The sequence below is a fragment of the Phenylobacterium sp. GW821-FHT12F10 genome (genome assembly GCF_058806695.1).
Window position 1 is genome coordinate 163753 of the sequence record NZ_JBXAPY010000001.1, and the last position, 110392, is coordinate 274144.

Below are 110392 nucleotides of genomic sequence, written 5' to 3' on the forward strand. Positions count from 1 at the left end.
ATGAAGCGGGATGTCGTCACGCGGTAGGCAATTCAACGTCATCCCGGACGGCCGACAGGCCGATCCGGGACCCAGGGGCCCCGCGCGCCGCCCCTGGGTCCCGGCTCTCCGCTTCGCTGCGGCCGGGATGACGGTCGGGGCGACATGAAAAAGGCCCGGGGGTGACCCGGGCCTTTTCCGTTTCGGGGCGAAGGGCGCCTAGACCCTGACCGTTTCAGATGCACGCATCTGAAACGGCGAGAAGGGTCTAGATTCAAAAAGTTAGAGCGCGTCGGGCGGCGGAACCGGTACCCACTTCCGCCTGACGTGCTCTAGTACTTCAGGGTCACCGTGGCCATCCAGGTGCGCGGCGCGCCGAAATAGGCCGTGCGGATGCCGCCCACCGAGGAGAACTCCTGGGCGTCGGTCTTGTAGACCTCGTCGGCGAGGTTCTTGCCGTAGATGCCGGCCGACAGGTTCCGCTCCGAGTTCTCCCAGACGATCTGCGCGTCATAGAGCCAGTAGCTCGGCTGGAACATGCCGGGGAAACGGGCCCGGGTGGTCAGGTTGGCGTTGTCGATGGCGAGCGCCATCTCCGAGCGGTAGCGCGCCTGGGCGCCGACGCTGACGAAGCCGGTGTCGCCGAGATCCCACTCGTAGCGGCCGGCCAGGCGGGCCGTCCATTCCGGCGAGAAGGCCGGGGTCTGCCAGGAGCGGTCGAGGGTCACGAAACCGGTGGCCGGCGGGGTGGCGGCGCGCTGCTCGGCGAACTCGCCGTATTCGGCGTGCAGATAGCCCACCTCGGCGTTCAGGCTGAGACCGGCGATCGGGTTGGCCGCCAGTTCCAGTTCGGCCCCGTAGATCTTCAGCTGGCCGGCGTTCAGCACCGCGAAGTCGATGGCCGGGATCGGCTGGCTGGGGGAGACCACCGAGCGGCCGACGCGGGCCTGGAAGTCCTGATAGTCGTTGTAGAAGACCGTGAAGTTGGCCCGGGCGCGCTTGTCGAACAGCTCGGCCTTCACGCCGGCCTCGTAGGAGACCGCGGTTTCCGGAGCATAGGGCTGCTCTTCGCCGGGGCTGTTGGCGCGGCCGTTGAAGCCGCCCGACTTGAAGCCCTTGGAGACGCGTCCGTAGAAGAACAGGTCGTTGGTGGCCTGATAGTCGAGGCTGACCATCGGCGAGACATCGTCCCAGGACTTCTTGGCCTTGAAGGCGAAGGTGCCGTTGAGGGCGCCGAGGTTCGAGAAGGTCGAGGTGGTGCGGGCGTAGTCCTTCTCTTCGTCGGTGTAGCGGACGCCGGCCGAGAGCCGCAGCTTCTCGGTGAGGGCGTAGCTGGCGTTGGCGTAGGCCGCCCAGCTGGTGGTGGTGAGGTCGTCGTCCACCGTCCGCAGGAAGGTGAAGGGGGTCAGATAGGCGTTGGCGAAGGCCGCCTGGTGGGACTTCACGTTCTCACGCAGGTAGTAGACGCCACCCACGACCTGCCAGGGGCCCTGGTTGTAGGCCAGCTGCAGCTCCTCGCTCACCTGGTCCTGGTCGACCGCCACCAGGGCGTCGGTGACCTGCAGGGCGGTGGCGTCGAAGTCGATATAGTCGTCGTTGTCGAGGTTGCGGTAGGCGGTGATCGACTTCAGCGACAGGCTGTCGGTGAGGTCGTAGCCGACGGTGACCGCCGCGCCCCAGTGCTCGAACCGGGTCTCGTTGGGCAGGCCCGGCGTGGTGGTGGTCTTGAAGTTGTATTCCGGAATGGCCAGCGGCACCGGGTAGAGCACGGCGCCGAAGGCCGAGGTCAGGGTGTTCTGGGCCTGGCCGACGGTGAGGCCGGACTTGTCCTTGGTGTAGTCGATCGAGGCGTTGACGTGGAACTGGTCGTTCGGGGTCCAGGCCAGGGCGGCGCGGGCGGCGAAGGTGTTCTTGTCGTTGTACTCCTGGCCGTTCACCGGATCGGTGACGTAGCCGCCACGGGCCGAGCCCATGGCCGCGAAGCCGAGGGCCAGGGTGTCGCTGACCGGGCCCGACAGGGCGATCTTGGCCTCGAACAGGTCGTAGTTGCCGACGCTGACCGAGCTCTGCGAGCGGACGGTCTGGTCGGGCTGGCGGGAGACCAGCTTCAGGGCGCCGCCGATGGTGTTCTTGCCGTACAGCGTGCCCTGCGGGCCGCGCAGGACCTCGACGCGGGCCAGGTCCAGCAGGTCGAACTGGGTGCCGCGGATTCGGCTGTAATAGACGTCGTCCACATAGACGCCGACCGCCGGGTCGAAGGTCTGCAGGGCGTCGGGCTGACCGACGCCGCGGATGTAGATGTTGGTGGCGTTGGAGGAGGCGCGGCCCTGAACCAGGTTCAGGTTCGGCACGGCGCCCTGCAGGTCGGTGATGGCCGTGGCGCCCTGGCGAGCCAGGGTCTCGCTGGAGAAGGCCGAGATGGCGACCGGGGTGGTCTGCAGGTTTTCCTCGACGCGGCGGGCGGTGACCACCAGCTCCTCGACGGTCGGCTGCGCCGATTGCGCAAAGGCTTGGCCGGCGAGAACGCCCCAGGCCGCGCCCGCGGCGAGCGCGAGCTTCCAATTGGAATTCATGATGTCCCTCCCATGGCGCCCGGTCGCAGGCGCCTCATTGAGCGCGACCGTGACCTTGACCTAGGGGAGCGTCAATTATTCATTCATCGTAGAGTGAATTTCCAAACACGACTCTGGGCGACCGATGCAAGGCGGCCACAGGGGCTTCCCTTAACGTCAGGGGGCCGAGGCCAGGAAGGCGTCGATGGCGGCGAGCGCCTGGGGCTCCTCCAGGGTCGGGGCGTGGCCGACGCCGGGGATGTCGACGCGGGCCATGTGGGGCGCGGTGAGCCCCATGCGGTTGGCGATGGCGGCGTCCAGGATGTCGGACAGCTCACCCCGCACCAGCAGCAGGGGCCGTCCCGCGGCCATGGCCGCGAAGAAGGGCCAGAGGTCCGGCGCGGGGGCCGCGGGGGCGGCGGTGGGGGCGACCTTGAACACCTGGGAGATGGCCGGGTCGTAGTCGAGGGCCAGGCCGCCCTGGGCCTCGCGGAACACCCGGCGGGCGAAGCGGTCCCAGTCGGCGTCGGTGAGATGGGGCAGGGCCTGGCCGTTGACGGCCTTGGCGTAGGCGGCCGCCTCGGCCCAGGTGGCCACCTGCGGCGTCCCGCCGACATAGGCCGAGATCCGGGCCAGGCCGGCCGCCCCGACCTCGGGCCCCACGTCGTTCAGCACCACGCCGGCGATCAGGTCCGGGCGCAGGGCGCAGAGGGTCAGGGTGATCAGGCCGCCCATGGAGGTGCCGATGAAGTGGGCGCGGGCGATCCCGCTCTGCTCCAGCAGGGCCGCCACGTCGCCGGCATAGACGGCGGGGTTGTAGTTCAAGGGGTTCGGATCCCAGGCCGAACGTCCGCGACCGCGCACGTCCAGGGCCAGGACCCGCCGGCCCTGGGCGGCGATGCGGGGCGCCAGGACCTCGAAGTCGCGGCTGTTGCGGGTCAGGCCGTGCAGGCAGATCACCGGGGCGCGGGCGGGCCCGGAGGCCGGCGCGAAGTCCCGGGCGAACAGGGTCAGACCGTCGGCGCTGGTCCAGGTTCTCTCGGCGGCCTCGATCATGCTGCGCTCCTCCTCAAGCGCCCGAGGACACGCCGCCCGCCGGCGCAAGTCAATCATTCAACAGTGAATGAACGTTGACATGCGAGCCGGAACCGGCAGGTTTCCCGTTCATCTTTGAGGACTGGGCGCGCCGCGCCATACTCAGGGTTCCAACCTCGGGGAAGGGATTCCATGCCGACCGCGCTGAAGACCAAGGCCGCCGGCAAGACCCGCGCCCAGAAGAGCTTCGAGACCAGCGAACGGATCCTCGACGTCGCCGAGGCCGAGTTCTCCCGCCACGGCTTCGACGGGGTCACCCTGCGGGCGGTGGCCAAGAAGGCCAAGGTCGACACCGCCCTGCTCCACTACTACTTCGATTCCAAGAAGGGCCTGTTCGACGCCGTCTTCCTGCGCCGCGCCGAGGTGCTGAACAAGGACCGCATGGAGGCCATGGACCGCTACGAGGCCGAGGCCGGCGACAACATCACCGTCGAGGGGGCGGTGGCGGCCTTCCTCAACCCGGTGCTGGAGCGCTGCGCCAACGCCGGCCCCGAATGGCGCGCCTATTTCGCCCTCATCGGGGTGGTGAACAACACCCCGGTCTGGGGCGGCGAGACCATGACCCGCTACTTCGACCCGGTCATCCACCGCCTGATCCGGGTGGTCCGCCGGGCCCTGCCCTATGCGCGGGAGGAGGACCTGTTCTGGTCCTACCACATGCTGTCGGGCAGCCTGACCCTGACCCTGGCCGAGACCGGCCGCATCGACACCCTGTCGGGGGGCCTCTGCCGCTCGGCGGACATCGCCGCCGTCACCCCGCGGATGATCGCCTACGCGGCCGCGGGGTTCCGGGCGGTCTGCAAGAGCTAGCTGAGACCGTAGGGCCGGTAGGGGCCGGCGATCAGCTGCTCGAAGACGCCCATGCCCCTGATGGGCTCCTCGCCAGGCGTGGAGAAGGTGACGCGGCTGAGCGCCTGGATGTGCCAGTTCTCGGGGCTGGCCATGCTTACCTTTCCCAAATCGATGTCCTCGCGGGCCACCACCAGGTCGCCCTTGTAGCCGCCGTGCCGCCACTCCGGATGGCCGTAGCCGATACCCCGCATCAGGAAGGTCAGGAAGGGCTCGAACTTCACCGACGCCGAGCCTTGCGCCAGCGGGATGTTCAAGGTCCCGCCCTGGGCGTGGCGGGTGCCGGGGATCATGGCCACGTCGTCGATCTTGGCGTGCTCGCTGTGATAGCCGCCGCCCTCGCCGGCGCCGTCGGGCAGGATCACCGCCCGGGTGTTCCAGGGCGTGCCGTCGGAGTCGGCGTTGACGTGGAAGAAGACGCTGCGGTCGGCGAAGTTCAGCGGCGTCCACTGCCAGAAGAAGCCGGTGATGGTCTGGGGCACGGCCGGCTGCGGGTCCGGCGCGCCGATGGGCCGGATACCCCAGGAGCGGTCGCGGGTGCCGACGCTGCCGGCCGCCAGGGTGACGCGCTTGCCGTCCACCTCGATCCAGCCGCTGCAGCGCACGTTCTGGGTCAGGCGGGTATAGTCCATGAAGGCGCGCGGCCCGTTGCGGCGGGTGAAGCGCGGCTCCTCGATGGGGAAGGTGCGGCCCTCGAAGGTCAGTTCCGCGGAGATGCCCTCCGACGCCGCCACCGTCACCTTCAGCTTCTGCAGGGGCTCCAGCACCTCGATGGTGATGGGGCCGCAGGAGAGCTCCATCCGCTCGCTGTTCAGCACGCGGCTGACGTGGAGGCAGTGCTCCACCCCGTCGCGGACCACGGCGAAGTGGGCGTCGGCGATGTTGAGGTTGGGATAGACCCCGAAGGCGACGGCGAAGAACTCGGTCCCGTCCGGCTGGTAGCCGTTGAAGAAGTAGCGGTCGTAGAAGTTCCGGTCGGTGCCCGAATAGGCGATGGGATCCGGGGTCTGGTGGATCGGGAAATCGTCGGCCTGGGTGAGCATCGGGTATCCTCCGGGGGCGCGTGTTTTCGTTGTCGGTATTGCCGCCGCGCGTGTCAGGGCAGTATCAAGTGAACAAAGATAACAAGACAAGGGAGAGCGTCGATTGCTGACCTCACGTAAGCTTACGTAGGGTCGACAACCGGCCAGGCCAGATGAGCGCAGCCGACGTCCTGATTCCGCAGTCCCAGGCCGCCAACCTGGTCGATCCGACCGCCTATGCCGACGGCCGGATCCACGAGACCTATGCCTGGCTGCGGGCCAACAATCCCTTCGGAAAGGCGCAGATCGAGGGGGTCGAACCCTTCTGGGTCACCACCAAGCACGCCGACATCCTGGAGATCAGCCGCCAGAACGCCCTGTTCTCCAACGGCGAGAAGTCCCCCACCCTGGTCAGCCAGGCGGTCGACGCCCGGGTCCGCCAGATGACCGGCGGCAGCCCGCACCTGCTGCGCACCCTGATCCACATGGATCAGCCCGATCACATGAAGTACCGGGTCCTGACCCAGGCCTGGTTCCTGCCCCAGAACCTGCGCAGCCTGGAGGACCGCATCCGCAAGATCGCCCGGGCCGCGGTGGACAAGATGGCCGCCCAGGGCGGGGAATGCGACTTCGTCAGCGCCGTGGCCCTGCACTACCCCCTGCACGTGATCATGGAGATCATGGGCGTGCCGGAGGAGGACGAGGCCCGCATGCTGATGCTCACCCAGGAACTGTTCGGCGCCGCCGATCCCGAACTGGGCCGCAAGACCGCCGAGCAGCCCGACGATCCGGCCAAGATCGACATGAGCGTGCTGACCGACTTCATCAGCTACTTCACCCAGTTCTCGGAGGCCAAGCGGGCCAATCCCACCGACGACCTGGGCAGCCTGATCGCCAACTCCAAGATCGACGGCGAGCCGATCAGCCACTTCGAGGCGATGAGCTACTACATCATCGTCGCCACGGCCGGCCACGACACCACCTCGTCCTCCACCGCCGGCGCCATCTGGGGCCTGGCCCAGAACCCCGGGGAGCTGGCCAAGCTGAAGGCCGATCCGTCCCTGATCCCGGGCCTGGTGGACGAGTCCATCCGCTGGATCACCCCGGTGAAGACCTTCATGCGCACGGCCATGGAGGACACCGAGATCGCCGGCCGCAAGGTCTCCAAGGGCGACTGGCTGATGCTCTGCTACGCCTCCGGCAACCGGGACGAAGAGGTGTTCGACGATCCCAACGCCTTCCGGGTCGACCGCAGCCCCAACAAGCACCTGGCCTTCGGCTACGGCGCCCACCTGTGCCTGGGCCAGCACCTGGCCAAGATGGAGATGCGCATCCTCTGGGAGGAGCTGATCCCGCGGCTGAAGTCCCTGGAACTGGCGGGCGTGCCGGCCATGTCCCAGGCGGTGTTCGTCAACGGGCCCAAGAAGCTGCCCATCCGCTTCGAGATGGCTTGAGTGGCCGCGCCCCTCGAACCCCGCATCGCGGCCTATATCGCCGCCCAGATGCCCCAGGCGACCGACGTCGCCGTCCGCGACCTGGCCCGCATCTCCGGCGGCGCCTCGCGGGAGACCTATCGCTTCACCGCCACATGGACCGAGGGCGGCCAGGCCCGCGAGCGCAAGCTGATCCTGCGCCGCGATCCGCCCGCCAGCCTGATCGACACCGAGCGCCGCATCGAGTTCGAGGCCTATCGCGCCTTCCACGGCACGAGCGTGCCGGCGCCGGAGATGCTGTGGCTGGAGGAGGGCGACGGGCCCCTGGACCACCCCTTCTTCATCGCCGCGGAGATCGCCGGCTTCCAGGCCGGCCCCGGCCTGCTGTGGGCCGAGCCCTATCTCGGAACCCACGCCCGGCTGGGGGAGCGCAAGTGGACCATCCTCGGCGAGATCGCCAAGGCCGACCCCGTCGCCAACGGCCTGGCCGAGGTGATGCCCGCCGTCGCCGCCGAGGACTGCTGGAACCGCGAGCTGACCTATTGGGAAGAGGTGCTGAACGCCGACGAGGCCGAGCCCCTGCCGATCATCCGGGCCGCCATCCGCTGGCTGCGGGCCAATCCGCCGCCCCCGGCCCAGAAGGTGGGCGTGGTGCATGGCGACTACCGCACCGGCAACTTCCTCTATGACACCGAGGGGCAGATCCACGGGATTCTCGACTGGGAGATGGCCCATCTGGGCGATCCCCTGGAGGACCTGGGCTGGAGCCTCAACCCCATCTGGTCCTTCGGTCGCGGTCTGGCCGGCGGCCTGCTGCCGCAGGACGAGGCCGTCGCCATCTGGGAGCGGGCCAGCGGCCTGAAGGCCGATCCCGCCGCCCTGCACTGGTGGACCCTGTTCAACTGCGTGAAGGGCCAGGCGATCTGGGTCTCCAGCGCCCGGGCCTGGCTGGACGGCGGCAACCGCGAACCCATCATGGTCTATCCCGCCTGGGCCATGACCAACGCCCAGGACCGGGCGGCGCTGCAAGTCATGGGGCGGCTATGATCCCTTCGGTTCCCGCGGTCCTCGTCGACCTCGCCGGCAAGGTGATGGCCAACGCCATGCCCGACGCCAATCCCACCGATCGCGCCGCGACGCTGGGGCTCTCGGCCATGCTGATGGGGCTGGCGGCCGAGGCCTGGGACGGTGCGGCCCACAATCTGGTGATGGAGAACCGGGCGATCCGCGGCCTGCTGGCCCGGGGCGCGGCCTATGTCCCGCCGCCGGAGGAGCGGGCGGAGGACGACTTCCGGCTGTCGGCCCTGGCGGCGGAGAACGCGCGGCTGCGGGCGGCCCTGATCACCCTGCAGATCGCCGTCGAGGGCCGCGACGAGGCCATGAACGACGCCATCTGGGCCGAGCTGCGGGCGTCGACCGAGCGCCGCAAGCAGCAGGGCTCGGCAGTCTGAACTTACGGTTCTAGGCGACCACCACCCGCGGGTCGCCGGCTTCCAGGCGCCCGACGACGGTGGCCGAGGCGAAGCCGCGGCTGCGCACCAGGGCCAGGATGTCGGCCGCCCGGCCGGGGGCGACGGCGATCAGCAGGCCGCCGCTGGTCTGGGGATCGCAGAGGATGTCTCGCCGCCATTCGGGCAGGTCGTCCGGCGCCTGCACCGCCTGGCCGTAGCTGGCCCAGTTGCGCACCGAGGCGCCGGTGCGGACCCCGTCCCGGGCCAGGGCCTCGACGCCCGCAAGCAGGGGTGGGGCGTCGGCCTCGATCAGGGCCATCAGGCCCGCGCCGCGGCACATCTCCAGGGCGTGGCCCAGCAGGCCAAAGCCGGTGACGTCGGTGACCGCGCTGACGCCCGCCGCCCCGGAGAGCTCGGCGCCCACGGCGTTGAGCTGGGTGGTCGAGGCGATCAGGGCCTCGTAGCCGCCGGCCGGCATCCGCTCCTGTTTGAAGGCCGCGCTGAGCACCCCCACCCCCAGGGGCTTGGTGAGGATCAGCACGTCGCCGGCCCGGGCGGTGCGGTTGGTGAGCACCCGGTCAGGATGGACCAGGCCGAGCGCCACCAGGCCGTAGATCGGCTCGACGCTGTCGATGGAGTGCCCGCCGGCGATGGGCACGCCCGCCGCCGCGCAGACCGAGGCGCCGCCGGCCAGGATGGCGCCGATGGTCTCCACCGGCAGCTGGGCCACCGGCATGCCGACGATGGCGAGCGCGAAGATCGGGGTCGCCCCCATGGCGTAGACGTCGGAGAGCGCGTTGGTGGCGGCGATGCGGCCGAAGTCGAAGGGGTCGTCCACCACCGGCATGAAGAAGTCGGTGGTGGCCACCAGGGCCTGGCTGTCGTTCAGCCGCCAGACCGCGGCGTCGTCGGAGGTCTCGGTCCCCACCATCAGGTTGGGGAAGACCCCGGCCGCCGGCATCTTGGCCAGGATCTCCCGCAGCACCGAGGGCGCCAGCTTGCAGCCGCAACCGCCGCCATGGGCGAGCGAGGTCAGGCGGACGGGGGCGGTCATGGCGAGGTCCTTGGCTTAGCGGCGGCGGGCAAACGGTATATAGGCCTGCCGGCCCCAGCATAGGGGCGATTGGAGCAGCAAGGGCATGGCCCGCATCCTGGTGACCGAGGCCGTCGATCCCGCCGCCCTGGCGACCTATGACGGGATCATCGACGTCCGCAGTCCGGGAGAGTTCGCCGTGGACCATGTGCCGGGGGCCATCAACCTGCCGGTGCTCAACGACGCCGAGCGGGCGGAGGTGGGCACGATCTATGTCCAGGAGAGCCGGTTCAAGGCCAACCGCATCGGGGCGGCCTATGTGGCGGCCAATATCGCCCGCCACCTGCGCGGCGCCCTGGCCGACAAGCCACCGGAGTTCCGGCCGCTGATCTATTGCTGGCGGGGCGGCAGCCGCTCCAACGGCATGGCCACCATCCTGTCGCAGATCGGTTGGCGGACCACGGTGCTCACCGGCGGCTACCGCACCTATCGGCGCTGGGTGAGCGAGCAGCTCTATGACGCCGATCCGGCCTGGCGGCTGGTGCTGCTGGACGGCGGCACGGGGTCGGGGAAGACCGAAATGCTGGGCCGGCTGGCGCGGCGCGGCCTGCAGGTCCTGGACCTGGAGGGCCTGGCCGAGCACCGCGGCTCGCTGTTCGGCGGTTTCCACGGCCAGACCCAGCCCAGCCAGAAGATGTTCGAGAGCCGGCTGCTCGCCGCCCTCCTGGCCCTGGACCCGACGCGGCCGGTGGTGACCGAGGCGGAGTCCAGCAAGATCGGCGACCGCATGGTGCCCCCGACCCTGTGGCGGGCCATGGAGGTCGCGCCGCGCATCGAGCTGACCGCCGAGCCCGCCGAACGGGCGGCCTATCTGGCGGCCACCTATGGCGAGGTGGTGGCCAGCGACCTGGAGGCGGCCTTCGACCGCCTGCCCACCTATCCCGGCCAGAAACGGCTGGAGAACTGGCGCCGGCTGGTGGCCGACCGGGCCTATGCCGAGCTGGCCCAGGCCCTGATCGAGCTGCACTACGACCCGGCCTACCGGCGCTCGGCCAAGAAGGAGACCCGCGCCCGCCTTGGGTCCGTGGCCATGGGCGACCTGTCCGACGCCGCCCAGGAAGCCGCCGCCGAGGCGGTCGCGCGGCTGGTGGCGGCAGGTTCCGCCGCCTGACCGGCGGCCCGAACACGACCCTCGACTGCAAAGCGGCCCGCGGACTCGGTTAGCGTGGTGGCGGCGCGCGCTTTAAAGGCCAAGCTGGCGCGGACGCGACTCGCCTGGCTCGGGCGGGCCAGGGAGGCGAGAGTTTGGCGACGACCCAGGACGTCCTGGCCCTCAGCGAGGTGCGGTACCGTCTGATCACCGAGCAGATCACCGACGTGGTGTCCTGCTGCGACGCCCAGGGGATCCTGACCTTCGTCTCACCCTCGGCCGAGGCCCTGTTCGGCTACCGCCCCGAGGAACTGTTGGGCAAGGAGTCGGTGGTGGTGGTCCATCCCGACGACCAGAAGGCGGTGCGCAAGTCCATCATCGCCTATCTCGCCGCCGGCCCCGGCGCGGCGCCGCCCCGGGTTGAGTACCGGGCGATCCGCAAGGACGGCCGGCAGATCTGGATCGAATCCTGCCCGATCGCCGTGCGCGATCCGAACACCGGCGAGCTGATCGAGCTGCAGGACTGCACCCGCGACGTCACCGCCCGCCGGGAGGCCGAAGAGGCCTTGGCCCGCAGCGAGGAGCGCTACCGGCTGCTGGCCGAGAACGCCACCGACATGATCCTCTGCTACGATCCACGCGGGGTGCTGAGCTACGTCTCCCCCTCGGTGCGGCGGATGGGCTACGAGCCCGAGGAGCTGGTGGGCCAGCGCACCATCACCTTCCTGCACCCTGACGACCTGGCCCGCGTGGTGGCCGAGTTCAAGGTCTACGCCGCCGCCCCGCCCGGCGCCGAGCCCATCCGCTACCAGCATCGCGGCTACCGCAAGGACGGGAGCCTGCTCTGGCTGGAGGCGATCTCCAAGGCGATCCACGATCCGCAGACCGGCGTCCTGCTGGGCTTCCAGGACGTGGTCCGCGACATCTCCGACCGCAAGGCCCTGGAGGACGACCTGGGCGCCGCCCGCGACGCCGCCGAGGCGGCGGCGGCGGTGAAGTCCGCCTTCCTGGCCAATATGAGCCACGAGATCCGCACCCCGCTCACCGCCATCCTGGGTTTCTCCTCCCTGCTGGCCCAGCGTCCGGGCCTCGACGCCCTGGGCCGCCAGCACCTGGAGCGGATCCGGGCCGGCAGCCAGGCCCTGCTGTCCATCGTCAACGACGTGCTCGACTTCTCCCGGCTGGAGGCCGACCAGGTGGAGATCACGCCGCAGCCGGTGGCGATCGCCAAGACCACCGAGGAGGCGCTCGCCCTGTTCTCCCCCCAGGCGGAGGCCAAGGGGCTGGAACTGGTCTTCGAGACCGACGGGGCGCTGCCCGATCACCTGATGGTGGACCCCGACCGGCTGCGGCAGATCCTGTTCAACCTGATCGGCAATGCGGTGAAGTTCACCGAGGCGGGGTCGGTGCGGCTGAAAGTGGCCTACGCCCCCGACCTCGAGCGGCTGCACCTGTTCGTCGCAGACACCGGGGAGGGGATGGACGCCGGGCAGATCGCCCGGCTGTTCCAGCGCTTCTCCCAGGTGGACGCGGCCTCCACCCGCAAGCACGGCGGCACCGGCCTGGGCCTGGCCATCTGCAAGGGCCTGGCCGAGGCCATGGGCGGCGGGGTCAGCGTCGAGAGCGCGCCGGGCCGGGGCTCGGTGTTCCACGTCCACCTCTGGGCCCCGGTCACCGACCTGGCGGGGCCGGCCGAGGCGGTATCCGAGGCGGCGCCGGCCGAGGACCTGAAGGTGCTGGTGGTGGACGACAACGACGTCAATCGCGAGCTCGCCCGCCTGCTGCTGGAGTCCTTCGGCGTCCAGGTTTCGGAGGCCCGCGACGGGGAGCAGGCCCTGGCGCTCGCCCAGGCCGACGCTGTCGACCTCATCCTGATGGACATCCGCATGCCCCGGCTGGACGGCCCGGCCACCCTGCGGCGGCTACGGGCCCAGCCCGGTCCCAACCAGGGCGTCCCCGTCCTGGCCTTCAGCGCCGACGCCGACCTGGAGGGCGCGCCCTGGGCCCACGAGTTCGACGGCCTGGTGCGCAAGCCCATCGTGGCCGCCGACCTGCTGGCGGAGATCGAGCGCTGCCTGGCGGTGGCGGAGGGCTGAGGCTCAGATCTTGCGGTCGGTCCAGTAGGCGTCGCGCAGGACGCGCTTGTAGAGCTTGCCGGTGGGCAGGCGGGGCATCTCGGCGATGAAGTCGATGGAGCGCGGCGCCATGTAGTGGGCCAGCCGTTCCTTGGCGTAGGTCAGCAGCTCCTCCGCCAGCTCGTCGCTGGGGGCGTGTCCGGGAGCCGGCTCGATCACCGCCTTGACCGCCTCGCCCATCTCCGGATGCGGAATGCCGAACACCGCCACGTCGGCCACCTTGGGGTGGGTCACCAGCAGGTCCTCGATGGCCTGGGGATAGATGTTCACCCCGCCGGAGATGATCATGAAGGCCTTGCGGTCGGTGAGGTAGAGATAACCGTCCTCATCGAGATAGCCGACGTCGCCGAGCGCGTTCCAGTTGGGGTGCCGCGGGTGGCGGGCGTCGGCGGTCTTGGCCGGGTCGTTGTGGTACTCGAAGGTCGGCGTCTCGCGCTCGAAATAGACCAGGCCGGTCTCGCCCACCGGCAGTTCGTTCCCGTTCTCGTCGCAGATGTGCAGCACGCCCAGCGCCGCGCGTCCCACCGAGCCGGGATGCTCCAGCCAGTCCTCGCTGGTGATGAAGGTCGAGCCCGAGCCCTCGGTGCCGGCGTAGTATTCGTAGAGGATCGGCCCCCACCACTCGATCATCTGGCGCTTCACCTCCACCGGGCAGGGGGCGGCGGCGTGGATGGCGACCTGGTGGCTGGAGAGGTCGTGGCGGGCGCGGGCCGTCTCCGGAAGCTTCATCATGCGGACGAACATGGTGGGCACCCACTGGCTGTGGGTGACGCCGTATTTCTCGATGAGCGCCAGGGCCTGTTCGGCGTCGAAGCGCTCCATCATCACCACCGTGCCGCCGAAGGACTGCACGCTCAGCACATAGGCCAGCGGCGCGGCGTGATAGAGCGGGGCGGGCGAGAGATAGACGCTGTCGGCGGTCAGGCCATAGCGGTTGACCGCCTGGCGGGTGGCGAAGCCTTCGGCCGGCGACATTTCCGGCAGGGGGCGCAGGATGCCCTTGGGCCGGCCGGTGGTGCCCGACGAATAGAGCATGGAATCGCCCATCCACTCCTGGGCCAGGGGCTCGGGCGAGCCGCCGGCCAGGGCCTCCTCGTAGGACTCCCAGCCGGGAATCGTCCCGCCCACCATCAGGCGGATCGGGCAGTTGGGGATCAGGTCCAGCAGGGCCTGGGCGGTCTCGCGCTTCTCGTAGGAGGTGATCAGCGCCTTGGCCCCGCAGTCGCCGACGATGTAGGCGGCCTCGTCCGGCGGCAGGTAGCGGTTGATGGTGGTGACATAGAGCCCCGACCGGAACCCCGCCCAAACCGGGTCCATGAAGGCCAGGTTGTTCTCCATCAGGACGGCGATGTGGTCGCCCCGGCGCAGGCCCCGGGCGTACAGGAACTGCGCCATGCGGTTGGAGCGCTCGTCGAGCTGGGCGTAGGTCACCACCTGGCCGGTGTCGGCCGAGATCATGGCGGGCTTGTCGGGCGTCCGGCGCGCGTGGTCGGGCAGATACATGGTCGATCCTCACCTTCGGGCCCCCGTTCTGGTGCGCGGGCTACCAAGGCGACGATGGGGCCAGGCAAAAATTCAGGCAAACCCTAAACGCCCCGCGCCAACGCCGGCCCTTGAAAGACTCACCCCTTCGGCCCTCTCTGCCCGGCAAGGCGCGGCCCGGCCGCGCGCACCTCGGAGCCACGGTCGCAGATGAGCCTGAAACGCGTGCCGCGCACGGTCTGGGCCCTGGGGTTCGTGTCCATGTTCATGGATATCTCCTCGGAGATGATCCACAGCCTGCTGCCGGTCTTCCTGGTGGTGGGCCTCGGCGCCTCGCCGGCCCTGGTGGGGCTGATCGAGGGGATCGCCGAGGCGACGGCCTCCATCACCAAGGTGTTCTCCGGCTGGCTCAGCGACCGGCTGGGGCGGCGCAAGATGCTGGCGGTGCTGGGCTATGGCCTGGGCGCCATCACCAAGCCCATCTTCCCCCTGGCGGTGACGCCCTTCGAGGTGCTGGGCGCCCGGTTCGCCGATCGGATCGGCAAGGGAATTCGCGGCGCGCCCCGGGACGCCCTGGTGGCGGACGTGACGCCGAAGGAGCTGCGCGGCGCGGCCTTCGGCCTGCGGCAGTCCCTGGACACGGTGGGCGCCTTCGTCGGTCCGCTGATCGCCGTGGGGCTGATGGCCCTGCTCAACGACGACATGCGCGCGGTGTTCGGCTACGCGGTCATCCCGGCGGCCATCGCCGTCCTGCTGCTGGTGCTGGGGGTGGAGGAGCCGCCGGCCAGCCAGGTCCCGCACGCCGCCAGGGCGCCGATCCGCTGGGCGGAGGTCCGGGCCATCGGCGCCCCCTTCTGGCTGGCGGTGGCGGTGGGGGTGCTGTTCACCATGGCGCGGTTCAGCGAGGCCTTCCTGGTCCTGCGGGGCGCCGACGCCGGCATTCCCCTGAGCCTGATCCCCTTCGTGCTGATCGCCATGAACGTGGTCTACGCCCTGGTCTCGGCGCCGGCCGGCAGCCTGTCGGACCGGCTCGGGCGCAAGGGCCTGCTGGTGCTCGGCACCGCGGTCCTGATCGCCGCCGACCTGGTCCTGGCCTGGGTGGGGAGCATCGCCGGCGTGGTGGCCGGGGTGGCGCTCTGGGGGCTGCACATGGGCCTGACCCAGGGCCTGCTGGCGGCCCTGGTGGCGGACACCGCCCCCGCCCGGCTGAGGGGCACGGCCTTCGGCCTGTTCAACCTGGCCACTGGGGTGACCCTGCTGGCGGCCAGCGTGCTGGCCGGGGCGATCTGGTCGGCGCGGGGCGCGCCGGCCACCTTCCTGACCGGCGGCGGCTTCGCCCTGCTGGCCCTGGTGGGGGTCGTGGTCCTGCTGAAGGAGGACCGCGCCCCGGCCTGAGGCCCTCAGCCGTGGCGGGCGCGGGAGTCGGCGGGGGCCTGGTCGCGGTCGGCCATCCCATAGTCGCGCAGCACGCTGGCCACCCGCAGCCGGTAGCCGGCGAAGACCCCGGCGCGGCCCGCGTCCTGCGCCGCGCGGTGGGCCTCCAGGGCGCGCCACCGGGCCACCGCCGCCTCGTCGCGCCAGAAGGAGAGGGAGAGGATTTTCCCAGGTTCCGTAAGGCTTTCAAAGCGTTCGATGGAGAGGAAGCCGTCGACGCCGTCCAGCAGGGGCCTCAGGTCGGCGGCTAGGCCGAGATAGGTTTCGCGGGTCTGCGGGTGGGGCTGGACCTCGAAGATGACGGCGATCATGGGGTCACCGGGGCGAGGAAGGTGCGTTCCTCGCGCAGGATGAACCGCCCCGCCTGGGCCAGAGCGAAGTTGGCGGCGCCGGCGGGGTCGGCGCGCAGGCGGGCGCGGTAGGCCTCGTAGGCGGCCAGATTGTCGAAGGAAATCAGGGCGTGGGCGACGTCGTTGGTCCCCTCGTGCGGCAGCCAGTACCCCAGCAGGTCGCCGCCGCAGGCCGGGATGATGGTGAGCCAGTTCCGCGCATAGGCCTCGAAGGCCTCGCGCTGGAAGGGGTCGATGACGTAGCGGATGTGGCAGGTGATCGTCACGTGTCGGTCTCCGTGGAGGGTAGATAAGGGCCCCTCATAGGCCGGCGGGCGGCGGGCATGCTTCGATCCGGGTCGAATTGTCGTCGTGGGGGTTCAGGGCTAGGCTCGGCCTATGAAACTCGGTCCCGACATCGCCCGGATCGGCGCCTTGCTGGGGGATCCGGCGCGGGCCAACATGTTGACCGCGCTGGTCGGCGGGCAGGCGCTGACGGCCGGGGAACTGGCCCGGGAGGCCGGAATCACGGCCTCCACCGCCAGTTCGCACCTCGCCCGGCTGACCGACGATGGCCTACTTGTGAGGGTCAAGCAGTCACGCAGTGTCTACTACGCCCTGGCCAGCCGGGAGGTGGCCGAGATGCTGGAGAGCCTGGCGGGCCTGGCCGCCCGCAGCGGCCACCTGCGCACCCGCCCCGGCCCCAAGGAGCCGGCCCTGCGCCGGGCGCGGGTCTGCTACGACCACCTGGCCGGCGAGCTGGCGGTCACCATGCTGGACAGCCTGCTGACCCGCGGCGTCATCGAGGACCGCGAGGGGTCCCTGGTCCTGGGCCCCGACACCGGCTTCCTGCGCGCCTTCGGGATCGAGACCGACGCCCTGCCGCGCGGCCGCCGTCCGGTCTGCAAGGCCTGCCTGGACTGGAGCGAGCGCCGCAGCCACCTGGCCGGGTCCCTGGGGGCGGCGATGCTGACCCGGATCTACGACCTGGGCTGGGCGCGGCGGCTTGAGGGGACGCGGGTGGTGGCCTTCAGCGCGCCGGGCCTGGCGAGCTTCGAGGCGCGGTTCGGAGCGCCCCGGGCGCTGACCGGAGCAGACGGCCGATGACCACCCGTGACGAGGTCCGCCGCATCGCGCTCAGCCTTCCGGAAACAACGGAGACCGACCACTTCGACGCGCCGTCTTATCGGGTGAACGGCAAGGCCTTCGCCATCCTGCGGGAGGCGGGCCGGGTGACGATCAAGCTCGACCCGGAGGATCAGGCGAACCTGGTCCTGGCGCGGCCGGGGGTCATCGAGCCGGTGTCCGGCGCGGGCGCGCGGGTGGCGAGCGCGGCGCGCCAGGGCTGGACCTTCGTTCGCTATGAGCTGTGCGACCCGGCGGAGATCGCGCGGCTGCTGCGGCTCGCCTGGGAGGGCGTGGCGCCGAAGAGGCTGCTGTAGGCCTCAAATTCCTCCCCCCGAAACGGCCTGCGGCCTGGGGGAGGAATTCGGAGCGCCAGATCAGGCGGGTTCGGTGACCGGGTCGCGGAACTCGTCGGCGGGGACGTAGGCGCAGCCGTCCTCGTCCAGGACCCAGACACCGATGAGGGCGGGGTGGTCGGGGTCGAGGTCTTCGTCCAGCAGGTCGCCGTCATAGAGGGCGACATTGCTGTAGTCGAAGTCGAGGGAGAGTTGGCTGGCCAGGCCCAGCATCTCGTCGGCCATGCGGCGCGAATAGCCCACGGCCTCGGCTTCGCTTCCGAAGTCGTCGGTCAGGGTGTTCATCTCGGCCGCGTCGCTGCCTTGGGCCGCACTGGTGGTGACGATGGTGTAGGCGGGCATGGGGCATCTCCTTGGGACGGCCCCTCCCTACCCCGTTCGGGGCGCCACAGGTCGGATATTCTGAAAAAACAGCGGGATCAGTCGGCGCCGCCCCGGTGGTCGCGCCGGGTGGCGCGGTAGGTCTTCGACAGGGCGGCGGACTGGCGGCGCTCGGCTGCCTTGGCGATCCGCTCGGCCTTCTGTTCCACCGCCGCCAGCTCGACGCCAAGCTTCTGGAAGTTGGCCCAGCGGCCGGGGTCCAGGGCGCCGCTCCGCAGGGCGGCCTGGATCGCGCAGCCGGGCTCGTGGCTGTGGCCGCAGTCGTTGAACCGGCACGCCGCGGCCAGGCGCTCGATGTCGTCGAAGGCCTCGTTCATGCCCTCGTCGGCGTCGATCAGCCCCACCTCGCGGATGCCCGGCGTGTCCAGCAGCAGGGCGCCGCCCGGCAGCAGGACCAGCTGCCGGCTGCTGGTGGTGTGGCGGCCCTGGTCGTCGGCCTCGCGGATGGCCTGGGTGGTCATGCGCGCCTCGCCCAGGAAGGCGTTGACCAGGGTGGACTTGCCGACCCCGGAGGAGCCGATGAGCACGCAGACCTCACCGGGGGCGACCTGGGCCAGCAGGGCCTCGAGACCCAGCCCCTCCCGCGCCGAGACCCGCAGGACCGGGGCGCCGTCGGCCAGGGCGACGATCTGCGCCGCCTCGCCTTCCGGGTCGGCGCTGAGGTCGGACTTGGTCAGGACCACCACCGGCCGCGCCCCGCTCTGCCAGGCCGCGGCGAGATAGCGCTCGATCCGGCGCGGATTGAGGTCGGCGTTCATCGAGCTGACGACGAAGACCACGTCGATATTGGCGGCGATGACCTGCAGCTTGCCCAGGCTGTCGGCGGCGCGGCGGGTGAGCACCGTGCGCCGGGGCAGGACCGCCTCGATGACCGCCGCGCCCTCGGCGGGGTTCAGCGCCAGCGCCACCCAGTCGCCGACGGACGGCGGGTCGGCCTCCTGGGCCTCGTGGTGCAGGCGGCCCGACAGGTTGGCCCGCAGCTCGCCCTGGTCGGTGGCCACCAGATAGCCGTCGCGGTGCTGGGCGATGACGCGGGCCGGCGTGTGGCCGGCCAGGGCGTGGGGCGCGAAGGCCTCGGCCAGCAGGTCGGTCCATCCGTATTGCGCAATGACGCTTCCAGGCATCCGACCGGTCTACCGCCTTTCGGAGCGGTCGGGTCAGGACATTTGCTTCCCCGCGGGCGGAGAAGGCAGGAGCAGGCGCAGGGTCTCCGGGTCCGGGGCGCCGCCGAAGTAGCGGGCCAGCGCCGTGCGGAAGGGTTCGCCGTCCTCGCTGGCCTTGAGGAACAGGGTCATGGAGGAGCGGAACTTCAGGTCGTCGGGCTGGCCGAAGATCTGGCTGGCCGAGCGGCCGTCGACCGCCAGGACCCGCCGCGTGCAGGCCAGCAGCCGGGGCCCCAGCACCGGGTGGGCCAGGTAGGCGCGGGCCTCGGCCAGGCCGGAGATGGCGAAGAACTCGGCGGTCGGGCTGCGGCCCAGGCCGGCCAACTGCGGGAAGACGAACCACATCCAGTGGGTCAGCTTGCGGCCCTGCTTCAGCTCGGCCAGCACCGTCTCGATGACCGGGTCCTGGGCCTGGACGAAGCGGGCGAGATCGAAGGGGTCTTCCACGGAATGGGCCTCGAGGGCGGGAGGGAACGGCCTGGCAGCCTACTTCCCGCTACGTTACCAATCGACAAGCGGGCCAACCTCGGGTTTGCTGCACCGCCCTCGTTTTGAGGGCCAAGACTCATCGAATTTGATTGGGGACGATTTTTCATATGGCTCGAATGTTGCCCGAACCCACGCCGGAAACCCGGCATTTCTGGGAGGGTTGCAAGGACGGCGAGCTGCGTCTGCAGCGCTGCACCGAATGCACCCACAGCTATTTCCCCCCGCGCCCCTTCTGCCCGAAGTGCGGCTCGCGGGACGTCGAGGTCTATGCCGCCAGCGGCAAGGGCTTCCTCTATTCCTACGTCATCAACCACCGGCCGCGCCCCGACATGGGGACCGAACCGCACTCCATCGCCGTGGTGGAGCTCGATGAGGGTCCGCGCCTGATGACCAACATCGTGGGCTGCCCGCAGACGCCGGAAGCCCTGCAGCTGGACATGAAGGTCCAGGTGAAGTTCGAGAAGCAAACCGACGACATTTCCCTTCCCCTGTTCGAACCGGCGAAGGGCTGAGACCGCACATGAAACCGAAATCAGTCGCGGTCGTCGGGGCCGCTGAAACCACCCGCATGGGCAAGATCCCGGACATGTCGGTGATCGGCCTGCACGCCGACGCCGCCCTCAACGCCATGAAGGACGCGGGCCTGAAGCCCTCGGACATCGACGGCGTCGCCACCGCGGGCGTCAGCCCCGTGGAGCTGGCCCAGTATCTCGGCATCACGCCCACCTATGCCGACGGCACCAGCGTCGGCGGCTGCTCCTTCATGCTGCACGTCCGCCACGCCGCGGCCGCCATCAATGAGGGCCTGGCCAAGACCATCCTGATCACCCACGGGGAATCGGGGCGCTCGCGCGTCGGCGCCGGCGGCTTCGGCCGCAACGCCAGCTCGCTGATGGGCCAGTTCGAGATGCCCTACGGCGTCACCAGCCCCCCCACCATGTTCACGATCCCGGTGCTTCGCTACATGAAGACCTACGGCGTGACCGAGGAGGACCTGGCCATGGTCGCCGTGGTCCAGCGGGAATGGGCGGCGCTGAACCCGCGCTCGTCCTTCAAGGACCCGATCACCGTCGACGACGTGCTGAACTCGCCGATGATCGCCTGGCCGTTCCGGATGCTGATGTGCTGCCTGGTCACCGACGGCGGCGGGGCGCTCATCCTCACCAGCGCCGACCGCGCCAAGGACTTCCCCAACAAGCCGGTCTTCGTGCTGGGCACCGGGGAAAGCGTCGAGACGCCGATGGTCAGCCAGATGGAGGACTTCAACACCTCCAAGGCCTTCCGCGTCTCGGGCAAGAAGGCCTTCGACGAGGCCGGCATCAAGCACGCCGACGTCGATCACCTGATGATCTACGACGCCTTCGCCCACCTGCCGCTCTACGGCCTGGAGGACCTGGGCTTCTGCAAGCCCGGCGAGGCCAAGGACTTCGTGCGTGAGCGCAACACCGCCATCGGCGGCAAGCTGCCCATGAACACCAACGGCGGCGGCCTCTCCTACATGCACTCGGGCATGTACGGGATGTACGCCCTGCAGGAGAGCGTGCGGCAGATGCGCGGCACCGCCGCGGCCCAGGTGAAGGACGCCAAGATCAGCGTCTGCCAGGGCGTCGGCGGCATGTTCGCCGCGGCCGGCACGGTGATCTTCGGCAACGAAGCCTAGTTTCGTTTCAACGACTTACCGCACTCCATGCTGCGCAGCATGGGGTGCAGCATTTTCGCCCTCCCCGGGAGACCGGGGAGGGCGTTTTGCTGCGGGGGCGGGGTGCGGCAAAGCAAGGTTTGGAACCCCGAACCTCACGAACGGCACGAACTGTTGCTCCCCCATTGGGGGAGCTGCGCGAAGCGCCTGAGGGGGACCTTGACCCTCGTTCTAGGGCCGAAAGAGTGTCGACGACGTCGATCCCCCTCCGGCACGGACCTTCGGTCCGCGCCACCTCCCCCACATCGGCGCTGCGCGCCTGGGGGAGGCCGCGTCACCCCAGGCGTGTCATCCCGCATGGAGCGCGCAGCGCGAAAGTGCGGGACCCAGATGCGCGGGGCGTGCCGGATGGATCGGTGCGTATGGGTCCCGGACAAGCCCTGCGGGCTTTCCGGGATGACACGGGATGGTTTGTTCGTGGGGTTCGTGGATATTCCTTCTGGATGCGATGCAGCTTCCACATCCTGGCCTTGCTGGCGGCCCTGTTGTTCAGCGGCGCGGCGCGCGCGCAGGCCCCTGACCTCACCCTCACCGGAACGCTCACCGGCGCCGATCACCAGACCTATCGGGAGGTTCCGTTCAAGGTTCCGGCCGGGGTCACTCAGATCACCGTGGCCTTCGACTATTCGGGGCGCGACCAGAAGGCGACCATCGATCTCGGCTTGCGGGACCCGCAGCGGTTCCGGGGCTGGAGCGGGGGAAACAAGGCGGGCTTCACCCTTTCCGAGGCCGAGGCGACGCCCTCCTATCTGGCCGGGCCGCTGCTGGCGGGGACCTGGAGGCTGGTGCTGGGGGCGCCCAATATCCGCAAGGGTTCGACCGCGGCCTATCGCGCGCGGATCTGGTTCTCGCGGGCGGCCGAGCTTTCGGCGGCCACGGGCGGGCCGGGCTGGTATCGCGGCGACCTGCACCTGCACACCGGCCATTCCGACGGGACCTGCCTGTCGCACGGCGGCGCGCGCGTCCCCTGTCCGGTGTTCAAGACCCTGGAGGCGGCCTCGGCCCGGGGGCTGGATTTCGTCAGCGTCACCGATCACAACGCCACCTCGCAGAACGGACCCCTGCGCGAGCTGGCCCCCTATTTCGACGACCTGGTGCTGATCCCGGGCCGCGAGATCACCACCTTCCAGGGCCACGCCAATGTCTTCGGCCCCACCGGACCCCTCGACTTCCAGCTCGGGAGCCCGCGGGCGCCGAGCCTGGCCAAGATCCTGGATCAGGTCGAGGCGGCCGGCGGCCTGGTTTCCATCAACCACCCGGCGATGCCGTCGGGCGAGGCCTGCATGGGCTGCGGCTGGCGCGTGGCCGACACCCCCTATGGGCGCATCCCGGCCATGGAGGCGGTGAACGGCGGCGGCATGGCCCTGATCGGCGGCAAGGCCGAGGGGCCGTTCTCGGGGATTCCGGTCTGGGAGGCGCGGTTGAACGAAGGCTGGCGGATCACCGCCATCGGCGGCTCGGACAATCACGACGCCAGCCTCGACCCCGCCAAGGCCCCGGCCGTGGGCATGCCCACCACGGTGGTCCACGCGGCGGCCAAGTCGCAGGCGGCGATCCTGGCGGCCATCCGCGCGGGCCACGTCTTCATCGACGTCACCGGATCGCGCGACCGGCTGATCGAGGTGACCGGCGAGGCGGGGAATCAGAGGGCCGAGATGGGGGACGTCCTGACGGCGCCGGCGGGGGCGACGGTGCGGGTCAGCGTCCATGTGCGGGGCGGGGCCGGAGGGCGTCTGAGCCTGGCGGGGGGCGCGGCGGGTCGGGCGAGCCTGACCCATCCGGACCTGGCCGGGGACGACGAGACCCGGGTCTTCGACCTGGTGAGCGACGGCAAGCCCGGCTGGCTGAGGGTGGACCTGAGGGGGGCCGACGGGCGGCTGATGCTGCTGACCAATCCCCTCTATCTTCGACCCGCCCCGGTAGAGGCCAACAGCCTGAAGTAGAACGGATTTCCGCGGGTCACCAGGCGCGCCGGCCCGGGAGGCCGGTCTTCTGTGACGCCCTGTCGCACCTGGCCGGCCGGAAGATGTTCTTAACCCTCTCTGGCCAGACTGGCCGCTGTCGCGAAACGCGTCGGAACGAAGGATCGCTGCGGTCCCAGGCAGGTTCGCCCGCCAGGCCGCACGTTGCATGCAGAATGGGTCTCAGCCCGGATTCCCGCGCCCGGTTCAACCTCGAACGCGCCTCGGTGCTCGTTCTCGAGGAATCGGTGATGGGCATGAACATCCTGGTGCAGATCCTCACCGGCTTCGGGGCCAAGGTGCTGCACCGGGCCGAGACCGTGGAAGAGGCGCAGGGCATCGTCGGCAAGGTCGAGCTGGACCTGGTGGTGGCCGACGCCCTGGGCCCCGGCGGCGCGGGCTATGACTTCGTGAGCTGGCTGCGCCGCTCGCGGATCGAACCCAACTGCTATGTGCCGGTGCTGCTGACCGCGGGCCACACGCCCGGCGGGGCGGTGTCGAAGGCGCGCGATTGCGGCGCCCATTTCGTGATGACCAAGCCGCTGACCCCCATCACCGTGCTGGAGCGCGTCCTGTGGATCGCCCGCGAGGGCCGCAGGTTCGTGGAGTGCGATAGCTATATGGGGCCAGATCGGCGCTTCAAGAACGAGGGCGTGCCGGCCGGCAAGGTCGGGCGCCGGCGGGACGACCTGGTCGGCGACGTCGGCGAGGCGAGCTCGCCCAACATGGAACAGGACAGCATTGACGGCATGCTGAAGACACGGCGGGTGAACCTTTGAGCTCGGTAAAGATCCATGTGCCCGTGGTGCGGCTGGCCAAGCTGCTCCGCACCCCCGGCGGCCTCCCGGTGGCCGACGCCGTCAAGCGCGCCGGCGCCGGGCTGGCCAGCCTGCGCGCCGAGTGTCTCGACGAACTGCGGGTGACCCTCGACCAGGCCGAGCTGTGCGCCAACCGCGCCAACGGCGAGTACGATCCCAAGGTGGCCGAGGAGCTGTACGCCATCGCCAGCGCCGCCATCGGCGTGCCCACCGCCTGTGACCTGGCCCCCATCGACACCGCCCTGGTGAGCCTCGCCGACCTGGTGGACTATCTGAAGACCCAGGAGAAGTGGGACCCCAACGCCGTGGCCGTCCACCTGCGCGCCTTCCGCCTGCTGCTGCACACCGAGGCGGGCAAGGACAGCGCCGGCACCAAGGCGATCCTGGAGGGCCTGCGCCGGGTCAGCCAGCGCTACGCCCGTAGCGACACCCCCAGCGCCGCGGCCGGCTAGAGACCCCCTCCGCCCTCCGGCCAAGAAAAAGGCCGTCCGGCGGATCTGTATCCCCCGGACGGCCAGCAGAGTCGGGTCGGGAGGCCTCCCCGGTCTCAGAACGCGCCGGTCTCAGAACTCCTTGGTGATCGAGACGCCGTAGGTGCGCGGCTCGGTCATGAAGATGTTGGTGAACAGGCCCGAGGTGTCGTCGGTCTGGTACTGGTCGGTGATCACCGTCTCGTCGGTGAGGTTCTTCACGTAGAACTGCACCTGCAGGCCCCAGTCGGGCTTGGCCACCAGCACCGAGAGATTGGTGTTGGTGTAGGAGTCCAGCCGGTCATTGATGGCGTTGAAGATCCGGGCGTAGCTCTTGCCCTGATAGTAGAAGTCCACCCGCGGGGTGACCTGCCAGCCGCCGTCCAGCTCCCATTGGTATTGCGCGCCCACCGCCGCGGTCACGTGCGGCGAGTTGGGCAGTTCGTTGCCCTCCAGCCGGGCCGGGATCCCGGCGCTGGGGGTGACCGAGAAGCCGAGCGCCGTGGCCGTCGGCGTGCCCGGCGCGAAGCCGCCGTTGCAGACCCCCGGCAGCAGGGAGGGCGCGAACAGCGAGCCGGTCACCGCCGCGGCGGGCAGGACGCCGGCGTTCACCAGCTGCTGCAGGCGGGCCAGCTGGGCCACCGGGGCGACGCACATGGCGTAGCTCAGGCCGTTGCGGACCACCGACAGGCTGGGGTCGCCCTGGGTCAGGTTCATCAGGTCCAGGGACTGGTTGTTCCCCAGCTCGGTGTGCAGGAAGCCCAGGCTGGTGTTGAAGCGCAGATTGCGGATCGGCTCCCAGATGCCCTCCAGCTCGGCGCCCCAGAGCTTGGCGTCGATGTTCACATTGACCGAGGTCCGCTGGATGATCGAGGAGACCTGGTAGCCCTTGTAGGTGTAGTGGAACAGGGTCCCGTTCAGGATCAGGCGGCCGTCCAGCAGGGTGTTCTTGGCCCCCACCTCGACGGCGTCGATGAACTCCGGCTCATAGGTCTTGGGGAACAGCTCCTGGCCCGGCGACTGGGGCGGGTTGAAGCCGCCGCCCTTGTAGCCCCGCGCGTAGGACGCATAGAGCAGGGTCTTGTCGGTGAAGGACAGGTCCGGCGACCATTCCAGGTTCACCCGCCCCGTCGTCTCCTTGAAGTGCACGGTCTGGATGGCGAGCGGCGCCTGGCCGATGCCGGCGGTGAGCAGGCGCGGCTGGTAGGGCTGGGCCCGCTTGCGGTCGACGGTGTAGCGCAGGCCGGTGGTGAGCTTCAGGTCGTCGGTGATGTTCCAGTAGATCTCGCCGAAGGCGGCCTGGGACGAGATCTGGTAGCCGGTGCGGCTGTCGAAATAGTTGCCCCCCGAGCCGTCCGGGATCGCCGAGGGATCGACATAGATGCAGTCGGGGCGGTTCAGGGCCCCGGTCTGCGGGCACCCCGGGGTGATCAGGTTGATGAACTCCGACAGGGCCGTCAGGGTGTTGGAGGTGACGAAGTAGTCGGTCTGGGTCTTGAACTTCAGGTCGGAGACGCCGGCCGAGAAGTTGACCGGGCCGTCGAAGGCGCTCTGCACCCGCAGCTCATGGCTGCGCTGCGTGCTGGCCCCGCCGGAGAAGTCGATGGTGGTGAACTGGTTGCGGCGGCCGACCTGGGGATCGTTGAAGTAACCCTGGGAGTCCGTCAGCAGGCCGCCGAAGACGTTGGGGTTCAGCGTACCGGTGGGGACCGCCCGGTTGTAGTCGGCCTGCGTGAAGCCCTCGTTCTCCGAATAGGCGCCGGTGTAGCTGAGCTCCAGGGCGTCGGTGAGGTGGTAGGTGAGGTTGAGCTGATAGACGTCGGCGTCGTTGCGGTAGAGGGGGTCGAACACGCTCTCGATCTTGCGCAGGTCGGGGTTCTGTAGCTTGCCGGCATAGGCGTCGCCGTTGATCAGGCCGGACGCCACGCCCAGGCCGCCCCCCAGGGTGACGGCGCTGTTGATCTCCTGCAGGGCGTCGGGGCCGCGCAGGCTGGCCAGCTTGCAGCCCTGGCTGAAATAGTTCTGGGTGCTGGTGGCCGGCGAGGTGTTGGTGGGGACCCCGCCGATGGTGGTGGGGCCGGGATCCTTGACGCAGAGCTGCTTGCCCACCCGCAGGCGATTGTCGTTCTCGCGGAACCGCTCCCACATGAAATAGGCGTGCAGGCGGTCGCTGGGCGCCCAGGCCAGGGTGGCGCGGCCGGACCACAGGTCGCGGTCGTCGACGTCGTGGCCGGTGGTGAGGTTGTCGTAGAAGCCGTCGCGCTTGAGATAGGCGCCGGCCACCCGCAGGGCGAAGCCGGCGGGCAGGGGCAGGTTGACCATGCCGTTGACGCGGCGGGTGGCGTAGTTGCCGACATCGCCGCTGATCCGGGCGCCGAAGACGTCGCTGGGCTGGTTGGTGATGACGTTCACCAGGCCGCCGGTGGTGTTGCGGCCGAACTGGGTGCCCTGGGGCCCGCGCAGCACCTCGACCCGGGCCACGTCGTAGAACTCCGCGTCGGCCAGGGTGTTGGCGGTCAGCGGGACGTTGTTCTCGTGGATGCCGATGGCCGCGTCGGCGCTGGTGGCCACCAGCTTGGTGCCGATGCCGCGAATCTGGAAGTTGTAGCCGCCGAAATTGCCGCGGGAGAAGTTCACGTTGGGGACCGCCTGCAGCAGGTCCTGGCCGGTCTCGATGCGCTGGTTCTTCAGGCTGTCGCCGGAGAAGGCCGAGACCGCGATGGGCACGTCCTGGATGCTCTCCTCCCGCCGCTGGGCGGTGACCACCAGTTCGGAAATGACGTTGGGGGCGTTCCCGGCGGGCGGCCTGGCCTGGGCCAGGGCCTGGGACGCGGTGACGAGGGCGCCCGCGCTGACGCCCAGGGCCAGCAGGCTCCGCAGACGCGAAGGATGTTGCATCGTTTCTCTCCCCGCCCGGGCGGGGTCCGCCTCGGGTCCATTTTGTTCGGGGTCGCTTGGCGCCGACGATGCGGGATGTCTTCTCGCGCAGGTGTCGGCGTGCCCCCGCGATGAGTATGTGGCCCGCGCGCCGGGCGCGACTACTCGGGTTTCCGCCGCGCGCTTTCAGCGAACGCCGATACGCGCAAAGCCGGTATTCATAACGTGTTATAGCTAAAGGGCGCCCGGGTCAGGCGCCGGACGCGACCGCCGGCCCCCGGCGCGGCTCGGATTCCGCGGGGCCCCTCGCCGCCTCGTGGGGGTGGGGATCGCGGCCCATGGTCATGCGGAAGGTCAGGCGGGCCAATTCGAGGCGCAGGGCCGCGCGCCGGGAGTCCGGCGCCGGCTGGGAGGCGATCTCCATCATGGCCCCGAACAGCATCTGGGAGATCAGCCAGATGTCGGCGGTGGGGTCGGGCAGGGTCAGGTGGGCGGCCGAGCGCAGACCGATGTCCTGGCAGAGATCGGTGAGGGCCTCGCGGGTCTGGAGGTAGGCGGGGAGTTGCACCACGAAGGGGGCGTCGCGCAGCAGGGTGCGGATCATGTTGTCGTGGGCGCCCAGGGCCTCGATCCCGGCGGCCAGCAGGTGTTCCATCCCCTGGAAGGCGGGCATCGACGCGGTCTCCTCCACCGCCTGGCGCATCCGCCGCACGATCTCCGCGCAGGACTCCGCCACCAGGGCCGCGACGATGGCCTCGCGGTTGGGGAAGTACTCGTAGAGGGTGCCGATGCTGACGCCCGCCCGTTCGGAGATGGCGTTGGTGGTCAGCGCCTCGTAGGAGCCGCTGGACAGCACCTGGCCGCAGGCGTCGAGGATGGCGTGGAAGGTCGCCCGCGACCGCGCCTGGCGCGGCAGCTTGCGGGGCTCCAGGTCGTCGGGCGCGCCCGCCCTCGGCGTCAAGATTCGAGCCATGCCGCCCTCCCGCCGCACATGCCCAGGTCCGCAAGGTTGGCCTGCGTGACCCCTCAATCCTACACGAAAACAGATCGCGTTATAGTCTTTCGCCCCCGCCTCGGCTATGTCGGACCCGGAGGGCGCGGTCGCCCGGTGACGGGAGACGGGCGTGTCGGGAGAACAGGCGTCGCTGGCGAGCGTGGGGCGCCGGGAAGCCGGCAAGGCTGAACGGCGGGGTCGGATCATCCACGCCGCCCGCGACCTGATCCGTGAGACCGGCAATGCGGGCCTGTCGATGCGGGCGCTCGCCACCCGGGCCGGGGTCAGCCTGGCCACCCCCTACAACCTGTTCGGCTCCAAGCGGGCCATCGTCCTGGCCCTGCTGGACGACGTGCGGGAGTTCCACGACCGCTTCAGCCACGTCAATTCCGCCGATCCGCTGGAGCGGATCTTCACGGCCATCGACATGTCGGTGGCCTTCTATGTGGACGACCCGTCCTTCTACCGCACCCTGTGGGCGGCGGTGTTCGACACCCAGGACGACGACGTCCGCGGAGAGATCTACAACCGCAAGCGCGACGCCTTCTGGCGCGGCCTGATCGAGGCGGCCGGCGAGGCCGGCGCCCTGTCGCCCCGCATCGACCGGGCCCTGCTGCTGCGGCAGCTGGACCTGCAGTTCCGCTCGGCCATGCTGGACTGGGTGGTGGGGGAGCTGCCGCCGCACCTGCTGGCGCCCACCATCCGCTACGGCTACGCGCTCATGCTACGGGGCGCGGCCGCGGACGGCTGGCGCGGGCCGCTGGAGGCGCGGCTGCTGGAGAGCCAGGGGCGGCTGGGGGGGTAGGAGGCGACTCACGCATTGTTCTCGTTTTGTTCTTGACGAAGATCGCCCTCTGTGAGACCGTGGCGCCACGCTCCCGATGGGTACGCGCGGAGGGGATCGCGAAGCAAAGAGGCGCCTGGTGGCGCACCAGGTTGGCAGGGCAACGGCGATGAATTCAACGAAGCGAGGGGCCATCTTCTCGCCAAGCAGCTTGGCGGTTCTGGCCGTGATCCACGAAACCTCGTCACGCTGACACAAACCCCCTCCAATTCACCCCGGATGCGGGACTTCGAGAAAGGCGTGAGACGCAGGGTTCAAGCGGGCGAAGTTGTCGAATATTCCGCCATACCGCTCCACGCTCCCGGAGCGCTGCCGCCGGCGAGAATTCTCCTCAGTGCGCTTGGGTCTCGCGGCGGACCCATCGCTCGTATTGTCGAGAACCCCGCAGGGAGACCCAGATGACGATCGAGAATTTGATCAGGGTGGTCCCGCCGCCGCCGGCGCCGGACGAGGCGTACCTTGGGCCGTGGGAGGCGATCGAGGCCGATCTGGGTACGGAGCTTCCTCGGGACTACAAGGACTTCGTCCGGATCTACGGCTCCGGCGCCTTCATGGAATTTCTAGGCGTTCACGTCCCGGTGTCCTGGAGCCCCTATGTGAGGTTGCAGTCGGAGGTTCGCGTGATTTGCGACGACCTTCGCCGCGACCAGGATCGCCCCTACCCCCTATGGCCAGAGCCCGGTGGATTGCTGCCGTTCGGTAAGACCGACTTCGGCGACTATCTCTTCTGGCTGCCGAGAGGGGAACCTGACGACTGGGGCGGCGTGGTCTGGGACCGGGGCATGGGACACTATGAGGCGTTCGATTGCGGCCTCACCGACTTCCTCGCCGGACTCGCGACCGGCGAGGTCGAACCCAAGGAATTTCCCGAGGACATGCTGCCCTGCGACCGCCTGTTCGAGCCGTCGCCGCTAAGCCGTGCCGAACGACGTGATCTCCTGACCGGGAGTTTTGGCGGCGAGAGCGTCGTCAGGGTCGAGCTCGGCAGGCAGCTCGCGGCTGATCCCCTACGGGTGACGCTGTCGCCCGTGTCGTGGCGCGCTTCGTGGCGCGTTTCGCACAGGCGCCGGGTGTCGCGCTGAGACCCAGCTCGACCGTCGGGGCGGACGCCCCGACGTCCCACGGGCGCACGCCGCGTCGCCTAAACGATATCGCCGTATCGAAGAATTTTGGCGGTGAGAGAGACCGCCATACTGGCTTCCGATGTCGTCCGCCTAGGTTCCCATAACCCTTGCATCATAAGGAAATGGTGCGGAATCCGTCCTTGACCGTCCAGAGGCATCCATGAGCATACCCTAACAATATTGGGGTTTTTGTTGGGGTGGTTGCGTGGCGCGTAGGCAAGAGAAGCGGCTCGATAGCCTCACCATCAAGGCTCTGACGAAGGCGGGGCGGCATGCTGACGGCGGCAATCTCTATCTCGTTGTGGACAAGGGTGAAGGCGATAAGCCGGGCGCGAAGCGCTGGGTCTTCCTGTTCCGGTGGGAAGGAAAGCTAAGGGAGATGGGCCTGGGCGGCTTTCCGGGCGTCCTACTGGCGGAGGCCCGGAAGAGGGCGCGTGACGCCCAGGGGGTCCGCAATGACGGTAAGAACCCCATTGATGAGCGTGCGGCCCAGGCCAAGGCGGATCGCGCCAAGCCGACCTTTGGCGAAGCCGCCGATGCCTTCGTCGAAAGTATGAAACCCCAGTGGCGAAACGAGAAGCATCAGGACCAGTGGTCGATGACCCTGAAGACCTATGCGGCTCCGCTGCGGGCGATGCGTGTTGACGACGTAGAAACGGCGGATGTTCTGGACGTGTTGAAGGTGCTTTGGCTGGAGAAGCCGGAGACAGCCTCTCGGCTTCGGGGACGCATTGAGCGTGTTCTCGATGCGGCGAAGGCGCAGGGCCACCGTGCTGGGGAGAACCCTGCCCGCTGGCGGGGCCACCTAGACCACCTGCTCCCCAAGAGACAGAAGCTCACACGCGGCCATCACGCGGCCATGCCCTATGACGAAGTCGCCGCTTTCGTCGCCGCCCTGCGGCAGCGCGAGGCGGTGTCGGCCCTTGGGCTCGAATTGCTTGTCCTCACCGCCGCGCGGTCGGGCGAGGTGATGGGCGCGACATGGGGAGAGATCGATCTCAAGGAAAAGGTCTGGACTGTGCCCGCGACGCGCATGAAGGCCGGTCGAGAACACCGCGTGCCCCTAGGTGAGCGCGCGCTCGCAATTCTCGACGCCGCTGCGCCGCTCGCCAAGGATGCCCAAGGGGTGATCGATCCCAAGAGCTACATCTTCCCAGGTCAGAGGAAGGGGCGTCCCCTCTCGGTAATGGCCTTCGAAATGTTGCTTCGCAGGATGAAGCTGGAAATTACCGTACACGGATTTCGATCAAGCTTCCGCGACTGGTCTGGTGAGGTTTCGTCGTTTCCGCGCGAGGTCGCGGAGGCCGCGCTCGCGCATTCGGTGGGTGATCAAACTGAACGCGCATACCGTCGCGGCGACGCGTTGGAAAAGCGCCGGCAGATGATGGATTCCTGGGCTGAGTACGTGGAATGCTCTCAAGCGATTGAATGAGCCACGCCAGCGGCTTGCGCGCTCTGCGACGCGCGTTAGGTAGAGGCATCGCACGTTTAAACGCCTATACCTAGAAGTCGTGTAAACGCGCGGAATTACGTTCGAAAAAACAAGTTAGCATGGTCGTTTGATTATCTTGCGTGTCAGGGCAACCTCAACCTGGACCACATAACATTCAGTGGTGGTCAGAAAGGTTCCTAATGAAGTTCGCCATGAGCATTGTCGATGCAGCCGACGCGTCGAGCGTCTCGCGTTCGTTCCTCTACCTCAAAATTAAGGATGGCACGCTTCCGACCATCAAAGTTGGTGGCCGTCGCCTGATCTTGCGCACCGACCTGGAAAGCTACTTTGAGAGCTTCCGTAAGGAAGCCGCCTGAGCCATGGCCCTCAACGGAAAACCCGCTGCGCTGGAACGCGGCGGGCTCTCGGATATCGTTCGCACTGACGCGGAACGCCCCGAAGATAAGGCTATAAAGCAGGCCAAGAAAGCGCTGGTCCGCCGCGCCATTGCGCCCTGGACCGATACTGGCGCGACGCTGGCGGAACGCTGCCTGAGCGTCATCTGCGACCAGGGCACGGCGTCGGCCAGCGACGTCGCTGCCTCCCTCAAGCGTCACGGCATCAACCGCTACAAGCCCGTCACTATTAGGGCTCGCCTTAACAGCCTTCGAAAGAAAGGCCTCATCCGGTTCTCCGATCATGGGCGCGGCGGCGAAGATGCCCGACAGTGGGAAATTGTCCCGAACCCCAAGTGGGCGCAGGGCGCTCCATGCACGTCGGAAAACGGTCCCGTGGGCGAACTTCGCTTCGAACTGGCGGGCGGCCACTTCGACATGCGTGTCTATCGGATGTGTCCGGCAACCGAGGTTATGACGCCGACAAAGGATGGGCTGCGCCTCAACGTCCAACACCTACCGGGCGTCATTGCCGAGCTACAGGCGGTCGAGGTGCATGCCCGGAAGAAGGGTTGGATCGGGGGTGACGAATGAACTCCGCTCTCAACCTCCACACGCTGCGCCAGCAGTTCGGTGGCGATCTCTACGACGGTGGCCGGCGGTTGGTGATGCCGGGGCCCGGCCACTCGCGCCACGATCGATCCCTGTCCGTCATGATCAATGATCGGGGCCGGGCGATCTATCATTCCTTCGCGAATGAGCCTCACAGCGTGGTCAGCGCCTACCTGGGCTTGCCCGAGACTCAGGACCGGCCACAGAGCGCCCGCGAGGCCAAGTTGGCGCAGGAGGACCGGAAGCGGCTCGCCGCCCTGGAGCGGGCCTCCAAGCTCGCTTTCTGCCAAAGGATGTGGGCCGACACCCTGCCCGCCGAAAGCTCGCCGGTGGAATCCTACCTTGCGGGCCGGGGCATCATCGGGCCGATCCCCGACGCGATCCGGTTCCACGCCGCCGCGCCGCTCGGTTATCAGGGCTCCGCCGTTTACACGGCCATGGTCGCCATCGTGACGGGACCGGACGGCAAGTCCTCCGGTCTGCACGTCACCGCAATCAAGCCTGACGGGTCGGGCAAGTCGGATATGACAAACCCGCGCCGGATGTTCGGCGACATGCGGGGCGCGGCAGTCCGGTTCGCGCCCGTACCTGTCAACGGCGTCCTGGGGGTGAGCGAGGGCCTGGAGACCGGCCTTTCGTACAGCCAAATGGCCGGGCTGGCGGTGTGGGCCTGCCTCTCCACCAGCGGCCTGCGTAACTTCACGCCGCCCTCGGAGGTCAAGCGCCTGGTGGTGGCCGCAGACGGTGACAGGGCTGGGTTGGAGGCTGCGACGATGCTGGTGGAGCGATCCTCCCGGCGCTGCGCCCGCGCAGTGGCGGCGGCTCCTGAAGGCCAGGATTGGAGCGACGTGCTGATGAGGGAAGTGGCCAATGATTGACTTCAACCTCACCGCCCGCACGACCGTCGCGCCTCCTCCAACCCTTGAAGCCCTGCCCGACTGGGCCGTGGCGAACGACCCCGACCCGGGTGGCATGGTCAGCCGTCAGGAGCGGCGGGCGGCCATGGACGGTGTTCCGCCGGTCATCGAGACCGCGCGCCGTTCAAAGTTCGTGGTCGAGAACTTCGACGGCATCCGGCCCCTTGCATTGGGCTGGCGAGTGAAGGGGCTGTGGCCCGCAATCGGTGTCTGTATCGTCGCCGGGGCCTCCATGTCAGGGAAATCGTTCTGGGCCTTGAACGCCATCGCCAGGGTCTGCAGGGGGCAGTCAGTGGCGGGGCGAAAGTCCAAACCCTGCGGAGTCCTCTACATCGCCAGCGAGGGTGCGGGCGGGGTCCGCAATCGTATCGATGGCCTGCGCCGCAAGGTGGGAACGTGGGGTGGTCGCCTCGCCTTCATCGGCCAAGCCCCGAACCTCACTGACGAGGGCGACGTGGAGGACCTGCGCGCCACCATCGCCGAGACCAGGGCCAGCATGGCCGCCAAGGGGTGCGAACTGGGCATGGTGGTGGTCGATACCCTCAGCGCCTCCACCCCCGGCGCGGACGAGAACAGCGCGAAGGACATGAGCCCCGTCTTGGCAGCCCTCCAAACGCTCGCCCTGGACTATGACCTGCTGGTCCTAGTCATCGCACACACCGGGAAGGACGAAACCCGTGGCATCCGAGGTTGGTCGGGTCTCAAGGCCAACGCGGACGGGCTGATCATGTTTGAGGGCGCGGATGCCGAAGGCATCAGGGTTGGCGAGGTGGTCAAGGTCAAGGACGGAGCGTCCGGCGACAAGTTTGCGTTCGCGCTAGTCGAGGTGGCGATTGGTTGCGATGAAGACGGCGACACCATCACGACCTGCACCGTGGAAGAGGTGGCGATGCCCGACCGCCCGAAGACCGGGCGTACACCCACCAAGGCCATGGCGACTGCGGACCTGATCCTGAAGGCCTTTAACCGCATCTTTGAGGCCAAGGGCATTCCCATGACGGCGGCGGGGGCCGAGGGCGCGAAGGGCGTCTGCGTCGCCGATCTTCGTGTCGATGCCTACAGCATCGGGGTCGGACCTTCGGAGCCGGACTATGGCGAGTGCCCTGACGATGCGAGCCGGAAGGCGTGTAAACGCAAGTGGCAGGACCAGCGGAAGGCTGATTTCGACCGTGGCCGCGACCATCTGGTTAGCACCCATCGCATGCGGGTCGAGGGCGGCATGATTTGGCCGTTGGTCGGGCGATGAAGCCCGCGCCAACCCCTCGGGGGACAGGACGGAAGAGGACGGAAGCCCATTCGTCCACCAATGCCGGAAGACCTGCAGGGGGGCTGTTTGGGGGACCGGACCGGACCACACTCTTAAGAGTGGTCCTCCCGTCCCCCTGTTCCCCGACTTCCTCGGCCTCGCTCACCCACCAAATTGGAGATTGGGAACTCGGTTCTAGCCAAGGTCGCCAGCGGAACAGAGGCCGGGCGTCCAAACGGAATTCCGTCCATCCATGTGGGTGTGGCGGCAAACAGCAGCGTCGAGATGACGCCGCCCCTCTCGAAAGATAGACACCCATGACCCACATCGACACCCAATCAGACCGCGAGCCCTACGGGGATTTCCACCGAGGCTATGTCGCTGGGTTGAGCCGCGCGTCAGTTGCCTTAGCCGATTTCATCTCCGGCGACGGTCCCTCAACAATTCCGCTCCCTCAACACACCGGCGATATCGTCGAGATGGCTAGGAGGTTGATCGGTGCCCTTCTCAACCGAACCGGCGAACTTGAGGTGGCGGACAGGGCCGGCGGCGTCTTTCCAGAGGCATTGCACCGCTACGGCAACAACCTTCAGGCTCTTGGCTCTGGCCGGGAGGAAAACGCCTACAGGTTGGAAGCGCAGCGGGTGGTCTTGGCGCGCGATACGAGGGTGCGGGTGATCTTGGACCAGACTTGTCCTCGGGCATTGGTAGAGGAGGATGTGCCCGCTTGCTCCCCGTCCATCCAGGACGGCGACAACGTCGTCAGCCTTCGGGGCTGGCTAGCCCGGCACGCTGCTGCCGGGCGGGAGCTTGATGCCCTGGTGTTGCCCGTAACGCAGTTGGGGACCTACTTGCCGTAGCTGGAGACCATAACGCGCGCGACGCGCACGCGAGGGCTGGAACGAAGAAAGTGCGGCCGATCCTCGCCGCCGGTCATCCGACGCAGGGAGTACCTGACCGTCCGTGGTTCTTCCGCAGCGAAGAGAATTCGAAGCCCAGATTCTCGCGCGCCCGGAGCTCGAACGTTCCGTGCAGATGCATTCGGCGGGCGTGGAGCCAGCGCTGCGAGAGGCGAAGGATTTCGCGAGTCAGGACAGAACTCGCCAGACGCGGTCTAAAGGGGTTGCCTGAGAAAGACGGCGTGAGCTGTTTCCGGCGCCGCACTCGCCCTCTTGACCCGTTTGACCTCAGCCTGACGCCACGCGAGCGGAGTTGGATCTCCACGCAGATGTGTGGCAACCGCTTGGAAGCCCACATCGGACGCAACCACGAGGCAACCTTCGCCGGTCCAGGTCCGCTCATAGTTGTCGCTTGCGATCCCACCGTCGCGCCAGAAGCGGGTCTCGGCCATGACCTCGCCGGCGGTGTTGCGCCAACGAAGAGGATTATCCGCGTCACTGAGCCAACCACACACCTCGGCAAGCCGTGGGCAAAATGACAGGCCCGGGGAGGGCAAAGCCCTGGAGATTCCGGCTCGCAGTTCTGCGACCCCAAAAGGAGAAGGGTCCCTGTAGGCCGGCTCCAGGCGCTCGCCGAAGTAAACGGTGGGAAGGCTCGCCCTTTGCCGGGCCGCCGTGGCCTCAGGGGCTGTCACCCCGTAGCCGAAGTACCGGTCAATTTCCCACTCATCCTTGAATTGGCGGCGCCCAAAGTTGGCGGTGGCGGCCAGAACGCGCCAACCCTCCACCGACGGGCGCAAGAGATCCTCAGCGACCAGATCGGGCCACGGATGGCTCGATGACAGGTAGTCTGCGGCGGCTGGTGCGATCACCCCAGCTGGACGCGGCCCAGGTGCCTGAGTGTAGAGTCCCGCGGGGTAGGCTCCGGTTTCAATGAGCAGGATCGGGATGGCCCGGCGATCGATACGGTCCGCGGCGACGAGTTCTGCGAGGACCTGGCGGAAGGCGACAAAAGAGGCCGCGGGAACCAGCTTGGTGAACCCGCCATGCAAGCTCAGACGCAGGTATCGGGTCCGGAGATCCCCATCGGCCGCAGGGCCAAACGCGGCCGATGGGCCGAGAGCCTGCATCTTTTGAGCGACCCGAGCGCGCAGGGTAGGCAGCGATATCGCTGTCGCCTCCTCAAGGATTTTGAGAGGAAACTCGAGTGCGAAGGTCAAGGAGAGTGGATCGGGCGTCCAAAGCCCGCTCGAGGCCAGCGAGCTACCCGAAGGCGGATCAAACCGCCTGGATTGCGCTGTTTCCGGGACGATGAGATCATAGCCGCCCGGCAGGGGCAGGCGTACCATCTTCACCGGCTGGGCCCACTGCCGCGCCAAGTCGTTCGCGCCCTTCCGGATGGCGTAGTCTTCATCCGACTGAAGCTCGTTCAATCGCGACGCCAGAACCGACCAGACGAAGCTTTGGTCCCGAAGTTCCCATGCGATCTGCATGGCGTCCAGGCGCACGCGGGCCACGGACCCGAGCATCAGCTCAAGGAGGCGCCGGACGATGTTCCCCCCTTCCGGAACCGCCGTGAGTTCGTCAGCCGCGACCCGGACTCCCCGCGCCAGGTCCGTCGCGCCGATCTCCGTGGCGCGCAACAGCAGTCTCGCTAACACCTCGACGCCATTCGAATCGGCCGGAGCTGGGCAGGTGACGGCTGGCGCCAGTTGCACCTCGCGAAACTGCTCAAGCTGACAGGCAAGGCTGTCCCAGATTTGAGGCCAGGGTGGCATTTCGCTGATGACCTCAAGGGCCTCGGGCAGATCGGGAATGAGGCTCGTGGCGTCTTCGCGACCTTCGGCCAGGGCGCTGGCGAGGGCGTCAAAGGCGTCTGCGCGGGCGATGGCTCCGCGTCTTAGAACGTCCAGTTCATGGAAGTGACGCGCAGCCTCTCCGCGCCAATAGGTCCAGCTATGCGAGACCTCAGCGAGCGGTCGCAGCAAATCCATGCCGGCGGCAGCATCCGTCTCGGCCCCCGCCGCCATGGCCTCGCGGACGAAAGCCGCCACGCTCGGCACATCTTCCCGCAGCCGCGGTTCGCGCTCGAAGACCCCTTTGAGCCGGATGAAATCCGCGCCTTTTGCGACCCGTTCGAACGCCCGGGTCAGCCCATAGCCGTGATCGGCTCTATCCGCCCCAAGCCGGCTCTCGAGTTCCTCCAGGTTGGCAACATCGGCGAAGCGGTCTTCTGGGCTTCCACGTGCTTCAGTTGGCGGTGCCTCAGCGGCCCAGCGGGTCCGTGCGGCTGTGTCGATCGGACAGTCCTGAGCCGCGGCGGCGGCGAGCACTTCGTCGATCAGCTGGAGGCGGGCCGTGGCGTGCGCGTCCGTCTCAATACAGATTAAGGCGTGCGCCGCCACGGCTTCGATATCATCCGCCGAAGCATTGTCCAGGAGGTCGACGTAGGGGATGTTGTCGTGCGCGCCCGTCCACGGCAGGCCAATCCGCCCGTAAATCACGCAGCTCGCTGGGACCAGCGTCGGCGTCGTGGCGACAACACCCTGCGCCAGTCCGGCCACGATGCCCGGCCAGTCGGAGAGATGGCTCTCTTCGATAAGATCGGCGGCCGTGTCCGCCCAATCCGCCGATGATCGACTCGCTTCCAAAAGGAAGGCGTTCACAAGCCTCTGTCCGGCGTTGCGGCCTTCCGTCTCGCTCATGCCGATCAGCAGCCGTCCGAAGGCCGACAAGCGCTCCGAGCGCCTCTCTGGATCCGCAGCGTTCGCGCGGACAAACACCTCGCGCCAGAAGACGTATTGTCCATCCTTCTTGGCTGCGAGCCCGTATCCAAGCCCGTGGCGATGCATGTTGACCAATCCATCGCGCGCCTGTTTCTCCAGTTGGAGCTCGGCAAGCGTCGAAGCGTGGAGGGCGACTTCGGCGAGCTGCTCCGCCGGCGTCGACTCAATGCGGGGCGCGGCCGCCCCGAGGCGGCGCACCGCGGCGTCGACATCTCCATCAGCATTCCAAAAGCCGATCGAGGCCGTCCGGCGCACGCTGCCAATGTCCAGTCCGCGGCCGTTTGCGAAACGTGTGTCCAACATCTCGGCCAATGCGGCCGTCGCTGCGGGGCCAAATGCGCGTGCTGCTCGGATGAGCGACCCGATCGCCTCGTCCAAGACCCTAACAACCTTGGACCGGTCAAAGGGATCGTCGCCAACGCCAGCATGCTCGAAGTAGTCCAGGATGGCGCGAAAGGCGGGCAAGAGCGCAGTGTGCGGCTCTTGTCGCGCCATCCCCTCACCCCAGAGACGTCCGACCAATTCGAGCTTGGCCTGAAGGGCAGCGAGCAGCGGCTCATCAGGAGCCGCCCCGGCAACATGGGGCAAGCCCATTTGGGCGCGAACTCGGGCGAACATTATGATGTTTTGAGCGGCGCCGCGCATGATGTCGGGCTGATAGTCGAACTCAAGGTCGGCGAGCGACGGGGCCGCGAGGTTCATTGTTAGTCGTAGCGCAAGGTCGGGCAGGTCCAGACGTTGAGCCAAGGCAGCCGCGTATAGGCGACCAGAGGTGCCGAGGATCTGCGGCTCGCCGTTGAAGCTCTGCAGTGCTCGCCGCGCTGCTTCGACGTCACCGGCTTCCCAGGCGGACCGAGCGGCGTACCAAGTGACGAGCGGCCCGAAGTCCGCCGCCAGCCCCAACTCCGACATCAGCGCAACCCGGTCGAGGCGAGGCTGGCGGTCAAGGGCACCTTCCAGCGCGATAAGCTTCAGCTGGACCCGGTAGTCCGCCATGTCCCAATCGTGAATCGGCTGAAGCGGCGGACGCAATCGCTCAAGGCTTGCCCGCACATGGGTTGGTGTGCGGAACGCTAAGGCTTGTCTTGCCCATGCCGGAAGGGTGCTGCGTTGCCCGAATTCTTCGACCGGTTTCGCGCCGAGGATCTCGTCGAGAGGTTCGGCTTGCTCGAAGAGCGCGCGAGCTTGGGCAGCCGCGCCGAGCGAGAAGAGCTTGGCGACGAGATCGAACGGCTTGCTAGGCGAGAGGAAAGGAGGGTCGGCCTTGAGGAGACCACGGGCACCTTCAAGATCGTAGACAGCAAGGTAGGCGTCGAAGACCTCATCACCTAGGGCGCCGATGCGCATCGTGATCTCATGCTGCGCCAAGGCCAGCTCGATGAGCATGGTGAGGTCGTGTCGAGACCGGGCCGCCTGCATGGCAAAGCGGATGTCCGTACGAATGTCTTCGACGTCACGTCCGGCCACGAACTCCGAGCGAAAACGATCTGCGGACGCCAGATCCGATACTCGGTCCTGGTCGCCAGCGCGGGCCAGGTAGCGCAGTTCCATCCAGTGCTGAGGATCGTCCAGCGCCGCGTTCCTAGCCACATCAGCCAGTTCGACATAGCGCCGCCGTAGGCCATTAGGATCGTCGCGCCCAAAGCGTGTCGTTGTCTGCTGGGCGAGGAAGACGCGGAAGCTGTTGTGAAAGATCGACCATCCCCCGCTGGGGTCGATGATCAGAAGGTGTTGCGCTGCCTTGTGGGCTGCATCGGTTGAGATGTCGCCGACCAGAGCATCGAGGCTGGTCGGGCTCAGCGGAGCCTCTGCGATGGAAACGAAGGCAAGCGCCCTGCGGGCGTTGGCGTCGTTCTCAAGTTCCCGCCAAGCACGTTCGTAGAAGACCGCCACGTCCCCGTCGTAGGCAGGCCCTACTGTCAGCCATGCCGCACGGGCCTCCAGCGTGTCGGCGTGACGGAGCGCCTCAAGCGCATAGCGCGTCGAAAGGGGATGGCCCTGTGTCCGGTCATACAGACGTTCGCGATCGACATCGGCGGGTAAGGTGGCCCGGTCGGCCCACTGCCGAACGGCTTCGCGCGATAGGGGCGCGACGACGACTTTGGCGCCATCGGCGGCGGCCGCCGCGGAGACTGACGGTGGCATCCCTTCGAGTTCGAGACGTTGAGATCCAAGGACGAAGACAACGCCTTCCGGCAAAGCCGTGGGAAGCGGCAACTCGTTGAGGAAACTACGGACCGGTCGTTCCTCACGTGGGACGTGGTCGAGGCCATCGACAACAAAGACCGTCCGGACGCCTTCGGCCTTCCACCGCGCTGAACACTCAGCGAGCAACTGCTGAAATTGCGCCCGGAGCTCTTCCAACTCCAGAGCGGGGATCAGCTTTCCGCCAACTCCTCCCTGCTTCAATTGCGCAATCAGATCGCTAAGGAAGTCGAAGGCCTCAGCGCGACCAAGCCCGTGGGTTTCGTCTGGGACGAAGGCCAAGTATCGGACGATCACTGCCTTTGGCGTCGGAAGCAGGCCCGACTGCAGCAGCGTGGATTTGCCCACGCCGGGTGGTCCAAGCAGGCTGACATAGCGAAGGGCGGGGTTTGCCAGCGCGGATTGAAGACGACCCTCGGTCTCAGAGTTGCTCTGGACGAACTCGTCGATCGGGAACTGGTGGGCGTGGCGAAGCTCGAAGGCGTCGCGCCATCCAAGCTCGCGAAGGAAGTCGGCGGCGGGCCATCTATCCGGCGCGCCAGTCTGGGCCACCAATCGCGGGATCAAGGAGGCCAACTGTGCAATCCGGCGCTGTTCATTCGGGGTTGCCGCCTGATGCCCGCGGCTGCGTTCGTCCCCCGCGGTCAGGAATCGCATGCCCCTAAAGGCATCCAGAAAAGCATCGTCAGCGAGTGCGGAGGCGGTACGAAGTTCATCGATGAACCCTCCGAAGGCGGATGCTTTCCAGTCCTGCAGGGTCCAACTGTCGCGGTGGATTTCAAAGTGCTCAAGGAACGATACGGTCGACGAAGTTTCCGATGCTCCACGCAAGCGATCGTCAACGCGCGGTAACTCATCGGTTGCCAGCACGGTCTGAATGACGGTCGCACCACCCGCGGCAAGTTTGTCGCGAGCGGTGAGTTGCCTTGCCAGTAGAGACGACGCTCCGAGCATGAGGGTGTCGAGGCTGAAGGAGCCGGGGTTCTGGCTCGTCTTGACCTGATGGGCGATGACGCTTCCATCGATCATCCCGAGGACCAAGTCGTCGAACTGACCTGCGCCGCGATCAGCAAGGCCCACCCAGGCTAAGCGACCGGCGGCGATCGCCTCGTAGAGCAGCCTCGCACTGAGATCCCATTGGCGCACGAAGCCGCGGACGGCGCGCCGCTCACCTTCGCCGGCGGGCGCCTTCTCGGTCCTTGTTTTTCCGTGGGCGGATTTTGTCATGAGTGCTTCAAATGGGCTCCAAGCCTCACCGGCGCAAGCAACGGTTGCGGTGGGCCGAGAAGCTACTGATCAGCCGTCGAATTTCTCGTCGAAGGTGCGGAAGAGCAGGGCGATCATGCGATCAATCCAGTCCAGCACCCCCAGCAGATTCTCGTCCGCGATGTCGACGCGGGTGAGCCATCTCCGGAACGGTTCGAGCGTAAACCGCAGCGTCGCTACGATGTAGCGAACGTCGGCCGGATGGTAGAGCGGATAGCTGGAGAACGTGCCGTTCTCGTTCTTCGCGAGGCACCAGTCCATCGACTCGTTCCACGACCCGTGGATCGACTCCGACATGATCCCGTAGGACGGTGAATAGAGATTGTCGTGCTCGACCTCTCCGAAGATGGTCCGGAAGGACTTCCCCTGTACCCTCCAACTGTTCTTCTTCTGCGCCGCGAAGTCGTCCTTAGTGAGACCCTCAAACGCAAGCTTATCCTGCACGGCTAACAGAAGCCGTTTCCCGGCTTTGGTGTCTAAGAAGGGGGAACCGGCCTCGAGATCACGAAGGATGCGAAGTCGATCCTTATAGGAACATTTCCGGTAGTCCTCGATGATCTCGGCCGAGCTGGACAAGAGGTACGAGGCCATGACCGCGGCCTCTAGGAGAGGTCGCTCAAGGATGCTGACGATCTCACCTTTGTCCGCTTCGTAGTACCAGGCGACCTCCCGCAAAAGTTTCGAGATCCTCACCAGGAGGCCTAGAATCGGCGCGTCGTCTAGATCGAACCCCGTTGGGTTGCGCTCGACGTTTCGCGCGCGAGTAAGCACGTCGTAAATCTCGGCGACGTCCTTACAGAATTCCAGGGCGAACACGTTCATGGCCTCCAGCGACGCCAGGCCGGCTTCGACATACGCCCGATCGTACTTGTCCGTGATCGCCGGAAGTTCATCCATGGACGCTGCCCAAGTTGCTACATGCGCCGGCGATCGGCGGTGTGGGGAGCGTGGGCGGGGAGGTTTGCGACATGGTGCGAGAAGCTTAACCTGAGGTATGAAGTCTCGGAACTCGCAACTTGTTGCCGCTCGTAGGCGTCTCTTCTGGGAAGGTCATCGCCGATGACGCTAGACGGCTTACTCGCCGTGCTCGCGCTCAGCGCGGCGATCTACGCTCTCATTCCACCTGTGCCGCGGTTGCGCGCGCGGCTGGCACTATGGATCCAGCTTCCGCTAGCCGTCACCGCGTTCATCGCCGTTCTTTATCTCGAGCTGTTCGAGGCGATGGGCCAACCCTGCCCGGCGCTCCTAGGCGAGGCCTGCGATCTGCTGACCTTTGCACGGGACGGAACGTTCAAGCCAAACCAGCTAGCGTTCCTGGTGGTCCTCGCCTGGATAATCCTGGCGTGGTGCGTCCACAAGCTGGCTCGGCCCGGTGGCGGTGCGCTGGTAGCCATCCGGCGGCTGGCGGATCGTCTGGTATACGAACAACGCTTCGCGGAGCTCACCGACTTCGTCGAGCCCTACCTTCCGTTCGTGGGAAGGGCCGCGGACCGCAGTCTGCCCCTCCAGCGCCTGTCGGCGCAGTTCGCGGAGTGGCGTGGGCAAGGGCAAATCACGGGGGCCTGGCGAGCACTTCTCGACCAGCGGGCCGAGAAGCCGACAACCGGCTGGTCGGCTTGGCGACGCCTCTTGCCCTTCGTCGGCCGGCTCGGGCGTTTGGCACCATCACAACGGAGCGCGGAGGAGGCCGCTCAGGACCTTCTGCGCTTGCTCTTCACCACACCCGCGCTGCGGCGCTTCATCGTCGAGAGCCGTCCCTATTTCGCGCTACCCCTGCTTAGAATTCAAAGTTACCAGCGCGCGGACTTCTTCGAGGCGTACATGAGGGACCTAGTCTCATCACCGAGCAGCGCGCTCTCCCAGGAACTCGAGCAAAACCAGAACTTCGCCGAGGGCCACCGTTATGCGATGCCGGATCGCAATCGGCTGCTGTTCTTCCTGTTTGCTGATGCGAAGCGTGCTGAGGAGCTCGGCGCCTGGAAGCCTGTTGGCGATCATATGTTGAAAATGCTTCGGACGGGCAGCGGGCCCGGCTACGTGGAATTTCTGAACGGCTCACCGGAAGGTTTCGAGGCCGAGCGCTGGCACGATCCGGTCTTTGCCGGCCTTTTTTACTTCGATGTGATGGTTACAAGCGCAGCATTCCAGGGCGTGCGTTACCACATGTGGCTAATGTACTTCTCGGACATTATTAAGAAGTTGGTGGAGGGCTACGCCGACAGCGATCCATCCGTCGAAATCAATGATGAGTTTCCGACGCGTGGGGCTCGTCTGCTTTACGAGGCCTTCAGTACGCTCGGCGATTGGGTTCGTCTTGTCGACGAATTGCCGGCCGGAAGTTTCCACCAGGCCGTACCGCCGGATGCCACTCGAGGCGAAGGGCGCATCCCGGTTACCGCGGCGCTGACGCTTGGTCAGTGCATGCGCACCGTCTTGATGGCCAGCAATGTCAGTGAGAGCTTCCGCCAGTACATGCTCGAAGTCGCCGTTCGGGATTTGAAGGAGCTAGGTCGCACGCCCGAAGGCCGTAGGATGCGCGCCCATCTCGCCCGGGCCCTTATCTATGCAGGGGGCGAGCGAGAGGTTCGGCTCGACTATGTGCGACGGTTGGCTGCCACATTCGAGACCCTCGACCACATCCTGCGGTCAGACGTCCCTGAATTGAGCGGCATGCTCTCCGAGGCCATGGGCAGAGAGGTTAGGTGATGCAGTTGGGGTGGCCTCCAATCCAACGCTCGTTGCGGGTCTTCGCCCGAATCTGGGCCACTGGCGGGTCATCGTGAGGCCCGCATTGGTCGTCAGCAGACCTTACGTTTGGAGCGTCTGACGTCCGCCTTCAGCACCCAGATGAATGTCTGCTCGTGGCCGCTACCCAACCTGATGCTCGTTGCACGCTGGCCTTTGAGGATGCGCTTGCACCAGTCCAAAGGCTTGCTCGGATATCAGTCCCTTCTGCGCCTCAGGCATCAACTGCGGAGAGCCGTCCGTAGCTCGGCAACACTGGGCGCGTTCAGGAGGAACCAGGCGGTCCCAAGCGTCTCCAGGAACACGGCCGACAAGCCCTTGCCGTTCACTCGCAGCACGTGACCAATGCTGGTCAAGCGGCGGTCGATTTCATCGAACTTGCCCGCGTCATCATGGTGGTGAGCGCCGCCGCACTTGTTGGCCACATACCGCACTGTCGTTTCCCGACTGAACACCTCTCCAACAAGAGCAATGCAGGGAAGCTGCCAAAATCGACCGAGCTTCACCTCATTCATCTCGTGCGTCCGAGGCGAAGCCGCCACTTGCTGGTCGAATTGAGCGCGATGGACGCTGTGAAGGCCGGGCTCTCGATAGGAGTAATGAGGTGCAAGCGGAGTCCCAGCCACTTCGTATCCGCCGCAGGCGAAAAGCAGGCACTGATCGATCGGCACAGTGTCCAGTGCAGGTGCAGGGATTACCAGCGGAAGGCCCGCGGCATGCGCGACCTGGTTCAGCGCTCCGTCCAATAGGAAGCGCAACGACAGACTCGCGCGGATCGCCTCGGAGGCACCTTGGCCGGGTTCCCTCAGGAGCGCATCAAGGCAATCGAGGTGGATGCGCACAACCTCCGCGCGCCGGATCAGCACCTCGTCTTCGGCCATGAACTGAACCTTTCGGGTGCATGGGGGCGAGCGGTGACGCTCAGGAACAAGGTCCGCTTCGGTGAAGGAAGCGAATGTCAGTCCATGGCGCCAAACTGACTTAGACGTTAGACCCAAAGTCCGCCGAAGAAATGATAGCCGTTGATGCGGTCAACCTGCACCGGGCCGTACCGCCAAAAGTCTCGGAGAACTTCGGCATCCGGATGATTGTTGTGGGTCAGGGGCTCGGAACTAAAAACGCTGACGGTGGGCGCCATCATATCGGCCAGGCCCGCCCGCCAATTTTTTTTCGAACCGTGGTGCATGATTTGCAGAAAGGCTGATTTAGCCAGGCGGCCGCCGCGCGAATAGAAGTGATTGAATGCGTTCCAGCGGTCCTCATTGTTTAGGAAGGCGTCCCCGGTGTGCATCTGCGAAAATCTCTTTTCTCCGTCGCGCAAAAGAAAATGACCGTCTTGCTCGCCCACGAACTTGATCATTGAACCGAGCGGGCCTGAATATAGATACAACGAGATGCAGTTGCGGTGCTCAGGGGTTCGGAATCTATTCTCATAGTGCTTCTTCAAAATCTTCAGTACTCTAGCTTGGTCCTTCCTTGAGGGATCGATTAGAGCGCGCCGGAGGTTGTCAGCTCGGGCTACGAAGGCGGGCGATACCTTCGCCGCCAAACGTGCGTCATTGTAGGGTACGAATTCCCACAAGAAGGGAACCAGCAACCGTCCCCCTGGTGCCAAGAAGCGTATCCGCGGCGAGCGATTGGAGATGCTAGGGTCGTCTGCAGCCTCCATCGGTGGCTCGCCCTCTTCAATTTTCAGAACGTCTTCGCCCGAACCCGGACCGTCCGCGTCTAGAGTATCCGGGGGCTCAGGCGGGGCGGCGGCCTCGGGCAGATCGTCTGGTCCGCTCGCCTGGACATAGACGATCTCGTCGATCCTGACGCCTGGAGCACTCTGCAGATAGTCGGCTGGATCAAGATAAAATGCCCAGAGCGGGCTACCTGGCGCGAGGCCTTGATCTAGGGCGATGAGCAGCCGCTGCCATGCCGGAAGGTAGGGGAGAAGCACTGTCTTCGCCGGAAAGAGGCCAAGCAGGCGCACGAAGCCTGAAATGTGATCCATGTCGAAATGGGAGAGGGCCACAAGCCGCAAAGCTCTGACGCCTCGCGCATTCGACTGGCGCACAAACACGTCCAACGCCTTCTTCAGGACGATATCTTCCGAAGCAGATCCGCAGTCATAGACCCACGCAAGGGACGGCTTCCTGTCGAACTCAATTACACCAGAGGAGAACAATCCTTGCCCGACGGGCCACCAGTCCAGGTGTAGATGGCCTAGGAAACGTCTGAGGCCGGTGCGTGAGAATAGCGCGCTAGCTACCCCCGGCATCGGCCCTTGGAACCTAGTTGCAATCGCCATGAAGGATCGGGTTTCCGGTGCGGAGGCTGCAGAAACTTTGCTCCAACGGCCGCCTTTGATCTCAGAGATGATGCGGTGGTTCAGGTCACGACCTGGTCGGCTGAAATAGGACAGTATCGCTTGATTGGTCAGGCGAGGCCTCAATGCCAGCATCCCCTTGATCAACCGGACTTCGTGCAAATTGAGCGTGTATGACGACGCCACTTTCACTCCCTCAAATAGCGGCTTAGCTAGCGCCTCCCGCTCGGAAACATTCTTAGAGTGAAGCAGCAACCCTAGGAAATACAACGATGTTGAGGAGAGCGAAGAGTGCCAGCCAGCGTCCGCTGTTCGGAGAGAAGCTAACGCCCGCTCGCGACACAGCGCTGATCCTGGCATGGAGCGGAATTCGCCCGCGGTCAGCGCCATGACGATGATGATACCCGCTAGACTTGATAGGATGCTCCAGAGCAATGCTGCCGTCGCCATGCCGAAGCCCAGCCACGTGCCTGCCCGCCTGTCCTGATGGCGACCCTCCTCGGCGAGTTCGAAGTTCAGCCGTCCATCATCAGAATTCTGCAGGGTCTATGTCGTTGCGCGTGCCTAGAGCCGCGTGTCTGCCGCTAGCACGGTAGCGCGGCGTGTCTTGCGGTCGCTCTGTCCTAAGAAGATTTCAAGGCCCACGCTCAGTTGTTGCACCGTGAGTGCAACGCCGCCCGCACCGCCGTCGAACACGAGGCGCTCCATCCCAATCGTCCATTTGTGATCGGGGAACTCGTTGAAGGCGTCGAAGAGGAATGCGACCTCGATTTGAACGCGATGCGAGCGGGCGCGGTGGTCCGAGCCTATGAGAGGAACGTCTTGGCGAGGTAGGCAAGGATGATAGTTACCGCAATGGAGACGAGCGCGGGGAAGTCATCAAACCAGAATGTCCACGTCCCGTCGGCCAGGGACTCGACGTATCTGTCATCTAACTCGATCTCACGGGGCGCGATCACCTTGAACTCACCTTCTATGATCTCGTGCTGGCTCATGACCCTTACCCCGCCGATTGACTTCCGAGAGCCAACCCTCGGCGCCTACGCAGGCAATGTCCAGGAGAGTGCGCGGACTTTGCCCAAGAAGCTCAGGGCACCCTGAACAACACGCGGTCCAAACAAGCCACGAGCGGGGCGGGCCTAAGTCTAACAGGGACGCGAACCTCTAATCCACGTGGTGGACGCTGCACGGGACGTCCTCGCCTTTAGGATTATAGGCCCTAAAGAAGTCACGCCATAAGCGGACCACCGCCTCAAGGACATGAGCGGCTGGCTGATATTGGTGGACCGGATCGATTGGGCCTAGGTCAATCAGTAGATAGCCCTGACCGTTCGGCCCGAAGGGCTTTGGACTTTGCAGGTATCTTACTGGCCCACCCCAAGCTCCCTCGCCAAAACCCGCCCCCGGAATGCCAAACGTGAATGGCGGAGCCTGCACCTTCATAGCTTCCATGCCCGAACCGGAGCGGAAGTGCTTCGAGCCCGTGGCGATCTCTTGGATAGTCCCGAAGTGCCACATAGCTCGGCAGAGCCAACTGACAAAATCGCCCTTGGTATCGCCGCAGTTCAGACGAGCGCGGAGGTCTGGATCGCGAGCAAGCCGTTCACCCCAAACCCAGTCGTGGAGATGGTAAGCTGAGATCGCGCAATGGATGGCGCGGCGCGCCGAGTGCGGATCTTCCATGAAATCGTCGAAGTCCTGGACAACCATGGCGTAGAAGTCCCGAGCGGTTTCGATCCCGAAAAGCGATGGGCTGCCCGAACCGCGCTTGCGCTGAGCCATCTAGCCCCCCTCCGCGATACCTGCGTTGAGGCCCGCCTGAGCGGCGCGCGCATCGTCATCGGTCACGAAGCCCGCCTTTGCGGATTCAGCAATTGCCAATCCGAAGATGGCCTTCTTCGAGCTACCGATCATCCCCAGCCGCCCGCGCCCAACGTGGTCCCGGCCCGAGTGGAGGTCTTGCGCCATCAGATCGCTAACGACGTTCAAGACGATCTGCCTGATTGGCAGGCCGTCCACTACAACGGTCTCACGGACGGTTTGAGGATTGTCAGCGAGCATCTTGCGGGTCCGTGCCTTCGCGCTGTCCCACGCCATCTGGCCGGCCATCACGCCGTCGAGGCTGTCGAGGTAGACCAGCGCGTCGCGAACATGAGAACTGGGGAACAGACGGCTGATGAGGCTCATACGGGGAGTGAGCGAGCCGCGCGGTCTTCAGTCAAGCTTCCCGAGCATTATGACCAACGCCGTCGCCTCCATTCTCTGCGGTTCGGGGACAAGCGGGTCAGATGCGGCCCGGCCTAGGATTTCCGCGAGGGCTCGGCGGTGGGAGAGGTTGTCTAGCTGAGCGAGCACTTTGCGCGCCTGCCGGAGTTAGTCAGAGATATCGGTCACAGTGGTCTCCATGGTGGAAATCCACATTGCGATCACGACATCACCGGCCGGGAGCGCCACCAGTGAAATAAACTTGCCGTCCACGGCGGTCGCGGCGTGTCCACCTCAATCCAGCGCATAAGTTGGGGTATTTGTTGGGGTGAGCGCCGGTAGAATTCCCATTTCTCCTTGTCTATCAGTGACCTAAGAGGGGAATTTGGCGGTGAGAGAGGGATTCGAACCCTCGTTAGGCTTTCACCTAAACACGCTTTCCAAGCGTGCGCGATCGACCACTCCGCCACCTCACCGGCCGTCGCGAACCGCCCGGAGGCCGTTCGCGAAGGCGCGCAATATACTCAGGAAGGTTCCCGGGGCAAGCGGCGTCCGAGCGCCGCGGCAAGATGGTTCGGATCGAACAGGGAGCGGCCCTCGCGGCGGGCCAGCGCGGCTTCCAGTTTCACGCTGTCGGCGGACCATTGGGCGAGGCCGGCGGCGGCGTCCGGCCGGGCCTCGCGCAGGGCCTGGGCCAGGGCGCCCAGGCGCGCGTCGGCGGCGCGCAGGGCGCGGCGCGGGCGCGGCAGGGCGGCGTAACGCTCATCGATCAGGAAGAGGCGGGCGCGGGCGGCGGCCACCATGACGCCGGCCGCAGGGGCGTCGCCGCGGGCGGCCAGGGCCTGGGCGGCGGCGATGGCCCGGCGCGCGTCCGACATCAGGCCCCTGACCCCGATGGGCTCTGCGACGGCGCGGGGACAGGCGGCCGGCGACAGGGCCGAGACATAGGCCACCAGGCCCGCCAGCACGGCGGGCGGCGGCTCAGGCCCGTCGAACTCCTCGGTGATCAGGCCGCGGATGAAGGGGGAGCGGGCGGCCGGCGCCACCTTGAGGCCGTCGCGGGGGCCGCTGAGGTCGGGGATGGGGCGCGGATCGTCGATCCCGTCGCCGCGATGGGAGCTGAACAGGGCGGAGGTGACGTCCGCCGTGCCCGGCGCCCCGGAGATCCCGGGGAACTGGAAATCGGGATTGTTCCGCCCCGAGCGGTGGCAGGTCTCGCAGGCGACCCCGGCCCGGGCGGCCTGGCCTCCCAGCAGGGTGGGGGCGCGGAAGGCGGCGCGGCCGATCTCCACCGAGAGGCGGGTCGGGGCGTCCGGCGACGGCGACAGGCATTCCGGCGGGGCGGCGGTCAGGGCGCGGACGGCATCGGCCCCCGGCGACAGCCAGCGCTGGGCGCGCAGGGGCGTGTCGGCTGCCTGGGCCGCCGCGATCCCGAGAAGGGCGAAGGCGGCGGCTAGGGCTCGCGGCCGGCGTCGACCCAACGGCGCAGCTCCTCGGCCTCGGCGCAGCCATAGGCGCAGATGCGGTCGAGCCTCGCCAGCATGACCCGCGCCCCGGCCAGGTCGCCGCGCTCCACCTTCAGCTCGCCATAGTACTCGGTGGCCCCCCGGTGCCGCGGCGCGATGGCCAGGGCCTGGCGGTAATAGGTCTCGGCCCGGTCGAACTGGCCCTTCTTGCGCCAGGTGTAGCCCTGGTAGGTGAGGATGTCGGGGTGCGGTCCCAGGGCCTCGCGGGCGGCGGCGAGGGAGGCAAGCGCCTCGTCATAGCGATGCTCGTTGATCAGGCCGACGGCGGCGACATAGGCGCGGTCTCCGGCGGCGGGCCCGGCGAACAGCAGGGGCCCCGAGGCGGCGACCGCCGACCCGGCCATGGCGCTCTCCACCGCCTTGACCGCAGCGTCCAGGGCCGGGGCCTCGCCGCAGGTTCCGCAGGCGGCGGCGCGGGCCTTCAGCCAGTCCAGCTCGCCCTGGGCCTTGGGGTCCTTCAGCCCGCCCAGGGCCGTCCCCAGGCCGCGATGGGCCTCGATGCTGTCGGGCTCGAGCTTCACGGCCTTCTCATAGGCCCGCCGGGCGCCCTTCAGGTCGTTCTGGCCGGCGTTGGCGACGCCGAGCAGGCGCCAGGCCTCGGCGTTCTTCGGGGCGGCGTCCACCACGTGGGTCAGGGCGCGCTCGGCGTCCTTGTACTTCTTGTCGTTGAGGGCCGCGATGGCCTTCACATATTCGGCGGCCGGGTCGTAGGCGGGCGCCGACATGCTGGGCATGTCCCCGCCGCCGCCGCCGCCGCCGCCCGAACCCCAGGCGGCGCCCGCCGCGCCGAGGCTGAGCAGCGCCCCCAGGACCAGCGTTCCGCGCAATCGCCTACCCATCGCCGACCTCCCTGGCGTTTCGCATAACACTGTCATGAAAGAGGCGCGGCGTCAGCCCGGGGCGGCGTGCGAAGGGCGCGCGCTCACCGTATATTGAGCCGCCCCTTCGCCGAGGAATTCCATGATCCCTGCAGAGTTGGATACGACCTGCCTGGCCCTGCCCGGGGCGACCAAGGTCGTCCAGTGGGGCGGCAGCGACGTCTACAAGGTGGGCGGCAAGATCTTCGCCATCGCCGGCCTGGCCGGCGGCCTGATGTTCAAGGTCACCGACCTGGCCTACGAGGTGATGACCCAGAGCGGCATGGCCAGGCCGGCGCCCTATCTGGCCCGGGCCGGGTGGGTGTCCTTCGACGACCTGGCGGCGCTGGATCCCGACGAGGTCGCCGACTGGCTGAAGACCGCGCACGGCCTGGTGGCCGCCAAGCTGACCCGGGCGGCGCGAAAAGAGCTGGGACTCTAGCCGCCCTGCAGCAGCCGGCGGAGATCGGCGATGGCCCCGGCGGCCTTGGAGCGGCGCTGGCGCCAGAGCAGCAGGCTGACGGCGCCCAGGGTGGCGGCCATGAAGGCGACGGGGCCGAACAGCCAGGCCGCCGCCGCCAGGGAGAAGTAGTAGCCCCGCACCCCGGCGTTGAAGGCCGAGAGCGCCGGGTTGAGCAGGCGGGCGGCGGCCTCGCCATAGGCGGCCTTGAAGGCCTCGTCCTCGCTGTCGGGGGCGGCCCCCACCGCGGCGATGCAGTAGTTCATCTGGCGAATGGACCAGATGAAATCCAGCAGGCCCCGGGCCAGGGCCACCAGGACCAGGGCGATCTGGCCCTCGAACAGCAGGCGCGAGGAGGTCTGGACGGCGATCAGGCTCGAGGCGCTGCGGAAGGTGGACTCGCCCCCGAACAGCACGCCCGCGGCGCCGGCGATCAGGATCAGGTTGGAGGAGGCGAAGAAGGAGGCCGAGTTCAGGGCGTGGCCCAGCAGCTGGCCGTCCATGAACTTGTTCTCGCGCCCGGCCATGTTCCGCATCCAGGCCACCCGGATGACGGTCATGTCGGTGGTGATGGCCGCCTTGCCCCGCGCCACGACCTTGAGCAGGGGCTCATAGGCCAGCCAGACCACCAGGAAGACGATCAGGGCGGTGAGGTCGAGGGGCGAGAGCACCAGTTTCACGCGGTCAGTCCTCGGTGATCAGGCTGTGGCGGTTGGTGTTGCGCAGGGTGAGCGCCACCAGGAAGGCCAGGCCCATGATGCTGGCGACATAGACGTAGAAGCCGCTCTCCATGCCCTCCTTCTTGAACCAGAGGGCGACATATTCCGCCGTGCCGCCGAACACCGCGTTGGCGGTGGCGTAGGGCAGGGCGACGCCCAGGGCCCGGACGTGGGCCGGGAACAGCTCGGCCTTCAGCACCGCGTTGACGGCGGTGTAGCCCGACAGGATCAGCACCAGGGCGCACATCAGGGCGAAGGCCATCATCGGGTCCTGGGTCGCCGCGATCCGCGAGAAGATCGGATAGGTGAAGATCGTTCCCAGCAGGAAGGCGGCGGCCAGGGTGGTCTTGCGGCCGATCCTGTCCGACAGGGCCCCGAAGATCGGCTGGGCGAACATGTAGACCCCGAGCGCGGCGGCGGTGACCCCGGTGGCGGCGTCCTTGGAGAAGCCCGAGGTGTTGACCAGGAACTTCTGCATGTAGGTCGTGTAGGCGTAGAAGGCCAAGGAGCCCGCCGAGGTCAGGGCGAAGATGGTGGCCGTCTCCTTCGGGAACTTGGCGAACAGCAGCATGGTGCGCGAGCGCTCGGCGCCCTCGGCCTGGGCGGTGAGATAGGACTGGCTCTCCTGCAGGCCGGTGCGGATCCAGAACACCACGATGGCCAGCACCCCGCCGATGGCGAAGGGGATGCGCCAGCCCCACGCCTCGAGGTCGGCCTTGGGCAGGACGTGCTGCAGCAGGATCAGCACGCCGAGCGCGGTGAGCTGGCCCATGATCAGGGTGACGAACTGGAAGCTGGACCAGAAGCCGCGGCGCTTCTTGCCGGCCATCTCGGACATGTAGGTGGCGCTGGCGCCGTATTCGCCGCCCAGCGACAGGCCCTGGACCAGGCGGGCGAGCACCAGGGCCACCGGGGCGGCGGTGCCGATCATGCCGTAGTCGGGGATGATGGCGATGGCGAAGGAGCCGGCGCACATCATAGAGACCGAGACGGTCAGCGCCTTCTTGCGGCCGGCGCGGTCGGCGTAGAGGCCCATGAACCAGGCGCCGATGGGCCGGGCCAGGAAGCCGACGGCGAACACCGCGGCGGCCTGCAGCAGCTGGGCGGTCTCATCGCCCTTGGGGAAGAAGTGCTTGGCGAAATAGAGGGTGAAGGAGGAGTAGGCGAACCAGTCGTACCACTCCACGAAATTGCCGGCCGATCCCCCGAGGATCGCCTTGGCGCGCTGCAGGGAGGTGAGCCCCGGCGCCATCGCCTCGGGCGGCAGTTCGCCGCCGCTTTCCGTGACCGTCATACATCCCCCCGAACGAAACTGGCTCGGGGGGATGCTAGAGGGTGTTTCAGCCTAAGCGAAGACCGGTCTGCCTATATCCGGCCCATCAGGACCAGGATCAGCACGATCACCAGCACCAGGCCCAGACCGCCGGAGGGCAGGTAACCCCAGGAGCGCGAGTGGCCCCAGGTGGGCAGGGCGCCGACCAGGGCGAGCACGAGAATGATGAGTAGAATGGTCCCCAGCGACATGGCGTCTAGCCTCCCAAGAGCCTGACCAGGTGGTCAGGCGGTAAGGCCGGGAAACGAGCCTGAGCGCCGAAGGTTGCTGGAGCCCTTTCCTTTCAGAGGATCGGAAAGGACGAAAAGGGCTCCAGCCTCGAGATTGGACCGCGGCGGGCGCCTGAACCGGTTCCCGCCGCCACGCTCTAGTCGGCCATGTCGGCGGTGTGCAGGTGGGCGTCCCGCTCCTTGATCCGCAGGACATAGAGCAGGCCGATGAAGGCGCCCTTGACCCGGGGCAGCAGGGCCAGGGTCGCGCCGGCCAGGGGGATCAGGGTGGCGGGCACCATGATGGCGGTGGGCGCCTGCCAGATGATCGGGAAGAACAGCAGGGGCGCCACCAGCAGGTGGCCGACGATGAGGATGGTGAAATAGGCCGGGCCGTCGTCGGCGGGGTACTGGGACAGGTCGTGGCCGCAGACCTGGCAGCGGGGCTCGACCTTCAGATAGCGCCAGTAGAGGGCGCCCTGGTTGCAGTGGGGGCACTTGCCGCGGAGGCCGCGGGTCATGGCCTGGATCAGACTGGGGGGTTCTTGACGGGACATGGCCGGCATATGGGAAGCCGGCCCGGAGGAGTCCAAGGTGACGGGGGGTCGCATCGGGTACATGATCTTCGCAATCCCAGGCGGGGCTTGGGGTTCCCCATTCGTGGCGCGTCGTTAGGTCCCACCGCGCCAGCGGGAACGTCTCGCCCGCGCAACCCATTGATGAGCAAGACGCGGAGAAGGCTCATGAATTCCGACCGACCGGCGCCGAGCAGCGACAAGGGCGTGCATGGCCATACCGGCCCCACCACGCCCGCCGAGGACAAGATGGCGCAGGCCGATCCGGCGGTGTCGCCGCCGGAGGACCGGGTCAAGATCGCGGAGGCGGCGTCCCGCGAGGAGGACGCCTGACCCTCGCCCTGGCGCCTTAGTGCTTGGCGTCGTCGGCGGCGCCGCTGACGGCCTTGCCGGCGGCGGAGACGTCGCGGCCCACGCCGGAGACGGTGTTGCAGGCCGCGGTGAGCAGGGCGGCGGCGGTGACGGCGAGAACCAGAACCTTGCGCATCGAAGAACTCCTCAGTGATGGGGCTGCATAGCCAAGCTTGATGGCGCTTTCTAGGCGAGGGGGTGGCCCTCGGGCAAGGAGGACGATGTGACCTATGAACTGCACTACTGGCCGGGCCTGCAGGGGCGGGGCGAGTTCGTGCGCCTGGCCCTGGAGGACGCCGGCGTCCGTTATCGCGACGTGGCCCGGGGACCGGAGATCGAGGGCGGGGGCGAGCGCGCCCTGATGGCCCGCATGGCCAAGGCCGATCCGCCGCCCTTCGCCCCGCCCTTCCTGATGGACGGCGACCGGGCGATCGGCCAGACGGCCAACATCCTCTTCTATCTCGGCGGCAAGCACGGCCTGGCGCCGAACGACGAGGCCGGGCGGCTGTGGGTCAACCAGATGCAGCTGACGGTCGCCGACCTGGTCTCCGAGGCCCACGACACCCACCATCCCCTGGACGTCGGCGACTATTACGAGGATCAGGCCGACGCCGCCAAGGTGCGCGCCAAGGCCTTCCGCACCGACCGCATCCCCAAGTACCTGGGCTGGTTCGAGACCATCCTGGCGCGCCAGGGGGACGACGGCTGGCTCACCGGCGCGGCGGTCACCTATGCCGACCTGTCGCTGTTCCAGGTGGTGGAGGGCCTGACCTACGCCTTCCCCAGGGCCATGGCGCGGGCGGGTGCGGAGCTGCCGAGGGTCCTGGCCCTGGCCGAGCGGGTGCGGGCGCGGCCCAATATCGCCGCCTACCTGGCCTCGCCGCGCCGCATCCCCTTCAACGAGACGGGGATCTTCCGCCACTACCCGGAGCTGGACGGCTGAGGCCTATTTCGGCGGCTTGGTCTGCAGCATGGTCCCGGCGCCCAGGTACTTGCCGGGCACCGACAGCGGGAAGGGCGTGCAGTTGTAGCCGGGCCCGCCGGGCTTGGGGCTGCATTCGAGCGGATTGACCCAGCCGAAGGAGCCGCCGGCGGTGGGGACGTCGTGGGTGTGATTGGCGAACTTGGCCTGCAGGGTGTTGACCTGTTCGCTCAGGGCCGACTGGAGGTTGGCCTGGTTCTTGGCCAGCACCGTCAGGGTGTTCACCTCGGCGTGCAGGGAGACGACCTCGTTCTGCAGGGCCTTGATCTGGGCGTCGCGCGGATCGGCGGTCATGGTCCGCATGGCGCCGGGGGAGACGGTCATGGGCCCGGGGCGGCCCTGGGCGTGGGCGAGACCCGCGAGGGCCAGGGTCGAGAAGGCGGCGGCCGCGGCGACACGGCGAAGGACACGCTGGGGCATGGCGAGGGCCTCTGTCGGGCCGCCGCCAGGCTGGGCGTCAGCCGCGCGCGGACCGGTGAAGCTTCCAGCCTATCGCATAACCCGGTTATTCCACAACGCTGCGGTGTGGCGCTTCCTAGTCCGCGTCCATCTTCAGGGCGGCGATGAAGGCCTCCTGCGGGATCTCGACCTTGCCGAACTGGCGCATGCGCTTCTTGCCGGCCTTCTGCTTGTCCAGCAGCTTGCGCTTGCGGCTCATGTCGCCGCCATAGCACTTGGCCGTCACGTCCTTGCGCAGGGCGCGCACGGTTTCCCGCGCGATGATCCGGCCGCCGATGGCCGCCTGGATCGGGATCTGGAACATGTGGGGACTGATGAGGTCCTTCATCTTCTCCACCATGCCGCGGCCGCGGGCCTCCGCGCGGTCGGCGTGGACCAGCATGGAGAGCGCGTCGACGGGCTCGGAGTTCACCAGGATCGACATCTTCACCAGGTTGCCGACCCGGTAGTCCTCGATGGCGTAGTCGAAGGAGGCGTAGCCCTTGGAGACGCTCTTCAGCCGGTCGTAGAAGTCGAAGACCACCTCGTTCAGCGGCAGGTCGTAGACCACAAGGGCGCGGGAGCCGACATAGCTGAGTTCCCGCTGCTCGCCGCGGCGGTCCTGGCAGAGCTTGATCACCGAGCCGAGATACTCGTCCGGGGTCAGGATGGTGGCCTTGATCCAGGGTTCGGCGATGGTGGAGATCTTCACCGGATCGGGCAGGTCGGCCGGGTTGTGCAGCTCCATCTCCGAGCCGTCGGTGAGGCCGATCTTGTAGACCACGCTGGGGGCGGTCGCGATCAGGTCGAGGTCGAACTCGCGGCTGAGGCGCTCCTGGATGATCTCCAGGTGCAGCAAGCCCAGGAACCCGCAGCGGAAGCCGAAGCCCAGGGCCGCGCTGGTCTCCATCTCGTAGGTGAAGGAGGCGTCGTTCAGGCGCAGGCGGCCGATGGCGGCGCGCAGGTCCTCGAAGTCGGCGGCGTCCACCGGGAACAGGCCGCAGAACACCACCGACTGGGCGACGCGGAAGCCGGGCAGGGCCGTGGCGGTCTGGCGGCGCTCCTCGGTGATGGTGTCGCCGACGGCGGCGTCGGCCACCTGCTTGATCTGGGCGGTGATGTAGCCGATCTCGCCGGGGCCGAGCTCGGCCACCTCGGTCTGCTTGGGCTTGAAGACGCCGATGCGGTCGATCTGGTGGGTGACGCCCGCATTCATCATGCGCACCTTCATCCCGGCCTTCAGCACCCCGTCGATGACCCGCACCAGGACGACGACGCCGAGATAGGGGTCGTACCAGGCGTCCACCAGCAGGGCCTTCAGCGGGGCGTCGCGGTCGCCCTTGGGGGGCGGCAGGCGGGTGACCACGGCCTCCAGCACCTCGGCGATGCCCTCGCCGGTCTTGGCCGAGCAGAGCACGGCCTCCGACGCGTCGATGCCGATGACGTCCTCGATCTGCTGGCGCACCCGCTCGGGCTCGGCGGCGGGCAGGTCGATCTTGTTGAGGACCGGGACGATCTCGTGGTCGTTGTCGATGGCCTGGTAGACGTTGGCCAAGGTCTGGGCCTCGACGCCCTGGCTGGAGTCCACCACCAGGATGGAGCCCTCGCAGGCGGCCAGGCTGCGGCTGACCTCATAGGCGAAGTCGACGTGGCCGGGGGTGTCCATCAGGTTGAGGACATAGGTCTCGCCGTCGCGGGCCTTGTAGTCCAGGCGGACGGTCTGGGCCTTGATGGTGATGCCGCGTTCGCGCTCGATCTCCATGTTGTCCAGGACCTGCTCGGTCATCTCACGCTTGGTGAGGCCGCCGGTCTCCTGGATCAGGCGATCGGACAGGGTCGACTTGCCGTGGTCGATATGGGCGACGATGGAGAAGTTGCGGATGTGGGAGAGAGGCGTGCTCATGGTGCGCCAGCCTCTAGCACATTCGGCGGCCCCTGCGAGGGTCCGCCGCCGATCATGCTTAATCGGACGTTAAGCTGAGCCGCCGCATTGATGGCGCCGAGGGATGGGAGGCTCGCCTCGCCGTCATCAAGGACCCGCCATGGATCGCCGCACACTGATCGTTTCAGGCCTCGCCACGCTGAGCGCCGCCGGGGCCGCCCAGGCCCAGCCCCAGACCCAGGGCGGGCCACCGCCCCCCAGCCAGACCCCCGACTACCCGACGCCGGCCGAGCCCTTCACCCGCGAGGAGATGGTCAACAACGTCTCCGACTTCCTGGGGGTGACGGCGGAGGCCGCCGGCGGCGCCATCGAGCGGGTGTTCAAGGAGAACGGCCGGCCCACCGCCTATATCGCGGGCCAGGAGGCCTCCGGCGCGATCTCCGTCGGCGCCCGCTACGGCCACGGCCTGCTCTATATGAAGAACCGCCAGCCGATCGAGGTCTACTGGCAGGGCCCGTCGGTGGGCTGGGACCTGGGGGGCAACGCCAGCCGCGTCTTCACCCTCTGCTACAATCTGCAGTACCCGGAGGTGCTGTTCCAGCGCTTCCCCGGGGTCGAGGGCTCGGCCTATCTGGTGGGCGGGCTCGGCGTGAACTACCTGCGGTCCGACGACGTGATCCTGGCCCCGATCCGCGCCGGGGTCGGCCTGCGCCTGGGCGCCAATATCGGCTATCTCGGCTTCAGCCGGAAGCGGCGGGCCTGGCCCTTCTAGGGCCCGGTCGGGCCTCACTCTCCATGTCCGTCCCTCGGGACAAGCCCGAGGATGACGATCTGGAGGGGGCGGCCGCCACGGGGTTGTCGCACTTCCGGGCGGCGAACCGGTTCCGACTTCGCCTGAAGCTCTAGTGCTTGTCGGTCTTGGAGGCCAGCAGGTCCATCAGGGCCAGCATGACCCCGGAGACCACGAAGGTCAGGTGGATGCCCACCAGCCAGGCGAGGGTCCGGTCCGGGATCGGCTCGTTCTCCGACAGCCGCATGAAGGCCCGCAGCAGGGCGATGCCGGAGATCGCCACGATGGAGGCGATCAGCTTCATCTTCAGGCCCGAGAAGTCCACCGTCCCCATCCAGGAGGGCCGGTCCTCGTCGTCGCCGGTGTCGATCTTGGAGACGAAGTTCTCGTAGCCCGAGAAGGTGACGATCAGCAGCAGGTTGCCGGCCAGGGACAGGTCGATGAGGGAGAGCGCCATGAGGATGGCTTCCTCCGGGCTCATCGAGGTGATGTGGCTGAGCTCGTGCCAGGCCTCGTTGAAGAAGACGATCACCAGGCCGGCCAGGGCCATGATCAGGCCCACATAGAAGGGCGCCATCAGCCAGCGGGCGCGGAACAGGCCGGTCTCCAGCCAGCGCTCGAGGACAGGCTTGGGGCGGTGGGTCGGCGTCGGGACGGGCGTGGACATACAGGCTGTATGGGATGGCGCCTGGGGCGATTCAAGCGATTGACTAACCCATAAGTGCAGACTTATGAATTGCCCATGGAAGCCGATCTGTTCAAGGCGCTGGCGGACCCGACGCGTCGCGGGGTGTTCGAACGGCTGTCGCGGGAGGGGGAGCTGAGCGTCGGCGACCTGACCCGCGGGGCCGGAGTCTCCCAGCCGGCGGTGTCGCAGCATCTGGCGACCCTGAAGCTGGCGGGTCTGGTGACCGAGCAGAAGGTGGGCCGCAACGTCCGCTACCGCGCCCGGGCCCAGGGCCTGGCGCCGCTGATGGACTGGATGAGCCTCTACGGGGCCTTCTGGGACGAGCGGTTCGATCGGCTGGAAGCCCTGCTCAAGGAGATGGACCCATGAACGACCTTCCCGCCCAACGCTCGCTCATCGTCGAGCGGACCATGCCGCACCCGCCGGAGAAGATCTGGCGGGCGCTCACCACCGGTCCGCTGATCGAGACCTGGCTGATGAAGAACGACTTCCAGCCGGTGGTGGGCCACCGGTTCAATTTCCGGGCGACCCCGGTGATGGGCTGGAACGGGGTGACCGACTGCGAGGTGCTGGCGCTCGAGCCGCCGACCCGGCTGGTCTACAGCTGGAACGCCTCGGGGGAGCAGGCGCAGGACGGTCTGAAGACCGTGGTCACCTGGACCCTGACGCCGGTCGAGGGCGGCGTCCTGGTGCGCATGGAGCAGTCCGGCTTCCGGCCGCAGGACGAGCCCGGCTATCGCGGCATGGGCGGCGGCTGGCCGGGGATTCTCGGCCGGCTGGAACAGGTGGCGGGGAACCAGTAGGCGCTTACGGCGTAGCTCTGGAGGCCCGACGCCCGCGCGGCGGGCGCCTTGCAGGAGTGCGCGCTTGGAGAAGCTCTCGGCCACGGTCTGGGCCTGGTTCGCCACCGGCCAATGGCTGGTCCCGGCCGGCAAGCTGGCGGTGGCCGCGATCATCGTCGCGGCGGGATTCTTCGCCGCCCGGCTGGTGTCGGGCGGCCTGGGCCGATGGCGCGGCCGCGCCCGCGCCGGCCGGCCGATCATCTATATCGTCGAGAAGCTGTCGGGCTACGGCCTGGTCCTGGCCGGCTTCTTCGTGGCCCTGTCCACCCTGGGGATCGACCTGACCTCGCTGGCGGTGTTCGCCGGCGCCCTGGGGGTCGGGGTGGGCCTTGGCCTGCAGGGGATCGTCCGGGAGTTCGTCTCGGGCCTGGTGATGATCTTCGATCCGCACGTCCATGTCGGTGACTTCATCGAGCTGGAGAACGGGGTGCGGGGCGTGATCGCCGAGGTGGGGCCGCGGGCCGCGCGGGTGCGCACCAATGACGGGCTCAATGTGGTCATCCCCAATTCCAAGCTGATCGAGAGCCAGGTGATCAACTGGACCCTGAAGGGCGGCACCCGGCGGATCCACGTGCCCTTCTCGGTGGCCTACGGGGTCGACAAGGCCCTGGTGCGCGACGTGGTGATCCAGGCCGCCCGCGCCACCCCCTTCACCCTGCCGGAGACCGAGGACCGCAAGACCCAGGTCTGGCTCATCGGGTTCGGCGACTCGGCGCTCAATTTCGAGCTGGTGGTGTGGCCGACCTTCGACGCGGTGAAGCGGCCGGCGGCCATGCACGCGGCCTATACCTGGGCCATCGAGGACGCCCTGCGCTCGGCCCAGATCGAGATCCCCTTCCCGCAGATGGACCTGCGGGTGCGCAGCCTGTTCGGCCAGGAGGGCGGCGAGGCCTTCACGGCCCTGGGCCTGAAGGCCGAACGCGCGCCCGAGCCCGCGCCGCACCCGGTGATCGAGACCAAGAACGACGCCGCCGACGCCCTGATCGCCGACGTCGAGCGCGAGGCCCGCGAGCGCCTGAGCGAGGGCCGGGAGTAGGGAAGCCTTAGCTCCTAAGCTTGGCGCCCACCGTCTTCTCCGCCGCCGCCACGATCCTGGCCGAGAGGGCCTCGATCTCCGCCTCGGTGAGGGTCTTCTCGCGGGGCTGGACCAGAACCTCGACCGCCACCGACTTGGAGCCCTCCGGCACGCCGGGGCCCGAATAGACGTCGAAGACCCGGGCCTCGGAGATCAGCGCCTTGTCGGCGGCCAGGATCGGCCGGACCAGGTCGCCGGCCGGGACGTCGGCGCCCACCACGAAGGCGAAGTCGCGCGACAGGGGCATCAGGGCCGAGGCGTCCAGGGCGGGCCGGGACTTGCCGGACTTCTTCTTGCCCTCGGGCAGGGCGTCGAGGTTGAGCTCGAAGGCCAGCAGGGGGCCGTCGACGTCGAGGGCCTTGAGGACGCGCGGGTGCAGTTCGCCGAACTCGGCCACCACGGTCTTGGGGCCCAGCTGCAGGCGGGCCGAGCGGCCCGGATGCCACCAGTCGGAGGTGGAGCCTTGAACCAGCTGGAGGGTCGGCGCGCCGATCTCTTCCAGGATCGCCATCAGGTCGCCCTTCAGGTCGAACAGCGGATCGGCCTTGGCGCCGTCCCAGCGCCGGGGCGCGTGGGGGGCGACGAGGGCGGCCAGCACCGTGACCTGATCCTCCGGCGCGTCGCCGCGATAGAGCGGGCCGATCTCGAACAGGGCGGCGTCGGGGAAGCCGCGCCGGGCGTTGCGGCCGGCCGCCTCGATGAGGTTGGGCAGGATGGAGGGCCGCATGCAGTCCAGGTCCGAGGCGATGGGGTTGGTCACCACCAGCCGGGGATCGCCGCCGCCGAACAGCTTCGCCGTCGCCTGGGCCAGGAAGCTCCAGGTGATGGTCTCGGCATAGCCGCGGGCGGCCATCGCGCGCCGGGCCACGCGGACGCGGCCCTGGCGAACGGTGAGCACGCCGCCGGCGGCCCGGGCGATCTCCGGCAGGGGCGTGGCGGGCAGGGCGTCATAGCCCTGGATGCGGGCGACCTCCTCGACGAGATCGGCCTTGCCCTCGACGTCGCGGCGCCAGGAGGGCGGGGTGACCTGGTCGCCGTCGATGGCGAAGCCCAGCTTGGTGAGGATCTCGTCGATGCGGGCGTTCCCGATATCCAGGCCGGAAAGCTGCTTCACATAGGTCCGGTCGAAGGTCAGCGCGGTGGGCGGGGCGGGCGCCTCGCCGGCATAGGTCACCTCCGACGCCTCGCCGCCGCAGAGCTCCAGGATCAGCTTCGTCGCCAGCTCCAGGCCGGGAACCAGGGACTGCGGGTCCACGGTGCGGGCGAAGCGGTACTGGGCGTCGGAATTGATGCCCGTGCTGCGACCGGTCTGGGCCGTCAGGATCGGGTCGAACCAGGCGCTCTCCACGAAGACGTCGGTGGTGGCCTCCGAGCATCCGGTGCTCTCGCCGCCCATGACCCCGCCCAGGCCGATGGCGCCCGAGCCGTCGGCGATGACGCAGATCTCGGGCGTCACGGCGTAGGTCTTGCCGTCCAGGGCCGGGACCTCCTCGCCCTCGCGCCCCATGCGGGCCTCGATGAAGCCGCCGGTCAGCTTGGCGGCGTCATAGACGTGCAGGGGCCGGGCGCGGTCGTAGGTGATCAGGTTGGTGATATCCACCAGGGTGTTGATGGAGCGCAGGCCGATGGAGGTCAGGCGCTGGGCCAGCCAGGCCGGGGAGGGCCCGTTCTTCACGCCGCGGATCAGCCGGCCGGCGAAGGCCGGGCAGGCCTCCGGCGCGGGCAGCTTGATGGCGATCGGATTGGGGAAGGTCCCGGGGACCGGCGCGATGGCGACGTCCTTGAGGGTCCCCAGGCCGGCGGCGGCCAGGTCGCGGGCGATGCCGACGACCCCCAGCCAGTCGGGGCGGTTGGGGGTGACCTCGAAGTCGATCACGGCTTCCAGGCCCAGCGCCTGCGCGGCGGGGGTCCCGACGGCCAGGCTGTCGTCCAGCTCCATGATGCCGTCGGACTCGCTGGCGGCCTCCAGCTCGGAGGCCGAGCAGAGCATGCCGTTGGAGACCACGCCGCGCACCGGCTTCTCCACCAGGGTGACGCCCAGGCCGGGCACATAGGCGCCGATGGGGGCGTAGATGGTGGTCAGGCCGGTCCGGGCGTTGGGGGCCCCGCAGACGATTTCCTTGCGGCCGTCCACGGTGTCCACCTGGCAGACCCGCAGGCGGTCGGCGTTGGGGTGCTGCACGGCCTCCACGATCCTGGCGACCGTGAAGGCGGCCAGCTTCGTCGCCGGGTCGTCGACATGCTCGACCTCCAGGCCGGCCATGGTCATGGCCTCGACCACCTGGGGGGCCGTGGCTTCGGTGTCGAGGTGCTCGCGCAGCCAGGAGAGGGTGAATTTCATGACGCGCTCCTCAGCTCAGGCCGGTGGCGGGATTGGGGGCGGCGAAGGCCGAGAAGCCGTAGTGCTGCAGCCAGCGGACATCGCTGGCGAACATGTCGCGCAGGTCGGGCATGCCGTATTTCAGCACGCCCAGCCGGTCGACGCCGCAGCCGAAGGCGAAGCCCTGCCAGACGTCGGGGTCCAGGCCGCAGTTGCGCAGCACATTGGGGTGGACCATCCCGCAGCCGAGGATCTCCAGCCAGTCCTTGCCCTGGCCGATCTTCACCTCGCCCCCGGAGCGGTCGCACTGGACGTCCATCTCGGCGCTGGGCTCGGTGAAGGGGAAGTGGTGCGGGCGGAAGCGGGTGACCACGTCCGGGGTCTCGAAGAACCGGCCGAGGAAGGTCTCCAGGGTCCACTTCAGGTGGCCCATGTGGATGGCCTTGTCGATCACCAGGCCCTCGATCTGATGGAACATCGGGGTGTGGGTCTGGTCGCTATCCTTGCGGAAGGTGCGGCCCGGCACGATGACGCGGATCGGCGGCTCCTGGCCCGCGGCGATCCAGGGGGCGGCCGGCTTCTGGTTGGTGCGGTTCATCACCCGGACCTGGACGGGACTGGTGTGGGTGCGCAGCACCTTGCGCTCCCCGGCCTCGTCCTGCGGCAGGAAGAAGGTGTCGTGCATCTCGCGGGCCGGATGCTTGGGCGGGAAGTTAAGCGCGGTGAAATTGTTGAAGTCGGTCTCGATGTCCGGCCCCTCGGCCAGGGCGAAGCCCATCTCGGCGAAGATGGCGATCATCTCGTCCATCACCTGCATGGTGGGGTGGACCGAGCCCTTTCGGCGCGGCGCCGGCGGCAGGGAGAGGTCGACCCGCTCGGCGGCCAGGCGGGCGTCCAGCTCGGCGGCCTCCAGGGTCGCCTTGCGGCTTGCGATGGCGGCGGCCACGCGGTCGCGCAGGCCGTTGATCAGGGGCCCCTGCTCGCGGCGCTCGTCGGGGGACATGGCCCCCAGGGACTTGAGCAGGTCGGAGATGGCGCCCGACTTGCCCAGGGCCGCGACGCGCACGGCCTCCAGGGCGGCGAGGTCGGGGGCCGCGGCGATGGCGGCGGTGAGGTCGGCTTCGAGTTTGGCGGTCATGACACGCGGTTCTTAGAGGGGGTGACAGGGCGCGGAAAGAGGACAGCAAAAAGCCCTCCGGCGGTTCGGCCGAAGGGCTTTGAATGCTTTAGGAGCGAAAAGCTCCCGGGCCTCAAGCCAGAGCGGCGCGAACCTTCTCAGCGATGGCCTTAAACGCGACCGGGTCATTGCCCGCGATGTCCGACAGGACTTTGCGGTCGATCTCGATCCCGGCCAGGTCAAGGCCGTGGATAAAGGTGGCGTAGGTCAGACCTTCGGTGCGGGCCGCGGCGTTGATGCGTTGGATCCACAGCGAGCGGAAGTTACGCTTACGGACCTTGCGGTCGCGGTAGGCGTACTGACCGGCGCGGTCCACCGCGGCCTTGGCGGCGCGGATGGTGTTCTTGCGGCGGCCGTAGAAGCCCTTGGCCTGCTCAAGAACCTTCTTGTGACGGGCGTGGGCGACAACGCCCCTTTTAACGCGTGCCATGTGTCAGTTCTCCGATCAAAGGCCGTAGGGCAGGTAGGTCTTGATGATCTTGGCGTCAGACGCCGTCATGACCTTGGTGCCGCGGTTTTGTCGGATGTACTTGGCGCTGTGGCTCATCAGCCGGTGGCGCTTGCCCGCCACGCCGGCCTTGATCATGCCCGACGCGGTGAGTTTGAAGCGCTTCTTGGCGCCTGACTTGGTCTTCAGTTTCGGCATTTCTCTGCGGAGCGTGAGCCCCGTCCTCTGGCGTATTGATGAACCGTCCTGGCATGCCATTGGGCCAGACGGTTCCGAAGGGGAGGGCGAATACGCGAAAGGGTGCGGGAAAGCAAGGGTTTGAGTCCGGTTCGCGGGTCATCATCGCCGGGGACAACAGGGCCCGGGCGCGTTCATATGACCCCCCGATCCGGAGCGCCCCATGGCCCGCAAGTCCGCCGCCAAGCCCAAGTCCCCGCCCAAGCCCGTCCTCAAGCCGATCCCGCCGGTGCTGCGGGCGCCGGTGATCGGGGCGTTCCTGGCGCGGCCGCGGCTGCTGGCGGCGATCACGGTGGGCCTGGTGGTCTGGGCGCTGAGCGGCGCCTTCGGCCTGAGGGGCAGCACCAGCGCCATCTTCGGCTGGGACGCCACCTGCCTGGTCTTCGTCGTCGCCGTGATGCGGATGATGGGGAACAAGACGCCGGGCGAGATCCGCGCCCAGGCGGCCAGCCAGGATCAGGGCCAGGGGGTGATCCTGGCCCTGGTCACCGTCGCCGCGGCGGTCAGCGTCTGGGCGATCGGCCTGGAGCTGTCCCAGGCCAAGGGCGAGCACGGGCTGGAGAAGGGGCTGCGGGTGACGCTGGCCTTCGGGACGGTGGCGGCCTCCTGGCTGATGGTCCACCTGATCTTCGCCCTGCACTACGCCCATGAGTACTACGCGCCCGACGCCGAGCTCGGCGGGGACAAGGTGGTGGGGGGACTGGGCTTTCCCGGCGGCGAGGCGCCCGACTACTGGGACTTCGTGCACTTCTCGACGGTGATCGGGGTGGCCTCCCAGACCGCCGACGTCACCTTCACCTCCAAGACCCTGCGGCGGATCGGGACCATCCACGGCATCGTGGCCTTCACCTTCAACACCGTGGTCCTGGCGCTGACCATCAACCTGCTGGCCGGATTGTTCGGCGGGGGCTAGGCGACCGGGGCGATGCGGGGCACGCGCTTGATCACCTGCAGGGCCAGGATCAGGGCCGGCACGATGAGGATGGCGGTGAGGGCGAAGGGCGCGCCCGGCGAGACCAGGCTGAAGAGCTGGCCCGCATAGATGGGGCCGCCGATGCGGGCCAGCGCATTGTTGGACATGTTGAGGCCCAGCATCTCGCCCTGGCGGTCGGGCGGGGTGGACTTGGAGATCAGCCCCACCAGGTTGGGGAAGCAGATGGACTGGCCGAAGCCGACGATGGCCAGGCCGAGCACCGCCTGGGCCGGGACCAGGGAGGTGAACTGCACCAGCATGCCGACGAACATCAGGCACAGGCCGGCGATCAGCACCCGGGGCTCGCCGAAGCGGGCCACCAGCCAGCCGGTGGCGATGCCCTGGCTGAAGGCGCCGATCACCCCGATGACCATGAAGGCCAGCCCGATCTGCTGCGGCCCCCAGCCGAACTTGGCGGCGGTCCACAGGCCGTAGGTGGCCTCGATGCCGGCGAAGCCCGAGACGATGACGAAGGAGATGATCAGGATGCGGGCGATCACCGGGTGGGCGAAGGCCTCCCGCAGGGCGACCTGACGGCCGCGGGGCCGCACGTCGGGCGTGCCGGGCCGGGTCTCGCGCACGAACAGCAGCACCCCGAGCGCCGAGGCCAGGCCCAGGCCGGCGGCGGCGAACAGGGGCAGCTGGAAGCCGATGGGGCCGAGGTCGGGCCGGGCCAGCAGGCCCCCCAGGGCCGGGCCGGTCATGAAGCCCATGGAGAAGGCCGAGCCCATCACCCCCATGCGGCCGGCGCGCTTCTCCGGCGGGGTGATGTCGGCCATGCAGCCCTGCAGGGTCGAGATGTTGCCGGCGAAGAAGCCGCCGGCGAACCGGGCGACGAAGGCCACCAGGATGTTGGGAGAGAAGGCGAGCGCCACATAGCAGAGGGCGCTGACGGCGATGGTGACGATCAGCACCGGGCGGCGGCCGACCCGGTCCGACAGCCGGCCCCAGAAGGGCTCCCCCAGGAACTGCCCCGCCGAGAACATCGAGAACAGCAGGGCGATCTGCCAGGCCGGGGCGTCGAAGGCCTTGCCGAAGAAGGGCAGCAGCGGGATCACCACCCCGAAGCCGGCGATGTTGAGGAAGACCACCGACAGCAGGATGACCAGCGCGCGAAGGTCCTGCTTCTCGGCGGTCAGGCTCACGGCGTGGGTTCGTTCAGCTTGCCCAGCGCGATGGCCCGGCGGGTGGCCGAGAGCGCCAGCAGGATGGCCGGCGTCACCACCAGGGCCCCCAGGATGAAGGGGCCGTCCCGCAGCAGCGGCACCATCAGGCCCGCGCAGATGGGGCCGGTCACCCGGGCCAGGGCGCCGGTGGCGTTGTTCAGCCCCATGATCTGACCCTGGCGGTGCGGATCGGCGGTGCGCGAGATGATCGCGCCGACGTTCGGGAAGGCCACCGACTGGCCCGCCGCGGTGAGGCACATCAGGGCGATGGTCATGTAGCCGTTGATGGAGACGATCTGCAGGGCCGCGGCGACGGCCGTCATGCCCATGCCGACCGCCAGCATCACGCCCTCGCCGTACTTCTCCGACATGCGGCCGGTGACCATGGTCTGGAAGAAGAAGGCCGTGGCGCCGGTGAAGGCGAAGCAGACGGCGATGTCGCGCGGACCCCAGCCGAAGCGGGCCTGGGACCAGAGGCCGAACTGGCTCTCGATGCCGGTGAAGGCGAAGCCCACCAGGAAGGTCAGCAGCATCATGCGGCCGATCACCGGATGGCTGACGGCCTCGCCGACGGCCGCCCAGCGGCTGGGCCGGTGGCTGATGCCCTCCTCGCGGACCCGGCTCTCCTTGATGACGATGGCGATGGCGATCACGCAGAGGGCCGCCAGGCCCGAGGCGATGAACAGCGGAATGCGGAAGCCGGCCGGGCCCATGCCCTCGTGGGCGAAGAAGCCCCCCACCGACGGGCCGATGATCAGGCCGACGTTCCAGGCCGCGCCCTGATAGCTCATCTGGCGGGCGCGCTTCTCGGGCGGGGTGACGTCGGCGATGTAGCCCTGCACCACCGCGCCGTTGCCGGCCGCCAGGCCCCCCACCAGGCGGATGGCGAAGGCCACCCAGATGTTGGGGGCGAAGGCCAGCGCCAGGTAGCAGAGGCAGTTGCCCATGATGGTGGAGATCAAGAGCGGGTTGCGGCCGTACTTGTCCGACAGCCGGCCCCACAGGGGTTCGCCGAAGAAGGCGCCCACCGAATAGGCTCCGAAGATCAACCCGATCTGCCAGGGCGCCGCGTCGAAGGACTTGGCGTAGAAGGGCAACAACGGGACGATGATCCCGAAGCCCAACATGTTGATAAAGATGACGGCTATCAGCGACGCCGCAGCAAAACGCGGCGCCGGGGCCTTATACGGCTCGGACTGGGACATAATGATCTGGTGTTAGGCTGCACCGCTGGGGGCGTAAAGACCCAGCGTGACGCTCGGTTGTCGCGGGGGGGAGAAAACCTTCCCTCCCCTTCATGGGGAGGGTGGACGAAGCGAAGCTTCGGACGGGTGGGGAGTGCTGGCCACACTTCCCCACCCCGGTCGCTATGGCGACCTGCCCCTCCCCATGAAGGGGAGGGAGGGCGCACGAAAAAGCGGCCGCCCCTGGGGACGGCCGCCTTCGGTATTGTCGCCGGCTTTTTAGCGGGGCGCCAGGATCATGATCATCTGGCGGCCTTCCATGCGGGGCTCGTACTCGACCTTGGCCACCGGCTCGAAGTCGGCCTTCACCTGCTGGAGCAGCTTCATGCCAAGTTCGGGGTGGGCGAGTTCGCGGCCACGGAAGCGCAAGGTCACCTTCACCTTGTCGCCCTCTTCGAAGAAGCGGTGCATGGAGCGCGCTTTGACTTCGTAGTCGTGGATGTCGATGTTGGGACGGAGCTTGATCTCCTTGATCTCCACCACCTTCTGACGTTTGCGCGCCTCGTTCTTCTTCTTCTGCTCCTGGAACTTGAACTTGCCGTAGTCCAGGATCTTGCAGACGGGCGGATCAGCATTCGGCACGATCTCGACCAGGTCGAGGCCCGCCTCCTCGGCGGCCTCCAGAGCGGAAGAGGTCGGCATCACGCCCTGCTTCTCACCGTGCTGATCGATGAGCAGAACTTTTGGGACGCGGATATCGTCATTGATGCGCGGTCCGTCTTTGACGGGCGGCGCCTGCATGGGGCGGCGAATAGGCTTTTGCTCCGTGAGCTATTTCAAGGCGAACGCACCGGCCGCGCGAGAGCGCTCCGGGGTGTTCAGTTAGTATATGACCCTGCGGCTCCCCGCGATCAAGCGCCGCCGGGGGCTGGCGCCAAAGCATTCGCCGCCTGTGCGACGCTCGCCACAGCCAGATCGCCGAGATTGTCGGCCTGCAGCACCGCCACATGGCCGCGCGGGGCCGACAGGGCGGGGTCCGAGGCGTTGGAGAACAGCACGATGGTGGGGGCGCCGGTGGCGGCGGCCAGATGCAGCGGGCCGGTGTCGTTTCCCACCACCAGGGCCGCCTTGGCGCCCAGGATGGCGATGCGGGCGAAGTCGGTGCGGCCGGTGAGGTCGCGGGCCTTGCCCACATAGCGCTGAATCTGGCGGGCCACGGCGCTTTCCTGGGGGCCACCCAGGATGACGATGTCGAAGCCGCGGTCGTAGAGCAGCTTGCCCAGCTCGCCGTAGCGCTCCACCGGCCAGCGCTTGTCCAGCCGGTGGGCCGAGCCGCCGGGGATGAAGAGGACATAGGGCCGGGGCATGACGCCCCCGGCCACGGGGCGTTCCTGCGGCGCCTTACGCAGCACCCAGGAGAGGTCCGGCGGCGGGGCGGCGCCCGGCTCGGTGGGGGCGTCGGGCCAGATGCCGGCGTATTTCAGCTGGTCGGCCTGGCGCTCCAGGGTGTGCATGGAATTGCGGTGCGGGTTCTTGTGCGGCAGGGCGCAGCCCATGGCGATCCCCGACCACTCGGGCGGGAAGGGCCGCAGCATCTGGAAGATGCGGTTCGAGGCCGAGGAGGTCTGCAGGTCGTAGACCCGGTCGTACTTGGCCTTCTTGATCCGGGCGCGCAGGGCCAGCCAGGCGCCGGGGCCGTTGGGCTTGCCGTCGGTCTCCACCGCGTTGAAATAGGGCGAGCTCTTGGCCAGGCCCTCGAACTGCGGGGTGGTGAGCAGGGTGATGTGGGCGCGCTTGTGCGCCTCGCGGATCTTCTTCATGGCCGCGAGCGCCAGGACGAAGTCCCCCAGCGCCGACAGCTTGATCACCAGGACCTTCTTGATCTCACGCGCCATGGGCTCTGGCCTCCAGCACGCGTTCATAGGCCGCCATTGTGGCCGAACACATGGCCTCGGCCGAATAAAGCTGGCGGGCCCGGTTGGAGGCCAGTTCGCCCATCTTCGCCAGCTTGGCGGGACCGGCGTCGAGGGCCAGCGCCAGGGCCTTGGCCCAGGCGTCGACGTCGCCGGGCGGGGTCAGCCAGCCGGTCTTGCCGTCCAGCACGGTCTCGGTGGCGCCGCCGTGGGCCGAGGCGATCACCGGGCGCCCCATGGCCTGGGGCTCGACGGCGGTGCGGCCGAAGGACTCCGGCACGGTGGTGGGCAGGATCGCCAGGTCGCACAGCAGGAAGGCGGCCGGCATGTCGTCGCAGTGGCCCACCAGCTTGATCTCGGCCGACAGTCCCGCATCGACGATCGCCGCCTCCAGCTCCTCGCGGTAGTCCGTGCGGCCCTGGTCGTCGCCGGCGAAGATGATCAGGAAGTCGCCCCGGCCCTCCGCCTTCAGCCGGGCGGCGGCGGCGATGACGGTCAGATGGCCCTTGATGCGGGTCAGGCGTCCCCCCAGCAGGATCTTGAGACGCCGGTCGTCGGCGGCGATCCCCCAGGCGGCGCGCAGGGCCTCGAGGCGCTCCGGCGTCACCTGGGCCGGATTGAAGCGGTCGAGGTCCACGCCGCGGGGGATGGTGACGATCTTGTCCGGCGACAGGTCGTGCTGCTCCAGGACGTGGTCGCGGGTGTAGTCGGAATTGGCGATCACCAGGTCGCCCCGGGTCATCACCGCATTGTACCAGCGCTTGAGCCTGGACTTGGCGTTGTAGATCCCGTGATAGGTGGCCACGAAGGGGGTTCCCGTCACCTGGGCCGCCCACAGGGCCGAGAAGGCCGGCGCCCGGCTCCGCGCATGGACCAGGCTGACCTTCTCCTTGCGGATCAGGTCCACCAGCCGGGCGGCGTTGCCCAGCATCACCAGGGGGTTCTTCGACTGCACCGGCATCTGGGCCAGGCGGCCGCCGTCGGCCTCCAGGCGCGCGGTCATGCGGCCGCCCCGGGTGGCCACCAGGGCCTTGCCGCCGGCGCGCACCACGGCGTTGGCCACGTCGATCGTGGTCTGTTCGGCGCCGCCGGTCTCGAGCTCGGGGACGACCTGCAGCAATGTGAAGTTGGGAGGCAGTGTCACGGCCATCTGCATAACGCACTGCGGGGGCGCGTAAAGCCCGTCGCACGCTGACGGCGCGCCGCGCACGGGCTATTGATCGGGGTATGAGCCAAGAGACCGGATTCCTGACGCGGCCGGACGGCGCGCGCATCGCCTGGCGCCGGGTGGCGGGGGCGCAGCCCACCGTGGTCTGGCTGGGGGGCTTCCGCTCCGACATGGCCGGGACCAAGGCCCAGGCCCTGGCGGACTGGGCCCTGGCGCGGGGCCAAGCCTATCTGCGCTTCGACTATTTCGGCCACGGGGAGTCCGACGGCGACTTCGCCGAGGGGACCATCACCCGCTGGCGGGAGGACGCCCTGGCGGTCCTCGACGAGCTCACCACGGGGCCCTTGGTCCTGGTGGGCTCCTCCATGGGCGGATGGATCGCCTGCCTGGCCGCCGCGGTGCGGGCCGAACGGATCCGCGCCCTCGTGCTGATCGCCCCCGCGCCCGACTTCACCGAGAAGCTGATGGCGCCCGGGATCGACGCCGCCGGCCGTGAGGCCCTGGCCCGGGACGGGGTCTGGATGCGACCCTCCGAGTACGGAGATCCCTATCCGATCACGGCCGCCCTGCTGGAGGACGGCGCCCGCTGGTCGATCCTGCCGGGGCCCGTGCCGATCACCGCGCCGGTGCGCATCCTGCAGGGCGGGGCCGATCCCGACGTCCCCTGGCGCCACGCCCTGGAGCTGGCCCAGGCGCTGAACGGCGACGACGTGGTCTTCACGCTGATCAAGGACGGTGACCACCGGCTGTCGCGGCCGCAGGACATCGCCCGGCTGCTGGCGGCCCTGGACGAGGTCGCCTGATGGAGCCGGCCGCCCCGCCCCGCATGCCGACCTTCGGGGAAGCCACGCGGGTCTGGGCCAGGATCGGTCTGCTGAGCTTCGGCGGCCCGGCCGGCCAGATCGCCCTGATGCACAAGATGCTGGTGGAGGAGCGCCGCTGGATCGGGGAGCGGCGGTTCCTGCACGCGCTGAACTACTGCATGCTGTTGCCCGGTCCCGAGGCGCAGCAGCTGGCCATCTATATCGGCTGGCTGATGCACCGGACCGCCGGCGGCCTGGTGGCCGGCCTGCTGTTTGTTCTCCCCGGCGCCCTGGTGATGCTGGGCCTCAGCATCGGCTACGCCCTCTACGGCGGGACGCCGGTGGCGGCCTCCCTGTTCCTGGGGGTGAAGTCGGCGGTGCTGGCGGTGGTGATCGCCGCGGTGATCCGCATCGCCGGGCGAGCGCTGAAGGGCCAGGCGTCAGTGGCCCTGGCCGTGGCGGCCTTCCTGGGCCTGTTCCTGCTGCACATTCCCTTCCCGGCCATCATCGCCCTGGCCGGCCTGGCGGGCTGGCTGAAGCCCGACCTGTTCCAGGCGCCCGGCCACGAGCAGGATATCGACGAGGGCCCGCGGGGCCTGGTGGACGAGGTCATCGCCCGGGGGCAGGCCCCCCATGTCGTCCCGTCGCGCGGCCGGGTCCTGAAGGTGCTGGCGGTCTGGCTGCCGCTCTGGCTGGCGCCCTTCGCCGCCCTGTTCGTCCTCACCGGTCCCGCCAGCGTCTGGACCCGGCTGGCGGGGTTCTTCGGCACCATGGGGGTGGTGACCTTCGGCGGCGCCTATGCGGTCCTGACCTATGTGGCCCAGGCCGCCGTCGAGGGCTTCGGCTGGCTGGCGCCCGGCGAGATGGTGGATGGCCTGGGCCTGGCCGAGACCACGCCGGGGCCCCTGATCCTGGTCCTGCAGTTCGTGGGCTTCCTGGCCGCCTATCGCCAGCCGGGGGACCTCGCGCCCCTGCTGGCGGGAAGCCTGGGCGCCCTGCTCACCACCTGGGTCACCTTCGCCCCCTGCTTCCTGTGGATCTTCCTGGGCGCCCCCTATGTGGAGGCCCTGCGGGGACACAGGGCGGCGGCCCGGGCCCTGGCGGCGGTGACGGCGGCGGTGGTGGGCGTGATCGCCAACCTGGCGGTCTGGTTCGCCCTGCACACCCTGTTCGGGGAGGTGAAGCGGGTCGCGGTGTTCGGGATCGGACCGGACCTGCCGGTGCTGTCCAGTCTGGACTGGCGGGCCGCGGTGCTGAGCCTGGCCGCCATGATCGCCATGCTGCGCTTCAAGACCGGCATGCTGCCGACCCTGGCGGCCTGCGCGGCGGCGGGTTGGGCGCTGTCGCGGATCTAGCCGCCCGCCGCCAGGATCGCCGCCAGCCCCTCGCGATAGGTCGGGTACATCGGCCGCCAGCCCAGCTCGGCCTTGGCGCGCGCGTTGGAGACCCGCTTGGTCTCGGCGTAGAAGCGCCGCGCCGAGGGGGTGAGGGCGTCGAGGTCCAGGACCTCCTCCGGCGGCGGCTCCATCCCCAGCAGCCTGGCGGCGTAGGCGATCACCTCGCTGTTGGGAGCCGGCTCGTCGTCGCAGAGGTTGTAGACGCCGCCGGCGCGCGGCCGGGCGATGGAGGCCTCCAGGCCCGCGGCCAGGTCGTCCACATGGATGCGGCTGAACACCTGGCCCGGCGCGGCGACCCGGCGGGCGCGGCCCGCCCGCAGGCGGTCGAAGGCGCAGCGGCCGGGGCCGTAGATGCCGGGCAGGCGGTGGATGGTGACCGTCAGGCCCATGCCGCGGCCCACCTCGAGCCAGTCGCGCTCGGCGCCCACCCGGCGCGCGCCCTCCAGGGACTGGGCGGCCAGGCGGCTGTCCTCGAACACCCAGCCGCCGCGCCGGTCGCCATAGACCCCGGTGGTGGAGAGGTAGCCGATCCAGTCGGGAATGGCGCCAGCCCGGGCCATCGGCCGGACCAGGGCCGGCAGGGCCGGGCAGCCCAGTTCGTTGGGCGGGGCGGTGATCAGGATCGCCTGGGCCCGGCCCATCTCGGCGGCGATCGCGTCGGGGTCGCTCACCGGAACCGGCTCCACGCCCTCGGCGGCCAGGCGTGCGGCCCCGCCTTCGTCGCGGAAGCTGGCGGCCACGGTCCAGCCCTGCGGGATCAGGCGTCTGGCCAGGGCCCGGGCGGAGAAGCCGTAACCGAAGACGAAGAGGCGCAAGGGTCAGGCCCCCCTAGAGCAGGGCCTGGATCGCGGCGCGGGCGGCCTCGGCGAACTCGGGACGGCGCAGGGCGAAGGCCACATTGGCGCGCAGCAGGCCGATCTTGTCGCCGCAGTCGTAGGTGGTCCCCTCGTATTCCAGGGCGTGGAAGGCCTGGCTCTTCATCAACTGGGCCATGCCGTCGGTGAGCTGGATCTCGCCGCCGGCGCCCTTGCCCTGGCGCTCCAGCAGCTCGAAGATCTCCGGCTGCAGGATATAGCGGCCCGAGATGAATAGGTTCGAGGGCTCGGTTCCGGGGGCGGGCTTCTCCACCATGCCGGTCATGCGGTTCAGGCGGCCGTCCTGGCGCTCCAGGGCCACGATGCCGTACTTGTGGGCCTCGCCGTCCGGGCAGGGCTCCACGGCGATGATGTTGCCGCCGACCTTCTCATAGGAGGCCACGGCCTGGGCCAGGGCCGGAACCTCGGCGGCCATCAGCATGTCGGGCAGCATGACGGCGAAGGGCTCGTCGCCGATGATGTGGCGGGCGCACCAGACCGCGTGGCCGAGCCCCAGGGGCGCCATCTGGCGCACGAAGCTCATGCCGCCCGGGGTGGGCAGGTCGGCGCGGACCTCGGCCAGGATGTCGGCCTTGCCCTTGGCCTGCAGGGCGTTCTCGATCTCCGGATTGGCGTCGAAATAGTCCTCGATGGCGCCCTGGCCGCGCCCGGTGACGAAGACGATGTGCTCGATGCCCGCGGCGCGCGCTTCCTCCACCACATAGGACAGGATCGGCCGGTCGAAGATGTTGAGCATGTTCTTCGGCGTGGTCTTGGCGCCGGGAAGCACCCGGGTCCCCAGACCCGCCACGGGAAGTACGGCCTTGCGCACGCGTTTGGTCATTCAGTCCTCCGTCGGGCTTTGACTAGAGGAGCCAGGGCGCGAAATCCATCGGGCGTTTGTGACAAGGCCTGCGAAAACTTGCCCTGCCTGTCGGCTACTCGACAGTGACCGACTTGGCCAGGTTGCGGGGCTGGTCGACGTCGGCGCCCTTCTGCACGGCCACGTAATAGGCCAGCAGCTGGATGGGGGCCGAGAAGACCAGCGGCGCCACCAGGGGATCGCAGGTCGGCGCGATGATCAGCTTGATGCCGGGGGGCGCGTGCTTGGCGCCTTCGGCGTCGGTGATCAGGATGATCGGGCCGCCGCGGGCCATGACCTCGCTCATATTGGACATGGTCTTTTCGAAGAGCGCGTCGGAGGGCGCGATGACGATCACCGGGGTGGCCTCGTCGATCAGGGCGATGGGGCCGTGCTTCAGCTCGCCGGCGGCGTAGCCCTCGGCGTGGATGTAGCTGATCTCCTTGAGCTTCAGGGCGCCTTCGAGGGCCAGGGCCGACATGGCGCCACGGCCGAAATAGAGCACGTCCCGGGCCTTGGCGAGTTCGGGCGCCAGGGCCCGGATGGTCTCCTCCACCGCGATGGATTGCGCGATCAGGCGCGGCGCCTCCAGCAGCAGCTTGGAGAGGCGGGCCTCCTCGGCGGCGTCGATCTTGCCCCGCGCGGCGGCCGCGGCGATGGCGAGGGCGGTGAGGGCCGCCACCTGGCTGGTGAAGGCCTTGGTGGAGGCCACCCCGATCTCGGGGCCGGCATGGGTGGGGAAGAGGACGTCGGCCTCTCTCGCCATGGTGGACTCGTGGACATTGACCACCGCGGCGGTCTGCAGCCCCTGGGCCTTGCACCAGCGCAGGGCCGCGAGCGTGTCGGCGGTCTCGCCCGACTGGGAGACGACGATGGCCAGGGTGCCTTGGGTGACCGGCGGCTCGCGGTAGCGGAACTCCGAGGCCACCTCGACATCGACGGGAATGCGGGCCAGGCGCTCGAACAGGTAGCGGCTGATCAGGCCGGCATAGAAGGCGGTGCCGCAGGCGATGATCTGGACGCGGTCGATCTTGGCGAAGTCGACCCCGCCGGGGGCGGTGGCGCGGCCGGTGACGGGGTCGAGATAGGCCGAAAGCGTGTGCTGGCAGGCGTCGGGCTGATCATGGATCTCCTTCTCCATGAAGTGCCGGTAGTTGCCGCGCTCCACCAGGGCCGCCGAGGGGGAGACGACGCGCATCTCGCGGGTCACCGCCTGGCCGTGCTCGTTGAAGATGGAGGCGGTGTTGTGGTCGATGGCGACGTAGTCGCCCTCCTCCAGATAGGCGATGCGGGTGGTGAAGGGGCCGACGGCCAGGGCGTCGGAGCCGAGGAACATCTCGCCCGACCCATAGCCCACCACCAGGGGGCTGCCGCGGCGGGCGCCCAGGATCAGGTCGTCGCGGCCCTGGATGAGCACGGCGATGGCGTAGGCGCCCTTGAGCCGGTCCAGGGTCGCCTTCAAAGCGGCCAGCGGCTCCAGGCCCGAGGCGAGCTCGGTGTCCAGCAACTGGGCGATGACCTCGGTGTCGGTCTGGCTCTCGAAGGTCCGGCCCTGGCTCTCCAGCTCGCGGCGCAACTCGGCGAAGTTCTCGATGATGCCGTTGTGCACCAGGGTCACCCGGCCGGCCTGCTGCGGGTGGGCGTTGATCTCCGACGGCGCGCCGTGGGTGGCCCAGCGGGTGTGGCCGATGCCGACCATGGCCTTCAGGGGATGTTCGACCAGGACGTCCTCGAGGGCGCGGATCTTGCCCTTGGCCCGCCGCCGCTCGACCTTGCCGTCCACCACGCCGGCGATTCCGGCGGAATCGTAGCCGCGATATTCCAGCCGCTTGAGGCTCTCCAGCAGCCGGTCCTGGACGGGGGCCGTGCCGACAATGCCGATGATCCCGCACATGGACGTGGAGTTCCTTTTGCCGTGGCCCTAAGCCGCGATAATCTTGAAGACAGCGCCGCCTTTAGCATTCGCAAACGGGGCGTCGATTAAATCTCAGTTTCGTATCGTTTCGAGAGCCCCACCTAGATGACCAAACGCGCCTATTTCGGGACCGACGGCATCCGCGGCCAAGCCAACAGCCACCCCATGACCGCGGAGGTGGCGCTGCGCGTCGGCCTGGCGGCGGGCAAGCTGTTCATGTCCCAGGACGACCGGCGGCACATGGTGGTGATCGGCAAGGACACCCGGCTGTCGGGCTACATGGTGGAGCCGGCCCTGGTGGCGGGGTTCGCCAGCGTGGGGATGGACGTGCGCCTGCTGGGGCCGCTGCCGACGCCGGGGGTGGCGATGATGACCCGGTCCCTGCGCGCCGACCTGGGGGTGATGATCTCGGCCTCGCACAACGCCTATCTGGACAACGGCATCAAGCTGTTCGGCCCTGACGGCTACAAGCTGTCGGACGAGCGCGAACTGGAGATCGAGGCCCTGATGGACCAGGGGCTGACCGAGGGCCTGGCGCCGCCGGCGGGCCTGGGCCGGGTGGCCCGCATCGACGACAGCCAGGCGCGCTATGTGGAGATCGCCAAGGCCACCTTCCCGCGCCGCCTGAGCCTGGCGGGCCTGCGGGTGGTGATCGATTGCGCCAACGGGGCGGCCTACAAGGTGGCGCCGGTGGTGCTCTACGAACTGGGCGCCGAGGTGATCAAGGTGGGCGTCGATCCCGACGGCACCAATATCAACGAGGAATGCGGCTCCACCCACCCCGAGGCCATGGTCCGGGCGGTGAAGGAGTATCGCGCCGACATCGGCATCGCGCTGGACGGCGACGCCGACCGGCTGGTGATCTGCGACGAGAAGGGCCACGTGGTCGACGGCGACCAGATCATGGCCCTGATCGCCGACAACTGGGCCAAGCGCGACCGCCTGACCGGCGGCGGGGTGGTGGCGACGGTGATGTCCAACCTGGGCCTCGAACGCTTCCTCAGCGCCCGCAATCTGAAGCTGGAACGCACCGCCGTGGGCGACCGGGCGGTGATGGTGCGGATGCGCGAGGGCGGGTTCAATCTCGGCGGCGAGCAGTCGGGTCACATGATCATGTCGGACTTCTCCACCACCGGCGACGGCCTGCTGGCGGCCCTGCAGGTGTTGGCGGTGCTGAAGCAAACCGAGAAGCCGATGAGCGAACTGGCCCATCAGTTCGAGCCCGTGCCTCAGAGGCTGGAGAACGTGCGCTTCGCCGGCGGCAAGCCCCTGGAGGACGAGCAGGTCAAGAAGGTGCTGGCCGCCGCCGAGGTCCGCCTGAACGGGACCGGACGCCTGGTGGTCCGCGCCTCCGGCACCGAGCCCCTGATCCGGGTCATGGCCGAGGGCGACGACGAGAAGCTGGTCCGCGACGTGGTCCGCGACATCGTCGGCGCGGTGAAGAAGGCCGCCGCCTAGGGTTGCGCGGGTCGCTCTGCAATTGCGCAGAACGGCCCTGCAATCACACAGATTGAACCGCTGAAGCTTGCGAAATATCTCCGCCGCTCCTTGGAGAGGGCGAGCGATGACGCGTTTCCTGAAGTGGCTGGGCCTGGGCCTGGCCGGTGTGGCGGGGCTGGTGATTCTGGCGGTGGGCCTGGTCTACGGGGGGACCGAGATCATGCTGCGGACCCCGCACGCCAAGGCGCCGGTGACGATCACCGCGTCGCGCGATCCCGGCGCCGTGGCCCGGGGCGCGAGGCTGGCCAAGGTCTATGGCTGCAACGACTGTCATGGCGGCGCCCTGGAGGGCCGGCTGTTCTTCGACGAGATGCCTCTGGCCCGGATCGCGGGACCAAACCTCAGCCTGAAGATCGGCCACCAGTCGGACGCCGACCTGGCCCGCGCCATCCGCATGGGGGTGGCCTCCGACGGTCGGGCTCTGTGGATCATGCCCTCCGAGGCCTTCGCCAGCCTGACCGACGCCGAGACCGCCGACCTGCTGGCCTATCTGCGCAGCACGCCGCCCACCGGCCATCCGCAGATCGACAAGCAGATCGGACCGGTCGGCCGCCTGGGGGCCGTGCTGGGCAAGTTCCGCTCCGCGCCGGCCCAGATCGCGGCCAACGGCAAGACGGGCCTGCCTGACCTCGGCCCGCAGTTCGCCCAGGGCCGCAGCCTGGCCCGGGCCTGCGTGGAGTGCCACGGCGCCGACCTGAAGGGCTCGGCGGGGGTCAAATCGCCGGACCTGACCATCGCCGGCGCCTATGACGAGGCCGATTTCGAGCGCCTGCTGCGCACGGGAATCGCGGCGGGGAATCGCAGGCTCGGGCTGATGAGCGAGACCGCGCCGGGGCGGTTCAACGCCTGGAGCCACGAAGAAATCGGCGCCCTACACGCGTATTTGAAGGCCCGTGCCGCTGCGGCAACCTGAAGCCGGGGGCTTTCTCGGGTGTTCAACCCCTGGAATTCATGTCAGCTTCGTAATGTTCAGGGCCGCTCGACCGGCCCTGACGAAGAAAAGAGTTCTGGGAGGATACATGCAGCGTAACCCCGTCATCACGGGCGTGACGCGAGGACCGGCTCGAGCCGCCAGCTCGATCGCCTGCCTCGCCTTCGTCGCGCTCCTCGCCGTGGCCTTCTGGGCCGGCGCCCTCTGGATCGGGACCGAGCTTCTCAACCTGCTGGCCCGCTAAGACCGCGCAGGTTCGGACGCCGCCGATCGACGCCCCGTCAGGGGCATGACCGATCTCGCCCTGGGCGAGCCCTGGCCTCTGCGCCCCATCCCCGCCGCCATAGCCCTGTCGCGCGGGCCTAGGCCCGGCCGATGCTTGCGTATTTGAAGCCGCGCGAGCGCAGGTCCTCGGGCTTGTAGACATTGCGCAGGTCGACCATGACCGGGGCCTTCATCAGGTCCTTGATGCGGTCGAGGTCGAGCGCCCGGAACTGGTCCCACTCGGTGATGAGCACCAGGACGTCGGCGCCCGTGGCCGCGGCGTAGGCGTCGTCCTTGAAGTCGACATCCTTGAGCATGTGCTTGGCCTCCTCCCCCTCGGGGTCGTAGGCCTGCACCTTGGCGCCCAGCTTCTGCAGGGCTGGGATGATGTCCAGCGCCGGGGCGTCGCGCATGTCGTCGGTGTTGGGCTTGAAGGTCAGGCCCAGGACCCCGATGGTCTTTCCGGCCAGATCGCCCTCCAGGGCGGCGGCCACCTTGGTGGCCATGGCCTTCTTGCGGGCGTCGTTGATCTCCACCGTCGTCTCGATCAGCCGCACCGGGCTGCCGGCGTCGGTGGCGGTGCGCACCAGGGCCAGCGTGTCCTTCGGGAAGCAGGAGCCGCCATAGCCTGGGCCGGCGTTGAGGAACTTGCCGCCGATCCGCTTGTCCAGGCCGATGCCGCGGGCCACCTGCTGGACATCGGCGCCCAGGGCCTCGCAGAGGTCGGCGATCTCGTTGATGTAGGTGATCTTCAGCGCCAGGAAGGCGTTGGCGGCGTACTTGATCAGCTCGCTGGTGCGGCGGCTGGTGAAGACGATCGGCGTTTCGTTGAGATAGAGCGGCCGGTAGAGCTCGGTCATCACCGGCCGGGCGCGCTCGTCCTCCAGGCCCACCACCACGCGGTCGGGGCGCTTGAAATCCTCGATGGCCGCGCCCTCGCGCAGGAACTCCGGGTTGGAGACCACGGCGAACTGGGCGTCGGGGCGCTTGGCCTTGATGATGCGCTCGATCTCGTCGCCGGTGCCCACCGGCACGGTGGACTTCGTCACGATGACGGTAAAGCCGTCCAGCAGGCCGGCGATCTCCTCGGCGGCGGCGTAGACATAGGAGAGGTCGGCATGGCCGTCGCCGCGGCGCGACGGCGTGCCCACGGCGATGAACACCGCGTCGGCCTTCTTCACCGCCGCGGCGGCCTCGGTGTCGAAGGACAGGCGACCGGCCTTGACGTTCTGGGCCACCAGCACGTCCAGCCCCGGCTCGAAGATCGGGATGCCCCCGTTCTTCAGGCGCTCGATCTTGCCGGCGTCCTTGTCGATGCAGATCACGTCATGGCCGAAGTCGGCGAAGCAGGCCCCGCTCACCAGGCCCACATAGCCGGTGCCAATCATCGTCACGTGCATCTTCTATCCCCGAGTTCGAGCAGGCCCTGCGTCAGGCCGGTACATCTTTTTGCGGCGCAGCAAAAGTGGCGCCGCGCGGATCAGACTTCCTGATTGTAGGCGCCCACCTGCGGGCGTTTGCCCAGGCGCGGCTTCACTTCCTCATGGAAGAGGGCGCGCATGTCGGCGTCGGACTGGGTGCTCTCCACCACCACCACGATCTCCGGCTTGTTGGAGGAGGCGCGCACCAGGACCCAGGAACCGTCCTCTAGGGCGACGCGGACGCCGTTGACGGTGATCACCTCGACGATCTTCCGTCCCAGGATGGTCCCGCCGGCCAGGGCCAGGGCCTCGTACTCGGCCACCACATCGTCCACCACGCCGTACTTCACCTCGTCGCCGCAGTGGGGCGACATGGTCAGGGAGGTGTAGGCGATGGGCAGGGCGTCCTTCAGCTCCGAGAGCTTCTTGTCGGGATTGCGGTCCATCATCGCCAGGATGGCGGCGGCCGCCGTCAGGCCGCAGTCGTAGCCGCGCCCCAGGGGATCGTTGAAGAAGAAGTGGCCGCTCTTCTCGAAGCCGGCGAGCGCGCCCAGCTCGGCGGTCTTGCGCTTGATGTAGGAGTGGCCGGTCTTCCAGTAGACCGTCTTGGCGCCGTTGGCGGCCAGGACCGGGTCGGTGGCGTAGAGGCCGGTGGACTTCACGTCGACCACGAAGGTGGCGTTCTTGTGCAGGACCGAGAGGTCGCGGGCCAGCATCAGGCCGATCTTGTCGGCGAAGATCTCCTCGCCGGTGTCGTCCACCACCCCGCACCGGTCGCCGTCGCCGTCGAAGCCGAGCGCCAGGTCCGCGCCGTGCTCGCGGACGGCCTTGGCCATCTCCTGCAGCATCTCGTGGTCCTCGGGATTGGGGTTGTAGCGCGGGAAGGTCCAGTCGAGCTCGCAGTCCATCTCGATCACCTCGACCCCCATGCGGCGCAGGGCGTCGGGGGCGAAGGCGCCGGCCGTGCCGTTGCCGCAGGCGCAGATCACCTTCAGGGGACGCTTCACGGCCACGCGGCGCACGATGTCGGCGACGTAGCGCTCGGGGACGCCGGTGACGTGGGTCAGGGAGCCGCCGGGCTGGAACTTGCCCAGGCCGCCCAGGACGATCTCCTTCAGCCGGCCCATCTCGACGGGGCCGAAGGTGAGGGGCCGCTGGGCGCCCATCTTCACCCCGGTCCAGCCGTTCTCGTTGTGGCTGGCGGTGACCATGGCCACGCAGGGGGCGTCGAGGTCGAACTGGGCGAAATAGGCGATGGGCGACAGGGCCAGGCCGATGTCGAGCACCTCGCAGCCCGCGGCCAGCAGGCCGACGGTGAGGGCCTGTTTCACCGAGATGGAGTAGGAGCGGAAGTCGTGGCCCACCACGATCTTCTTCTGGCCCAGCTCCTGGATATAGGTCCCCAGGCCGACCCCCAGGGCCTCGATCCCCAGGAGGTTGATGTCGGGCCCCAGCAGCCAGCGCGCGTCGTATTCCCGGAAGCCGGTGGCCTTAACCAGCGGATAGATTTCGTAGTCGAGGGTATTGGGGACGAGGTCGGCGCGCGGGACAGGAAGCATCGGAACTCCATCGGACGTGTTCGTGCAGGGGTCTTAAAGGTCTTGAGGCCTTAAGACCATGCGAACGCGAGCCTTGAACTTACGTTTCGTGACGTTTGCTACACGCCGGCGCGCACCAGGTCGTGAACGCGCAAGATTCCGACCGGCTTTGCGCCCTCCACCACGAAGAGCACGGTGACCATGGGCAGGGGGTCGCTCATCAGGGCCAGGGCCTCGCCGGCCAGCATGCCGGGGGGCGCGGTCTTCTTGGGGCCCGGGGTCATGACCTCGCCGGCGGTGTGGCCCATCAGGCCGTCGATGTGGCGGCGCAGGTCGCCGTCGGTGATCACGCCGCGCAGGGCGCCGTCCGGACCGGTGACGCCGACGATGCCGAAGGCCTTCTCCGTCATCACCAGCAGGGTCTGGGCCATGGGGGTGTCCAGGGACACCAGGGGCAGTTCGTCGGCGCCGTGCATCAGGTCCCCGACCGTGCGCAGCATGGCGCCCAGCTTGCCGCCGGGGTGGAAGGTCTTGAAGTCCCGGGCGGTGAAGCCCCGGCGTTCCAGCAGGGCGACGGCCAGGGCGTCGCCGAGCGCGATCTGCAGGGTGGTCGACGTGGTGGGCGCCTTGACCTCGGCGGTGGCCTCCGCGGCGTCGGCCAGTTGCAGCACCACGTCGGCGGCCTTGCCGAGCGCGCTCTTGGCGTCGGCGGTCAGGGCGATCAGCGGGATGTGGAAGCGCTTCGAATAGGCCAGGACGTCGGCCAGCTCCTTCACCTCGCCCGACTTGGACAGGCAGAGCACCACGTCGCCCTCGGCGATCATGCCCAGGTCCCCGTGGCTGGCCTCATTGGCGTGGACGAAGAAGGCCGGCGCGCCGGTGGAGGCGAAGGTGGCGGCGATCTTGCGCGCCACGTGGCCGGACTTGCCGATGCCGGAGCAGACGATCTTGCCCTTGGCGGCGTGCAGGATGTCCACCGCCCGGGCGAAGGCCTCCCCCAGGCCGTCGGCCTGCTGGGTGAGGGCGGCGGCCTCGGCGGCCAGCACCCGGCGGCCCACGGCCACGGCGTCGAAATCGGTCATTGGGTCGGCGATATGGCTTGGCTCTGCAGGTCGGAAACCGCCTGCCGGGCCTGGTTGAGACGCTGGTTCGAGGCGTCGGATTCGCGCTTCATCGCCGCCTGCATGGCCGGGGTCCGCTGCGCCGGGGTGTGTCCGAAGGGCCCCCACGAACGGTCGCCCAGCCCCTGGGGCCAGACGGCGGCCAGCGCCACCATAAGCAGGGCGGCCAGGGCCAGGGCGGGGAAGAACAGGCGGTCACGCATGGTCGTCCGCATATAGCGGCTCGAATCGGCCTGGGCCAGCGAACCCTTGACGCCCCGGCCCCCGCGCCCTAGCCCGCAGGCGTCGCCACAATGGAGGTTTCCGCGTGCCCACCCTGATCCTGCTGCGCCATGGCCAGAGCCGCTGGAACCTCGAGGACCGCTTCACCGGCTGGGTGGATGTGGACCTGACGCCGGAGGGCGAGGCCCAGGCAACCAAGGGCGGGGAGCTGATCAAGGCCGCGGGCCTGCAGATCGACCGCGCCTTCACCTCGGTCCTGACCCGCGCCATCCGCACCTGCTGGCTGGCCCTGACCGCGGCCGACCAGGTCTTCGTGCCGGAGATCAAGGACTGGCGGCTCAACGAGCGCCACTATGGCGGGCTGACGGGCCTGAACAAGACCGAGACCGCCGCCAAGCACGGCGCCGACCAGGTGAAGATCTGGCGCCGGTCCTATGACGTGCCGCCGCCGCCGCTGCCGCCCGGCGGCGAGTTCGACTTCAGCAAGGACCGCCGCTACGCTGGCGCGACCCTGCCCGACACCGAGAGCCTGAAGACCACCCTGGATCGGGTCGCCCCCTACTGGACCGCCGAGATCGCCCCCAAGCTCGCCGCCGGCGAGACGGTGCTGGTGGCCGCCCACGGCAATTCCCTGCGGGCCATCGTCAAGCTGATCTACGCCCTGTCGTCCGATGCGATCATCGACGTCGAGATTCCCACCGGCAATCCGCTGCTGATCGAGCTGGACGCCGCCCTGAAGCCGACCTCGGCGCGCTACCTAGACGCCGAGCGCGCGACGAAGCTGCCCACCTACGGTAGCTAGCGGGCTGCGGCCCGCAGCGCCGTGGCGATCTGGGTGTCGGTGCGGCGGATGGCGAGCAGCAGGACGCCGGCCACCAGAGCCGGGATCGCCGCCCAGGGCTGGCCGGCGGCGGCCAGGCCGGTGGCCGCGGCGATGGCCGCGCCCACCAGCAGCTCGACCAGGGTGGAGAACCAGCTCGACCCCCGGCGGCGGCGGAACTCCGAGCGCTTGGCCGGCCGCTGGTACCAGATGTTGATCAGGCCGTTGGCCAGCGCCGTGGCGACGCATCCGGCGGTCGCCGCCAGACCCACCCCAGGCGCCAGGACGATGAGGATCGCCAGGATCGGCGCCAGCAGGATCGCCACCGGGATGAAGGCGGCCACGAGCTTGGCCTGCCGGAAGGTGGAGACCGGGGTGGGGGCGCAGGCGATCAGGTCCGGGGCGTCCTCCGCCGAGACGGTGATCCAGGACAGGCTGGCGGCCACCTGGCCGGCGACGAAGGTGAGCGCCGCGGCCCCGCCCGGCAGGGCCAGCGTCTCCCGCGTCCCGGCGTTGCGCAGCAGCACGAAGGCGAGCGGCAGCAGGTAGAGCACCCGCAGCATGACCTGGGACATCAGGGCCGCGTCCCGGGCCATCAACCGCAGCTCCTTGCGGATGGTGGCGGCGAAGGCCCCGCCGGTGAAGGCCACGGGCCTGGTCCGCGCCTTGACGGCGCTGGCCTCGGCCCCGCCGGCGGCGGCGGAATCGGCGGCGAAGCGGCCCCCCAGCCACAGGTTCACCCCGGCGAACATCGCCACGGCCGCCGTCAGCAGGATCGCCAGCGCGCCGGGATCGCCCATCAGGGCCTTCAGGGGCAGGGCGGCGGCGGGGGGCAGGGGAATGGCCGGCGCGGCGGCCATCAGCTCGCTCCAGACCGACCCGGCGGCGTGGCCGAAGATGGTGCGGGCCTGGGTGACCAGGAAGAAGCCGGCCCCGATCAGGGCCGAGAGCACCTGGGCGATGGTGCGGGTGCGGCGCGGGCCGATGGCCGCGAACAGGGCCATGGCCACCACCAGGCCGCAGGCGGTGGCGGCCACGGCGATCACCGCCAGGACCCCGAAGGCCGCCAGCCAGGGCGGGTGGGCGATCAGGGCGATGGGGACCAGGAACGGTCCGAGGAAGGCCGAGAACACCAGGAAGAGGTTCAGGGCGATGGCGGCGAACCGCACGGTCAGCACCTTGCGCGGCGAGATCGGCGAGGAGAACAGCAGGTCCAGGTCGCCGCGGTCGTAGAGGACGTCGGCGGCGGCCGCCACGGTCTGGGACAGCATCAGGCTGAAGATCACCGCCAGGACCGCGTCGGCCAGCACGATCCCGGTGGGGGTCACGGTGATCTCGATGCGCCGCATCATGAAGCCCAGGGGCACGCCGGCCAGCAGGGTCACCAGGGCCACGCTGACCAGGGCGACCCAGCCGCTGCGGCGGTTCTCGCCCCGGCGCGCCAGCACGCCGCGCCAGCCCAGGCGCATCTCGTGGGCCAGCAGCCACAGGGTCGAGCCGGGGGTCGGCCTCACGCGGGGGCCGCCTCGTCCTGGCCGGTGAGGTCGAGGAACAGGTCCTCCAGGGTGGCGTCGCGGTCGCCGGCCCGGGCGCGCAGCTCGTCCAGGCGGCCCTCCACCAGCAGCCGACCGTGCTGGATGATGCCGATGCGGTCGGCCATCCGCTCGGCCACCTCCAGGATGTGGGTGGTGAGGATGACGGTGGCGCCGGCCCGGGTCCGCGCGCTGAGCAGGTCCTTCACCTGGCGGGCCGCGCCGGCGTCGAGGCCGGTGAGGGGCTCGTCCAGGATCAGCAGCCGGGGATCGTGGATCAGGGCGCCGGCCAGGGCGGTCTTCTGCTTCATGCCCCGGGAGAAACCCTCGCAGCGGCGGCCGCGCTCCTCCCACAGGCCCAGCATCCGCAGCAGCTCCTCGGAGCGGTCGCGGGCGGTCTGGGCCTCGACCCCCCAGAGGCCGGCGACGAACTCCAGATATTCCAGCGGGGTCAGCCGGTCGTAGAGCATCGGCTCGTCCGGCGCCCAGGCCAGCAGGCGCTTGGCGGCGGTGGGGTCGGCCAGGGCGTCGACGCCGAACACCTCGATCGTCCCGGAATCCGGCTTCAGCAGCCCGGCCACCATCCGCAGGGTGGTGGTCTTGCCCGCTCCGTTGGGCCCCAGCAGGGCGTAGAGCTCGCCCGAGCGCACGGTGAGGTTCAGGTCGTCCACCGCCGGCGCGCGGAAGGTCTTGTTGAGGCCCTTGATCACCAGCGCGTCGGTCACGAGTCCTCCGGGGTCTTCAGCCCCCGACTATGGGGGAGGGGCGGGACGCGCTCAACTCTCCGGGGTTGCGGCGGGGCGGCCCGGCGCCTCACAACCACGGCATGACCGCCGACCAGGACCACATGCGCCGCGCCATCGCGCTGGCCCGCACCAACCTCGGGAACACCGGAACCAATCCGTCGGTGGGCTGCGTGATCGTGGCGGGCGGCCTTGTGGTGGGGGAGGGCGCGACCCAGGCCGGCGGCCGGCCGCACGCCGAGGAGCAGGCCCTCGACCAGGCCGGGGCGGCGGCGGCGGGCGCCAGCGCCTATGTCACCCTGGAGCCCTGCGGCGAACGCTCGAACGGGACGGCCTCCTGTTCCCTGCGCCTGGCCCAGGCGGGGGTGAGCCGGGTGGTGATCGCCTGCCGCGATCCCTCGACCTTCGCGGCGGGACGGGGCGTGGCGCGCCTGCGGGCGGCCGGCGTCACGGTGGAGCTTGGCCTGATGGAGGGCGAGGCTCTTGGCCTCTACGCCGACTACGAGCCGCCGAAAGCTTAGCGCTTATTCACTTTAATTTTCGCTAAGTCGCGGAAACAGCATGTTAATTACGACACCCTAAATTGGGGACAGTAGGCCAGCGTCAGGCATAGTCATGTCCCTTCAAACCGCGACGATTCAAGATGTCCACCCGCTCGAACAGGCGGAGGTGGACGCCATTTGCGCCAAGCACGATCGACTGTGGACCTCCCGTCCCGGCGGCGCGCGGGCGGTCTTCGCCTGGAAGAATCTGAGCGGCCTGGATCTGCGCGGCCGCAACCTGTGCGACGCCGACTTCACCGGCGCCATCCTCGCCGACTGCCAGCTGCAGGGCGCCCGCCTGGACCACGCCAACCTGTTCGGCGCCGACCTGCAGAACGCCAACCTGACCGAAGCCTCCATGCGCCGGGCCGACCTGCGCGGCGCCTGCCTGCGCAACGCCAACCTCACCGGCGCCGACCTCTTCGAATGCGACCTGCGCGAGGGCTGCATCGCCTCGGTGGACCGCGCCCAGGGGCTCAAGGTGGTGACCCACCAGAACCGCGCCGGCGAGATGCAGGGCGCCATCCTGGCCGGGGCCAACCTGGAGCGTTCGCGCCTGTCGGGGGTCATGGCCGTGCGGGCCGACTTCACCGACGCGGTGCTCAAGGACGCCAAGCTGGTCCGAGCCAACCTCAAGCAGTGCACCATGACCGGCGCCAACATGGCCGGCGCCGACCTCTCGGGGGCCGACCTCGCCGGCGCCGACCTGCGCGACTGCATCCTGGTGGGCGCCAAGACCTTCGCCTGGAACGTCAGCCAGGCCGACATGCGCGGCGCCCTGACCGACCAGCCCTCCGGCAAGTCGGTGTCGGACCTGCCCTACAAGACCATGATCCGCGACCATGCCCGCTGGTGCGAGACCGGGGGCGAGGAGGGGTCGCCCAGCGTCTTCGACAGCGCCGACCTGCGGGCCCTGGAGACGGTGCGCGGCTTCAACCTGACCGCGCTCTCGGCCAAGGGGGCGGTGTTCTACGGCCTCGACATGGAGGGCGTGCAGCTCCAGGGCGCCAATCTGGAGGGCGCGGACCTGCGGGCCTGCAACCTGCGCCGGGCCGACCTGAGGGGCGCGCGCATGATGGGCGCGAAGCTCGCCAGCGCCGACCTGCGCGACGCCCAGATGGGACCCTTGCTGCTGGGGGGCGACCGCATCCTGCCCTGCAACCTGACGGGCGCCAGCCTGAAGAACGCCGACCTGGCCCGGGCCGACCTGCGCCATGTGATGCTGGTGGACGCCGACCTGAGCCGCGCCAACTTCACCAACGCCCAGCTGCGCCAGGCCAACCTCGCGGGCGCCCAGAAGTGGGGCGCGCGAGGTCTCGGTGAAACAATATAATTACCCTCGGTAAAGCTTAACGGTTCAGTTGCTTCTGGAGGTCTAGACCGGCCTTCAGAAACCCATGTTCGCCATAAGCTCACCCGCATGACCGTCACCCTCTCCGGCCGCCGCAAGCTCTCGCCCGGCGAGATCGAGCTGATCGTGAGCGCCCATGAGAAGTTCGTGAGCGGCCGTCCCGGCGGCAAGCGGGCGATCCTGAAATTCGTCGACCTGTCCGGCGCCGACCTGGCCGGCCGCAACCTGACCGACGCCGACGTCTCGGCCTCGATCTTCGACGGCGCGCGGATGGCGGGGATCAATCTGGAGCGCGCGGTCCTGTTCGGCTGCGACCTGCGCAAGGCCGACCTGCGTGGCGCGCGCCTGGTGCGGGCCGACCTGCGCGGCGCCTGCCTGCGCGGCGCCAACCTGTCCCAGGCCGACCTGACCCAGGCCGATTTCCGCGTCGGCCAGGTGGCCATTCCCCACCCCTCCAAGGGCCTGGCCTCGGTGGTCCACCAGACCCGCGAGGGCCAGCTCGACAACGCCATCTTCGTGGGCGCGACCCTGGACGGGTCGCAGCTCAACGACGCCTCGGTCTTCGCCTCGGACTTCACCGACTGCTCCCTGAAGGGCGCCAAGATGTCCGGCGCCAACCTGAAGGACGCCAATCTCAGCGGCGCCATGCTGGACGGCGCCGAAGTGGCCAACACCAATTTCGAGGGCGCCAACCTCTCCGAGGCGGTGATGACCGGCGTCGACGTCGGCAGCGCGCGGACCCGCGGCGCCAACATGAAGGGGACGGTGAGCGCCCCCAGCCCCGAAGCCATGGCCCGCGCCGAGGAACTGGTGGCCCGCGCCCAGGCCAACCACCTCTGGTGCCGGACCGGCGGCCGCGAGGGCAAGCCGGCCATGTTCGACGGCGAGGACCTGCGGCCCCTGACCAACCAGCTGCGCGGCCTGAGGCTCAGCGCCATGAGCGCCAAGGGCGCCATCATGATGGGCCTGGACCTCACCGGAACCCACCTGCAGGGCGCCCAGTTCGACGGGGCCGACCTGCGCGGGATCTGTCTGAAGGACGCCGACGCCCGCGGCGCCCGGATGGCCGGGGTCAACCTTACCAAGGCCGATCTGCGCGGCGCCATCTTCACCCCCCTGCCGCTCAGCGCCACCCGGGTGACGGCCGCCAGTTTCGAGCGCGCCAGGGTGCGCTACGCCCACGCCCAGGGCGCCGACATGAGCGGGGCGATCCTGGACGGCGCCGATCTGCGGGGCTGCGACTTCACCGATTCCCGCCTGTCGGGCGCCAGCGTCCGCGACGTGCAGCTGCACGCCACCCTGGGCTTCGACCTGGCGCGCGCGGCCTGACTCCCTGAAGTCCGGTCAAGGGCGTAGCCTGCTCCCTCCCTAAGGAGGAGGCCCCCGTGCAGACCGTCAGTGTGGAAACCCGCGGCCGCGTCGCCGTCGTCACCATCGAGCGGCCGCAGAGCCGCAACGCCGTCGACGCGCCTACCGCCCAGCAGCTCTACGACGCCTTCAAGGCCTTCGACGCCGACCCGGACCTGGACGTCGCCGTCCTGCAGGGGCGCGGCGGGACCTTCTGCGCCGGCGCCGACCTCAAGGGGGTGAGCGAGGGGCGGGGCAATGCGGTGCTGCGGGAGGGCGATCTCGGCCCCATGGGCTGCACCCGCCTGACGCTGTCCAAGCCGGTGATCGCCGCGGTGGAGGGCCATGCGGTGGCGGGCGGGATCGAGGTGGCGGCCTGGTGCGACCTGCGGGTGGCCGCGGAGGGGGCGGTGTTCGGCGTGTTCTGCCGCCGGTTCGGCGTGCCGCTGATCGACCTGGGCACCGTGCGCCTGCCCAGGCTGATCGGCCAGTCGCGGGCCATGGACCTGATCCTCACCGGGCGGGCCGTGGAGGCCGAGGAGGCCTTCGCCATCGGCCTGGCCAACCGCCTGGTCCCCAAGGGCCAGGCCCTGACCGCGGCGATCGCGCTGGCCGAGCAGCTCAGCGCCTTCCCCCAGGCCTGCCTGCGCAGCGACCGGAGCTCGGCGCTCGCCCAATGGTCGATGGACTGGGAGGCGGCCACGCGCAACGAGGTGGAGCTGGGCCTGGAGACCCTGCGCTCGGGCTCGGCCCAGCAGGGCGCGGCCCGCTTCGCCGCCGGCGAGGGGCGTCACGGCGCCTTCTAGTACGGCGGACGCAGGCCGCCGTGGATCTCCTCGGCGGTGACCACGCCGTCGTGGTCGGCGTCGAGACGGGCGAAGCGGTCCTTGGTCTGGGTCTCCGCCTCGGCCAGGGTGACCTTGCCGTCGCGGTTGAGGTCGGCGCCGGCGAACCGGGCGCGGCCGCCCGCCAGCCCCTGGTCCGGGGCCCGGGGGGCGGGATCGTCGAGCTGGCTGGAGGTCCTGGGGTCGATGGCGGCGACGGTCTTCTGCGCCTTGGGGGCGCAGGCGGCCAGGGCGGCCAGGGCGCAGCCCACCACAAGCAGGGTTCTCATGTCTGTCCTTCGAGAGGGCGCGCGCCCGGAAGCCGCGAGGGCTCCCGGGCGACGGGCTCTAGTTGTGGCCGATGATCGAGGCGATCAGGCCGGTGGTCAGGGCGACCATGACGTAGTTGTTGTCGGCCTGGACCCACTGGTAGCCGCGCGGGGGCTGACGCAGGTGATGCTTGCGATAGTCCACATAGTGGGCGCGGGTGCGGTAGCTGGAGGGCAGGCGCTCGCCCTGGCGCCAGTGATGGCGGTTGTCGCGGTGCTGGACGCCCTGGCGGTTCTCGTGGCGATCGTCGCGGTGGTCCTGGTAGCGGGCGTCGTTGCGGTTGTCATAGCCGTGCGGCGCGGCGACGGCGGCCGTGCCGGCCAACAGCGAAAGGGCGACGGCGCCGGCGAGGATAGTCTTCATCTCTATTTCCTTCAGTCTGAATTTGAGATGCGAATGTGACATCTTCAATCTGATCCCAGGCTGAACGCCGAAACTCATGTTGAGTTCACCTCATTTCTTGGGTGAAATGTTCAGGTTGCAGAACGAATACAAAGGCGTGCAATTGGGGATGTTCCTGCAACATCGCCCACGGAAAAGGGCGACGCGTCGCCGCGCCGCCCTTCCGTTGAGCCAGCCTGAGGCGGGGGGTCTTAGGCTGCCTTTTCGCCTTCGATCAGCGGCGCGGTCTCGACGCCCGTGGCGATCTCGATCCGGCGGGGCTTGAGGGCCTCGGGGAGTTCGCGCTTCAGGGCGATGGACAGCAGGCCGTCGGAGAGCTTGGCCTCGGTCACCACCACATAGTCGGCCAGTTGGAACCGGCGCTCGAAGTCGCGCTCGGCGAGGCCGCGGTGCAGGAAGCGGCGCTGGTCGTCGTTGGCGGTCTTGCGACCTTGGACGGTGAGGAGGTTCTCCTTCACCTCGATATTCAGTTCGTCGGGACGGAAGCCGGCCACCGCGATCTCGATGCGGTAGGCGTTCTCGTCGGTGCGCTCGATGTTGTAGGGCGGATAGCCGGAGGCGGCGTCCGCGGTGGCGGTCTCGAGCAGGGCGGCGAGACGGTCGAAGCCGACGACGGAGCGATACAGGGGGGAGAAATCGACAGTACGCATGTGGGTCACATCCTTCTTGGCGTAAGCAAGGTTGCAGTTCAGGGATGCAGGTTCAGCGCGCACCGAAGTCTCGCGCCGCCTGGAAGGCCCGGAAATCCAGCGCCTTCGAATGGATAGGTAGGGACGGCTTTTGCGCCTTCAAGGGGGTTGTTCTGACGGAAACGTCATGGCCCGGCCCCTTGCCAGGCGAGCCTTGGCCCCTAGGGTCCTGGGCCTCTCCAGACCTTGAAGGTTCGCCCCCGGATGTCCCGCCGCTCCCTCGCCCTGCTCTCCGCCCTGGCCCTCATCAGCCTCGCGCCCGCCGCCCAGGCCGCCGACGACAAGGCGCTGCGGGCCGCCGTCGCCGGCCCGGCCCGGACGGAGGCCAACAGCGTCCGCGACGGCGCCCGCCACCCCTATGAAACCTTGGTGTTCTGGGGCGTGAAGCCGAAACAGACCATCATCGAGATCTCACCCGGGACCGGCTACTGGACCGAGATCCTGGCGCCCTACGCCAAGGCCACGGGCGGGCGCTATGTCGCCAGCGCCGCCGACCTGGACAATCCGGCCCTGTCGGAGGGCGCGCGCAAGGGCCGGGCGGCCCTCGAGGCCCGGTACGCCGACGAGGCGAAGTTCGGGAAGGTCGGCTTCGTCAACTTCGGGACCCAGTCCAAGCCGCTCGGGGCGCCGGGATCGGCCGACATGGTGATCACCGCCCGCAACATCCACAACTGGCTCTGGCAGCCGCCGATGCTCGACAAGGCCATGGCCGATTTCCACGCCGTGCTGAAGCCCGGCGGGGTGCTGGCGGTGGAGGAGCACCGGGCCGATCCCCGGCCCCAGAAGGGCGACGCCCGCGACGGCTATGTCGCCGTGGCCACCGTCGTCGCCGCGGCGCAGAAGGCCGGCTTCAAGCTGGCCGCCGCCTCGGAGGTCAACGCCAATCCCAAGGACACCAAGGATCACCCCTTCGGCGTCTGGACCCTGCCGCCCTCGCGCTACACCACCGAGGGGGGCAAGACCCAGGATCCCGCCTTCGACCGCGCCCGGTACGACGCCATCGGCGAAAGCGACCGCATGACCCTGCGTTTCGTGAAGCCCGGCTGAGGGCGCGGTTTTGACCCCGCGCGCGGCGCAGTCTACCACCCCTGAGGTCTTCGATCAGGGGTGCGCTTCCGCAATGGGCTCAATGGTTTCGCTGTCGCGACGCGGGATGATCGCCTCGAGCCTGGCCCTGGCGGCCTGCGGCAAGAAGGTCGACAAGGCGCCGGCGCCCAAGGCCGGACCGATGACCATCGCCCAGGCGGTGGCCGGCGAGTGGCGCACGGCCGCCGACAAGGCCCGCGATCCCTGGCGCCACCCCGTCGAGACCCTGGAGTTCTTCCGCCTGGCGCCGGGCCAGACGGTGGTGGAGTTCTGGCCGGGCGCCGGCTGGTACACCGACATCCTGGCCCCCTTCCTGGCGGCCACCGACGGCAGGCTGTTCGCCGCCGACCTGCAGACCAACGATCCGGGCGAGCCGGCCTCGGCCGAGATCGTCGCGGCCTACCGCCGCAAGCTGCGGGCCCGGCCCAAGCTCTATGGCGACGTGGTGATCACCGCCTTTGGCCCCACCAGCGGGGCGGTGGCGCCGGCGGGCTCGGCCGACCTGGCCCTCTTCCTGCGCAACGTCCACAACTGGATGGCCGCCGGCATCGCCGAGAAGGCCTTCCATGACGCCTTCGTGGCCCTGAAGCCCGGCGGGGTCCTGGGGGTCGAGGAGCATCGCGCCGACCCGGGCGGGGTGCAGGACGTCCTGGCCGCCGACGGCTATGTGCAGCAGGCCTATGTGACCCAGCTCGCCCAGGAGGCCGGCTTCATCCTGGACAAGGCCTCGGAGATCAACGCCAACCCCAAGGACACCAAGGACCATCCCTTCGGGGTCTGGACCCTGCCGCCGGTCCGCCGCTCCTCCCCCCGCGGCCAGCCCGACGATCCCACCTTCGACCACGCCAAGTACGACGCCATCGGCGAGAGCGACCGGATGACCCTGCGCTTCGTGAAGCCGACCTGAGCCCATGGCCGTCCCCGACATCGCCGCCGCCCTCCAGGCCGGTTTCGCCGCCGCCGGCTGCGACGCCACCCTGCACGTCCGCGACCTCGCCACCGGCGCCGAGGTGGGGTTCGAGGCCGACCGCCCGGTGGTCCCGGCCTCGGTCTTCAAGGTCCTGGTGGCCCTCGAATTCTACGCCCGGGCCGCGGAGGGATCGATCGATCCCGCCAAGCAGACCGACCTTCGCCCGGCGGTGGTGACGCCAGGCCCGACGGGCCTCTCGAACTTCCAGGACCCGGTGCGCCTGTCCCTGCGCGACCTGGCCCGGCAGATGATGACGGTGAGCGACAACGCCGCCACCGATGTGCTGATCGCCAGGGTCGGCCTGGACGCCGTCAACGCCCGCGCCCTGACCTGCGGCTGCCGCGAGACGCGGATCGTCAGCGACCTGAAGGCGATGCTGGACGCCATGGCGGTGGAGCTGGAGTTCCGCACCTACGCCGAACTGCTGGCCGCCCAGGCCGGCAAGCTGGGCCCGGCGGCCCAGGCCGGCAGCCTCGACCCCGCCCGCCTCGACGCGGTCGCCGCCCTCGACCCGGCGCGGGGGTCGCGCACCACGGCGCGGGACATGACCACCCTGCTGGCCTCGGTCTGGGCCGACGGCGCCGCCCTGCCGCCCGCCTGCGCCATGCTGCGCGAGGTGATGGGCCAGCAGGTGACCCGGCGCCTCGAGCCGGCCGTCCCCGACGGCGGGACCCTGGCGGCCAAGAGCGGGGGCCTGTTTGGCCGGGTGCGCAACGAGATCGGGGTGATCGGCTGGCCGGACGGCGCGCGCTACGCCGTTGCCGTCTTCACCCGCGCCCACCAGCCCTTCGTCGGCGCCGCGGCGATCAACGCGGAAATGGCGCGGGCCGTGAAGATGGCCGTCGAGGCCCTGCGGCAGGCCTAGAGCTGGCTCTTGTAGCTTTCGACGATCTGCGCCTCGCTGAGGGTGGGCTTGCCCATCTGCAGCTGGTCCATGACGATCTCGGAGAGGCTGGGCAGGGCCGACCGGTCGATGCGGGCCTCGGGCTCCCACAGACGGCCGCGCATGATGGCCTTGGGGCAGTGGAAGAAGGCCTCCTCCACCGCGATGGTCAGCACCAGGCGCGGCGGTTTCCCGAACTCCACGAACTGGGCCAGCAGCTCGGGGTCGGCGCTGGCGCTGGCCCGCCCGTTCACCCGATAGACGTCGTCGAAGCCCGGGATCATGAACATGAACCCCACCTGGCCGGACCCCGCCAGCAGGTTGCGCAGGGTGTCGAGCCGGTTGTTGCCGGGCCGGTCGGGCAGGAAGAGTGTTTCTCCATCCTCGCTCACATGCACAAAGCCCGGCTCCCCGCCGCGCGGCGAGACATCCATGGCGCCGTCCGGGCCCGCCGAGGACACCACGCAGAAGGGGGAGAGGGCGATGAAGGCGCGGCCGTGCCGGTCGATCCGGGCCAGGGCCTTGTCGATCACCAGCTTGCCGGGTGGACGATAGATCTGGTCGAGGTCGGCGAGGGCGAGGGTCTTCATGGCGGTCCTCCGGCGCTGTTGCGAGGCGTTCTCAACTATGCGCAGGGCTCTCGCGATGTGCAAGATGAACGGGACCCGACACGCCGTGTCAGACCTAAGCCACCTCGATGCCCTATTCTGTCAGCATCCTTTGGCGCTAGAGCTTGGAACATGTTGCGCACCCTGACCCTCGGACTGATCGCCGTCTCCGCCCTGGCCGCCGCCCCGGCGCTCGCCCAGGACTCCACCATCCAGCCCGGCTATTGGGAGGTGACCAACAAGGTCCAGGCGGTGATCAGCCAGACCAAGAAGGAGCGGCGCTGCATCACCCCCTCGGAGGTGGCCAAGTTCACCCTGGGCCCCAGCAACCGCCACTACGCCTGCACCTATCCGACGCGGATCTTCCAGAACGGCAAGATCACCCTGAAGGGCACCTGCGCCAGCAAGAAGGGCCGCCAGGTCGCCATCGAGGCCACCGGCAGCTACTCGCCCACGACCTTCAAGATGGTGGCCGACGTCGACACCACCTATGCCGGCCTGCCGTTGGGGGGACGCTTCACCACCGATGCGCGCCGGCTGGGCGACGCCTGTCCCGCCCCGGTCAAGACCGGCTGATCGGCGGGCGTCTAAACCTCCCGCTAACCCTGGGAAAAGCGTCGCCGTTTACATCATTCGCCTGAGAGGCGAAGGTGCGGCCCCATCAACTGTGGAAGGGCCGAATCCTTGGCGAGCTTGCAGGAACTGACCGAACGGGTGAAGTCGGGCGTCGGCGACGACTCCGGCCTGGGCAAGTCCGTGAAGTTCGACCTGAAGGGCGAAGGCTTCATCCACATCGACGGCGGCGCGGTCAGCAATGACGACAAGCCCGCCGACCTGACCATCACCATCAGCAAGGCCGACCTGAAGGCCATGGGCAAGCGCGAGCTCAATCCCATGACGGCGGTGATGAAGGGGCGCATGCGGCTCTCCGACATGGGCCTGGCCATGGCCCTGCAGCCCCAGGTCCAGGCGCTGTTCTCCAAGATGGTGGCCGAGCATGGCTGAGACCGCGCCCCTGATCGCCGTCCCCGAGGCGCCGATCCCCCCCGGCGGCTCGGCCGAGTGGGTCATCGGGGCCGGCGGCGCCAAGCTGCGCGCGGCCCTGTTCGCCCCCAAGGGCGGCTCACGGGGCTCGGTGGTGCTGAGCACCGGCCGGACCGAACACATCGAGAAGTATTTCGAGGTGGTGGGCGAACTGATGGACCGTGGCTTCACGGTGCTGGTGCAGGAATGGCGCGGCCAGGGCCTGTCCCACCGCGACCTGTCCGACCGCCTGAAGGGCCACGCCTACGGCTACGAGACCTTCCTCACCGACTACCGCGCCATCCTGGCGGCCTTCGAGAGCCGCCTGCCCAAGCCCTGGATCGCCGTCGGCCACTCCATGGGCGGTTGCCTGACCCTGCTGGCCCTGGCCAAGGGCGAGTCCCGCCGCTTCGCCGGCGCGGTGCTCTGCGCTCCCATGCTGGGGGTGAGGACCGGAACGACGCCCCTCTACCAGGCCAAGCTGATGGCCACCTTCAACAGCCTGATCGGGCGCGGCTCGCGCTATGTCGCCGAACAGCCGGCCAATCCGTTCAACGAGAGTTTCGAGGGCAACGCCCTCACCCACGACCCGAAGCGCTTCGCCCGGGTCCGCGCCCAGATCGCCGCCCACAACGAACTGGCGCTTGGCAGCCCCACCTGGGGCTGGCTCGACTTCGCGTTCCGGGCGACGGCCTGGCTGGCCAAGCCCGCCCACCTGCGTGACGTGAAGATCCCCGTGGTCATCGTATCGGCCGGAGACGACAAGCTTGTCGTCGACGCGGCGCAACGAGCGGCCGCATCAAATCTGCCGGCTGGCGAATTCGTCAGCGTGGCTGGCTCCTATCATGAGATTCTTATGGAAACCGACGACAAGCGCTCCGGCTTCTGGGCCGCCTTCGACTCTCTGATCGGCAAGATCACCGGCGCCAAGCCAAAGCCCGCCCCCGCCAGGCCGGCGGCCGTGGCTCCAGCCCCCACCCCCGCGCCGGCCCCCGCTCCGGCCCCGGCGCCCGTCGCCGCCGCGCCGAAGGCGGCCGCGCCTGCGCCCAAGCCGGCCACAGCGCCGAAGGCCGCTGCGAAGCCCGCGACGTCCAAGGCGGCCGCCAAGCCGGCCGCGAAGGCCGCGGCCAAGCCCGCCGCGAAGGCCGCTGCGCCGAAGTCCGCCGCCAAGCCAGCCGCTCCGGCCAAGGCCGCAGCTCCGGCCAAGGCGCCCGCGCCCAAGACGGCTCCGAAGGCCGCCGCCAAGCCGGCTGCGAAGCCGGCCGCCAAGCCCGCCGCCGCCAAGGCCCCGGCCAAGGCCGCGGCTCCGAAGCCCGCCGCCAAGCCTGCGGCGCCCAAGGCGACCGCTCCGGCCAAGGCCGCTGCGCCCAAGGCGGCGCCTAAGCCCGCCGCCGCCAAGGCCGCCCCGAAAGCCGCCGCGAAGGCCCCGGCCAAGCCGGCAGCCGCCAAGCCGGCCCCCAAGGCCGCCGCGAAGCCCGCCGCCAAGCCCGCGGCCGCCAAGGCGCCCGCCGCGGCCAAGAAGCCCGCGGCCGCGAAGCCCGCGCCGAAGAAATAGTCGTTAGTTCGCTGACCGCTTGAGGGCGACCAGGGCCTCGTCGAGGCAGGCCCGGTCGCCGGCGATGACGATCTGGCCGCCGGTCTGGCCCACGGGATCACCCCGCCAGTCGGTGACCAGGCCGCCGGCCCCCTCGATCAGGGGGATGGCGCTCTCGATGTCCCACGACTTCAGTCCCGCCTCGATCACCATGTCCATCGTGCCCGCCGCCACCATGGCGTAGGCGTAGGCGTCGCAGCCCAGGCGGGCGAGCTTGGCCGCCGCGCGGACCTGGGTCCAGGCGCCCAGCTCGGCGCCGGTGAAGTTGGCTTCCGGGTCGGTGGTGGCGATGATGGCGTCGGTGAGCTTGGGACAGGGGCGCACCTTGAGCGCCTTCTCCTGGCCACGGGCCAGCAGGCGCGAGCCCCCCGCATGGCCGATATAGAGCTCGCCGATATAGGGCTGGCCGATGGAGCCCAGCACCGGGCGGCCTTGATGGCGCAGGGCGATCAGGGTGGTCCAGACCGGCAGGCCGGCGATGAAGGCCCGCGTGCCGTCCACGGGGTCGAGGACCCAGACGAACTCGGCGTCCGGGCGGTCCTCGCCGTATTCCTCGCCGATCACCCCGTGCTCGGGATAGCGCTCGGAAATCAGCTTGCGGATGGCCGCCTCCGCGCCCTTGTCGGCGGCGGTGACGGGATCAAACCAGGTGGCGGTGCCCTTGTCCTCCAGGCCATGGTCGGCCCGGAACAGCGGGGCGATGGCCGCGGCGGAGGCGCGGTTCAGGTCGATCAGGAAGCTGTCGAGAGCAGCGAGACGGTCGGGAGCGAGCATGCACCCGCTTTATCCCGCCGCTCGCCCTCGCGATATCCCCCCAAACTCACGAGGGGGGGGTCAGACCGCCTCGTGTTCGCCGTTCAGCGACTTGGCGAGGTCGAGCAGCCGGCGGCGCGGACGCTCGCCCAGCTGGTAGTAGGCGCGGATCAGGTCGAGGGTTTCCTTGCGGGCGAACATCTCGCCGCCGCCGTCACCCTCGTTGGCCGGTTCGCGCTGGGCCAGTTCCGAGAGGCCGTCATAGAAGTAGCCGACCGGCACTTCCAGGGCTTCGGACAGCTGCCACAGGCGGGCGGCCGAGATGCGGTTCGCGCCGCATTCGTACTTCTGGATCTGCTGGAACCGCACGCCGCAGGCGCCGGCCAGTTGTTGCTGGGTCAGGCCCAGGAGCCGCCGACGACGGCGAAGACGCTTACCAAGATGAACGTCGATGTCATTACCCATGGGATGCACCGCCCCTCTTCGCGTTTGTTTGGCGCCGTCCCAAAGCGAGACGGTCTGGCCTGAAATGGGCAAGACACGCGCCAGGAGAGTCCGGCTCGCGTTGCGCGACTGGGGACCGCCGGTTAGGACAGGCCATGGCGGAAGCGCGACCCTCCCTGGCCCAGCACGTCGTCTGGCGGCTCGAGGCCCTGGCCTACGACCTGGTCACTGGCCTGGCGCGGCTGTTCCCCATCGATGCGGTGTCGGATTTCGGCGCCTGGCTGTTCCAGCGCCTGGGCCCGCTCACCAGCACCCACCGCATCGTCCAGACCAATCTGCGGATCGCCTTCCCCCAGGCCGACGAGGCCGAGATCGCGCGCCTGACCCGGGAGAGCTGGGCCGAGGCGGGGCGGGTGGCCCTGGAATTCCCGATCCTCGACAAGATCATCAATGACCCCAGCCGCGTGGAGGTGGTGAACGCCGAGCGCCTGAAGCAGATCGCCGAGACCGGCGAGTCCGTGGTGTTCATCTCTGGCCACTTCTCCTCGATGGAGGTCATGCCGGCCGCCATCGTCCATGCCGGGATCACCTGCCAGATCACCTATCGGGCGATGAACAACCCCTATGTGGACGAGAGCTTCCGGCGCAGCCGCTTCCGCTATGGCGTGCGCCTGTTCGCGCCGAAGGGGACCGAGAGCGCCCGTGAACTGATCCGGGCCCTGGCGCGGGGCGAATGCGTGGCCCTGATGAACGACCAGAAGTTCAACGGCGGGGTGGCCGCGCCGCTGTTCGGGGTCACCTGCTACACCGCGCCCGGCCCCTCAAGCTTCGCCCTGCGCTTCGACATCCCCCTGCAGCCCATGTCGGTGCAACGCACCCACAAGGCCCGCTTCAAGGTGGTGGTGCACGACCCGATCCGCCTGAAGAACACGGGAAACCGCAACGAGGACATCGCCGCCGGGGTGCGAAGGGTGAACGCCTTCATCGAGGACCGTGTCCGCGACCGTCCCACCGAGTGGTTCTGGGTCCACAAGCGCTGGCCCAACGAGACCTACAAGCGGCCCCGCAAGTAGGCGGCGCCAAGGGCTCCTGAACCTTCGACCCTGACAGGGTGTCAGGCCGCGGCGGCCCGATCAAGCCAAGCTATTGTGCTTTGCCAGGCCGTGCGGCGCGCGGCGATTTTCCGTCCATGACCCCAGATATCTCAGGCGACTGGCACGGCGTCCTCGACACCGGCGCGACGAAGGTGAAGCTCGGCCTCCGGTTCGAGGACGACACCGTTTGGATGAACCGTCGATCGGGCGCGGTTGACCCTCTGAAGCTGCGGCGCGACGGCGATCGCGTCGTCTTCGAACTCCTCCCCGTGGACCTCGCCTTCGACCTGCGGCTGGCCGGCGACCGGCTGCAGGGGACCTGCTTCCACAACAGCGTGGATTTCCCGGTGAGCCTTGCGCGGGGCGTGGCGCCGCCGGCCGTCCACGCCGCCCGCCCGCAGACGCTCGTTCCGCCCTTCCCCTATGAGGCGGAGGCGGTCACCTTCACCGGCGCCGATGGCTCGATGCGATCGGGGACCCTGACCCGCCCGCCGGGTCCCGGCCCGCACCGCGTCATCGTCCTCTCCGCCTGGTTCGGCGAGGTCGACCGCGACCAGACGGTGGCCGGTCACAGGCCCATGGCGCTCTGGGCCGACCAGCTGACCCGCCGGGGCTTCGCCACCCTGCGCTACGACAAGCGCGGCGTGGGGCGATCGGAGGGCCGCTTCGACACCGCCAGCACCGGCGATTTCGCCGCCGACCTGGCCGCGGCCATCGCCTTCCTGCGAACCCGGTCCGATCTCGGCGCGGTGGGCCTGCTGGGCCACAGCGAGGGCGCGCATATCTCCGCCGACATCGCCGCCGCCGATCCGGCCATCGCCTTCTGCGTGATGATGACCCCCACGGCCCTCCCCGACGAGGACATCCTGGAGACCGAGATGTTCAACGCCGCCCGCGTGGTGGGCGGCGTCCCCCGGAATTTCGACCGCACGGTCGGCTTCGTCCGCGCGCTCTCCGAGGCTTCCAAGGCGCCCACGCGCGAACAGACCCTGGCCCGGGCCCGGGAGATCCTCACCGCGGCGGCCTACCCGCCCGAGCGCCTGGAGCTGCGCGCCGCCATCGCCGCCACGCCCTGGCAGCGTTACTGGGCCACCCACGACCACACGGCCGGGCTGCGCGGCCTGACCTGCCCGGCCCTGGTGGTGCTCGCGGAGAAGGACCTCCAGACGCCGCCGCGGGCGCACCAGGCGGCGATCATCGCGGCCAATGCGGCGGCGAGGGTCGTGATCCCGCCGGGCCTCAACCACCTGCTGCAGCCGGCGATCACCGGCGCGCCGTCGGAGTATGCGGAGATCGAGACGAGCCTGGCGCCGGAGGCGATCGCGACCGTCTGCGACTGGATCGCCGGACTCTAGGCCGGCGTGCGGGCGCCCACCATCAGCATGGGATCGAGGTTGCGGCCGTGCCACTTCATGCGCCAGCACAGGTGCGGGCCGGTGGCGCGGCCCTTCATGCCCACGGCGCCGATGACCTGGCCCCGCGTGACCGGCTGGCCGCGACGGACGTCGATCCGGGACTGGTGCAGATAGACGCTGATCAGGCCCTGGCCATGGTCGATCATGGTCAGGCCCCCCTCGAAGTGCATGTCGGGATCGGACAGGGCCACGATCCCGTCGGCGGGGGCGCGGATCGGGGTTCCGGTGGGGGCGGCCAGGTCGGCGCCGTAGTGGGGCGGGCGCGGCTCGCCGTTGAGGATGCGCTGGCCGCCGAAGCGGGCGCTCTGGCGGTATGTCTTCAGGGGCACGATGAAGCCCGACTTGAAGCCGTCGATGTCGGCGCGGCTGGCGAAGCCCTCGGCCTTGCGCTCGGCCTCGGCCCGGATGCGGGCCAGCAGGGCCTCGCCCGTGGGGTTCACCTGGCTGGGGGGTAGGCCGCTGATGCGCTGGATGTCGAACTTGCCCGGCGCGATCCTGGCGATATGGCTGGCCTCGCCGTCCTCGGTCACCACCCGGATGATGGCCTGGGGCTCAGCGTCGCGGTCGAAGCCGACGACGAAATAGCCGTCCTGCGAGGCCACCGTCTCGGGCTGGCCGTCGAGGAAGACCTGGGCGCGGGGTGTGGTGCGGCCCAGGGCGAAGCCGCCCTGCTGGTAGCGGCCGGTCAGGGTCAGGCCGGGCGCGGCGGCGCGGGCGGGGGTCCAGAGACCGACCGCCGCCAGGCCCAGGAGGGCGCCGCGCCGATTCAGCGGTTGGTGTCCTGCCAGCGGGCCAGGGACTCGGCCGGGCTGGCATAGGCCTCCTGCAGCGGGGCGCTCCAGTAGCGCAGGGCCTCCAGCGGGATCTTCACCCCGGAGACCGCGCAGAGCACGTAGCGGCCCTGTTTCAGGACCACGAACTCGCCGTCGCCATAGTGGAGGACGGCCAGGTCGGCGGTGGAGCCGGGGAGGTTGCGATCATGGGCGTTCATGGGCGCCACTCTATCCCACGCGACGGCCTCAGAACAGATCGCCCTGCGCGGAAGGCGAGGGCGGCGCCCGCGGCGGGCGAGCCGGCCGGGCCGGGGCCGGCGGCGGCTCAGGCGCGGCGCTGGGGGTCCCGTCGATGGTGGCCTGGCGCGTCACGTCGGCGAAGACCAGGCGGACGCCCTCGCCGCTGCGCAGGGCGCCGCCCTCGCGGACCAGGGAGCCGTCGGCCCGGTGCACCCGGGCGAAACCGCGCTTCAGGGGCGCGCTGGGGTCCACCGAGGCGTGGAGTTTCCCCAGGCTGACAAGACGTTCGGTCATCCGCTCCAGGCCGCGGTCGAGGGCGGGCCGCAGGCGCAGGGCGGTTCGGGACAGGGCCTCGGCCTGCTGTTGGCGTGGTCGCTGGAGCAGGGCCGGGGTGAGGCGGGCGGTGAGCCGGGTGAGCTCGCCGCGGTGGACGGCGACATTGCGTTCCAGGCCGGCCGCCAGCCGGGCGGCGACTCCCGCCAGCCGTTCGCTCCGCACCTGCTGCGGGCGCTGCAGCAGCATCGGGGTCAGGCGTGAGGCCGTGCGGATCAGTTGGGTGTCGTGGACGGCGATGTTGCGATTGAGGGCCGCGGCCAGGCGGCTGGCGGCGAGATTGAACCGCTGAGCGGCCATTTCCACCAGGTCGGGCACGCGGTCCAGCGACCGGCTGGCGTGCGTGACCCGTTGCCGACGATCCTCCACCACCCGGCCGCCCTGGCGGTGCAGGCGCGAGGACAGGTCGCCGATGGCGGCCCGCAGTTCGGCCAGCACGGGCGTGGCCACCTCGGCGGCGGCGGTGGGGGTCGGCGCGCGGCGGTCGGAGACGAAGTCGATGAGGGTGGTGTCGGTCTCGTGGCCCACCGCCGAGATCAAGGGAATCGTCCCGGCCGCCACGATGCGGGCCAGGCCCTCGTCGTTGAAGGCCCAGAGGTCCTCCACCGAGCCGCCGCCGCGCGCCACGATCAGGACGTCGGGGCGCGGCACGGGACCGCCGGGGGCCAGCGCGTTGAAGCGCTGGATGGCGTTGCCCACCTGGGCGGCGGCGGCGTCACCCTGGACCACCACCGGCCAGACGATCACCCGGCAGGGCCAGCGGTCGCGGATGCGGTGCAGGATGTCGCGGATCACCGCCCCGGTCGGGCTGGTGATGACGCCCACCACCATCGGCATGGCGGGCAGGGGCCGTTTGCGCGAGGCCTCGAACAGGCCCTCGGCCTGCAGCTTGGCCTTCAGCCGCTCGAGCTGGGCCAGCAGGGCGCCGACGCCCGCGGCCTCCATGGTCTCGATGACGATCTGATAGCGGGAGCCGGCGGGGTAGGTGGTGATCTTGCCGGTGACGATCACCTCCAGCCCCTGTTCGGGCCGGACCGAAAGGTTCCTGACCGAACCCTTCCAGACGACGCCGTCGATGGCGGCGCGGTCGTCCTTGAGGGTCAGGTAGACGTGGCCGTTGCCGTGGAAGGTGACCTTGGAGAGTTCCGCCCTCAGGCGGACGAAGCCGTAGGCGTCCTCCAGCGTCCGCTTCAGGGCGAAGGCGAGTTCGGAGACGGAATAGGGCTTGGCGTTGGAGTCGGTCGACTCTGGCGCGAGGTCAGTCATGCGCGGAGACTAGAGCACGGCAGGCGGAAGTGGATACCGGTTCCGCCGCCCGACGTGCTCTCATGTTTTGAATCTGGACCCTTCTTGCCGTTTCAGGTGAGTCCACCCGAAACGGTCAGGGTCTAGCGAGGGTGGGCGCAAACCCAAACCCTCGCCAGCTCTCCAAGGCAGACTAGATGTAGCGGCGCAGCGAGCGGGCCAGTTCGTTGGGGCCCGAGCGCTTTTTGGCCTGGGCCGGCTGATAGGCCACCCGGGCGTGTTCGGAGCAGTACGGACCGTCGTCCTGGCGGCGGCCGCAGAAGGTGAAGCCGTCGGTGGACGGATCGCCGATCGGCCACTTGCACATGTGGGCGCCGAGGGTCAGCACGGTGGCCGAGCCGGGGGCCTCGTCGATATAGCGCACGGGCGGCGGCGCGGGGGCCTGGGCCACCATGGGCTCGGCGATGCGGCGCGGGGCGGCGGGTTGAGCCACGGCGCGTTGCGGACGCGGGGCCTTGAAGACCGGACGCGCCGGCTTGGAGGGGGTGGCGCGGCCCGACAGGCCCAGCCGGTGCACCTTGCCGATCACCGCGTTACGGGTGACACCGCCAAGCTGCTTGGCGATCTGGCTGGCGGAAAGACCATCCTGCCAGAGCTTTTTAAGATTCTCGACGCGTTCGTCCGTCCAACCCATGGTCTCGCCTCCGCGGTGTCCTGGTTCCGGCAGCCCCGTGCGGCAGACCCAGGATCAATATGTTGTGGCAGCGCGTGCTCACGCACTCACCAACTACTAGATATCGTAAACAGATCCTTAAGACCCACAATAGGCGCCCCCCCCTTCGTCCACAGGAACCACATATAGCGTCGGAAGGTCGCACTCTTGCGCTTCGCGGCGCCCGGGCGCACATCAGCGCCCATGAAGGATATGCCGACCGCCGCCGCCATCATGCCGCCCGAGCCCCGCGACTATCACGGGGTCAACTGGGCCGGCTTCCGAACCCTCTATCTCCGAGAGATCCGCCGCTTCTGGAAGGTGGGGACCCAGACCCTGGCCGCCCCGGTGGTGACGGCCCTGCTCTACATGATGGTCTTCGTGGTGGCCGCCCAGGGCGCCCGCACCCCGGTCCATGGGGTGGCCTTCGCCACCTTCGTGGCGCCGGGCCTGATCATGATGCAGATCCTCAACAACGCCTTCTCCAACTCCTCGTCGAGCCTGCTGCAGGCCAAGATGAACGGCCTGACCGGCGACTTCCTGACCCCGCCCCTGACCCCCATCGAACAGGTGGCCGCCTTCGCCCTGGGCGCCGCCACCCGCGGCGTGGTGGTGGGCGCGGTGACCTGGCTGGCCATCCTGCCCTTCGCCCACCTGCCCATCGCCCACCTCTGGGCCGTGCTCTACTTCGGGATCGGCGCGGCGATGATCCTGGGGATGCTGGGGATCATGGCCGGTCTGTGGGCCGAGAAGTTCGACCACATGTCGGCGGTGACCAACTTCATCATCATGCCCATGACCTTCCTGTCGGGCACCTTCTACCTGGTGGAGCGCCTGCCCGAGCCCTTCCGCTCGGCCAGCCACTACAACCCCTTCTTCTATCTGATCGACGGCTTCCGCTACGGCTTCATCGGTCACGCCGAGGGCTCGCTGGGGGCCGGGATCGGCATGACCGCCGGCCTGGTGGTCGCCTTCTTCTTCACCTGCCTGTGGATGTTCGAGACCGGCTACAAGCTGAAGACCTGAGGGGCGGGCCGCCTCATCAATTCCGCTCATCCCCGCGAAAGCGGGGACCCAGGTGTTTTATCCTGGAGCGCTGACCAACAGAAAAAGCCTGGGTCCCCGCTTCCGCGGGGATGAGCGGTAGGGAGTGGTCAGCTCCCCACCCGCCAGTCCGCCGCCGTGGCCGTGAACAGCTCGGCGGTGTCGGCCAGGCCCTGGCCCTGGGCGGCGACCGTGTTGCGGCGGGCCTGGTTGAGCTGGCGCTGGGCGTCCACCACCGACAGCATCGTGCCGCCGCCGAGCTCCAGGGCCTTGCGCTCGTCGCGCAGGGTGGCCTCGGCGGCCCGCTGGGCGCGGGTCTGGGCGGCGAGCGCGGCCTGGTCGCCCGCCAGGTTGCTCATCACATCGGAGACCTGGACGAAGGCCCGGAGCACCGTGGCGTCGTAGCGGGCCTGGGCGGCCCGGGCCTCGGCCTCGGCGGCCCGCTGGCGGGACTTCAGCGTCTTGCTGCGCACCACCGGCCCCACCAGGTTGGCGGCCAGGTTCCAGCCCGCGGAGTCGGGGCTGAACAGGTCCTCCGGATGGATGGCCTGCTGGGTCAGGCCGGCGCTCAGGCGGATATCGGGATAGCGGGCGGCGGTGGCCACGCCGATCTGGGCGGTGGCGGCGTGCAGCTCGGCCTCGGCGGCCAGGATGTCGGGCCGCCGGCGGACCAGGGCCGAGGGCAGGCTGACCGGAACCACGCCGGGCGCGGCGAAGTCGGCGACGTCGAAATCGGGCGCCGTCCAGGCGGCGGGCGACTGGCCCACCAGCAGGGCCAGGCGGTGGCGGGCGGCGTCCAACTGCCTCTGCAGCGGCGGCAGCAGGGCCTCGTCCTGGGCCTGTTGCGCCAGGCCCCCGGTGATGGCCGAGGGCGCCTGGCCGCCGGCCTGCTGCGCCTTGCGGACCATGGCCACGGTCTGGCGGTCGTCGGAGATCATGCCCTGGACGGCGGCGATCTGGGCCCGCAGGACCGCGATCCTCATGGCCTGCATCACCACGTCGCCGGTGAGCGTCAGATAGGCCGCGTCGGCGCGGCGGGCCAGGGCCTCGGCCTGGGCCTGGGCGGCCTCCTCCTTGCGGCGCTGGCCGCCGAAGATGTCCAGGTCGTAGGTGACCGTGGCGCCCAGGGAATAGAGGTTGATGGTGGGGCTGGGGAAGCCGGTGAAGCCGAAGGCCTGGGTGTTGATCCGCTCGCGCTGGGCGCCGGCGACGACGTCGATGCTGGGATCCCCCTGGCCCTGGGTCGCCCGCAGCTCGGCCTGGGCGCGGGCCAGGGTCGCGTCGGCCTCGGCCAGGGTCGGGCTGCCGGCGAGCGCCTGGCGCACCACGGCGTCCAACGGCGCCGAGCCGAAGGCGCTCCACCACGGGCCGGCCGCGCGGCTCTCGGGCGACAGGACGACGCCGGGGGCGGGACGGTCCCCGGCCATGGCGTAGCCCGGCGCGGCGGGGGCGGCGGGCGCCCTGAAGTCCGGACCCATGGCGGCGCAGGCGGTCAGCGCCAGCAGGCTGACCCCGGTGAGGGCCGCGCGGGCCCTTGTTCTAATCGACTTCGACATGGGGAGCGCCTCCGGCTAGGCCCTTGGGCTTACGCATCAGCAGCAGCATGGGCATGCAGGCGATGGTGATGATCAGCATCAGTTTGAAGTCGTCGACATAGGCCACCATCGTGGCCTGGCGGGTGATCTCGGCGTTGAGGGACGAGAGGCCCGGCACGGTGGTGAGGTCGAAGCGGCCGGCCATGGCCGCCTGGGTCACCGGGTCGCTGGGATTGACCCGGTCGGCCATGGAGGCGTGCATGGTCTGGGTGTTGGAGACCACCAGGGCGTTCATGATCGAGATCCCGACCCCCGAGCCCAGGTTGCGGATCAGGGTGTAGACGCTGGACCCCTCCGGCCGCAGGGCCGGCGAGATGGTGGCGAAGGCGAGCGTCGAGAGCGGCACGAAGATCAGGCCGATCCCCAGCCCCTGCACGATGCCGGAGATCATGATCAGGTTGGAGTTCATGTTGAGGTCGAAGCCCATCATCATCCACAGGGCGACGGCGTTCAGGGATAGGCCGGTCATCAGGATTGCGCGGGTGTCCACCCGGCCCACCAGCTGGCCCACGGCGAACATGGCGATGAAGGAGCCCAGGCCGCGGGGCATGCTGACCAGGCCCGAGGTCAGCACCGGATAGCCCATCAGCCC

Annotated in this window: 111 protein-coding genes and 1 tRNA gene (2 of these 112 running past the window's edge); 52 read left to right on the plus strand and 60 right to left on the minus strand. The window is 68.8% G+C overall.

Annotated elements, in window-relative coordinates:
- Positions 1-27: the 3' end of a group I truncated hemoglobin gene (locus AC1RN5_RS00845; RefSeq protein WP_493039401.1), read on the plus strand. It extends 450 nt beyond the left edge of the window; 27 of the gene's 477 nt are visible here — the last part of the coding sequence; its start codon lies off the left edge, out of view; the stop codon is at positions 25-27.
- A 284-nt stretch (positions 28-311) separates the two neighbouring features.
- Here AC1RN5_RS00845 and AC1RN5_RS00850 read toward each other — a convergent pair whose 3' ends face one another.
- Together AC1RN5_RS00850 and AC1RN5_RS00855 are read right to left on the minus strand one after the other, a co-directional pair.
- Complete coding sequence (locus AC1RN5_RS00850) at positions 312-2552, minus strand: TonB-dependent receptor (RefSeq protein WP_493039402.1); 2241 nt, start codon at positions 2550-2552, stop codon at positions 312-314.
- Between the two features lie 156 nt (positions 2553-2708).
- Positions 2709-3587, minus strand: a complete 879-nt coding sequence (locus AC1RN5_RS00855) for an alpha/beta fold hydrolase (protein WP_493039403.1) — start codon at positions 3585-3587, stop codon at positions 2709-2711.
- A 171-nt stretch (positions 3588-3758) separates the two neighbouring features.
- Between AC1RN5_RS00855 and AC1RN5_RS00860 the strand changes: the two genes are divergently transcribed.
- On the plus strand, positions 3759-4436 hold the full coding sequence (locus tag AC1RN5_RS00860) for a TetR/AcrR family transcriptional regulator (RefSeq protein WP_421933067.1): 678 nt from the start codon (positions 3759-3761) through the stop codon (positions 4434-4436).
- On the opposite strand, the gene AC1RN5_RS00865 is transcribed toward AC1RN5_RS00860, so the two are convergent.
- A complete protein-coding gene (locus AC1RN5_RS00865; RefSeq protein WP_493039404.1) occupies positions 4433-5518 on the minus strand; it encodes an Rv3169 family protein in 1086 nt (361 codons plus the stop codon). The genes AC1RN5_RS00860 and AC1RN5_RS00865 overlap by 4 nt on opposite strands.
- Positions 5519-5670: 152 nt before the next feature.
- On the opposite strand from AC1RN5_RS00865, the gene AC1RN5_RS00870 reads away from it, so the two are divergent.
- The 3 genes from AC1RN5_RS00870 to AC1RN5_RS00880 are packed head-to-tail and all read left to right on the plus strand — an operon-like array spanning position 5671 to position 8381.
- Positions 5671-6951, plus strand: a complete 1281-nt coding sequence (locus tag AC1RN5_RS00870; protein ID WP_493039405.1) for a cytochrome P450 — start codon at positions 5671-5673, stop codon at positions 6949-6951.
- Positions 6952-7977: a phosphotransferase family protein gene (locus AC1RN5_RS00875; protein WP_493039406.1), complete on the plus strand. Its 1026-nt coding sequence runs from the start codon at positions 6952-6954 to the stop codon at positions 7975-7977.
- Positions 7974-8381, plus strand: coding sequence for a hypothetical protein (locus AC1RN5_RS00880; RefSeq protein WP_493039407.1), 408 nt, complete (start codon positions 7974-7976; stop codon positions 8379-8381). Before AC1RN5_RS00875 ends, AC1RN5_RS00880 begins: the two co-directional genes overlap by 4 nt.
- Before the next feature lie 10 nt (positions 8382-8391).
- Here the strand turns inward: AC1RN5_RS00880 and selD are convergent, their stop codons facing one another.
- Entirely contained in the window at positions 8392-9435 is a 1044-nt protein-coding gene (gene selD / locus AC1RN5_RS00885; protein ID WP_493039408.1) for a selenide, water dikinase SelD, read from the minus strand.
- Between the two features lie 85 nt (positions 9436-9520).
- Here selD and mnmH point away from each other — a divergent pair, with 85 nt between their 5' ends.
- Together mnmH and AC1RN5_RS00895 are read left to right on the plus strand one after the other, a co-directional pair.
- Positions 9521-10585, plus strand: a complete 1065-nt coding sequence (gene mnmH, locus AC1RN5_RS00890; RefSeq protein ID WP_493039409.1) for a tRNA 2-selenouridine(34) synthase MnmH — start codon at positions 9521-9523, stop codon at positions 10583-10585.
- Between the two features lie 134 nt (positions 10586-10719).
- Positions 10720-12660 (plus strand): PAS domain S-box protein, encoded by a 1941-nt coding sequence (locus AC1RN5_RS00895; protein WP_493039410.1) that lies wholly within the window; start codon positions 10720-10722, stop codon positions 12658-12660.
- Between the two features lie 3 nt (positions 12661-12663).
- Here the strand turns inward: AC1RN5_RS00895 and AC1RN5_RS00900 are convergent, their stop codons facing one another.
- On the minus strand, positions 12664-14202 hold the full coding sequence (locus AC1RN5_RS00900) for an acyl-CoA synthetase (protein WP_493039411.1): 1539 nt from the start codon (positions 14200-14202) through the stop codon (positions 12664-12666).
- 189 nt (positions 14203-14391) lie between these two features.
- On the opposite strand from AC1RN5_RS00900, the gene AC1RN5_RS00905 reads away from it, so the two are divergent.
- Positions 14392-15576, plus strand: a complete 1185-nt coding sequence (locus tag AC1RN5_RS00905; protein ID WP_493039412.1) for an MFS transporter — start codon at positions 14392-14394, stop codon at positions 15574-15576.
- A gap of 5 nt (positions 15577-15581) precedes the next feature.
- Here AC1RN5_RS00905 and AC1RN5_RS00910 read toward each other — a convergent pair whose 3' ends face one another.
- Both AC1RN5_RS00910 and AC1RN5_RS00915 read right to left on the minus strand, forming a co-directional pair.
- Complete coding sequence (locus AC1RN5_RS00910; RefSeq protein ID WP_493039413.1) at positions 15582-15926, minus strand: antibiotic biosynthesis monooxygenase family protein; 345 nt, start codon at positions 15924-15926, stop codon at positions 15582-15584.
- The gene (locus tag AC1RN5_RS00915) at positions 15923-16231 is read right to left on the minus strand and encodes an NIPSNAP family protein (RefSeq protein ID WP_493039414.1); all 309 of its coding nucleotides are present in this window, start codon (positions 16229-16231) and stop codon (positions 15923-15925) included. The genes AC1RN5_RS00910 and AC1RN5_RS00915 overlap by 4 nt, the downstream gene beginning before the upstream one ends.
- A gap of 112 nt (positions 16232-16343) precedes the next feature.
- On the opposite strand from AC1RN5_RS00915, the gene AC1RN5_RS00920 reads away from it, so the two are divergent.
- Together AC1RN5_RS00920 and AC1RN5_RS00925 are read left to right on the plus strand one after the other, a co-directional pair.
- The gene (locus AC1RN5_RS00920; protein ID WP_493039415.1) at positions 16344-17051 is read left to right on the plus strand and encodes an ArsR/SmtB family transcription factor; all 708 of its coding nucleotides are present in this window, start codon (positions 16344-16346) and stop codon (positions 17049-17051) included.
- Entirely contained in the window at positions 17048-17386 is a 339-nt protein-coding gene (locus AC1RN5_RS00925) for an MmcQ/YjbR family DNA-binding protein (protein ID WP_493039416.1), read from the plus strand. The genes AC1RN5_RS00920 and AC1RN5_RS00925 overlap by 4 nt, the downstream gene beginning before the upstream one ends.
- A 60-nt stretch (positions 17387-17446) precedes the next feature.
- Here the strand turns inward: AC1RN5_RS00925 and AC1RN5_RS00930 are convergent, their stop codons facing one another.
- The 3 genes from AC1RN5_RS00930 to AC1RN5_RS00940 all read right to left on the minus strand — a co-directional run bounded on the left by AC1RN5_RS00930 (position 17447) and on the right by AC1RN5_RS00940 (position 19416).
- Positions 17447-17767 carry a hypothetical protein gene (locus tag AC1RN5_RS00930; protein WP_493039417.1) on the minus strand — a complete coding sequence of 107 codons (321 nt, stop codon included), beginning with the start codon at positions 17765-17767 and terminating at the stop codon, positions 17447-17449.
- A 77-nt stretch (positions 17768-17844) separates the two neighbouring features.
- A complete protein-coding gene (rsgA, locus tag AC1RN5_RS00935; RefSeq protein ID WP_493039418.1) occupies positions 17845-18930 on the minus strand; it encodes a ribosome small subunit-dependent GTPase A in 1086 nt (361 codons plus the stop codon).
- A 33-nt stretch (positions 18931-18963) separates the two neighbouring features.
- The gene (locus AC1RN5_RS00940) at positions 18964-19416 is read right to left on the minus strand and encodes a DUF1810 domain-containing protein (RefSeq protein WP_493039419.1); all 453 of its coding nucleotides are present in this window, start codon (positions 19414-19416) and stop codon (positions 18964-18966) included.
- A 149-nt stretch (positions 19417-19565) separates the two neighbouring features.
- Between AC1RN5_RS00940 and AC1RN5_RS00945 the strand changes: the two genes are divergently transcribed.
- The 5 genes from AC1RN5_RS00945 (at position 19566) to AC1RN5_RS00965 (ending at position 24388) form a co-directional block, all read left to right on the plus strand.
- Positions 19566-19970, plus strand: a complete 405-nt coding sequence (locus AC1RN5_RS00945) for a Zn-ribbon domain-containing OB-fold protein (protein WP_304829655.1) — start codon at positions 19566-19568, stop codon at positions 19968-19970.
- Positions 19971-19978: 8 nt separating this feature from the next.
- On the plus strand, positions 19979-21118 hold the full coding sequence (locus AC1RN5_RS00950) for a thiolase C-terminal domain-containing protein (RefSeq protein ID WP_421933051.1): 1140 nt from the start codon (positions 19979-19981) through the stop codon (positions 21116-21118).
- A gap of 482 nt (positions 21119-21600) precedes the next feature.
- Positions 21601-23100 carry a CehA/McbA family metallohydrolase gene (locus AC1RN5_RS00955; protein WP_493039420.1) on the plus strand — a complete coding sequence of 500 codons (1500 nt, stop codon included), beginning with the start codon at positions 21601-21603 and terminating at the stop codon, positions 23098-23100.
- 194 nt (positions 23101-23294) lie between these two features.
- On the plus strand, positions 23295-23897 hold the full coding sequence (locus AC1RN5_RS00960) for a response regulator (RefSeq protein ID WP_493039421.1): 603 nt from the start codon (positions 23295-23297) through the stop codon (positions 23895-23897).
- Positions 23894-24388, plus strand: coding sequence for a hypothetical protein (locus AC1RN5_RS00965; protein WP_493039422.1), 495 nt, complete (start codon positions 23894-23896; stop codon positions 24386-24388). Before AC1RN5_RS00960 ends, AC1RN5_RS00965 begins: the two co-directional genes overlap by 4 nt.
- 111 nt (positions 24389-24499) lie before the next feature.
- Here the strand turns inward: AC1RN5_RS00965 and AC1RN5_RS00970 are convergent, their stop codons facing one another.
- Positions 24500-27304: a TonB-dependent receptor gene (locus AC1RN5_RS00970; RefSeq protein WP_493039423.1), complete on the minus strand. Its 2805-nt coding sequence runs from the start codon at positions 27302-27304 to the stop codon at positions 24500-24502.
- A 229-nt stretch (positions 27305-27533) separates the two neighbouring features.
- The gene (locus AC1RN5_RS00975) at positions 27534-28256 is read right to left on the minus strand and encodes a TetR/AcrR family transcriptional regulator (RefSeq protein ID WP_493039424.1); all 723 of its coding nucleotides are present in this window, start codon (positions 28254-28256) and stop codon (positions 27534-27536) included.
- A gap of 151 nt (positions 28257-28407) precedes the next feature.
- Here AC1RN5_RS00975 and AC1RN5_RS00980 point away from each other — a divergent pair, with 151 nt between their 5' ends.
- From AC1RN5_RS00980 to AC1RN5_RS01020, 9 genes are all read left to right on the plus strand, one after another.
- Positions 28408-29082 carry a TetR/AcrR family transcriptional regulator gene (locus tag AC1RN5_RS00980; RefSeq protein WP_493039425.1) on the plus strand — a complete coding sequence of 225 codons (675 nt, stop codon included), beginning with the start codon at positions 28408-28410 and terminating at the stop codon, positions 29080-29082.
- A gap of 51 nt (positions 29083-29133) precedes the next feature.
- The gene (locus AC1RN5_RS00985; protein ID WP_493039426.1) at positions 29134-29523 is read left to right on the plus strand and encodes a DNA/RNA non-specific endonuclease; all 390 of its coding nucleotides are present in this window, start codon (positions 29134-29136) and stop codon (positions 29521-29523) included.
- Entirely contained in the window at positions 29520-30203 is a 684-nt protein-coding gene (locus tag AC1RN5_RS00990; RefSeq protein WP_493039427.1) for an SMI1/KNR4 family protein, read from the plus strand. The genes AC1RN5_RS00985 and AC1RN5_RS00990 overlap by 4 nt, the downstream gene beginning before the upstream one ends.
- A gap of 247 nt (positions 30204-30450) precedes the next feature.
- Positions 30451-31677: a tyrosine-type recombinase/integrase gene (locus AC1RN5_RS00995; RefSeq protein ID WP_493039428.1), complete on the plus strand. Its 1227-nt coding sequence runs from the start codon at positions 30451-30453 to the stop codon at positions 31675-31677.
- Positions 31678-31889: 212 nt separating this feature from the next.
- Entirely contained in the window at positions 31890-32054 is a 165-nt protein-coding gene (locus tag AC1RN5_RS01000; RefSeq protein WP_421933042.1) for a helix-turn-helix domain-containing protein, read from the plus strand.
- 3 nt (positions 32055-32057) lie between these two features.
- Entirely contained in the window at positions 32058-32666 is a 609-nt protein-coding gene (locus AC1RN5_RS01005) for a hypothetical protein (RefSeq protein WP_493039429.1), read from the plus strand.
- Positions 32663-33562 (plus strand): DUF7146 domain-containing protein, encoded by a 900-nt coding sequence (locus AC1RN5_RS01010; RefSeq protein WP_493039430.1) that lies wholly within the window; start codon positions 32663-32665, stop codon positions 33560-33562. Before AC1RN5_RS01005 ends, AC1RN5_RS01010 begins: the two co-directional genes overlap by 4 nt.
- Positions 33555-34847 (plus strand): AAA family ATPase, encoded by a 1293-nt coding sequence (locus AC1RN5_RS01015; protein WP_493039431.1) that lies wholly within the window; start codon positions 33555-33557, stop codon positions 34845-34847. The genes AC1RN5_RS01010 and AC1RN5_RS01015 overlap by 8 nt, the downstream gene beginning before the upstream one ends.
- A 317-nt stretch (positions 34848-35164) precedes the next feature.
- Positions 35165-35707, plus strand: coding sequence for a hypothetical protein (locus AC1RN5_RS01020; RefSeq protein ID WP_493039432.1), 543 nt, complete (start codon positions 35165-35167; stop codon positions 35705-35707).
- Between the two features lie 254 nt (positions 35708-35961).
- On the opposite strand, the gene AC1RN5_RS01025 is transcribed toward AC1RN5_RS01020, so the two are convergent.
- Both AC1RN5_RS01025 and AC1RN5_RS01030 read right to left on the minus strand, forming a co-directional pair.
- Entirely contained in the window at positions 35962-41964 is a 6003-nt protein-coding gene (locus AC1RN5_RS01025) for a hypothetical protein (protein ID WP_493039433.1), read from the minus strand.
- 69 nt (positions 41965-42033) lie between these two features.
- Complete coding sequence (locus tag AC1RN5_RS01030; RefSeq protein WP_493039434.1) at positions 42034-42900, minus strand: DUF5677 domain-containing protein; 867 nt, start codon at positions 42898-42900, stop codon at positions 42034-42036.
- Between the two features lie 162 nt (positions 42901-43062).
- Between AC1RN5_RS01030 and AC1RN5_RS01035 the strand changes: the two genes are divergently transcribed.
- The gene (locus AC1RN5_RS01035; RefSeq protein ID WP_493039435.1) at positions 43063-44709 is read left to right on the plus strand and encodes a hypothetical protein; all 1647 of its coding nucleotides are present in this window, start codon (positions 43063-43065) and stop codon (positions 44707-44709) included.
- Between the two features lie 260 nt (positions 44710-44969).
- Here AC1RN5_RS01035 and AC1RN5_RS01040 read toward each other — a convergent pair whose 3' ends face one another.
- The 8 genes from AC1RN5_RS01040 to AC1RN5_RS01075 all read right to left on the minus strand — a co-directional run bounded on the left by AC1RN5_RS01040 (position 44970) and on the right by AC1RN5_RS01075 (position 51632).
- Positions 44970-45629 (minus strand): hypothetical protein, encoded by a 660-nt coding sequence (locus AC1RN5_RS01040; RefSeq protein ID WP_493039436.1) that lies wholly within the window; start codon positions 45627-45629, stop codon positions 44970-44972.
- Between the two features lie 107 nt (positions 45630-45736).
- Positions 45737-47512, minus strand: coding sequence for a hypothetical protein (locus AC1RN5_RS01045; protein WP_493039437.1), 1776 nt, complete (start codon positions 47510-47512; stop codon positions 45737-45739).
- Between the two features lie 356 nt (positions 47513-47868).
- Positions 47869-48057: a hypothetical protein gene (locus AC1RN5_RS01050; protein ID WP_493039438.1), complete on the minus strand. Its 189-nt coding sequence runs from the start codon at positions 48055-48057 to the stop codon at positions 47869-47871.
- A 169-nt stretch (positions 48058-48226) separates the two neighbouring features.
- Positions 48227-48844, minus strand: coding sequence for a hypothetical protein (locus AC1RN5_RS01055; RefSeq protein WP_493039439.1), 618 nt, complete (start codon positions 48842-48844; stop codon positions 48227-48229).
- Complete coding sequence (locus tag AC1RN5_RS01060; protein WP_493039440.1) at positions 48845-49249, minus strand: hypothetical protein; 405 nt, start codon at positions 49247-49249, stop codon at positions 48845-48847.
- Positions 49250-49653: 404 nt separating this feature from the next.
- Positions 49654-49743: transfer RNA gene (locus tag AC1RN5_RS01065), tRNA-Ser, on the minus strand.
- Positions 49744-49791: 48 nt separating this feature from the next.
- Positions 49792-50748 carry a hypothetical protein gene (locus tag AC1RN5_RS01070; protein WP_493039441.1) on the minus strand — a complete coding sequence of 319 codons (957 nt, stop codon included), beginning with the start codon at positions 50746-50748 and terminating at the stop codon, positions 49792-49794.
- Positions 50721-51632, minus strand: a complete 912-nt coding sequence (locus AC1RN5_RS01075) for a tetratricopeptide repeat protein (RefSeq protein WP_493039442.1) — start codon at positions 51630-51632, stop codon at positions 50721-50723. The genes AC1RN5_RS01070 and AC1RN5_RS01075 overlap by 28 nt, the downstream gene beginning before the upstream one ends.
- 121 nt (positions 51633-51753) lie before the next feature.
- On the opposite strand from AC1RN5_RS01075, the gene AC1RN5_RS01080 reads away from it, so the two are divergent.
- Positions 51754-52092, plus strand: a complete 339-nt coding sequence (locus tag AC1RN5_RS01080; protein WP_493039443.1) for an MmcQ/YjbR family DNA-binding protein — start codon at positions 51754-51756, stop codon at positions 52090-52092.
- Here AC1RN5_RS01080 and AC1RN5_RS01085 read toward each other — a convergent pair.
- From AC1RN5_RS01085 to AC1RN5_RS01100, 4 genes are all read right to left on the minus strand, one after another.
- Positions 52089-52790 carry a DUF599 domain-containing protein gene (locus tag AC1RN5_RS01085; RefSeq protein ID WP_493039444.1) on the minus strand — a complete coding sequence of 234 codons (702 nt, stop codon included), beginning with the start codon at positions 52788-52790 and terminating at the stop codon, positions 52089-52091. The genes AC1RN5_RS01080 and AC1RN5_RS01085 overlap by 4 nt on opposite strands.
- A 4-nt stretch (positions 52791-52794) precedes the next feature.
- Positions 52795-54123: an MFS transporter gene (locus AC1RN5_RS01090; RefSeq protein WP_493039445.1), complete on the minus strand. Its 1329-nt coding sequence runs from the start codon at positions 54121-54123 to the stop codon at positions 52795-52797.
- A gap of 71 nt (positions 54124-54194) precedes the next feature.
- Positions 54195-54353, minus strand: coding sequence for a DUF3309 family protein (locus tag AC1RN5_RS01095; RefSeq protein ID WP_493039446.1), 159 nt, complete (start codon positions 54351-54353; stop codon positions 54195-54197).
- Positions 54354-54529: 176 nt separating this feature from the next.
- On the minus strand, positions 54530-54892 hold the full coding sequence (locus tag AC1RN5_RS01100; protein ID WP_493039447.1) for a DUF983 domain-containing protein: 363 nt from the start codon (positions 54890-54892) through the stop codon (positions 54530-54532).
- Between the two features lie 222 nt (positions 54893-55114).
- Here AC1RN5_RS01100 and AC1RN5_RS01105 point away from each other — a divergent pair, with 222 nt between their 5' ends.
- The gene (locus tag AC1RN5_RS01105) at positions 55115-55279 is read left to right on the plus strand and encodes a hypothetical protein (RefSeq protein WP_493039448.1); all 165 of its coding nucleotides are present in this window, start codon (positions 55115-55117) and stop codon (positions 55277-55279) included.
- A gap of 16 nt (positions 55280-55295) precedes the next feature.
- On the opposite strand, the gene AC1RN5_RS01110 is transcribed toward AC1RN5_RS01105, so the two are convergent.
- Positions 55296-55433 carry an entericidin A/B family lipoprotein gene (locus AC1RN5_RS01110; RefSeq protein ID WP_493039449.1) on the minus strand — a complete coding sequence of 46 codons (138 nt, stop codon included), beginning with the start codon at positions 55431-55433 and terminating at the stop codon, positions 55296-55298.
- A gap of 87 nt (positions 55434-55520) precedes the next feature.
- Between AC1RN5_RS01110 and AC1RN5_RS01115 the strand changes: the two genes are divergently transcribed.
- Positions 55521-56240, plus strand: a complete 720-nt coding sequence (locus tag AC1RN5_RS01115) for a glutathione S-transferase (RefSeq protein WP_493039450.1) — start codon at positions 55521-55523, stop codon at positions 56238-56240.
- 3 nt (positions 56241-56243) lie between these two features.
- On the opposite strand, the gene AC1RN5_RS01120 is transcribed toward AC1RN5_RS01115, so the two are convergent.
- Positions 56244-56699 (minus strand): hypothetical protein, encoded by a 456-nt coding sequence (locus AC1RN5_RS01120; RefSeq protein WP_493039451.1) that lies wholly within the window; start codon positions 56697-56699, stop codon positions 56244-56246.
- Between the two features lie 115 nt (positions 56700-56814).
- Positions 56815-58620 carry a translation elongation factor 4 gene (gene lepA, locus AC1RN5_RS01125; protein WP_493039452.1) on the minus strand — a complete coding sequence of 602 codons (1806 nt, stop codon included), beginning with the start codon at positions 58618-58620 and terminating at the stop codon, positions 56815-56817.
- A 139-nt stretch (positions 58621-58759) separates the two neighbouring features.
- On the opposite strand from lepA, the gene AC1RN5_RS01130 reads away from it, so the two are divergent.
- On the plus strand, positions 58760-59371 hold the full coding sequence (locus AC1RN5_RS01130) for a DUF1134 domain-containing protein (RefSeq protein ID WP_421933020.1): 612 nt from the start codon (positions 58760-58762) through the stop codon (positions 59369-59371).
- Between the two features lie 130 nt (positions 59372-59501).
- On the opposite strand, the gene AC1RN5_RS01135 is transcribed toward AC1RN5_RS01130, so the two are convergent.
- The gene (locus tag AC1RN5_RS01135; RefSeq protein ID WP_493039453.1) at positions 59502-60056 is read right to left on the minus strand and encodes a TIGR00645 family protein; all 555 of its coding nucleotides are present in this window, start codon (positions 60054-60056) and stop codon (positions 59502-59504) included.
- 75 nt (positions 60057-60131) lie between these two features.
- Between AC1RN5_RS01135 and AC1RN5_RS01140 the strand changes: the two genes are divergently transcribed.
- From AC1RN5_RS01140 to AC1RN5_RS01150, 3 genes are all read left to right on the plus strand, one after another.
- A complete protein-coding gene (locus AC1RN5_RS01140; protein WP_493039454.1) occupies positions 60132-60446 on the plus strand; it encodes an ArsR/SmtB family transcription factor in 315 nt (104 codons plus the stop codon).
- Positions 60443-60880 carry an SRPBCC family protein gene (locus AC1RN5_RS01145; RefSeq protein ID WP_493039455.1) on the plus strand — a complete coding sequence of 146 codons (438 nt, stop codon included), beginning with the start codon at positions 60443-60445 and terminating at the stop codon, positions 60878-60880. Before AC1RN5_RS01140 ends, AC1RN5_RS01145 begins: the two co-directional genes overlap by 4 nt.
- A gap of 64 nt (positions 60881-60944) precedes the next feature.
- A complete protein-coding gene (locus AC1RN5_RS01150; protein WP_493039456.1) occupies positions 60945-61955 on the plus strand; it encodes a mechanosensitive ion channel family protein in 1011 nt (336 codons plus the stop codon).
- Positions 61956-61962: 7 nt separating this feature from the next.
- On the opposite strand, the gene pheT is transcribed toward AC1RN5_RS01150, so the two are convergent.
- The 4 genes from pheT to rpmI form a co-directional block, all read right to left on the minus strand.
- On the minus strand, positions 61963-64335 hold the full coding sequence (pheT, locus tag AC1RN5_RS01155; protein WP_493039457.1) for a phenylalanine--tRNA ligase subunit beta: 2373 nt from the start codon (positions 64333-64335) through the stop codon (positions 61963-61965).
- A 10-nt stretch (positions 64336-64345) separates the two neighbouring features.
- Positions 64346-65452 carry a phenylalanine--tRNA ligase subunit alpha gene (gene pheS, locus AC1RN5_RS01160; protein WP_493039458.1) on the minus strand — a complete coding sequence of 369 codons (1107 nt, stop codon included), beginning with the start codon at positions 65450-65452 and terminating at the stop codon, positions 64346-64348.
- 112 nt (positions 65453-65564) lie between these two features.
- Positions 65565-65921 carry a 50S ribosomal protein L20 gene (gene rplT, locus AC1RN5_RS01165; protein ID WP_421933013.1) on the minus strand — a complete coding sequence of 119 codons (357 nt, stop codon included), beginning with the start codon at positions 65919-65921 and terminating at the stop codon, positions 65565-65567.
- A 15-nt stretch (positions 65922-65936) separates the two neighbouring features.
- Entirely contained in the window at positions 65937-66137 is a 201-nt protein-coding gene (gene rpmI / locus AC1RN5_RS01170; protein ID WP_304701667.1) for a 50S ribosomal protein L35, read from the minus strand.
- A 202-nt stretch (positions 66138-66339) separates the two neighbouring features.
- Between rpmI and AC1RN5_RS01175 the strand changes: the two genes are divergently transcribed.
- Entirely contained in the window at positions 66340-67089 is a 750-nt protein-coding gene (locus tag AC1RN5_RS01175) for a DUF1345 domain-containing protein (RefSeq protein ID WP_493039459.1), read from the plus strand.
- Here AC1RN5_RS01175 and AC1RN5_RS01180 read toward each other — a convergent pair.
- The 5 genes from AC1RN5_RS01180 to AC1RN5_RS01200 all read right to left on the minus strand — a co-directional run bounded on the left by AC1RN5_RS01180 (position 67086) and on the right by AC1RN5_RS01200 (position 72556).
- Complete coding sequence (locus AC1RN5_RS01180; RefSeq protein ID WP_493039460.1) at positions 67086-68294, minus strand: MFS transporter; 1209 nt, start codon at positions 68292-68294, stop codon at positions 67086-67088. The two genes, AC1RN5_RS01175 and AC1RN5_RS01180, sit on opposite strands and share 4 nt — an antisense overlap.
- Positions 68291-69520: an MFS transporter gene (locus AC1RN5_RS01185; RefSeq protein WP_493039461.1), complete on the minus strand. Its 1230-nt coding sequence runs from the start codon at positions 69518-69520 to the stop codon at positions 68291-68293. The genes AC1RN5_RS01180 and AC1RN5_RS01185 overlap by 4 nt, the downstream gene beginning before the upstream one ends.
- Positions 69521-69778: 258 nt before the next feature.
- Positions 69779-70300 carry a translation initiation factor IF-3 gene (gene infC / locus AC1RN5_RS01190; RefSeq protein WP_215342444.1) on the minus strand — a complete coding sequence of 174 codons (522 nt, stop codon included), beginning with the start codon at positions 70298-70300 and terminating at the stop codon, positions 69779-69781.
- A 110-nt stretch (positions 70301-70410) separates the two neighbouring features.
- On the minus strand, positions 70411-71394 hold the full coding sequence (locus AC1RN5_RS01195; RefSeq protein WP_421933009.1) for a glycosyltransferase family 9 protein: 984 nt from the start codon (positions 71392-71394) through the stop codon (positions 70411-70413).
- Positions 71384-72556 carry a glycosyltransferase family 4 protein gene (locus tag AC1RN5_RS01200; protein WP_493039462.1) on the minus strand — a complete coding sequence of 391 codons (1173 nt, stop codon included), beginning with the start codon at positions 72554-72556 and terminating at the stop codon, positions 71384-71386. The genes AC1RN5_RS01195 and AC1RN5_RS01200 overlap by 11 nt, the downstream gene beginning before the upstream one ends.
- An 83-nt stretch (positions 72557-72639) precedes the next feature.
- Between AC1RN5_RS01200 and AC1RN5_RS01205 the strand changes: the two genes are divergently transcribed.
- Both AC1RN5_RS01205 and chrA read left to right on the plus strand, forming a co-directional pair.
- Positions 72640-73383: an alpha/beta fold hydrolase gene (locus AC1RN5_RS01205; RefSeq protein ID WP_493039463.1), complete on the plus strand. Its 744-nt coding sequence runs from the start codon at positions 72640-72642 to the stop codon at positions 73381-73383.
- Positions 73383-74738 carry a chromate efflux transporter gene (gene chrA, locus AC1RN5_RS01210; protein WP_493039464.1) on the plus strand — a complete coding sequence of 452 codons (1356 nt, stop codon included), beginning with the start codon at positions 73383-73385 and terminating at the stop codon, positions 74736-74738. Before AC1RN5_RS01205 ends, chrA begins: the two co-directional genes overlap by 1 nt.
- Here chrA and AC1RN5_RS01215 read toward each other — a convergent pair.
- From AC1RN5_RS01215 to glmS, 3 genes are all read right to left on the minus strand, one after another.
- Positions 74735-75595 (minus strand): Rossmann-fold NAD(P)-binding domain-containing protein, encoded by an 861-nt coding sequence (locus AC1RN5_RS01215; RefSeq protein WP_493039465.1) that lies wholly within the window; start codon positions 75593-75595, stop codon positions 74735-74737. The genes chrA and AC1RN5_RS01215 overlap by 4 nt on opposite strands.
- 13 nt (positions 75596-75608) lie before the next feature.
- Positions 75609-76478, minus strand: a complete 870-nt coding sequence (locus tag AC1RN5_RS01220; protein ID WP_493039466.1) for a UTP--glucose-1-phosphate uridylyltransferase — start codon at positions 76476-76478, stop codon at positions 75609-75611.
- Positions 76479-76572: 94 nt separating this feature from the next.
- The gene (glmS, locus tag AC1RN5_RS01225; protein ID WP_493039467.1) at positions 76573-78390 is read right to left on the minus strand and encodes a glutamine--fructose-6-phosphate transaminase (isomerizing); all 1818 of its coding nucleotides are present in this window, start codon (positions 78388-78390) and stop codon (positions 76573-76575) included.
- Between the two features lie 126 nt (positions 78391-78516).
- On the opposite strand from glmS, the gene glmM reads away from it, so the two are divergent.
- The 3 genes from glmM (at position 78517) to AC1RN5_RS01240 (ending at position 81086) form a co-directional block, all read left to right on the plus strand.
- Positions 78517-79869: a phosphoglucosamine mutase gene (glmM, locus tag AC1RN5_RS01230; protein ID WP_493039468.1), complete on the plus strand. Its 1353-nt coding sequence runs from the start codon at positions 78517-78519 to the stop codon at positions 79867-79869.
- Positions 79870-79975: 106 nt separating this feature from the next.
- Positions 79976-80824, plus strand: a complete 849-nt coding sequence (locus tag AC1RN5_RS01235; RefSeq protein ID WP_493039469.1) for a c-type cytochrome — start codon at positions 79976-79978, stop codon at positions 80822-80824.
- Between the two features lie 106 nt (positions 80825-80930).
- Positions 80931-81086, plus strand: coding sequence for a hypothetical protein (locus AC1RN5_RS01240; protein WP_421933000.1), 156 nt, complete (start codon positions 80931-80933; stop codon positions 81084-81086).
- Positions 81087-81204: 118 nt separating this feature from the next.
- On the opposite strand, the gene AC1RN5_RS01245 is transcribed toward AC1RN5_RS01240, so the two are convergent.
- The 4 genes from AC1RN5_RS01245 to AC1RN5_RS01260 form a co-directional block, all read right to left on the minus strand.
- Positions 81205-82506, minus strand: coding sequence for a UDP-glucose dehydrogenase family protein (locus AC1RN5_RS01245; RefSeq protein ID WP_493039470.1), 1302 nt, complete (start codon positions 82504-82506; stop codon positions 81205-81207).
- 80 nt (positions 82507-82586) lie between these two features.
- A complete protein-coding gene (locus AC1RN5_RS01250) occupies positions 82587-84086 on the minus strand; it encodes a phosphomannomutase/phosphoglucomutase (protein ID WP_493039471.1) in 1500 nt (499 codons plus the stop codon).
- A 98-nt stretch (positions 84087-84184) separates the two neighbouring features.
- Positions 84185-85147, minus strand: coding sequence for a KpsF/GutQ family sugar-phosphate isomerase (locus AC1RN5_RS01255; RefSeq protein ID WP_493039472.1), 963 nt, complete (start codon positions 85145-85147; stop codon positions 84185-84187).
- Positions 85144-85389 (minus strand): hypothetical protein, encoded by a 246-nt coding sequence (locus tag AC1RN5_RS01260; RefSeq protein WP_421932996.1) that lies wholly within the window; start codon positions 85387-85389, stop codon positions 85144-85146. The genes AC1RN5_RS01255 and AC1RN5_RS01260 overlap by 4 nt, the downstream gene beginning before the upstream one ends.
- Before the next feature lie 104 nt (positions 85390-85493).
- On the opposite strand from AC1RN5_RS01260, the gene gpmA reads away from it, so the two are divergent.
- Complete coding sequence (gene gpmA / locus AC1RN5_RS01265; RefSeq protein ID WP_493039473.1) at positions 85494-86210, plus strand: 2,3-diphosphoglycerate-dependent phosphoglycerate mutase; 717 nt, start codon at positions 85494-85496, stop codon at positions 86208-86210.
- Here gpmA and AC1RN5_RS01270 read toward each other — a convergent pair.
- Both AC1RN5_RS01270 and AC1RN5_RS01275 read right to left on the minus strand, forming a co-directional pair.
- Positions 86207-87742, minus strand: coding sequence for a hypothetical protein (locus tag AC1RN5_RS01270; RefSeq protein ID WP_493039474.1), 1536 nt, complete (start codon positions 87740-87742; stop codon positions 86207-86209). The genes gpmA and AC1RN5_RS01270 overlap by 4 nt on opposite strands.
- Positions 87739-88485 carry an ABC transporter ATP-binding protein gene (locus AC1RN5_RS01275; protein ID WP_493039475.1) on the minus strand — a complete coding sequence of 249 codons (747 nt, stop codon included), beginning with the start codon at positions 88483-88485 and terminating at the stop codon, positions 87739-87741. The genes AC1RN5_RS01270 and AC1RN5_RS01275 overlap by 4 nt, the downstream gene beginning before the upstream one ends.
- A 101-nt stretch (positions 88486-88586) precedes the next feature.
- On the opposite strand from AC1RN5_RS01275, the gene AC1RN5_RS01280 reads away from it, so the two are divergent.
- The 4 genes from AC1RN5_RS01280 to AC1RN5_RS01295 all read left to right on the plus strand — a co-directional run bounded on the left by AC1RN5_RS01280 (position 88587) and on the right by AC1RN5_RS01295 (position 92549).
- Complete coding sequence (locus AC1RN5_RS01280; RefSeq protein ID WP_493039476.1) at positions 88587-89024, plus strand: bifunctional diaminohydroxyphosphoribosylaminopyrimidine deaminase/5-amino-6-(5-phosphoribosylamino)uracil reductase RibD; 438 nt, start codon at positions 88587-88589, stop codon at positions 89022-89024.
- A gap of 94 nt (positions 89025-89118) precedes the next feature.
- Positions 89119-90378: a pentapeptide repeat-containing protein gene (locus tag AC1RN5_RS01285; protein WP_493039477.1), complete on the plus strand. Its 1260-nt coding sequence runs from the start codon at positions 89119-89121 to the stop codon at positions 90376-90378.
- Between the two features lie 87 nt (positions 90379-90465).
- The gene (locus AC1RN5_RS01290; protein ID WP_493039478.1) at positions 90466-91725 is read left to right on the plus strand and encodes a pentapeptide repeat-containing protein; all 1260 of its coding nucleotides are present in this window, start codon (positions 90466-90468) and stop codon (positions 91723-91725) included.
- Positions 91726-91781: 56 nt separating this feature from the next.
- The gene (locus AC1RN5_RS01295; RefSeq protein ID WP_493039479.1) at positions 91782-92549 is read left to right on the plus strand and encodes a crotonase/enoyl-CoA hydratase family protein; all 768 of its coding nucleotides are present in this window, start codon (positions 91782-91784) and stop codon (positions 92547-92549) included.
- Here AC1RN5_RS01295 and AC1RN5_RS01300 read toward each other — a convergent pair.
- The 3 genes from AC1RN5_RS01300 to AC1RN5_RS01310 all read right to left on the minus strand — a co-directional run bounded on the left by AC1RN5_RS01300 (position 92546) and on the right by AC1RN5_RS01310 (position 93949).
- A complete protein-coding gene (locus AC1RN5_RS01300) occupies positions 92546-92857 on the minus strand; it encodes an EF-hand domain-containing protein (RefSeq protein ID WP_493039480.1) in 312 nt (103 codons plus the stop codon). The genes AC1RN5_RS01295 and AC1RN5_RS01300 overlap by 4 nt on opposite strands.
- A 58-nt stretch (positions 92858-92915) precedes the next feature.
- Positions 92916-93260: an RcnB family protein gene (locus AC1RN5_RS01305; protein WP_493039481.1), complete on the minus strand. Its 345-nt coding sequence runs from the start codon at positions 93258-93260 to the stop codon at positions 92916-92918.
- A 230-nt stretch (positions 93261-93490) separates the two neighbouring features.
- A complete protein-coding gene (locus AC1RN5_RS01310; RefSeq protein ID WP_421932987.1) occupies positions 93491-93949 on the minus strand; it encodes an Hsp20 family protein in 459 nt (152 codons plus the stop codon).
- Between the two features lie 243 nt (positions 93950-94192).
- Between AC1RN5_RS01310 and AC1RN5_RS01315 the strand changes: the two genes are divergently transcribed.
- The 3 genes from AC1RN5_RS01315 to AC1RN5_RS01325 all read left to right on the plus strand — a co-directional run bounded on the left by AC1RN5_RS01315 (position 94193) and on the right by AC1RN5_RS01325 (position 96909).
- Positions 94193-95035 carry a class I SAM-dependent methyltransferase gene (locus AC1RN5_RS01315; RefSeq protein WP_493039482.1) on the plus strand — a complete coding sequence of 281 codons (843 nt, stop codon included), beginning with the start codon at positions 94193-94195 and terminating at the stop codon, positions 95033-95035.
- A 106-nt stretch (positions 95036-95141) separates the two neighbouring features.
- The gene (locus tag AC1RN5_RS01320; protein WP_493039483.1) at positions 95142-95981 is read left to right on the plus strand and encodes a class I SAM-dependent methyltransferase; all 840 of its coding nucleotides are present in this window, start codon (positions 95142-95144) and stop codon (positions 95979-95981) included.
- A gap of 4 nt (positions 95982-95985) precedes the next feature.
- A complete protein-coding gene (locus AC1RN5_RS01325; RefSeq protein WP_493039484.1) occupies positions 95986-96909 on the plus strand; it encodes a serine hydrolase in 924 nt (307 codons plus the stop codon).
- Here the strand turns inward: AC1RN5_RS01325 and AC1RN5_RS01330 are convergent.
- Positions 96906-97517, minus strand: coding sequence for an MSMEG_1061 family FMN-dependent PPOX-type flavoprotein (locus AC1RN5_RS01330; protein ID WP_493039485.1), 612 nt, complete (start codon positions 97515-97517; stop codon positions 96906-96908). The genes AC1RN5_RS01325 and AC1RN5_RS01330 overlap by 4 nt on opposite strands.
- Before the next feature lie 150 nt (positions 97518-97667).
- Between AC1RN5_RS01330 and AC1RN5_RS01335 the strand changes: the two genes are divergently transcribed.
- The 3 genes from AC1RN5_RS01335 (at position 97668) to AC1RN5_RS01345 (ending at position 100113) form a co-directional block, all read left to right on the plus strand.
- Positions 97668-98111 carry a DUF3617 domain-containing protein gene (locus AC1RN5_RS01335; RefSeq protein WP_493039486.1) on the plus strand — a complete coding sequence of 148 codons (444 nt, stop codon included), beginning with the start codon at positions 97668-97670 and terminating at the stop codon, positions 98109-98111.
- A 108-nt stretch (positions 98112-98219) separates the two neighbouring features.
- On the plus strand, positions 98220-98540 hold the full coding sequence (locus AC1RN5_RS01340) for an SCP2 sterol-binding domain-containing protein (RefSeq protein WP_493039487.1): 321 nt from the start codon (positions 98220-98222) through the stop codon (positions 98538-98540).
- A complete protein-coding gene (locus AC1RN5_RS01345) occupies positions 98533-100113 on the plus strand; it encodes an alpha/beta fold hydrolase (RefSeq protein ID WP_493039488.1) in 1581 nt (526 codons plus the stop codon). The genes AC1RN5_RS01340 and AC1RN5_RS01345 overlap by 8 nt, the downstream gene beginning before the upstream one ends.
- Before the next feature lie 3 nt (positions 100114-100116).
- Here the strand turns inward: AC1RN5_RS01345 and hisN are convergent, their stop codons facing one another.
- Together hisN and AC1RN5_RS01355 are read right to left on the minus strand one after the other, a co-directional pair.
- On the minus strand, positions 100117-100926 hold the full coding sequence (hisN, locus tag AC1RN5_RS01350) for a histidinol-phosphatase (protein ID WP_493039489.1): 810 nt from the start codon (positions 100924-100926) through the stop codon (positions 100117-100119).
- Positions 100927-100986: 60 nt separating this feature from the next.
- Complete coding sequence (locus tag AC1RN5_RS01355) at positions 100987-101370, minus strand: helix-turn-helix domain-containing protein (protein ID WP_215906474.1); 384 nt, start codon at positions 101368-101370, stop codon at positions 100987-100989.
- Positions 101371-101504: 134 nt separating this feature from the next.
- On the opposite strand from AC1RN5_RS01355, the gene AC1RN5_RS01360 reads away from it, so the two are divergent.
- Both AC1RN5_RS01360 and AC1RN5_RS01365 read left to right on the plus strand, forming a co-directional pair.
- A complete protein-coding gene (locus AC1RN5_RS01360; protein WP_493039490.1) occupies positions 101505-102422 on the plus strand; it encodes a lysophospholipid acyltransferase family protein in 918 nt (305 codons plus the stop codon).
- Between the two features lie 116 nt (positions 102423-102538).
- Positions 102539-103798, plus strand: coding sequence for an alpha/beta hydrolase (locus tag AC1RN5_RS01365; protein ID WP_493039491.1), 1260 nt, complete (start codon positions 102539-102541; stop codon positions 103796-103798).
- Here the strand turns inward: AC1RN5_RS01365 and AC1RN5_RS01370 are convergent.
- From AC1RN5_RS01370 to gcrA, 4 genes are all read right to left on the minus strand, one after another.
- Positions 103795-104460, minus strand: coding sequence for a M23 family metallopeptidase (locus tag AC1RN5_RS01370; RefSeq protein WP_493039492.1), 666 nt, complete (start codon positions 104458-104460; stop codon positions 103795-103797). The genes AC1RN5_RS01365 and AC1RN5_RS01370 overlap by 4 nt on opposite strands.
- 164 nt (positions 104461-104624) lie before the next feature.
- Positions 104625-104849, minus strand: a complete 225-nt coding sequence (locus tag AC1RN5_RS01375) for a DUF2093 domain-containing protein (protein ID WP_493039493.1) — start codon at positions 104847-104849, stop codon at positions 104625-104627.
- 28 nt (positions 104850-104877) lie between these two features.
- Complete coding sequence (gene xseA, locus AC1RN5_RS01380) at positions 104878-106470, minus strand: exodeoxyribonuclease VII large subunit (protein ID WP_493039494.1); 1593 nt, start codon at positions 106468-106470, stop codon at positions 104878-104880.
- A gap of 172 nt (positions 106471-106642) precedes the next feature.
- A complete protein-coding gene (gcrA, locus tag AC1RN5_RS01385; protein ID WP_304698001.1) occupies positions 106643-107143 on the minus strand; it encodes a cell cycle sigma 70 cofactor GcrA in 501 nt (166 codons plus the stop codon).
- A gap of 222 nt (positions 107144-107365) precedes the next feature.
- Here gcrA and AC1RN5_RS01390 point away from each other — a divergent pair, with 222 nt between their 5' ends.
- Positions 107366-108187, plus strand: a complete 822-nt coding sequence (locus AC1RN5_RS01390; protein ID WP_493039495.1) for an ABC transporter permease — start codon at positions 107366-107368, stop codon at positions 108185-108187.
- A gap of 128 nt (positions 108188-108315) precedes the next feature.
- Here the strand turns inward: AC1RN5_RS01390 and AC1RN5_RS01395 are convergent, their stop codons facing one another.
- Entirely contained in the window at positions 108316-109761 is a 1446-nt protein-coding gene (locus AC1RN5_RS01395) for an efflux transporter outer membrane subunit (RefSeq protein WP_493039496.1), read from the minus strand.
- Positions 109745-110392, minus strand: the 3' portion of a protein-coding gene (locus AC1RN5_RS01400) for a DHA2 family efflux MFS transporter permease subunit (RefSeq protein ID WP_493039497.1). 879 nt of this gene lie beyond the right edge of the window; 648 of the gene's 1527 nt are visible here — the last part of the coding sequence; its start codon lies off the right edge, out of view; it ends in the stop codon at positions 109745-109747. The genes AC1RN5_RS01395 and AC1RN5_RS01400 overlap by 17 nt, the downstream gene beginning before the upstream one ends.

Coding starts and splice junctions, on each gene's coding strand:
- AC1RN5_RS00860 (WP_421933067.1), top strand. CDS start 3,759: ATGCCGACCGCGCTGAAGACCAAGGCCGCCGGCAAGACCCGCGCCCAG.
- AC1RN5_RS01000 (WP_421933042.1), top strand. CDS start 31,890: ATGAGCATTGTCGATGCAGCCGACGCGTCGAGCGTCTCGCGTTCGTTC.
- AC1RN5_RS01260 (WP_421932996.1), bottom strand. CDS start 85,389: ATGCGTGACCGCCTGTTCTTCCCCGCCCTGGCCCTGGCCGCCCTGCTT.
- AC1RN5_RS01045 (WP_493039437.1), bottom strand. CDS start 47,512: ATGGCGACGGCAGCATTGCTCTGGAGCATCCTATCAAGTCTAGCGGGT.
- AC1RN5_RS01375 (WP_493039493.1), bottom strand. CDS start 104,849: ATGAACGCCCATGATCGCAACCTCCCCGGCTCCACCGCCGACCTGGCC.
- AC1RN5_RS01325 (WP_493039484.1), top strand. CDS start 95,986: ATGGCCGTCCCCGACATCGCCGCCGCCCTCCAGGCCGGTTTCGCCGCC.
- AC1RN5_RS01255 (WP_493039472.1), bottom strand. CDS start 85,147: ATGACCGATTTCGACGCCGTGGCCGTGGGCCGCCGGGTGCTGGCCGCC.
- AC1RN5_RS00850 (WP_493039402.1), bottom strand. CDS start 2,552: ATGAATTCCAATTGGAAGCTCGCGCTCGCCGCGGGCGCGGCCTGGGGC.
- AC1RN5_RS00910 (WP_493039413.1), bottom strand. CDS start 15,926: ATGATCGCCGTCATCTTCGAGGTCCAGCCCCACCCGCAGACCCGCGAA.
- gcrA (WP_304698001.1), bottom strand. CDS start 107,143: ATGGGTTGGACGGACGAACGCGTCGAGAATCTTAAAAAGCTCTGGCAG.
- hisN (WP_493039489.1), bottom strand. CDS start 100,926: ATGCTCGCTCCCGACCGTCTCGCTGCTCTCGACAGCTTCCTGATCGAC.
- AC1RN5_RS01250 (WP_493039471.1), bottom strand. CDS start 84,086: ATGCTTCCTGTCCCGCGCGCCGACCTCGTCCCCAATACCCTCGACTAC.
- AC1RN5_RS01055 (WP_493039439.1), bottom strand. CDS start 48,844: ATGGCTCAGCGCAAGCGCGGTTCGGGCAGCCCATCGCTTTTCGGGATC.
- AC1RN5_RS00900 (WP_493039411.1), bottom strand. CDS start 14,202: ATGTATCTGCCCGACCACGCGCGCCGGACGCCCGACAAGCCCGCCATG.
- AC1RN5_RS01300 (WP_493039480.1), bottom strand. CDS start 92,857: ATGAGAACCCTGCTTGTGGTGGGCTGCGCCCTGGCCGCCCTGGCCGCC.
- AC1RN5_RS01020 (WP_493039432.1), top strand. CDS start 35,165: ATGACCCACATCGACACCCAATCAGACCGCGAGCCCTACGGGGATTTC.
- AC1RN5_RS01110 (WP_493039449.1), bottom strand. CDS start 55,433: ATGCGCAAGGTTCTGGTTCTCGCCGTCACCGCCGCCGCCCTGCTCACC.
- AC1RN5_RS01290 (WP_493039478.1), top strand. CDS start 90,466: ATGACCGTCACCCTCTCCGGCCGCCGCAAGCTCTCGCCCGGCGAGATC.
- selD (WP_493039408.1), bottom strand. CDS start 9,435: ATGACCGCCCCCGTCCGCCTGACCTCGCTCGCCCATGGCGGCGGTTGC.
- AC1RN5_RS00855 (WP_493039403.1), bottom strand. CDS start 3,587: ATGATCGAGGCCGCCGAGAGAACCTGGACCAGCGCCGACGGTCTGACC.
- AC1RN5_RS00950 (WP_421933051.1), top strand. CDS start 19,979: ATGAAACCGAAATCAGTCGCGGTCGTCGGGGCCGCTGAAACCACCCGC.
- AC1RN5_RS01145 (WP_493039455.1), top strand. CDS start 60,443: ATGAACGACCTTCCCGCCCAACGCTCGCTCATCGTCGAGCGGACCATG.
- AC1RN5_RS01135 (WP_493039453.1), bottom strand. CDS start 60,056: ATGTCCACGCCCGTCCCGACGCCGACCCACCGCCCCAAGCCTGTCCTC.
- AC1RN5_RS01060 (WP_493039440.1), bottom strand. CDS start 49,249: ATGAGCCTCATCAGCCGTCTGTTCCCCAGTTCTCATGTTCGCGACGCG.
- AC1RN5_RS00920 (WP_493039415.1), top strand. CDS start 16,344: ATGAAACTCGGTCCCGACATCGCCCGGATCGGCGCCTTGCTGGGGGAT.
- AC1RN5_RS01075 (WP_493039442.1), bottom strand. CDS start 51,632: ATGGGTAGGCGATTGCGCGGAACGCTGGTCCTGGGGGCGCTGCTCAGC.
- AC1RN5_RS01280 (WP_493039476.1), top strand. CDS start 88,587: ATGACCGCCGACCAGGACCACATGCGCCGCGCCATCGCGCTGGCCCGC.
- AC1RN5_RS00975 (WP_493039424.1), bottom strand. CDS start 28,256: ATGGCTCGAATCTTGACGCCGAGGGCGGGCGCGCCCGACGACCTGGAG.
- AC1RN5_RS00870 (WP_493039405.1), top strand. CDS start 5,671: ATGAGCGCAGCCGACGTCCTGATTCCGCAGTCCCAGGCCGCCAACCTG.
- AC1RN5_RS01015 (WP_493039431.1), top strand. CDS start 33,555: ATGATTGACTTCAACCTCACCGCCCGCACGACCGTCGCGCCTCCTCCA.
- AC1RN5_RS00930 (WP_493039417.1), bottom strand. CDS start 17,767: ATGCCCGCCTACACCATCGTCACCACCAGTGCGGCCCAAGGCAGCGAC.
- AC1RN5_RS00925 (WP_493039416.1), top strand. CDS start 17,048: ATGACCACCCGTGACGAGGTCCGCCGCATCGCGCTCAGCCTTCCGGAA.
- AC1RN5_RS01345 (WP_493039488.1), top strand. CDS start 98,533: ATGGCTGAGACCGCGCCCCTGATCGCCGTCCCCGAGGCGCCGATCCCC.
- rplT (WP_421933013.1), bottom strand. CDS start 65,921: ATGGCACGCGTTAAAAGGGGCGTTGTCGCCCACGCCCGTCACAAGAAG.
- AC1RN5_RS01130 (WP_421933020.1), top strand. CDS start 58,760: ATGGATCGCCGCACACTGATCGTTTCAGGCCTCGCCACGCTGAGCGCC.
- AC1RN5_RS01100 (WP_493039447.1), bottom strand. CDS start 54,892: ATGACCCGCGGCCTCCGCGGCAAGTGCCCCCACTGCAACCAGGGCGCC.
- AC1RN5_RS01240 (WP_421933000.1), top strand. CDS start 80,931: ATGCAGCGTAACCCCGTCATCACGGGCGTGACGCGAGGACCGGCTCGA.
- AC1RN5_RS00905 (WP_493039412.1), top strand. CDS start 14,392: ATGAGCCTGAAACGCGTGCCGCGCACGGTCTGGGCCCTGGGGTTCGTG.
- AC1RN5_RS00990 (WP_493039427.1), top strand. CDS start 29,520: ATGACGATCGAGAATTTGATCAGGGTGGTCCCGCCGCCGCCGGCGCCG.
- AC1RN5_RS01095 (WP_493039446.1), bottom strand. CDS start 54,353: ATGTCGCTGGGGACCATTCTACTCATCATTCTCGTGCTCGCCCTGGTC.
- AC1RN5_RS01320 (WP_493039483.1), top strand. CDS start 95,142: ATGATCGCCTCGAGCCTGGCCCTGGCGGCCTGCGGCAAGAAGGTCGAC.
- pheT (WP_493039457.1), bottom strand. CDS start 64,335: ATGAAATTCACCCTCTCCTGGCTGCGCGAGCACCTCGACACCGAAGCC.
- AC1RN5_RS00945 (WP_304829655.1), top strand. CDS start 19,566: ATGGCTCGAATGTTGCCCGAACCCACGCCGGAAACCCGGCATTTCTGG.
- AC1RN5_RS00865 (WP_493039404.1), bottom strand. CDS start 5,518: ATGCTCACCCAGGCCGACGATTTCCCGATCCACCAGACCCCGGATCCC.
- AC1RN5_RS01395 (WP_493039496.1), bottom strand. CDS start 109,761: ATGTCGAAGTCGATTAGAACAAGGGCCCGCGCGGCCCTCACCGGGGTC.
- AC1RN5_RS01025 (WP_493039433.1), bottom strand. CDS start 41,964: ATGACAAAATCCGCCCACGGAAAAACAAGGACCGAGAAGGCGCCCGCC.
- AC1RN5_RS01305 (WP_493039481.1), bottom strand. CDS start 93,260: ATGAAGACTATCCTCGCCGGCGCCGTCGCCCTTTCGCTGTTGGCCGGC.
- AC1RN5_RS01080 (WP_493039443.1), top strand. CDS start 51,754: ATGATCCCTGCAGAGTTGGATACGACCTGCCTGGCCCTGCCCGGGGCG.
- AC1RN5_RS01040 (WP_493039436.1), bottom strand. CDS start 45,629: ATGGCCGAAGACGAGGTGCTGATCCGGCGCGCGGAGGTTGTGCGCATC.
- AC1RN5_RS01185 (WP_493039461.1), bottom strand. CDS start 69,520: ATGTCCCAGTCCGAGCCGTATAAGGCCCCGGCGCCGCGTTTTGCTGCG.
- AC1RN5_RS01195 (WP_421933009.1), bottom strand. CDS start 71,394: ATGGCGCGTGAGATCAAGAAGGTCCTGGTGATCAAGCTGTCGGCGCTG.
- AC1RN5_RS01335 (WP_493039486.1), top strand. CDS start 97,668: ATGTTGCGCACCCTGACCCTCGGACTGATCGCCGTCTCCGCCCTGGCC.
- AC1RN5_RS01310 (WP_421932987.1), bottom strand. CDS start 93,949: ATGCGTACTGTCGATTTCTCCCCCCTGTATCGCTCCGTCGTCGGCTTC.
- AC1RN5_RS01235 (WP_493039469.1), top strand. CDS start 79,976: ATGACGCGTTTCCTGAAGTGGCTGGGCCTGGGCCTGGCCGGTGTGGCG.
- glmS (WP_493039467.1), bottom strand. CDS start 78,390: ATGTGCGGGATCATCGGCATTGTCGGCACGGCCCCCGTCCAGGACCGG.
- AC1RN5_RS01285 (WP_493039477.1), top strand. CDS start 89,119: ATGTCCCTTCAAACCGCGACGATTCAAGATGTCCACCCGCTCGAACAG.
- AC1RN5_RS01140 (WP_493039454.1), top strand. CDS start 60,132: ATGGAAGCCGATCTGTTCAAGGCGCTGGCGGACCCGACGCGTCGCGGG.
- AC1RN5_RS01220 (WP_493039466.1), bottom strand. CDS start 76,478: ATGACCAAACGCGTGCGCAAGGCCGTACTTCCCGTGGCGGGTCTGGGG.
- AC1RN5_RS01355 (WP_215906474.1), bottom strand. CDS start 101,370: ATGGGTAATGACATCGACGTTCATCTTGGTAAGCGTCTTCGCCGTCGT.
- AC1RN5_RS00970 (WP_493039423.1), bottom strand. CDS start 27,304: ATGCAACATCCTTCGCGTCTGCGGAGCCTGCTGGCCCTGGGCGTCAGC.
- AC1RN5_RS00955 (WP_493039420.1), top strand. CDS start 21,601: ATGCGATGCAGCTTCCACATCCTGGCCTTGCTGGCGGCCCTGTTGTTC.
- AC1RN5_RS01010 (WP_493039430.1), top strand. CDS start 32,663: ATGAACTCCGCTCTCAACCTCCACACGCTGCGCCAGCAGTTCGGTGGC.
- AC1RN5_RS01330 (WP_493039485.1), bottom strand. CDS start 97,517: ATGAAGACCCTCGCCCTCGCCGACCTCGACCAGATCTATCGTCCACCC.
- AC1RN5_RS01105 (WP_493039448.1), top strand. CDS start 55,115: ATGAATTCCGACCGACCGGCGCCGAGCAGCGACAAGGGCGTGCATGGC.
- rpmI (WP_304701667.1), bottom strand. CDS start 66,137: ATGCCGAAACTGAAGACCAAGTCAGGCGCCAAGAAGCGCTTCAAACTC.
- lepA (WP_493039452.1), bottom strand. CDS start 58,620: ATGAGCACGCCTCTCTCCCACATCCGCAACTTCTCCATCGTCGCCCAT.
- AC1RN5_RS01205 (WP_493039463.1), top strand. CDS start 72,640: ATGAGCCAAGAGACCGGATTCCTGACGCGGCCGGACGGCGCGCGCATC.
- mnmH (WP_493039409.1), top strand. CDS start 9,521: ATGGCCCGCATCCTGGTGACCGAGGCCGTCGATCCCGCCGCCCTGGCG.
- AC1RN5_RS01005 (WP_493039429.1), top strand. CDS start 32,058: ATGGCCCTCAACGGAAAACCCGCTGCGCTGGAACGCGGCGGGCTCTCG.
- AC1RN5_RS01390 (WP_493039495.1), top strand. CDS start 107,366: ATGAAGGATATGCCGACCGCCGCCGCCATCATGCCGCCCGAGCCCCGC.
- AC1RN5_RS01175 (WP_493039459.1), top strand. CDS start 66,340: ATGGCCCGCAAGTCCGCCGCCAAGCCCAAGTCCCCGCCCAAGCCCGTC.
- AC1RN5_RS00880 (WP_493039407.1), top strand. CDS start 7,974: ATGATCCCTTCGGTTCCCGCGGTCCTCGTCGACCTCGCCGGCAAGGTG.
- AC1RN5_RS01120 (WP_493039451.1), bottom strand. CDS start 56,699: ATGCCCCAGCGTGTCCTTCGCCGTGTCGCCGCGGCCGCCGCCTTCTCG.
- AC1RN5_RS01245 (WP_493039470.1), bottom strand. CDS start 82,506: ATGCACGTGACGATGATTGGCACCGGCTATGTGGGCCTGGTGAGCGGG.
- rsgA (WP_493039418.1), bottom strand. CDS start 18,930: ATGCCTGGAAGCGTCATTGCGCAATACGGATGGACCGACCTGCTGGCC.
- AC1RN5_RS01365 (WP_493039491.1), top strand. CDS start 102,539: ATGACCCCAGATATCTCAGGCGACTGGCACGGCGTCCTCGACACCGGC.
- AC1RN5_RS01035 (WP_493039435.1), top strand. CDS start 43,063: ATGACGCTAGACGGCTTACTCGCCGTGCTCGCGCTCAGCGCGGCGATC.
- AC1RN5_RS01030 (WP_493039434.1), bottom strand. CDS start 42,900: ATGGATGAACTTCCGGCGATCACGGACAAGTACGATCGGGCGTATGTC.
- AC1RN5_RS00960 (WP_493039421.1), top strand. CDS start 23,295: ATGGGTCTCAGCCCGGATTCCCGCGCCCGGTTCAACCTCGAACGCGCC.
- AC1RN5_RS01090 (WP_493039445.1), bottom strand. CDS start 54,123: ATGACGGTCACGGAAAGCGGCGGCGAACTGCCGCCCGAGGCGATGGCG.
- chrA (WP_493039464.1), top strand. CDS start 73,383: ATGGAGCCGGCCGCCCCGCCCCGCATGCCGACCTTCGGGGAAGCCACG.
- infC (WP_215342444.1), bottom strand. CDS start 70,300: ATGCAGGCGCCGCCCGTCAAAGACGGACCGCGCATCAATGACGATATC.
- xseA (WP_493039494.1), bottom strand. CDS start 106,470: ATGACTGACCTCGCGCCAGAGTCGACCGACTCCAACGCCAAGCCCTAT.
- pheS (WP_493039458.1), bottom strand. CDS start 65,452: ATGACCGCCAAACTCGAAGCCGACCTCACCGCCGCCATCGCCGCGGCC.
- AC1RN5_RS01360 (WP_493039490.1), top strand. CDS start 101,505: ATGGCGGAAGCGCGACCCTCCCTGGCCCAGCACGTCGTCTGGCGGCTC.
- AC1RN5_RS01050 (WP_493039438.1), bottom strand. CDS start 48,057: ATGAGCCAGCACGAGATCATAGAAGGTGAGTTCAAGGTGATCGCGCCC.
- AC1RN5_RS01315 (WP_493039482.1), top strand. CDS start 94,193: ATGTCCCGCCGCTCCCTCGCCCTGCTCTCCGCCCTGGCCCTCATCAGC.
- glmM (WP_493039468.1), top strand. CDS start 78,517: ATGACCAAACGCGCCTATTTCGGGACCGACGGCATCCGCGGCCAAGCC.